This is a genomic window from Paenibacillus sp. LS1 (assembly GCF_026013365.1).
Taxonomy (GTDB): Bacteria; Bacillota; Bacilli; order Paenibacillales; family Paenibacillaceae; genus Paenibacillus.
The window spans coordinates 1-115343 of the sequence record NZ_JAPDOE010000011.1 but is presented as its reverse complement, the minus strand read 5'-3'; the positions used below and the strand labels follow the sequence as shown (position 1 = coordinate 115343).

Here is a 115343-nt window from a genome sequence, read left to right as displayed (position 1 = left end):
GGTGTATTTAATTACATAAATTTGAATTTTTTTCTAGAATACTGCCATTCAATTCTTAAGTCAACTGTTTTTTTGAATATTTTGTGAACATTTCATTCGTGCTGTACTTTTCTTTGCATCGCGATATCCAACAACGCTTGTTCATACTGCTCCGCTATGCTCTGAACGGCATATTTTTTCACTGACTCTCTGCATGCTTCTGGTGATGGAAAAGGTTGTCCATTGTCCATTACATGTTCCAAAATAGATGCCAGTTGCTCCACATCATCCGGTTCGTAGAGCCATCCATTATTGTCCTTCACAATCTCTCTTGGACCATATTTGCAATCGCTAGAGATTACAGGAATACCTCTCGCAAGTGCTTCAATCAATACCAATCCAAACGGTTCTGTATCGGACGCCAAGAGTACAGATGTTACGCCGTTCACCCTATCCCACGGCTCATGCTGCCAACCATGCCATACGATGCGGTCTTGTATTCCCAATTGATAGGACTGTTCCAGCAACGGCTCGTATTCTTCACCGTCTCCTATAATATGCAGTTCGAAGTTTTTCCTCTGCAGCGACGACAAAGCCTTCATGATGTGGTCCACGTTCTTCACCTTGGCCAGTCTGCCAACATACAAGAATACAGGATGAGACGGTCTCGCCACATAAGTTACGTTATCGAACTTCACAGGATTATAGACCAATAAGTTTCGTTTTTCAGGAAAAACACAGTGTAAATCCTTCAAGTTTCCTTCACTAATTGACAGATGTCCATCAGCGGCCCGTAAATCTTCGAAGAATCTATAGTAAAGATCCAGATTGAAGTGCAGCCAGCTTACCACAGGCACTTGCACATTTAATCGTTCAACCGCCATTGATGCGGCTTTGACCCCGGTGGGCCCCGTCGATACGATAATATCTATTGGCAACAGATCTTTCATTACATTGGCCAAGGCAGCCGAGTAGATATTTAACAGAACATTCCGCGGGATAAAATCACTTAATTTTTGAGACAAAGCTAGGGTATTGATCCCCTCTTCCCAGGTACTATCTTCCGATTTCCCCTTCAGGATCACCGTTACATTATGCCTTTTTTTGAGCTCATGATAGATTAACGAAAGAGCCGTTTCCATTCCACCTCGACCACTGAGCAAAATATCCACTACAAATATGATGTTCAATACCGGATGCCCCCTTGAGTTTTCAACGTTGTGACAAGGATACTCAGTTCCATTTACTAACAATTTCCACCATATCCTAGCACTTCTCCGTTTTAAAGTAAATAATTTCCTTTAGTCCTGCAATCTCATCCTCAATGCTGTCTCACACTCAAACTCTCTTACTCTAATCTTCGAACCAATGCAAAGACGGTACAGAGTGGATTCTGTACCGTCTTTGTTGTCTCATTATGTTATTCAAGAGTGGTCCATATATCCACAGCCATCAGACGGACAGCTTCCTGCTCATGGGTTCGATATACTCTTAAACGATCCGTACAGTCCTCATTCCATAATAATGCCTGACCGGCGATCTTCAACAGACATAGCCCTATACTGAAAGCGGCTATGTGAGGCCGAGCATTCAACTGATCCACCATCTGAAGGAGGTCTTCCGGTTTCCAGTACCCTTTGCTTGCATTCACGACACGACTGACCTGCCGGTTCACAAAATCCAGTACATACGGCTGTCTGTTCACTATACCAATGATAGGGTCCAAGCCGCCTATCGCCAGGTCCGCCTTGCTCCAGTCTGTCATAGCCAGATGCAACCGGATTACCGCCAGCTTCATGGTTTCATCACAATTGAGACATGTAATGATGCCCGCATACAAAGGAACAAGCATTTTCCTTTCCTTCAGAGACAACGAGGTTAACTTGTCGATCAGTGCGAGCAAACGCTGCCGCTCTGGCAGATCTCTCTCATTCCCCGCATTCCATTCGTCTGTCGTTTCTGTGGCAGCCAGTTGTCTGCAAACCTCGATCACCTGTTCGTTTGTTTTGCCTTCCGAGCAAGCTGCAATAAGGGTGTCCAGCGCTGCCTTCCATCGGGTACTATCCTGAAAATCAAGCAGTGTGCTACTGGCACAAGTGGCGATTACTTCTTCATTCCCGTTCAACCAGGAGATCATGGAGCGAAAAGCCTCTCTGGCTACAATCGGATCTGCATGGCCTGCGATCCCTGTAATCCATCGCAAATAACGTGGACGCGAGTCCAGCGGAAGTTCACTCGGCTGCTGGTTCAACAAGCTTCGAGCAATATCCCGCTCCGAAGAGGAAGCCATCGTACTCATCATGGTCCAGCTTCGCTCATCATCCAGACATTGCCTTGCCGCATGTCCAATGGCGATAATGACATCTTTGTGAGTATTGGGCTTCTCGTATTCCCGAACGAGGAGGGTCATGCTGTCATTGCTTTTATAAGCACCAAGCAGCCGAATGGCTTCTTTTCTGACCGTAATCTTCAGTTTATCCCGATTTAGCAACTCCGAAAGCATCGACGTTAACAAAACCGGACTCACCCTGCGCGCGCATCTAGGAATTGAATACATGGCAACACGAGCACGGTCTCCAGCCAGATTGTCCAGTAGAACAGGAAGTGCCTTCTCCGGTTCTTCACCTAACGAATAGGCATAGAGTGCCGCCTCCACGACATGCACTTCCGAATCCTGCAACAGCACCTCCAGTTGTTCGGACCAGTGGTCGGGCATGCTCGCCAGCCTTCGGATCACTGCAGCGCGTTCATAGGAAGTTCGTTTGGTATCGAGTGCGACTTGTTCCAGCAGGGAGGCCAGTGCTTTCTGTTGACGTGGCAGCCACCTATAAAATCCGTCACTAGCAGGCACAACATAAATGGTTTTTCCCGACAAATGCTTGCCCTTAATGACTGTTCCTGCGATGAACGGATCCAGCCACTCCTGTCGCTTCAGGTGCAAATGCCAAAACACCTCATGGAATGAGATGAAGGACGGGTCTCTGTCGAGCAACTCTCTGACTCTCTCATCCCGCGTTTCGTAAGGAGCCAGCCAATATCGGATCGCCTGAGCAGGAGCCTTCTTTTTCTTCACCAGTTCCTCCAGCAAGTGTTGAAGCTTAGGCAAACGATCTATCGCCTTACCAAATGATTCGGCCATACGCAAGACCACAACATCGTTCTCTCGCTTGTTCGCTTCTATACCCAATGCATACAACTCATCGAACAAAACCTCAAGCGCATGATCAGGTATGCTATTCCAATCTCTCTCATACAACACGAACTGCCCATCCCGTACGACCATTCTCTTCAACGTTCTCAAACCAAACCTGAAAAGCCTGCTATCCGGCGCCTGCGCATGCTCTCGCAGTATGGAGAAGGCAAGTCTCTCTGTCGCATTCTTCGTCCCATATGAGGTATCTCTGGCTTCGACCACGCTGTCTGCCAGCACAGTTAGATCGTCCACATGCTGCTCGGTGAACATGGGAACAGGACAGTTCGACAGTTCGGACATCACCGTCCAACGTACTGGGTCCTGATCGTTCTTGACTCGTGTCAGGAAACGCAGTGTCTCATCCATCCCCCGGCGGGATATCGCCGTGCTTCGAATAAGCCGACCATACGCCGCAGCACGTTCATCCGCATTCGATACCTGCACAGCTTGCTCCAGCTTTTCCCTCGCATGAATGATCAAACGACGGGCTGTAATCTCAAGACTCTGTTCCCGATCATCCCGGATGTCGCGCAATTCGAGCATGCGCGTTGCTTCCTTGTCACGCAGTTGGTGCGGTAAAACGTCCAATAACGACACAGGAAAAATACGTGTCCTCCGCTCATTTTCCTTATAAGCCGCGTCAAAAATTGCTTCACGACTCGACGGTGCAAGTGTATCCAATACTATGACAACGTGCATGGGCTCGTCAGCGAGCAGGGTAACCAGCGTCGTCCACTGGGCTGTAGTGAACCATTTTCTTTTTTTCAGAACACCAGCTGGTACCCCCTCCTCTAAGAGATAACCTCGTGTCTCCTCCCGTGTCAGCAGTTCGAATACACTTCCAGGGCTTGTCTGGATCAGGACACCCAATTGCTGCTTAATCACAGGATGTATCGTTTCGAGTGGTCCATATTTGAGCGCATATTCCAGCACGATCGCTGGTCTGGATTCACTCAACTTCTCCACCGCCGAAGAAAGTGTCCACCATACGCTATTCCTTCCACGATGTGTCGCGCTTTGCAGAGCATGCTCCAGATATGTTGCAACCAGATCAGGAAAACGCTTCGTAATTACCCGCCAATTGCGGAGCGCATAGCCGAGTTCCGGAAGTCTGTTGCGAACTGTCTCTTCACCGCACACGGACAGTACCAAAGCCGCTTCCTGTGCCCCCCAGCGAACCAGCACAAGTGGTAACAGACGCTCCGCCCAATCCTGTCTGCGATGGTTCACAATGCTTCGCAGTAATTGACGGCGGCAATGATAGGACATAGAGATGATCTCGGATTCAATGGAATAATCTGGATCTGTCACCACTGTGGTCAACAGTCCGGCTGCCCGACCTCTGACCCCTGCCTTGGGATGCTTCAAAGCAAGCAATACGACATTTACATCATTTACTACACTCGCACCAGTCAATGCCAGATGTGCTTCATAAGCAGTACCGCTATCGAGTAAAGCTATAAGTAACGCAGAGTACCCTGCCTGATCCGAATGCTGGTGACCCAGTTGAGCTATTTTCTTCATCCGGTCCGAGTATCCAAGCGAATCCAGTTTCTTCAGAACCTGATCTTTTTCTAACGGTGTTTGATTCATTATTATCTTGTCCCCTCTCCCTTTCACTCTATATAACCGTTCAATGCATCCATGCCATCGTTTCTCATCGCAGGAGCTTGAAAGTATATAACTTCTGCGTAAACAGGAGCTTTCCCTTTTGGATAGATGTTTCCGGGTGGCATAGTCCGTGGAATCGATCTTCATCTATGCTATAAAAAGCCAACCATGTCTTCGACTATATACAAAAAAAGATGACTCGCAGGTCCACTAATGGCCCTACGAGTCATCCCTATTCATTAAAGGTGGTACTACTGCAATTTAGTTATTCCAGTATTGCTTGGCAATCTTCTGACCCTGATCAATCTTAGCCCATTGCTGAGCTTCGCTTAATTCGTTACCACCATCGCAGGATGCAAAGCCACACTGGTGAGACAGCAGCAGCCGATCCTTATCGATGATTTTGGATGCTTCGTTCAGCAAACGAACAACACGTGCTTCATCATCGAGTGTACTCGTTTTGGAGGAAAGCAAACCTAATACGACTTCTGTTTCAGGTCTGTCCTTGAACACTTCCAACGCTTCAAGCGAACCCGCACGATCATCATCCCACTCCAGGAAGAATCGGTCATACTTCAATTGCTTCAGGAACAGATTAGCGATTTTTACATACGATCCACCGCCCATGTTGCGGGAATCGTAGTTGCCCCGGCAGTTATGTGTCCACATTTTCAAGCCCAGGCTATGACCGAAGTCAATCACAGTATTGTTAATATCAATAAATTCAGTTGCGAGACCTGATACTTCATCTTGATTAATATGCTCCCCTGTAAACGGAGAGTTCGGGTTGTCGTCTGCAAACAGCTCCCACAAGCAATCGTCGAATTGCAGGATTTTACCGCCTATAGCAGCGAATTCTTCGACGAATTCCTTATACGCGATCACAAGACCCTCTTTAAGCTCTTGTTTATTCTGATATACAGAATCCGCACCTCCAATGTTATCCGACCAGGAAAGCTCACCGAAAATATGGGAGGGAGACGGTACACAAAGTTTCGTTTGTTGCTCACCAGCTGTGTCTTGCAGTTGTTGGAACAGTTGAATGAAATGATGGTTCTTTCCACTCAATTTATCAGTGATGCGCAGTCCAATATCTTTGCGTGTTTCATATTTCGAAGTTCCGTCCACATCTCTGAAAAAATAGCCGTGATCTGCGATGTAACGCTTCACTCCACCAAATCCCCATACAAAGTCCAGATGCCACATCGATTTGGAGAATTCGCCATCTGTAACAACGGACAGGTTATGTTCGATTTCCTTTGCGACAACTTGTTTGATAGCCTCAGTCTCGCACTTCTCATATCCTTCGTAGTTTTCATAGAATGGATATTGGATATCATCATTATGTTCAATTTGCGTTTTATATTTCAGCAGCTCATCCGGCCGCAATAAACTTCCTACGATCTGGAACTTATCAGTCATGTAAAAAACCCCCTCGTTGTATACCCATATCATATCACGCGGGTAGGAGTTAGAAGAGATACTTAAAAACCATAACTGGTTATAGTTAAAAGCTATATCAAAAGTTATTCAATTCACAACGTACTACGTCGTAGCTCATAAAAATACTGCACAGCTGGATGTTTTAACTTTACCTGCTCGGACATGTTCAGAATTCGCTTTTTGCCAACGCGTCTGTCCACTAAAGCCAAAATATTAAACAAGATATCATTGCTCTCTAGATTATCTTCTATAGAAGTAGATAAATACGTCGTCGCTGCAACGGTAAAATTCGATTTACTTAATGCCGCCTGTGCCAACAAAAGCTCTTTGGCATGTACAGAGATCTTTCTGCTTCTTGCCATGACTTGAAGACGATCCTCGGGAATAGGCCCTTTGGAATCTTTTCGAATAGCTTCAATCTCTTCATCGTTCACAGGGATCATGATCTCCGGGTCGTTCTTGATCTCCTGCTCCGTCTGATACCATCGGATTGAGGTTGTTGCATCACTCATATTGAGTACATTCTTTTTATCTACAGTAATATAACAATTTCCAGACTTATCAGGAGCATATCGGTAGCTGGTTGCACGGTACTCTACTCTCCCAATTAACGCCGGACTCAGAAAACTCTCCAGTTGTTGCTTCAATTTACTCCAGGACATAGATCCTCCTATTATCGAAAAACTACCGCATAAGTTACGGCGTTCATTTTAACTTTTTCAACCAATCTCCAAAATCAACATTCACCTAAATTATATCACAGCCAAACAAATTGACGATGCAAGAAACCCAGTTATTGGTTTTAAATTCCCCTATGTGATAAAATTGCAGAAAATTATCTACTTACTATTAAATCGTCATAGCCTACCATTGGAACATACGTTGTTATTCACAAAGGAGAGGAAGAGTGTAATGGCTACGAAGGAAGCAACCTTACCTGCTCATATGGAAAAACTCGTTAAAGATAATGATATCACTACCGTAAAAGAGGTCTTTGAGCAATGCGAATGGGATGCCCGCGGGGGCTACAGCAAAGGTACGGCCCTCAGCTTTCGGCATATTTCGGATGAATTGGTCCGCTGGCTGGTAGAGCAAGGGGCAGACATTAATGCACGCGACAAATATCAACGCACGCCTCTACATGCCCATGCCTCACACTGGTCAGGAAATGTACCCCTGTTCCTTGAATTAGGTGCGGATCTGGACGCTGTGGATTACCAAAATGAAACACCGTTACATGCAGCGGTCAGTGGGTATAGAACCAAAGTGGTTCAAGAGTTGGTAAACCAAGGCGCTACTATTAACGTAGAAAATAAACAGGGAAATACCCCATTAGCTAAGGGGTTAATCAATTGCAGGAATAGCGATATAGTCAATCTGGCAGAGATTGCAGCAATTCTGCTGGATGCCGGAGCATCGCTAACCCCGGATATGAAAGAATCGGTGAAGCGGATCGGTAAGGATTTTGAATTCGTCCGTGAAAAGTTCAATAAGGACAAGGTCGATGACGTTTCAGACGCGCTGATCAAACTGTACCGGCTATTTGATGTCGAGCCGGTAGCGAATCGGATCATGCACGATGGGACTTCACCCATTCAGGTAAAGGCAACCGCTTGGCCCAAGCAACACCAAGAGTTGTGGGAATATCTCATCCCGGCCCAGGGACATGCGCAAACAGTACAAGGAGAGGTTATCCGCATCACAGGGCGCGTATCCCATGAAGTATTGGATAATGGCGGAGGAAACTGGGATGCGGAGTATCGCAAGATGATGGAAGCACTGATTCATCACCTGAGCACTGGTGCGCCACTCGCCCCGGCACATCTCCAAGAGGCAGCAGACTTGGTCAGCAGACTTCGCAATGGATACGATTTTGATGCGCCTGCCAGATTATCCGAGTTGGCTGTGTTATGGGTACTTGCCAATCCTCAGCCAGTCGCCATGACCCAGCCGGAGTACTCGCGTTAATATTAATATTCTAAGGATAAACGGCATGAAAATGTGTGAATCAAGCTAAAATATCCAATAAATGTAACCTTCTTTTCATCTCTCCTCAGATTTCCCCCTTTAGAAAAGGGAATCGATCAAATCTGGGGAGAATAACGATTAGAAGGTTGTTCTGTCATCTACTATTAGTCGCCACAACATAAAAAACACAGCCTGATCGGCTATGTTTTTCACAAATGTTACTTATTTTCCTGAAGCGCCTTATTCCACTCATAAAATACATCGCTATGTGAAGAAACCGACGCCATTCTTTTGGCAGTTGGATCAATATAGGCTTTGGCTTGGTTGACCGCGATAATGGAGTCGCTGAATGCCGTAGCAATTAAACCAATCTTTGCTGCATAACCCGCAGCATCTCCCGCACAGTAAAAACCGGGCAAACTGGTTTCCATTCTGTCATTTACTTTGAACTTGTTCCACTCGCCTCGATCCATCTCCCAACCACCAAGATCTCCCCAATCACTACGTGTACCATGGTTTACAATAACTGCATCCACGACAATTCGTTCTTTCTCATTCTCCATCTCCCCGTTCTCATCTAAACGAGATATCGTCACGTACTCTATGGCATCCCCAGCAGCATTCGCATGTAGACCGGAAATGGTATGTGGTGTGTATACCCTGACTGAAGACTCCAGCATTTGTTTAACAGGCTGTTCGTGACCACCAAATTGGTTACGTCTATGAACTATAGTAACTTCGGCTGCGATCCCCTCCAACTCATTCGCCCAATCCACCGCTGTATCGCCACCCCCGGATATGAGGACACGCTTATTCCGAAAATAATCCATTTGGGTCACTGTATAGAACAGATTATTTACTTCAAAACGTTCTACACCTTCCAATTCGAGTTTAACTGGCTTAGGTATGCCGTAACCTACGGCGAGTAGTACCGTTTTGGTGTGATGCTGTTCGCCTGTCTCAGTGTATAGACGAATTGTGCCACCTTCCAGCCGCTCGAAGTTGGTTATTTTTTGTCCCAATACAATGGTCGGCTGAAAGGTCTGGCTCTGTTCAATCGTCCTGCGAATTAATTCTTCGCCGCGAATCGGCGTAGTGCCGCCGACATCCCAGATCATTTTTTCCGGGAACGTACGCAATACGCCACCCAATTCATCATTAGCCTCAATAATTTTGGTTTTCATATCTCGCATTCCGCTATAGAAGGCAGCATAGAGACCAGCTGGTCCACCGCCAATGATGGTAAGATCATAAAGTTCATCCAAGACTATTCCTCCTCTACTCAATTTGCTTTTGACAACAAATACAAAAAATATGGAGTGCTCAAGATCGTAATTAAAATTCCTGTCGGAATACTTACACCGAAGCTGATCGTACGGCTGATTGTGTCCGCCAACAATACGATCATGGCTCCAGTCAGACAAGAGGTTGGTACCAAAAACTTATGATTGTGACCTACCAATCTTCTGGAAATATGAGGAGCAATCAGTCCAACAAAGAAAAAGTTTCCGCCAAGTGAAACACTTGCTGAAGATAAGGCAACCGCCGCAACCGCTAAACCTATAAACTCGGGTTTTACAGCCACTCCAAGTCCCTTGCCCAATGAATCACCAAGTTTCAACGCATTAAGCACCCGGGATTTGTAGAAAACATACAAACACAGGATGAGGGTCCATGGGACTAAGACACGCAAATATCTCCAATCATCTCCCCACAGTTCCCCTGCAAACCAGCGAACCATAAAATCCATCTGAGTATGATCTAGCTTAAGCGTCAACATGATCGTAAATGCGCTATAGCCGCTTGCCAAAGCCACACCAGTTAAAATCAATGAAGTAGGAGAAATATCCTTTCCACGCCGATAAGCCAAAACAAAAATTAAAATAGCTGCTGTCATCCCGCCGACGAATGCTAGTAGCGGTAAAACAATCGCAGAAGAAACACCTTGCACGGAGAAAATCACCACGAAAATCAGGACAAACAGTCCTGTTCCAGAATTAATCCCCAGCGTACCGGGACTAGCCATATCGTTTCGCAGCAATGTTTGCATTACACAGCCTGAGACTCCCATTCCTATACCGACAATGACCGCCAGCACAATACGAGGAAGACGAAATTCATATACAATCATGTTCTGTTGATCTGTTCCTTGACCAATGAACACTTGCCATACTTCAATCGGCGTCAGATTCATCTTTCCTGAATTGATGCTAATCAATGCAATGACAAGAATGATAATCGACGTGGTCAGCATCATGATGACAGCTCTCACGGCAGGGGATCGGCGTGCTTTCATTGAATCTCCCTCCTCTGCTTGCGAACCAGGTAGAGAAAGTAGGGAACACCAATTACAGCAAATGTGACGCCAATCGGCGTTTCATATGGCTTATTGATCAGACGACCTGCCAGATCCGCTGAAACAGTCAAGAGCGCACCGTATATGCCCGATACCGGAATGATATAACGATAGTCCACACCAACTAGCCCTCGGACAATATGTGGGGTTATCAGGCCGACAAATCCGACAGGGCCTACTACGATAACCGACAACCCCGTTAGAACAAGCACTACAATCGTTGACATTAGTAGAATATATCTGGTTTTCAATCCCAATCCAGAGGCTACCTCTTCTCCTAAACTCATGGCAGCTACGAATGGGGACAACACAATGGACGCAATGACACCTACCAGAAAAACAGGAGTAACAAACATGACTTCACTCCACGTTGCTCCTGCTGTTCCTCCTGCCGTCCAAAATGCCAGTGATTCTCCCAATTGGTATCTGATTGCAATAAATTGGGAGAATGCACCAAACAGCATCGAAATGGACATTCCTCCCAGTACCAATCGTTGGGGAGTCATTCCGCGCTTGCCGACTGAAGCAATAAAATATGTCAGTCCCGTTGTAATAGCTGCCCCCATACAAGCAAACAACATGGTCACACCATAAGTAGAAGTCGGGAAAAAGGCCATGCTCAGCGCTATGGCAAACACCGCGCCGGAACTAATCCCCATCAGTCCCGAGTCCGCCAATGGATTACGCGTCGTTCCCTGCATGATCGCACCGCAAAGGGCAAGACTGCTGCCGACTATAATGTCTGCAAAGGTTCGAGGCACTCGGAACGTTCTTACAATCTGGTGCTCTGTAATTGCAGCATCAAAGTCAAAAACGGCTCCCCAAGCAGTTGAAAATTGCATATCTGCCGCACCCAGAGAAATAGAGAGAAATGACATGATAATTAGAAGGATGACTCCTGTTATTGTGTACAACAGGAGTCGACTTTTGGAGAGCAGAGAAGCGGAAGATCGACTGGCTTCCATATTAGCCTTCTAATGATTGCAGAAGGTTCGTGATATAATCCAGTTGCGCAGTCATGGCAGCTACGTCGGAGAAAAAGAATAGCCCATATTCCTCTGCCGGAATAATTGCAATTTTATGATTGGCAACGGCTGGAATACTGTTCCATATTTCTGTCTTTTGATATTCCGATTCTTTGCCCGGAGATTCGAACCATAATACATAGTCACCAAAATACTCATGGGCAACTTCATAACTAAGGATGGCATAATCATCCCCCGATTTGTCGAGCAGGGCCTGCACGTTATCCGGTAATTTTGTTCCCAGGAAATTGTATAGAAGCGTTCCGCCACGAGACTCGCTTTCAAATCCAATGCCAGCCCACGATCCGGTTGAACCCCAATCCTGATTAATAGTAAACGTCTGGTCTTTGAATCGATCGCTGTTTATCAATTGTTTGGCAGCAGTTAGCCTGGTCTCGAAGTTATCCAACACTTGAGTCGCAATCTCTCCACGTCCAGTCGCTTCTCCTAGAAACTGCAATCTCTCTGTTGGTGTCATTTCATTACCTGAAATCACAAGCACCGGAGCAATATTTCTGAATTTATCGAAGTCCTCTTCCTTATGCGTAATGATCAAATCTGGTTCAAGTGCCATTACGTCTTCCGGTTCCCACTTTTCAATGAACGTATATTTGGATAGCTCATCCCAATAAGGAAGCTTGTTGTAAGAACTTTCTGTACTCTGCCCCACCGTTGTACCTACAATATTTAAGCCTAAAGTAACCGCATCTCCAGCGTACCAATTCACGACTACTCGCTCAGGATTAGATGGAACTTCTATTTCCCCCATAATCGTGTTGACCGTCCTTGTCTTCGGAGTGGACTCGGCTACCTTCGTCTCCGCACTTGCCGATGATTGTACCTGTTGCGTCTGCGTCGGTGTCTCACTTGCTGTGGCTCCGTTATTGGCCGGTACAGCACCCGAGCACGCTGATAACAACAACATCAAGCTCATCATCGCCGCCATTATCATTTCCTTGCTTCTTGTTTGTCCAAACATGGTTAACTCCCCGTCACTATGTATTTTGGCTAGGTTGTCTAGCCCTTCCTCATTGTATAAACGGTGAGAATTATTATCAATACCATAATCCGGCATGCCTGGTGCTTTTATTTTCCGATAATCGTTAGGGGTCATCTTGTAATGCTTTCTAAACATACGAAACAGGTTCTTCTCATCAATAAAACCACAACCCAGAGCAATTTCCTTGATTGTCGATTCCGTATTGGTCAGAAGAGTTCGCGCTACTTCAAGCCGCTTTTGAATCAGATACTCTTGCAATCCTATGCCTTCCTTTTTTTTGAACAAACGAGTCAGTTGGCCATTACTAATGGAAAACATATCGGCTATTTCCTGAAACAAAATTGGTTCTCTGTAGTGTTCATTAAGATATTGTTTGGCCGAATTGACCGGATCGGGTTGAAGATAATGCACACCTTCCGTTTGCATATCCTTATAAATATCGTGAATAATTTGATATAGCAGATTTTTGGCACGAAATTGGTTCATTGCCGTTATACGTTGCCAACTATCCAACATCTGCTGGAATTTGTCTTGGAACTGTATCGGGTTTTGGGGAACGTACCCGTACAGCTGTATAAATGGATCAATCTGTTCCAATAACCGAATTATTTCTTTCTTATAGAAGGAAGGCGGCTCCGGTTTGTAAAGAACCATGATCGTATGAATCTGTGAATCTGAAGGCGAAATACTTAATTCTGCTCCCTTGCCTCCATGAAAAATTCCAAAACGATTCATGCTGTAATGAATATGATTAAGTTTTACATCCGCGAGTCCACCATATGCATAAACCAGCATGCTGCTAGGCATTCGATAATTTTCGATAGGACGATTCGGATAGACCCATTTACTGCGAACGTCTATTAATGAAATGGGAGTGTGTGACCATAATCGAGCAATCTTCTCAATCATTTCATTGGTGAAATAATCGGTTAAGCTCGGTTCTTCATGCATCTATCTTCACTCCTTCAAATCACATTTTAATATAGATCGTATTCTAAATGAGTTTGATTATCAATATCATTATTGAAGATAACATGTTTATTCGGTTTGTATCTGCGGGTCTCATCATGAAAACACCCCCTAGAATCTCATCGGATAAACCAAGGGCTTATCTCAATGTCTTTCTAAGGGGTGTATATCAATCAATTTTCATTTTTTCTCCAAACTCGGAAACTTAAATCCCACGTTCCTCCGCCTCATCTTGATCCTTACTCCCAAATTCATTAAGCAACGTACGAACTTCACTTGTCGACTTGGCATTCATCAAGCTGTTTCTCAGCTCACTAGCCCCGCGGAAGCCACGGACATAGACTTTAAAGAAACGGGCAAGCGCACTGAACGAACGTGGCTCCTGTCCTGAATATTGATCATGAAGATCCAAATGCAGCCGTAGCAGATCAAGCAATTCCTCACTGCTATGTTCCTTCGGCTCCTTCTCAAAAGCAAACGGATTCTGGAAAATACCGCGTCCAATCATAATACCATCCACACCATATTGCTCAGCTAGTCGGAGGCCTGTCTCACGGTCAGGAATATCCCCATTAATCGTCAGCAGTGTATTCGGCGCGATCTCATCACGAAGCTTTTTAATCTCCGGAATCAGTTCCCAGTGAGCATCTACTTTGCTCATTTCTTCTCTCGTTCGCAGGTGAATGGACAGATTCACAATGTCCTGTTGCAAAATATGGGTTAACCAGTCACGCCATTCGTCTACAGCGGTAAAGCCAAGTCTTGTTTTTACACTAACAGGCAATCCTCCGGCTTTAGCTGCTTGAATGATATCGGCTGCGGTTTCCGGACGACAGATCAGTCCGCTTCCTTTTCCATTCTCGGCTACATTCGCTACAGGGCAACCCATATTGATATCGATCCCTTTAAAGCCTTCTTTCGCCATACCGATACTCATCTCACGAAAGAATTCCGGTTTATCTCCCCAGATATGAGCCACAATCGGCTGTTCATCCGCTGTAAACGTCAAACGCCCACGCACACTATGGTGCCCCTCCGGGTGACAATAACTCTCTGTATTCGCAAACTCCGTAAAAAACACATCCGGTCTTCCCGCTTCACTTATGACATGCCGAAACACGACATCCGTCACATCTTCCATCGGTGCCAGTATAAAAAATGGTCGTGGCAATTCACGCCAAAAGTTTTCCTTTGTCATCTCTAAAACTCCTCTATACATTCCAGGACAGTCTATGTCCTCATTAATAGTAAAACTCGTAACTCATGCATCTGCTTGCCTATCATTTACATGATCATTCGCAGTTTCGTTGCAATTCACATTATGGTGTCCTAGCTTCTTCTTCACTTATACCATGCAAATGTAACTTTGTTCAAACAGCAGTATCTGTTATTACTTCCATTAGATCTTCAGATATTGAAAGTTCGATGATTTCGAAATTGTCCTTTCCCGATTTTATCACGTCTTCATTTGATTTTCAGCACGATTGCTCTTGCCGAACTGGAAAAGCTCCTCTAAAATGAAGCTCGGCAGGCTTTTAACCTGCAAATCGAGATTTGGAGGAGGCCTGAATTGTATATGGATATTTCACTGGATATGATCAAAGACAAGGTCGAATGCTTGCAGGCGTATGACTTCCATGAACTGGCGCGAGCAATCGAAGAACGAATAGAGATTAATAAGGCACTAATGCTGCGGGTGAAGCAAGTTCAGCATCAAGTAACGTTTGATCCTTTTCGCAACAAAATGTTGTATAGTGCAATGGTTCATTTTGCAGCAGATTGATCGATCTTTACAAAAAACCGAAAAAGAGCAGGTTATCCCAAAGATAATCTGCTCTTTCACGTAAAAACAGAGACCGAATGATTATGACCACTTTTAACGGTCGAATCACTTGGCGTGGCCCCTTTTCTTCCTCTGAATATCATGCAGCTAGGCATTAGAAGATTCAGGAAATATGGGAGAATACATCATGAACGCATTGTTCTCCGTAATGAATTCATCGTTATCTACGATGCCTCCTGATTGAAGACACGATGATAAAGCACATTTGTCCTGACATAAACTCCCCAATGCTGCTGCTCATTAGATGCTCCTTCTCATAAATTTAATATGAATGCAATGCTTTCTCATCGGCACGCCATTCCCCTCAAAGCATATGATCCTTCAACTCCTGCTGAAGCTGATTACGTATATTGATAGAATTTGAGATCATCAGATCGAAATAGCTGTAAGCGCCAGTCGCTCTGCTGCCAAGCAGTTGTGTTCGATTAAAATAAATAAAAAGGGCTCCTGGCCAGATTAGTATAGAATACAGCCACCATACAACTATACACACAAGGAGGATTAGCACTATCATCCTATATAATTGAATCTATTTCTTAAAACCGAATAATTTTTTCCGTAAAAAATTTGCAAATAGCTGATTATTTTTTCACATCCATCTCGAAAATTGAGTCTTCGTTATCCTCTAATAACATGAGTAGTAGTTCACAAGTCATAAAAATTATCACTAACTCAAGAAGGGGCGAAAAACAATGCAAATAAAGTTAGCACTGCTTGTCACCCCTCTGTGCTTTCAATTAGAACAATAATATCATAAATTTGAAAGGTTCGTCATCCAGGTTATTAATACTCATATTCTTTTATCATTCCTAATTCCTAATAATAAATCTAATATATCATAAAATTTATAATTCCCTGTCGCCAAACCATTTACAATACTCCAGAAAGGGAATTCTTTTAATTCATTAGAGTTTTTATAATGTATTGATAATAAAGATTCCTTGGAGGTTTCAAAAGGGACAAAACACACTTTATTTCTGTAAGGCAACTCTACAAATCGATCTGCTACATCTGCATTCTCTGTGTGCATCATGATAAATAAATTATCCCAGTTGATTCTTTTCTTGCGACTATTCCATTTTTCAACAGCCTCTTCAAGTGAAGTATAGTGATTAAAATGCAAACGTACGTCATTTAAATAGCATACTGGGTATTCCGTTTTCGAAACCTCTGAGTAAATATATCTCTCAAACTCCAATTCGTAATTTAGATATTTTTGGGGATCACTCAATATTTTTAAATAATCCATCTCATTTTCAAACATATTAATAAAGGGTGAATAATTCTCCATCCCTAATTGATTATAGGTTAAACCTCCCCAACAATTGTTCGAAAAAATGCTGATTTGGGATTTTTTTATTTCTAAATATTTATTTATATCAAAATTAGGTAGAGAGAAAATTTTGATATTCACAATTTTCTCATTATCTATCCCAAGCGATATGGCTCCCTTCTGAATCTCTTTAAAAAATTTACGACTAGCTATAATCAGTATATCAAAATCAATGTTTCCCAACTCATGATTCGGTATAAAACAAAATTGATCTACCTTTTGATAAATTGACTGATTCGAAGTGATTCCAACAATTTCAATATCACCAATTAATTCCTGATACTTAATTGAATTAATATACATATCATAATCAATTCCAGTTCCCCAAATTATACATCTATACTTTGACAAGACAATTCTCCTCGTATCATATTATCAATCTGATTGATTATAATCGACATTTCGCATAAAACAAGATATCCTTACTCGTTTAGTCTATACCAGTTTTAGCTGGTCATCGATATGTGCGGATAGATCGAGAATATGACTCTTAGTTCAAACCTTTTACACTTGCTCGGAAGGATGCTGGGCTTCGTCATTTGCTAGAGATAAGTGTATGCTAGGATAACCGAGATATTTAAAAGGTAATGCATGTCTCTGCTGCGGTCTGCCCTTTGTAAATTTCAGTGCCCGCATGCTGTTCCATGCTTCACTTTGCATCATTATTACAAGCAAAGCACTCAACTGTATGATTCGTGATCGTTCGAAAATAATTTCAACATATCTTTACGCCAAAAATCAGATCTATTTTAAAAAGCCATCATCATCTAATTCATTCACCAGTTAATAGTGTAATTGATCAGGAGTGTTGCCAAGCTTCTGATCAATTACACTATTTTCCAGATCAACATCACCAACTAATTACTCAAAATATCTCAAGAGCTAAGATTATCAGTTTTTAGAGTTGAGCAGAATATATTTTTTCAAGCTCATGAATTTGATTTGTAAGTGAATAGCCTTCATTTGCTACAATATCTTTGCAATCGGTACGAGGATACCCTTTGGATAATTCAATTATGGCATCATACCAGACGTCAGCTTCTAGCGGTAAAAATTCTAGGTTTTCTGTAATTTTTGATTCAGGCATAATATCAGCAGTAACTAGGCACTTTAAACCTGAGGTTTGTGCTTCAACTAACGTAAGATCAAGCCCACCAAATCTAGAAGGATTACAAAAAATATCCATAGATTGCATCAACTTGGAAACTTCAATATCTGGTTGCCGCCCGAGTAGCAACACACGATCTTCCATTCCATGAGTGAATACTGCTTCTTTAACGGAATTAAACCCCTCACCGTCTCCAATCAACATTAGCTTTGCAGTTGGAATTGCCTTGCTCACTTTCGTGAAAATCTCTAATAACATTTCATGATTTTTCTGATAGACAAATCTTCCAACATGACCAATAACAAAACAGTTCTGTAGACCTAATTTCTCCCTATATTCTTCACGAACCTCTGTATTATAAGCATATTTATCTGTATCAATAGCATTTTTTAGTATACGAATGTTGTCCCTTGGAATTTGAGATCCATACAGCCAATTAGCTGCTAACTGAGAACAGGCCAAAAAATGTGTAGCATGGTTCGGCATAAACAGTTTTTTTTGTTTCTCATGTCTCTCAATTGCCTTTTGTCTTAAAACCGGATCATTTATATCAACCATCATGTTATGCGCATGTACAATAATAATCGGTATTCCCAATTCAATTGAAATTTCTTCAACTAAGAAACTTTTCCAATAACCGGTATGCAAATGTATCGCATCATAACCCTCGGATAAAATATTTCTTATCTCTAATATAAATTGCTCTTGATCTTGCTCCGCATAGCATGATACATAATGAACTTTGCACCCATGTGTAGTTAATTCATCTTCGAAATCAAGGGATTTACTAAACGTTACAAAATCAAATTGAAATTTATCTTTATTTATAAAATCCCAGTTTCTCATTGCATAATGTGTTATTCCACCGCGTTGATTAACTATTGGAAATTGGAGTACCTTAATTTTCTTCATTTAAACTTAATCCTCCAATACTTTCGTGTCTTGTCCATCCAGTTCTAACAAGTTCCGCGCGAGAGCAAGCACCCGTTTGGAGGAGTTTCCATCAGCATATTTATGAGTTATGCGTTTTAAACGCGCTCTATCTTTTTTAAACTTGTCGTCACCGTAAAGTGAGTCAATAACTGCTTGCTGAAATTGATTATAGTCAAGAGCTATTTCCCCCGGCATCCAGGCATCATACGGCTCCATCATTAATCCCCTTGTTTTACTGTATTGTTCAAGGTCTAACGGAGTCAAAATGATTGGTTTATCCGTGAGCAGAAAATCTATAATAATAGATGAATAATCTGAAATTAGTCCATCCACACCATTTAAAATTTCATAAAGATCCATGTCACTGCTATGCAGCATATCATCTGTAATTTCTATGATGTTTATTGAATTATTAAACATTTTTCGATTGAGCTGTACAGCGTGTTGTTTATATAGAAAGAGAATATCATTTTCAATCAGGAAATCATTGAATACTTTTTCATCATATCCAACCATATCACTAATAAAAGCCGTACTTTCTCCATTTTTGGTGTATAACGACTCTCTGTAGGTTGGCACATATAATAAAATTTTACGCTGATTTGTAGGCCCAATCAGTTTTTCTAGCATTTTCCTACCATCAGATTTAAAGATCATATCGTTACGTGGATAACCAGTAACTACAAATTTCTCAAAATCAAGATGCAAACAATATCCCATAAATATACTATACAAGTGTGACATTGAACAAACTGCAGTCTTTTTATTAAAAATCTCCTTTTTGCTATTAGCCAAGCTTCTCTCGCTTTTTTCGTGACTCATAAAATAAAGTGTCTTTATTGGGAAACCATGCCATAATTCTATTGATTTCTTTTCACCACAGTGTTCACTATATTGCGTGATAATAAGGCTGCTTGATAGATAGTGGTAATAGTACTCGTTGTTTTTTTTTGAATCTTTCACAAGCACCACTTGAATATCATCATAAAGCTTATTTCTTAATGCTTTTGAAACAGCACCCGCGTTATAATGTCCAATAATGCAAATTTTATTAGGTATTTCTTGTATAACCCCGTATTCAATCAAGTCTATATGTGTCAGATCAGCAGTACCATATTTACTGGGAATGTAAAACTCCTTAATCCCCATTGCATATAGTTGTTCTGCTATTTCAAGGTGATAACTACTCGTTATAATAATTTGTATATCCATCTCAGAAATTTCTTCTGGGCTGATTATTGTTATATCAAGAAAAGTTGTTCCGTGTTTTTTAGGATTGTTATCAGCAAAGTATGCAATATCGTATTTATCTTTTAGCATCGAATAATATGATTTACCAAGTAAGCCTGCACCAAACAGGACGAATTTCATGTCATCACGCTCTCTAAGATTTGAAATTTGAAAGTCTTTTGTTATTATTTAATTTGCTTCACAATGAATTCCCCGGAATACTCAGCACTTAAGTCATTCAGAACATCCTGAAAATAAAATATCTTCGAATCCGTTTTACGCAGTTCAAATTCTACATCCTGATTGCCATACAAGAATATAATAACTGTATCTTCCGTCTTAAGTGAATCAAAGTCAGGTTGCTTAAGAGGAATTTCAAAAAGCTGATCACCTTGTTGTGCTTTAATATCCCATACTTCATCTGGTACTATATTGCACTTTATAAAATCCTCTAGTGCACTCTTAGATACAAAACCAGCACCATAAGCAATTAAACGACCTTTCGTATTTCGAACAGTAGGTAACGTATTCATCTTTTCAGAGAAATATTGTGTCACATAATTGCTGACCGCATTAAAACCCACAGAAAATCCAATCTTTTGATTAAGATTCTCATTTAATTTATAAGGTAGGAAGTCAGTGTCATTTACAGCCTCTATAAATTTTTTTACATAATATTCTTTATAGTTTTCTAGCTGATGATTCCGGCTTATCCGTCTTACAATAAAAGAGTATTTACATAGTATCACTAGAAAAAAATAAAACTCCAATTTATTTATAGAGTCTATACAATTTTCCAGAGTATTCTGGGACAATAAGCTCCTTGTTTCTGCATATTGACGAATCTGTTGTATGCCTATTTGCGATGTCACAATGGAATCTTCTCTCAAAATATACGAGTATAAGGGTCTTTGTAGATGAAGGATAGACTTCTCTGAGGATAAAATCGGAATCCAGATCTGATCCTCCTGAGTCTGACTCAGATGGATAATGAAATTTTTGATTAAATCTAACTTATAAATCAATGCACTTCGAAGCATGATCACTGCCACAGAAGTTGAAATTTTCCTCAAAATATATTTTTTCAATAAATCTTGATTATAATTAGATACCAAAATCGTTTCGGGAAGGCCTATTACTGGAGCAAATCCTATATCCCAACGATTTCTTACTTCATTACAAACAACAATATTGACATCGGGAAATTCATATAGTGCTTTTACCATGGCTGAAACGTATTCCTCATGTAGCAAATCATCACAATCAGGCATGCAAACAAACTCTCCAGTTACGAGCTTCAGCCCGTTTCTAATTGCAGCTGCCACACCCATATTTTCCTGATCAACAATGACAACTGTATAACCTCGGACTGTTAACTTTTCCTCATATTGATAAATCACCTCCCTGGTTCCATCATAACTGCCATCATTAATCAGGATAACCTCAATGTTATCCCACTTCTGTGCGAGTACAGAATCAAGCATTCCGGAGATGTACTTAGCTTTGTTATAACATGCCATAACCATACTTACTCTAGGTTGCATAAGCTTGCTCCTTTCAACAACAATTCAGTACAATTGTTATAAAACTGCGGGAAATCGCTAGAGGCTACATAGGTTAGTAGTTCATCATAAGTAATGATGATACAACCAAACTGTCTAAGGTCTTTTGAAAGTTGATAAACTATTTCATAATTAGATGGAAGAATAAAAATCGTGTCATTCGCATTCAAGTTTTTAATGTCCGGTACTTTAATGGACTCCCCATCTCCATTGATATCCCATAGCTCATGAGGTTCTAGTAATGTATTGTTTAGATGTTCAAGAATTGAACGTCCATTTTTCCCAAGTGCGCCCCACGCAATAATTCGTCCTGAAATTTGGTTAGTATATTGGGGCATATTATTAAAAATGTTATCTGTAATAGCTGCAAAAAATAGCTTTAAATTTGTGATTTGTTCTACATGTATTTTAGGATTAGGATTGAATACATGATTAATGTAGTTCTTCAATTCTTCGCAAAGCAACTGGAATTTCAATGATTTCGACTGATTGAATCGATCCAATAAGAACAAATTTCTTCTCAGACGTCCTAATTCAGCTAAAACAGAGATTTTACTATTTTTTGGATGCATTTCGCGAAGCCACTCTATCGTACTATTAACAATCGTATAATAATGCTCATAATATTTTTCATAATCATCTAATGTCTTTCTAATAGACATCTGAGTTTCGTTTTGCATATACCGATAAAGTGGGCGCGGAAAGTGCTTAATCCTACCATTATTTGCGGCTAAAGGTAATACATATTGTGGTTCTTGAGTTCGATTAATTTCGTGGTAATAATTATCGATAACACCACTTTTTATCAAATAGCTACTACGCACCATATATACCCAAACCATATCTACGATTCTACCCAGAAGAAAGCTATCGACCATTTTAGATAATGTTTTTTCATGATCGTGCACCTTAAAATAACTGTGGTATACACTTCGATCACTATAAACATACCAAAAATCACAAGCCGCCCATTCGTAATCCGCGTTTAAAGATAGCCAGCCCGCCATGGTTGAAATATACTCTGGTTCAAGTTCGTCATCTGCATCAACTTGACATACATATTCACCAGTTATCCGCTTTAATCCCTCATATACAGCAGCTGGTAATCCTTTATTTTCCTGCTTAATCGTGATTAATTCAAATCCCCTAGATGCAAACTTAGACGCGTATTCTGTAATGACATATTGAGTGTCATCGGTGGATCCGTCGTCCACCAAAATCAACTCGATATTGTTCCATATTTGCATTAAGATCGAATCAAACATTCTATGCATATATTCACTTTTATTGTAGCAAGGTATAACTATACTTACTTTGGGCTGCATTTGCTCTCCTCCCAAAAAACCTCTCCATACTTAGTTTCACTTGAATAATTCCAAATATTTTTTTATTCCAGCAGTTCCATCATAATTTATATTACCTTGAGAAATTCTTAATCGTTCCTTATTATTCTGAAGTAATTCAGCTATTCTCTCACTTAACTCTTCAGCATTATGACCACATATTTTACCGTTAATATTATGCTCAATCTGTTCTCTTGCGGAAGAAAAATTTGTCGTCACGATTGCACAATTCATACTCATGGCCTCTTCTATGGAGAGAGGACGACCTTCAAAAACAGAAGTTTGTACATATAAAGTACAGTTCTTGTAGTATGGGAACGGATTAGGTTTCTCACCAACCAAAAAAACATGATTCTGAAGATGCATCTTGTCAATCAGACTCTGACATTGCTCAGCATATGCTTTTACTTGGTAGCTTCCAAGAACAAACCAGCGAAAATCAATTTCAGCGTTTTTTAATTTTGAAGCAGCTTCAATAAGCAATTCAATCCCCTTTTGCGGATGAATCCTTGCAATCGTTAATAAATTATTGCTATCTTGATGATATTCTACTGGATAAAACTCCTCAGCCTGTTGAAGCATAAGATTCTTATTATTAATATTAATTAGAACCTGTACGCGATCAGCTAATTCAGGAAAGTAGGAAACGAAAGAATCTGCATTCTGTTTTGCAATACAAATAATTCCGTCCATCATGCTATAATACTTTTCTTCACAGCGGTATAAGGAGTCATCATTCTTCTTAAATTCAATCTCTGCTTTGATATCTAAATGCATGAATACAAATTTTTTCTTAGCTGAAACCTTTTCAGCTACTATTTTTAAAGGAAGCATATTTGTAAATGCTACAGCGACATCATAACCGGAATATTCCGGACATATCGTTTGCAGCAAATCCCAATTTTCCTCAAAACGAATGCCAGCAGATTTCTTTTTAAATTCTGCATCTATATTACGTTCACGAATCATGTTTTTTATTTTGACACACTCACTTAGACCCGAAGATTCCAGTTCTTCCATAAGCCCAGGCGACCATTTAGAATATTGATGTAGAAACGGAAGTACATTAACATGTCCTGGAATCATATCAAACATTTTGGCATGGTCTTGATCATTATTAAAAAGTAAAAGATCTAATTGATACTTATCCGAAGGAAACAACTCACAAAAGTTAAGTAGGAACCTTTCGACACCACCACAAGTTATAAATGATGAATACACAACAAGTACTTTATTTTTTTTATTATCTGTATTCATATGTCACAACCTTAGCTCAAATAATTTTCTTTAATCAAATGTGAAACGAAATACTGAACTTCTGATGCACTATATACAACACATGGAGAGCTTTGTTCAACATCTTCCAGAACTTGCTCCGATGTAGGAAACACAAGCACTGCATCATTTTCTGAAAGACTACTAAAATCAGGCTTTTTAACAATATCTCCATCACCGGAGATGTCCCAAAGTTCCGTTGGCTCCAGCTGAGAATGCTGTAATAACGGCAGTAACGTTTTTGCTATCTTACCTAAAACCCCGTATCCAACAATTCTCTTTTTTGACAAATCTGGTATACCTTTATAAGGAACGGTAAGAATTTTATTTTTTGCTGCAACAATAAATAACTCTTCTTTGCCACATAACATTTCTATTGTTATCGATTTTGAAACTTTACACACCTTATTTATTGTTTCAACCATTTGACCAATAGCTTGTTCTAAAAATGAATGACCATCGATTAGCCCTTGGGCATGTCGATACAAGTTGATATGTTTTGACAGTAAAGAGACATTAGTAATATGCTGTTTCTTGTCATAGTCAACAATACTCTCCGGTATCTGATTTACAGCGATTCTACTTAGCCTGTGATACTCATCATAAAATCTCTGTGCCTGTTCATACTTCACATGATGAGAGTGCCCGATGTCTCCCACATTAAAATGGTATAACGCCAATGGGAAGTATTTATATCTCCCCGAGTACATGGTGAGTGGAATGATATAACCTGGCTCATGTGAGCCCTTGGTATCTGTATAATAGTTTTCAATAATATTGCACTGGTTTAAATAATCAGCTCTCACCAGATAAACCCATACTTCTGAACGTATATCGGTCAATAAATATCGCTCGGTATATAGAGGTTCCTCAGTATTCAGCTTACTAAACTGAAGTGGTTTGAACTCTTTATTTATACCTGTACCCGTGTAAAGAACCGCGTCACAAATACAGTAGTCATATTGGTCATGCTCATCAAGAAAACCAGCCATTACAGACACATATTTAGGATCCAGCTCATCGTCACTATCGATCATACATATATAATTGCCAGTAGCCAGAGCAAGACCGACTTTGGCAGCAGCACATACTCCGGCATTGGTTTGATCCTCTATAATAACCTCATAGCCCCGCTTTCGGAACATAGGCTCATATTGGCTGATCACGTCACGAGTACCATCAGTAGAGCCATCATTTACAAGGATCAGTTCAATGTTATCCCATTCTTGCGCAAGAATGGAATCAAACATTTGTCCTATATACTTCACTTTGTTATAACATGGCATAACCATGCTTACTTTTCCTTGCATAAAATCACCTTCCTTTTACATCCTTATCATACAATGTCTCAAGATTCTCCCTTTCTCTCCTGCAAAAATTGTTCCATAATGCTGGCCATCGTTATAGATTCTTCAGCGGTCAGTTTATAGTTCCGTCTTGCCAGTTCGTTGATATTACGAACAAAATCAGCAAGCTCAAAGCGCATTCCAAACCCAGGGAACGGGGCAGAGAAACTTTCATTGTTCTCCAGGTTCTCATAACATACCTCGAATGTTTTGGTTAGCCACCAAGGTGATTTCACTTGGATATACCCTTTCGTACCAGAAACAAGCAATTGTCCCTCACTTTTAACACCTATACCCGTTTTTACGGTAGCAATTGCATCGTCAAAACGGAAGTATGCTTTTGTATAAATATCCACACCGTTACTGTCTTTGAAATAGTCAAATTTCAGATCATGGAATTTGGTTCCTAACAGTTTCAGGATCGGCAAAAGATTATAGCTGGCAAGTTCAGTAAAACTGCCTCCCACCATAGGGAGATACTCTCTAGCCCCCGGCTCACTGGGTACAAGTTTTGTAAATGTTGCTTCCACATCATAAATTTTACCGATGCGTCCACTTTTGGCGATAGCCAGGAGATTAATAAAACTGGGAGCGTACGCAGTCTTAATCGCTTCCATTAAAACAAGGCCTGTCTGTTGTGCCAAATCAAACAGCTCACGAGCTTCATTTTCCCTTAACACCATTGGTTTCTCGCAAAGAACATGCTTTCCTGCCAGCAAAGCCTGACGTGCATATTCATAATGGGTTTCATGAGGTGAAGCAATATAAACACCATCAACCTCATTCAGAAAAACCTCATATTGATTAAATGCTGCAGCCAGTTCAAATCGTTCCGCAAAAGCTGTTGCACTGCTTAGACGGGGGTTATATACTGCTGCTGCAGTAATCCCACTCACGAATTTCACTTCAGATATCGTTCTCTCTGCAATTCGCCCGTTGCCAACAATGCCGAGCCTGATACTTCTATTGCGCTCAATACGAAGTTCAGTGCTGGAAACATCTTTTGTTCTTTCGAGATAAACAACCTCACAATATTCGTTTAAATAGTCGAATGTGCCACGCCAATCAGAGCCCACAGCAAAAGTATCAACGTTGAACTTTTGAACGTCTCCAATCTTCTGACTTTCATGATCCTCCACGATAATTTCATCTGCATATCCACAGCTTCGCACATTGTCAATACGACGCATCAGGGAATCAACGACATTCATTTTTCCACGTTGAATATCATATTGTTCAGTTGTAACTCCTACTATGAGATAGTCACCAAGAGCTTTCGCACGCTCAAGTAATCTGCGGTGGCCTTCATGGAATAAATCAAAAGTTCCATACGTTATCACTTTTTTCATACAATTCTCCCCGGTTTAATTCCTAATGAACGTAAACGCGATATAATCTGTGAATGATAAGTCGTAGAAGCAATCACAATACGATCATAGTGCTGCTCAACAGAACGTACCTCCTCAGCTGTCAGGCAGCGTTTTCCCTCAAAACGAGCGCCAGGCTTGGCATAAGTATCTGCAAAAGCGACAATTTCGCAGAATTCCAACTCAGACAACTGGCGATAATATTGTTCACCGACTTTCCCTGTTCCGTAGATGATAATCCTCTCATTTTTATTCACCTTATCGAAAGGGAATAAAAATTGGACTCCATCGTCGATCCTTTTCGCTTTACCCGCATGCTCAGCCTTGGGAGGCAGTGTAATCTCTTGCAAGCGGCTGCTAGATACTTCTTTGGTGTAGGGAAAGAAAACTAAATCAACACCTAACTCTTTAAGCTCATCTTCATCATCCGCCCAACCATCATCAATATGATCATCACCGCTAAACATAGCATCGAATCCGTATTTTTTTAATGCATTACGCTTATGGGTTAGAGATTCTGTCGTTATATCGACCTTGTCCACATATTTAAGCGCTGCAATAATTTCTAAGCGATCATGAAGTGGTATCGTTGGCCATTTGTTTTTACGATTTGATATTAGCTCATCTGTAAGGACGCCAACAATTAGCTTGTTGCACCGTTTCTTCGTTTGGCGGATTAAATTCAGATGCCCGATATGGAACATATCGAAGGAGCCCGAGACATATCCTACATCCCAGTGTTTATTAGTCTCTGATGCTAGCAACTTTTAATCCTCCAATACTATTATTCTCTCGCACGGAGCGCACGGCTTCTATTACCTTTCCCTCATACTTCCTTTTAAAGTTATCCAGCTCATTTTTATAATTGGTATAATAATTATAATCTGCCGCATCAGTAATAAAATTAAAATGGCTATCCCAGTACACCGTTGGCAGTATGTTTTCTTGCACTAAAGTAGCATGTTTGCAATACTGCAGTACTATATCAACATCTTGCAGAGCTGTACTTTCATCAGCAATGACATGAGGAATTCCCTCCTGATCCCATTCACAAAAAATATAGTTTGTCAGGGAAACTTTATCATCCATAGTGAAATTCTTCATTTTCGTAATACACTTAATTTTAGGATTTATACTTTTAAGCATTTTCATCAACGAAAACAGATTGGTTTTTCTAATTTCATCTAAACTTAAACCTTCGCTACTAAAGTCTATTAGTATACATTCCTTTTTTTTAAATTTTTGTATTGTGGGGTTTTCACGCGACACTAATGTGTTAATCCTTCCTTCCTGAGCCTTCCCTCGCACATTATTGATGAAATCCTCAAAAATATACTTTGTTGTATCATAAAGTTCTCTTTTACCTTTATACTGACAACCATATAATACGGGAAACGTTTCACTAATAATTGCATCAACAAGTTGTTCAATTTTTTTTTCCGGGATATATTTTGCAAAAAAGTTCCATTTGTTGCGAGTGAAATAATATCTGCTGAATGTATTTTGGTATTTTCTGCTAGATCCACCACCTTTATGCCACACTTTAGCCTTTGAATAAGCAACAACCTTATGACCTTTCAAACTAAATCTGTGACACATTTCAATGTCATCATAATAAATAAAGCAATCAATTGGCATCGTACCACATTCCAATAACACGGACCGTCTTATCATTGCTGCGCAAGCAGGAACAAAATCACACTCTATAATTGCAGGAATATCTTCGTCGTCCCTTTTCGAATTATATCCGTTATTAACTCTAAAATTATCAAAATCAATCATGCTTCCATAATCCATGATTTTTTCAGGTTCATCCATATAGTATATTTTTGCCCCAACAATACCCACTTCGCTATTACGGTCTAAATACTCAGACAAATTCTCGATCACATACTCATCTAATATAATATCATTGTCCAGCATGACTAAATATTCATATCCTATTTGAAGTCCATGCTGCAAGCCGCGGTCAAAACCACCCGCACCTCCAAGATTTTCACTATTATGCAATATAGTAATTCTATTTCCAAATATTTTATCCAAAACTTCCGCTGTCCCATCTGTTGATGCATTGTCAACGACATAAATATCAAAATCCTGTGCGCTTTGCTTGTACAAAGAATTTATACAGTCAATAACATATTCTCGTCCATTAAAACTACATATAAAAATCCCTATTTTCTTCATGATTGCCCCCGTTTCTATTGCTATATTTTAATCCATCAATAAAAAAGTAGTAATCAAAAACATTCATTTCCTTAAGTTGCTTGGCTATTTCTTTGTGATAAATACTTGCGATAATGAGCCGTGAATTCTCATCTATTAGCCCCGGCAATTCTGAAGGAGAACGAACAGGAACACCATATGCGCAACTCCCCCATGCATCTTTTCTATTATCAAATGCACAAACGACCTGCAGATCTTTACTGTAACGTTCCATCCAAATCCGAAGGCTATCGCCCGCACCGAAAATATAAATCTTCTTATCTTCAATTCCATTCAACATGTCAGTATAACGGCGAACATAATGCGTGTAAGGCAGACTTACATCTATAATAGTAGACTTCCCATGTTTAGGGGTGCGATCTTTCAAATCCGGTTCATATAATCCCTCTGGATAAGACGCAATCAATGTTTCCTTATAGCCTACGGGTACGGGAATTTTCAAGCCCTCAAAGTCCATTTCCACACTTTCAGAAAACCATTTTTTATCATAAACCCTTTTGCCGTACTCTCCCCTGAGAACGGGGATCGCGTAATATAACTGGTTAGAATACTTTGAGCAGAAACGCTCATACCTCTCTGCAAGAAAATCGTATTGCCCTGAAATTCCCCCGGCACCATAACAAAATTGTTCTTTACCTTCCGGGATTTCAGCACCCTCACATTCATCAAGCGCAGCCGAAGCATACATTTGATTTTGAATCTTCAGAACGGTATCCTGAACAGACTTCGCAACACCACCATTTGGCATATCATCAAGCGGAAGAATGTCGATATAGGCTCCCATGTGACCACCTCGTGTGTTTCCATTAGGAAAGTTTACAAGAACAGTGGTATCACTTCGCCGCAGTCTTAAAAAATGAGGAGCAGCGGCAGGGTCATTTTGTGGTGTTTGCAGGAAATAAGGTTCACTAAACCAATGTTGGGAAACTCTTAAACGATCATACTCCTTACGTGGCAGGGCAATATCAATATCGTCATCCCAAGGGATAAATCCGTTATGACGTACTGCACCCAAAAGTGTGCCAAACATAGAAAACCAAGTTAAATTCTCACGTTTGGCAACTCGTGCAAACTCTTTAAGAATATCTAGCTCGACAGTCTGTAAGTCATTTAATTTGTTCACCGATTAATTCTCCCAAGGTATATATAGGTATAGTTACTTCCTCAAGCAAATCCTTTTTGATTGCCTCGCCTTCTAAAAGACTCACAATTAAAATGTCACAGTTGCTAAGCGCAAGATTCTTGCCGATATCTTCGATATTATTTAGATTTTTATCTAAAATATTTGTCACAACGATCCCATTATCGTCAAAAACTTGCTTCAAAGCCATTCCCCGTTTACCAAATCCGTAGATCGCTGAGCGTTTCATCCCCATATCATCCAATTTTGTAATAACAGGAAGAAAACGATTATATCGGCGCACTCTTTCTATCCTCTTTATCGACTGCTCCGTTTCAAGCTCAAGCGGGAGCGTCTCAGTTCCAAATACTTCTGTATACGTTTGGAAACTAGCTTGGTCTGACAACAGATCAAATCGATCTGAAATACCATAACGTTTTTTTAAAATCTCAAGCCAGGTATCCCTACGTGCATCTGCACTAAACGCCGGAGAATAGATTAGTGACAATAATGCCCTTGTAAGTGCAACCTCAGGTGAGGCATCTTCCCAGTAATATTCCTGATCGATAAAAATCATTTCATCATTTCTTTCATCATAAAAACAATTTGCTGGAACTAGCTCCCAATAACATTTCCCAGTCTTTGCAGCCATCATGATGGCTTCTTGAATTCGGTCAAACTGGTAAATCATCTCCTGGACATCAAACGTTCCATCTGAGAGTTTCTTTGCCCAATAATCCCACAGTGTAGGCAAGTTTAAACGCGGCATGACTAGTGAACCGTTTACTAGCTTCATCTTAATTACATTTACGCCTAGATCCATCAGTTCCTCGTGATTACGCAAAGTTCTCAGCATGCTTGCCTTGCCGTCGGGATGAAGGGGTGTCTTATGTACCGTACCGTCATCACGAACCGTTGTGGCAAAGCGTTTAGCAGGTTCACGATAAATCGTGACTGCCGCATAATCTACTACGCATGGTGGATCATCATGGCACACCCGTGCCTCTACGAAATATGCGCCACACATAAATTCAAACGCTCCACCGCGAATGACCTCACGATAGAGTGGACGTTCGTCAAATTGTAGAGATATATCATGTCGTACATATGGAACAAATCGCTGATTCAAAAATTCATCAGGAAGGTAGTTTTCTGAGTATACCTCCCGTGTAAAATATTGATCTGTTAACGGGTAAAACCACTTTTGTCCTTCAAAGCCAGCAAGTTTTAAACGAGTTTGCAGTTCCGCCTTGCTAGGGAGTGGCTTATCTCCATACCCAAACAGCGTATCATAAGGAACTCCTGTGTTTATGGCTCGTTTGCCTGCCCAGTATCGCAAAGCAAAGGGGTTCTCATACACTAAGAGCAAGCGACCGTGCAAACCCAACTTTTGTTTGTACATTACCAAAGCTTCAACAGATAATTCCTTTGGATCCATGACAATTTCATAGGCAGTTTCGTTTTCAAATGGATACCAACAGAAAACAGAATCTTTCCATGGAGAGTTTTCATAGTATTGTCTTAATGTACCACTTAACATAGGATGCACTACCTTTTACTTATTTTATGAATAGATTTACTGGCTGAAAATTATGCTTCATCCAAAAGTCTATAATATGAAACGGGATGCGACTTTCTTTTACTTTCAGGTGGAAGTGTCATATATTCACCAAATTTATGCTTTAAGTATCCATCATAATCACGATGTCCCAATAAAGTAAGATTTTCAAATGAATACTCCGCGGTTTGCTCAAACCACTCCCGCTTCCCCTCGCTATACTTATCAGGAGCGGGAAACGTGATTGTCCTTACACGCTGGCTTTGTTTAAGGTTTCCATTCTCGGCAAAACGCGATAGATGATTGGAAACCATTTTCAGAGGTATCTTGCTAAGCAAGAAATAAACTCCCCGCATGAGTAACTTTCCATCTATTTTCTTGCCCACTTCCGACCACAAAACTTTTCGAATAATGGTGCAGTGAAGGTTGTGAATCTTCTCGGCCAACTTCCCATCAGGCACGTTGTCAAATGGGAAAATATCGATGAATATCCCTGATTCATAAGGCATATGAGCCTGTCCTTCCCTGAGGAAGTAAGTATCCTTCCGTCTGATTTTCCCATATCCCCAACGATATCCGGGAGTTGCCCGCATGTCTTGAAAGTAAAACCTGCTATGATCCAAATCCGTTTCACATACTTTGCGGAACTTCTCATATTCTTCTCGAAGCAAACCGATATCTGCATCATCATCCCATGGTATATAACCTTTATGGCGTATAGCACCAAGCATGGTGCCACCGATCATAGCATAATTAATATTGTGCAAACGGCATATTCTATCCACTTCTGTTAACATTTCAATTTGTATGAGTTGAACGGCTCTTAGATCCCCTGTAGTAAGTGGGCCTGTTTTCATATGATTAAGTTTCATGTCATTTTCCATATGCTAAAACATCCTTCGCCCAGTCAATTCGGTTAACAATTACTGAATCTACCCCAATATTTTCTGCAAGCTTAATTTCCTCATCATTCGTTACTGTCCACGGGCGTATTAATATTCCCCTCTTGTTGCAATCTTCCACCAGAGAAGGATACCGCAACATATGCACACTCGGATGTAATGCTTCAGCTCCAACCTTTTCGCATTGCTCCCCAGTGACTAATATCCCTCCACCACATAACAATGCGGTTTGTGAAGCTGGCTCAAGCAGCTTTATTTTTTGAACAGAATAGTGGTTAAATGACGACCATATAATTCTATCGCTCGTACCGTACTTTTCTACTAATTTTAACGCAATAGGCTCAATTCCATCGTAATAGATGACACCTGTTTTTAACTCTATATTGATCGTCATTCCTGTTGTGTTCAATAATTGCAATACTTCTGCCAGCGTCGGTACTTCCATAAAGAGAGGCTCAGTTCGACCGCTTTTATTGAAGTTGAGCTTCTTTATTTCAGATAGGGTAAAGTCTTTTACCCACCCTTTGCCATTGCTCGTTCGGTCAATGGTTTCGTCGTGGATGACGACGACTTCTCTGTCCTTGGTAAGTTGAATATCAAGTTCTACTCCGTCAGCGCCCATTTGGGCTGCCATTTGAAAACCCATGAGCGTATTTTCTGGCGCTGAAGAATAGGCTCCACGATGCCCCCATATTTTCATTAAAGCCACTCTGCCCTTCCGTGTGTAACGATCTTGTCTTTACCAGCGCCAAATCTCACAAAGCTTATCTGTCTTTTCTCTGTGTTCACAAGCATAATGTCAAATGCTTCTTGTGAAGGATCCCCTAATTTCCGATGAGGAGTAATAAAACCTGGTGATTTATATTCCGTAAAAGCTTCACATTTTGAATTCAAAATCGATAAAATGGGGAAACCTTCTGCATTGTCTATTATATCCGCATGATTATGACCATTGATGAAAGCCATAATTTTAGCGGAATGATCATATAATACCTTCATCAGTTCTTCTTCGCCACGCACTTCTTTTGCCCAGTATTGTAAACGGCGAACAGGCGCAACATGGGAAATTACGATAACTCGCCAATCATCAGATGTGTTTTTCAATTGTTCAGTTAGCCAATGAATGCATGCTGTATTGTATCCATATCGTAATGATTCATTTGGATCGAAAGAATCCAGAAATATAAAACGTAGTCTTTGCGACTCAAAATCAATAGCATATCTTGGTTCATCTCTACCTAAATAAAGCTCACATTGCTCTTTTAACGAAAATGGTTCTGGATTATTTTTAAAGTAATTTGTATCATGATTGCCAAGGGCTGCCCAAACAGGAATTTCACATTTTCTTAAATCATTGAGAACCTGCTCTACATAATGCCGGCTCACCTCACGCGTTGTCATACCGTCCGTGAAATCCCCAAGGTGAATAATTCCATCAAAACCTACTTCTCTATGCAGTTCTTGGATGGACGCAGATGTGTCATCCCAAGTCCCGTTTACTGTGTAATGTGTATCGGTCAACAGCGCAAAGCATAGTTCGTCCTTCTCCTGTATATCCATAATACGCATCGACACCCGTTCTACTTCGTTTTTCAACCAAGGCTTCATTTCAAACGGCGGAGGTTCCTCTTTTTCAAAACAAAGAATACGATTTATATCTTCATGGCCTTCAAATTCTGTTCCATCCATTTTCCTCAGGCATATACGAAAGTAGACACTTTCCAAAAAATTATAATAATCTTGCCTATAGCTGTTCCCATTCAAATCCTGTTTATAAACCGTCCAGCTTTCTTCAGGGGCATAATCGTAGGTATAGATCCAGCGACTATCTATCTCCATAGTGTAGGTTGCAACATTAAACTTATATTTCGGGTCAATGAGCCGTATCTGATCGCCAGGCTGTGCCAAATAGAATATAGGAGTACTTAGCATTTCTGGGTGTCCCAGCTCTTGTAGACCATCACCTGCACGTATTTTCATCCCTGCTAGACCCATTAATGAAATCTTCAAGGCTTTCCATCCTCCGCTCCTGTGCTTGGCCCTCATACACTAGAATCTTAATGTAAAACACTGATCTAAGCTTCTCGCAGTTCTCTTCTTGCTGTATCCAGGGCATTTCTGACGATTTGCCACATATCATAATATTTATATTCAGCTAGTCTGCCACCAAAAATTATATTTTCTTCTTGATCTGCACGCTCTTTATAACTTAAATAACTCGCATTATTTTTTTGGTCGTTAACCGGATAGTATGGTTCATCTCCAAGTTCATACTCTTTTGAATATTCGCGTGTAACGACTGTTTTAGCCTGAGTACCGAATTCAAAATGTTTATGTTCAATTATACGGGTGAATGGTGTTTCCTGATCTGTATAATTCACCACAGCGTTACCCTGATAATTTGGTTTATCTAGTATTTCCGAATCAAATTTTAATGTTCGATACTCAAGTGATCCGAATTGATAGTTATAGAACTCATCAAGCATGCCTGTATAAACAATTTTTGTAGCAATATTGTCAAAGTATTCTCTTTGTTCAAAATAATCCGTATTCAATCTAACCTCACTGCCTACAAGCAACTTTTCAATGATTGGCGTATATCCTCCAACAGGTATCCCTTGGTATTGGTCATTAAAATAATTATTATCCCAAGTGAAACGAACAGGGAGTCGCTTAATAATGAATGCTGGCAGTTCTTTGCAGCTACGTCCCCATTGTTTTTCTGTATATCCTTGAATTAGTTTTTCATAAATATCGCGACCAACCAATGAAAGTGCCTGTTCTTCAAGATTTGCTGGTTCTTCACATTTCAAACGCTGTGATTCAATGATTTCCCCGGCTTCTGTTGGGTCAGAAACCCCCCACAATTGATAAAATGTATTCATATTAAAAGGCAAGTTGTATATTTTACCCTTAAAGTTCGCTATCGGTGAATTGGTATACCGGTTAAATGTTGCGAAACGATTAACATATTCCCACACTTCTTTATCGTTGGTATGAAAAATATGAGCTCCATATTTGTGTACATTTATACCTTCAATATTTTCTGTATAAATGTTTCCTCCAATATGATTACGCTTGTCAATCACCAGGCATTTTTTATTATGTTTCATGGCTTCGTGTGCAAATACGGCACCAAAGGGTCCCGCGCCAACAATCAAATAGTCATATTTCATTAATCTAGCACCGCCTTTTTAGATTTTTCATAGATTTCAATCCCGGCTTTTCCATCAGGATGTGAAATTTCTGCATGGCGGAGCTCAACCTGCTGCTCAAGTCGTTTGTGCAGCCATGGCTCGGGAACCGGTTGCGAAATCATATCAAACAAGTTTTCAAGTGATGCGAAATAAGGATGTTCCCAAAATGTGCAGCTGTTAGCGTTCTTAAGCACGTTTCCTTGCATATGCATTGAGAAATTCTGAACGATACTTGAACCAGCTGTTAAGGTAATGCTCTCTTCATGCAGAGAACCCGTTTTCGGGTCATATTCTATAAACCGATTACTTTGCTTTTCAGTAACATAAATTTTATCTGTAGCGCTTGAAGAAACATTATAATATCCAGTAGGAATATTTTTGGATAGTGAGTCACCGCTTTGCAAGCTAGCGGGACAAAAATCATCTACATAAGAATACGAATAGTTTGTCAAGCTAAACTTGACCATCTGTTGTAAATCAGCAGGTACTAAATATAAGGAATTTTCGGAAAATAATATTTTTTGAAATTGACCAAATCTATCTGCAGGTATGCCTTCAAGATTAATTTTGTATTCCAGAGTTGTACCATCTTCTATATTGAAGCTAACTAAACATGGACTTCCCAATGATAGCAACCAGTAGTGACCATCAATCATCACTATATCCGCATATCCGTATTTATCATTTCCTAAAATATTCGACTTGGTAGTTTTATTACTTAAATTGACTTCCATAACTGCATCAGCATTCATAGAAGCTAACACTAATGAGCCTCGTCTTTCATCATAAACACCGTTAGGGAAATATCCCATATCTGGATTACTAATTTCTTTAGTAGAAGCCACCCATTCGTCTATAATTTCTGTACTGTTATCCTCCATATTGAGTTTGACAATACCCGGATAGTGTAACGGAATAAAGTAGAGCGAGCCCTCGCATTCAATAATCTTTGAGAATTTACTATGAACGTTATAGTTCATTTCTTTTGGTGTTGGTAAATCAATATATTCAAAAGTAGACTTTGTTATATCATATATAGCTATCGCCGCAGCAGAATGTGGAGAAAAATAAAGTTTATTGCCACTTTGATGAATAGAGTGATACACTCTCCAGTCCAGCATTTTCTCATTCACAAAATTCCCCATATGCTCCACATTCCATGTCTTCTTATCTAATCGAAAGAAACCGTTCATATGCAATGTTAGAAAATATAAATATTTCTCTGTATCGCACACACTTCCGATTGAAAGATGATCGCTTAAATCTTCATTTTGAACCATTAGAGGTTTTGGCATGCATTGGTACATCGGCACTAGTGAAGTAGCATCTCCATAAAAAGCAGAGCTTAAGTTCAAAGCCCTATGTAAATCTGCAGTATTATCATAAATTCCGTAGTTCTCCAACTGGTACTCATTGATAAGTTGTCTGTACTCATCCAAGAGCAACGGACGCATTGAGCTGTAGGTAGCCTCACTTAAAGGGTGAGGCCGCCACCAAAGAACTATATCATCATGGTTGCGGAATGTATTAAACACTGACCGCAATTTTGCTATATACTTTTCATTCCCTTTAAGGATAGGACCCACTGAGGTATTGTAGAGCACTATTTTTTTCCAAGAACCATCAGACTTCTCAATCAACTTCTTCCATTCATCTGGTAGTGTAAAATCGTCTGGTTTGGAGTTTATTATCTTGTCAAATTTTGGAGAACCGGATGCCACAATCTTTTCATCCAGTTTCCCGAAACCACCCACGCAGTTTTGTTCTTTTTCATATGCTTGGATTGCATTGACGTAACCATCACGCACCCGATCAGACTGCACAAATACTCTGTCAGAATAAACAAGACCTGCTGAGAGAGCAAGATGTTTCTCCACTTCATCGAATGTCACAAAATAGGGAGAGTAACACAGCAACTCAGTGTATTTTTTTAAGTTATTACTGTAATAATCTGGATGAACGGTAGTGATTACATTACCACTGTCATAAGCATTATGAATGAAGCTAATATCCGGGCGATGTTCCTCTAAGTTATAGTTTTCCCAATCTAAGATTGGTACATAATCAGGAAATTGATCCCCTTCATAGTGCGCTCTTCCTAGCTCACCACCGGGAATTCGATCAAAATAAGGGATTGGAACTACGTAAGCATCACATTGCGGATCCTCTTTTGCCGCAAGCCAAATCGATTCAAGTGAGTCCCACATTGATGCCTTGTAAGGGAAAAATACAACCTCAATTTTATTTGGCTTGAGTTCATTTTGGATGCTATTATCAATCATTCTAAGTTCTATTTTTAATTGCTCTACGAAATTCACATTAGAAGTTTCGATATCCACGGCAATATGATAAAGACTTGTGTGGTACTGGGTTAACAATTCAACCGTTCGTGTATCTTCACCTTTTACACTCTCTATAAACTCGCCTATATGAACAGCCATATTTTGGCATTCAATCAACAGTTCAATTACAGTTGGGATATTTGTTCGCAAAAATTGTCGTTTAATTTCATCCGTTGCCTCATACAGTGTTGTTACTAAATTCTGAATCTTCTCTTGTTGGTGCTTTCTCATTAAACTCCCGCCCCTGTATGCTTGTTATATTCTTTGTCATATCCTAAATTTTCACATACACGAAATTCACTTTTTATATAAGTTATATCGGCTTAAATCTTCTTTTGGTGAAGAGTCAGCATAAATTGCCAATTCAGAATATTTTGAGGACGATATACGCCGTGCGTTAGACATTTACTCCCTATGAACTAACAAATGCCTAGCTCTCATATAAATAAGCAAATCGAGATTTAATTCACCACTTCTTGTAAAAATTGCAACAGACACTTTGGTACGAACAGGTACATGGATAATTGTTGTCGACTCCGGTTTTGGAAATTCTGAATTAAATTAAATACTCATTATCCTTTCAACACAAAATAACATATTTGGTTAATAACGTTTAGACAATATTTAGATTGTTCTTTACTATAATTCATGAAAATACATATTTAAGGAGATGTAAGTATTGAGAAAAAAAATAGTTTTCTTGTTTAGCCTAATTCTACTCTTCTCATCGGTACTATTAACTTTATCCGCTTCTGCTGCTTCTTCGAATGGGTCACTAAAGCTGACTTATTAGAGCCTCGTACTGGTGGGGCAACAGCTTCACTTAATGGGAAAATTTATTATTTTGGAGGTGCATCAGGCTCAGATCATGCAGCTTCGGGTATAAAGCAAAATTCTACATATGAATATGATCCTACAACTGATACTTGGACTGTTAAAGCTAATATGCCGACAGCTCGTGCTGGATTAACGGCAGTAGTCTATGACAATAAGATCTATGCTATTGGTGGATACTATAATGTCGGTACTTCAGTGGTAAGAACTAATAAAGTAGAAGTCTACGATCCTTCTACCGACAGTTGGACGACTGCCGCTAACTTGTTAACGGCAAGATCATGGGCAAGTTCAGTAGCGCTAGATGGTAAAATTTATGTTTTTGGAGGCGGGGCACTTGTTAATGGTACCTCAACTTCTTTGTCTTCTGTAGAGTCTTATGATCCCATTTCAAACACCTGGTCCTTAAAAAACAAAATGCCTATCGCCGCTAATGCTGCTGCTACTGCATCCGTTGATGGCAAAGTATATATGTTTGGAGGGGCGAATCTTTTAACTTCATCAATAGGCGGTATCTATGAATATGATCCAGCTTTAGATTCTTGGACGCTCAAACAAAACACTACTGTCAGAGATTCAAGCGGCATAGCTGTTTATCATGACAAAATTTATTTATTAGGAGGTGGGACGTTTTCTTCCGGCTCCCAACTAAGTGCTTTGAATAGTTTTGATGTTTATGACCCCAAAACCAATACGTTTAATAAAGTCGGAAGCTTGACTTCTCCGAGGTCACAACTTGTTTCGGCTGTAATTAATAATAATCTGTACATCATAGGCGGAACTAGCCTTGGTGCAAACGGCACTTTAAAAAACGTAGAGATGTATACATTTGAAAACGAAAGCACTCCAAGCCCAGATCCAACACCAGAATCAGGTAACAAGGATAGAGCCATTTTCACCGTTATCTTGACAACTGGTCTAGTAAAAGAATTCGACATCTCCATGGTAGAAGTTAATAAATTCATTGCGTGGTACGAAGGCAAAGAGGCTGGCACAGGAACAGCCTCCTACGCAATTAACAAACATGAGAACAACAAAGGACCATTTACTAGCCGTAAAGATTATGTAATCTTTAAAAACATCCTTTCATTCGAAGTGGATGAATATAGTACAGCGGAATAACAAACAGAATGAAGCCCGCTGACCAGATATAGGTTAGCGGGCTTTCTCTCGTGTACATCTCTATTTAATTTCCAACCAACATCGCTACACTCTCGACATGACTTTGAGTGTCGGTCACTATATATCAAGCCGTAAAAGGGCGGTGGCAGTAAACATATTATGAATGTTTAACGTTCCGTCCGTCTGTACTTCAATTTATCAATAAACCTATGTACCATCTCAGAAGTCAGTTCAGCCAGCTTCATGAACTGCTGAGTTCCTTCACGATACTTTCTCCTGTAAGACTGCACTTGTTTGTCTGCCTGCTTTCTTACCTGTATGATCTTTACCTCAAGTCGCCTCATGAATTCCTTCTATTTAAGGGTTTCAGCCATGTTACGAATATCAGCCAAGATTACGCTCTTGAATTCTTTTTCCAAGTCATACTTAAAAAAGATCAAAAAGGAGCAGGATTCCCCTGCTCCTTCGCTATGTGAAACTTCTTTCTCTCATCAAACGTAAATTCACAAGGTATAATGAAATCAGATGACCGTTCAGCATGATCTTATGACCATCATAATGAAGGAGGGGACATTCGTGGCGTTTATTCCGCTAAACTGCCCCAATTGCAACGGAAGAATTGAATACAAGAAGGATGAGGTTTTAAAGTGTCCCTATTGTGAAACAGAGCTTTTATTGAAGCAAAATCATGTCTATTACGTAGACCAGACCATTAATCATTACCACGGAGCGCCCCCTAAAGCACCGCTGAAGCAGACTACCTCCGTAAAGGTAATGCTGATACTGATATTAGTCCTAGCTGGCGCCATCGGTACATATTTTTATTATAGCAACAGCTCCACCTATTCAAAAACAGAAGCCAATCTGCCTGTACGAAAGATGCCTGAAAGCGAGGTTCTGCTCTCTTTTTTGCGAGATATCTTCGATAAAGGGTCCGCCTTGCCAACAGAGGAGGAATTGGCTCGTATTCACTATTTAACCGTAGAGCATTCGGAGAATGATCAGTGGAAGTTTACATACAGCCTCTCCGATCCCTTCAGCGATGAACAGGCCGAAAAGATCACTTATATTACTCAGGACAAGAAACTGAATAGCCTGCGGATTGATCAGCGAGATTTTGAAGCTTTTAAGGGACTGACGGCATTGGACCTGACGAATACCTATGAAATATCCCAGACGGACCAAACCACTTTGGCCCATATGCCCGGATTAAAAAGTTATGCTGGCGCTTTTAACGAATCCTTCAGTACATTTTCGGGCTACTTTGGCGACAAGTCTAAAATTACGGAGCTTACCACTCAGCTTCGCAGCAATCAGGAATTGGCCCTGCTGCTGGAATTTCCTAATCTGAGCTCTTTATCCATTACCTATGTGGATGAGTCCGTAACGGATTTCTTTCTCTTGAATAAACTGCCGCTCAAGTCCCTGTCGCTCACCTTTGTCAATGAACTCGGATGGTTATCGTCCATGACCGGGCTGTCATCCTTGTCCATACATTACAGCGAAGCCACAGACCTGCAGCCGCTGTACGCCCTGACCCAGCTTCAGGAGCTTCAGTTGTCCTATTTATCGAATGTAAAGTCCATCGACTTTGTGCAAAATATGCCTGCTCTACAAACGCTAGATATCGAAAATGTGAACTTTTCCAATCTGGAGCACTTGACTGGTAAAAACTCCATTACTACGCTACGCTTGGCTTCTCTAAGTCAGCTTGGTTCGGTAAAAGCCATAAATAGCCTGTCCTCTTTGCGGAAATTAACGTTGTCCGGCTACTACGAGAATGCAGAAGCGCTGACACTGCCTAAAGTAGAGCGAGTGGAAATTCCAAGCTCTTTTCTCCCCGGGCTAAAGGCCCCGGCTGCAACCAACCTGACGCTCCGTGGCGGAAGCGGAGAGTTGAACTTGGCTGCGCTGGGGAAATTCCCGAAACTGGAACAACTCTCGCTCTGGGAGATCGATGAAATAACCCAACTTGGTGCACTGGACGGCTTGTCCAGCCTAGAGACCCTGAACATTTACGACTCGTCACTATATAAGGAGAGCGATGTCTTATTTCGTTTAAAGCAGGTGAAATCTTTGGTATGCTCCGAGTGTAGGCTGAACTTTGAACAAAAGACGGCCACGAAGAACAGCGTGCTTGAACATTTGACCTTAGAGCAGCCATATTTCAGCATAAACAACACCTCAGTTACTGAAGTTGACCAGATGATGCCTTACTTTGCCAATATGTCCGCTCTACGTTCCTTCACTCTGCAAGACAGCAATTTGGCTTCTCTCGAATTCATGAGCAACTGGCAGGCCATAGAAGAGCTTCATCTCGAGAACAACGCCATTTCCAATATCGAGACCCTAAGCCAGCTGCCTAATCTGCAAAAGGTATATCTATCTGGTAATTCCGTACAAAACAAATCCGTGCTTGGTACGGGTGTGCATGTGTATTAATTATCGCCTGGGATGTTGGGGAGTTTTAGACTACTGTAGTTAATGGATGGTATTTAAACAAAGACAAAAAGGGGCTCCCCTTATGCAGTTCTTCCTGCATGGGGGAACCCTTTTGGTGCTTTAAATCAAGTCAGAAGCCTTCAATATTCTTTGGACGATAGCTGCTACCTCAGCACGGGTGATGTTGGCTTTCGAAGCCAGTTCATGTGCTCCTCCGCCGCTGATCACACCTGCTTCAATACTTGCAGCAACAGCGGAATGATACCAAGCGGAAGCATCCACATCTGCAAAAGGCGCGCCTTGCCATCAACTGGCTTCAGTCCTTTCATCATAATCGCTGCGAATTCAGCACGTGTCATATCCGTATTTAGATTGTATAGATCATTACCAATGCCATTCACAATGAGGCGAGATCCCATATCATTGACAACATCCTTAGCCCAATGATTTTCTACATCTTTGAACATCAACGGGTGCCATACCACTGAATACAGACTGTTCGTTAAGCTGTTAGACAGCACAAACAAGCGGCTGCCTGATCGGCAACCGCTTTATCGGACATGCTTATTAAATGTCGTAGTTATTCGAAGGACTGTGATCGATAACGGATTGCACGACTCGTTTAAACACGGATTTCGCGGCATCCTGGGTGGACATTCCGCCGATCTCGTCCGCGTTAACTTCGATAAATCCTTTGCCCCCGATGATCTCTCGAGCTGTCTCAAGTTCGCCCGCACTGATAGAATCATGGGATACCAGTGAGATCAGACCGGCGTCGTTCAACACCTTTGCCATCTCCGCCGTACCGCGGAGCGTTTCTCCACTGACGCTCTCAAGCAGCATCGTATGGTAACCGGATGACATTAGTCGCTTCTCCACTTCCTTGGCGAGAGCTACCGTATCCGAGCCAGCAAACCAGACCGTGAGCGGAGATTGTCCTTTCTGCTGGGCGCGAACATCTCTCGTGATCCCCGTATCCAGCGTGGCAAATCGGCTTTCTCCCTTCAGCGCTTGATCGATGACTCCGCAAGCAGACGTCATGTTGGTGACACGATCAATGAGGATAAAACCTCCGATGCTCTTATTGTGTTCAAAGGAATCGAAGACGATCTGATCTGACAGCGTGAATTCACACTTGGCCAATTCGTTCTTAACAATTTGATCGGCCGGAACGGTATGGCCCGTGTTAATGTCAATTTTATGGGTAATCGCCGTTACTGTGCCTGGAAGAGTCTTCGTTCCGACCTTTACCCAATAATGTTTGCCCGGAGTCAGGACGGAATCGTCCATCCACAGGATCGTAGAAGCGAAGCTGTCAGCTTCTTGGACTTGATTGTCCGTCGTGAGCACGCAGCCCCGCGAGACATCAACTTCGCGGTCCAGTTGTATCGTAACCGGTTGGCCAGCATAAGCCGAATCCTGAGCTTGGTCCGTCACCAAAATCCGCTTAACCTTGGCTTTCTCCCGACTTGGCAGAGTCATGAGTTCGTCTCCGACCGAAATATTTCCAGCCTCGATCTGGCCCTGGAACCCACGGAACGTATGGTCCGGTCTGCTTACACGCTGAACCGGCATCATGAAAGGCTTCGTATCATCGGTAGTATGAACATCTATACTTTCCAAATAAGGCAATAAAGCTAACCCCTCGTACCAGGGTGCATTCGGCGACTGGGTTGTAATGTTGTCCCCTTCCGTAGCGGACACGGGAATGACCTGGATGCTCTTGATTTGGAATTCAGCCGTCGTTTGGATGAACTCTTCCTTAATCGCCTCGAACGTCCTCTGATCGAAGCCAACCAGATCCATCTTGTTCACAGCCAATACGAGATGCTTGATCCCCATCAGGGCGCAGATCCGGGCATGGCGTTTGGTCTGGGTAATGATTCCTTTGGTAGCGTCCACTAGAATGATGGCTAGATCGGCAAAGGAAGCGCCTACAGCCATGTTACGCGTATACTCTTCGTGTCCCGGGGTGTCCGCCACGATGAAGGAACGATGAGACGTCGTAAAATAACGATATGCCACATCAATGGTAATCCCTTGTTCGCGTTCAGCCAGCAAACCATCGAGGAGCAGCGAGTAGTCGATTTTGCCGCCTCGGCTTCCCAATCGACTATCGAGCTCAAGCGCGCGTTCTTGATCGGCGAACAGCAGCTTGGCCTCATAGAGCATATGTCCGATCAGCGTGGACTTGCCATCATCCACACTTCCGCAGGTAATGAATTTAAGTAGACTCTTCATGTTAGAAATAGCCCTCCCGTTTGCGTCGTTCCATGCTTCCCGCCGCTTCTTGATCGATAACCCGACTGGTCCGTTCGGAAGATAACGCACCCAATGTCTCCTCAATGATCTCATCCAGCGTAACGGCATCGGACTCGACTCCGCCCGTGAGCGGGTAACAACCCAACGTGCGGAAGCGAATCTTCTTCATCTCTACCTTCTCGCCCGGCTCAAGCTTTATCCGCTCATCATCCACCATGATGATATGCCCGTCACGATTAACGACCGGTCTTACGTCCGCGGAGTAAAGCGGAACGATATCGATGTTCTCCCGACGAATGTATTGCCAGATATCCTTCTCAGTCCAGTTGGACAACGGAAAGACTCGAATGCTCTCTCCCTTGTTGATTCGCGTATTGAACAGCTTCCACATCTCCGGACGTTGGTTCTTCGGGTCCCACGAGTGATTCTTGTTCCGGAACGAGAAAATCCGCTCCTTCGCACGCGACTTCTCCTCATCACGTCTTCCGCCACCGAACGCAACCGTGAATCCGTATCTGTCCAATCCCTGCTTCAGGGCTGTGGTTTTCATAATGTCGGTATATGCGGAACCATGGTCGAAGGGGTTGATTCCTTGTTGAATAGCCTCTTCATTAGAGTGCACGATCATTTCGATACCAAATTCCTTTGCCTTTCGGTCGCGGAACTCAATCATTTCCTTAAATTTCCAGGTTGTATCGATATGCATGAATGGGAACGGCGGCTTTTCGGGGTAGAAAGCCTTTAGGGCCAGGTGCAGCATGACCGAGCTGTCCTTGCCGACGGAATACAACATGACCGGTTTCTCGCACTCCGCTGCTACTTCTCTGATAATGTATATCGCTTCAGCCTCAAGTTGATCCAGATGTGTTAATTCTTGCATGGCAAGGCGGCCTCCTTTTAATCCTCACTAAAACCATCGTATTTATAAACTTATCCTATCAGATTCCATCTTTATTGCAAAGTGGAAAAAAGTAAAATTCATGATGTCTATGTATTGGATCGACAATATTCAGCATTGAGTAGCGGTTCCGTCTTATAATAAAATCGCCTGAACGAAAATGATTTGTGATGAGCTTCAAATGGAATCGGTTGGTTATCGATCTCTATTACAATCATGATTGAGGGCCATGGAATTTGAAAAAGCTGCCGCCCGGAAGAAGCAGAAGCCGCGGCAGATAAATTCAAGAATCGATTTAGTATAGATTAAAAGGCAAACTGACAAAAAAGACGCTGGGTAAATTTCTTCCCAGCGTCTTTCATTTCTTTATCATCTGTTAGTCTTCTTTGGTTTAGAGCCTTAAGCATATTTTCGGTAATTCTGCTTCGAGTACTCTGTTATATAAACCAAGGATATTTGCATCAGACGATAATCTCTTAGATATCAATTGTTCTTAGTATCTGTAATTATCCCTAACTAACATCGCCACCGACTCCACATGCACCGTATGTGGGAACATATCCACCGGCGTTACCTCAACCGTGCGATACCCGCCATCCTCCAGCACACGTAAGTCACGTGCCAATGTGCTCGGATTACAGCTCACATACACCACTCGCTCTGGCTTCATCTCCAGAATCGTTTCCAGCAAGCGTGGATCGCAGCCCTTACGCGGCGGATCGACAACGATCACGTCTGCTTCAATGCCTTGTTCTTTCCAGCGCGGAATAACGTCCTCGGAAGCACCAACTTCGAACTTCACGTTACGCATCTCGTTCAAGAGCGCATTGCTACGCGCATCTTCGATCGCTTCAGGCACAATCTCTACCCCATACACCTGATCCGCATGTTGCGCGAGGAAAAGAGAGATCGTCCCGATGCCGCAATAGGCATCTATCACAGTTTCTTTGCCGGTCAGTCCTGCGTACTCTACCGTTTTGCCATACAGTACTTCCGTCTGCACCGGATTCACCTGATAGAACGAACGCGCTGAGATCGCAAACTGCACATCACCGATATAATCGTAGATTACATCACGGCCCCACAGGATGCGTGTCTCATCGCCAAAGATGACGTTGGTCTGTTTCTTGTTCACGTTCTGGCAGATACTCGCTACATGTGGAATCGCTTCACGGATACTGCCAATCCATTCGTCTTTGTACGGAATGTCTCGGCCATTGGTGACCAGAACAAGCATCATCTCGCCTGTACGGAACGCCTTCTTCACAACCACGTGGCGCAACAAACCGCGACCTGTCTCTTCGTTATATGCACTGATTCCAAAATGACTGCCAATCTCCTTAACCTTCGCGACCACTTCGTCATTGTGTTCATGCTGAATGAGGCAGCTCTCCATATCGATGATCCGGTGACTTCCTTTAGCGTAAAAACCACCTACCAGACCGCCCTCGGTAGCTCCAATCGGCACCTGTGCCTTATTCCGATAGCGCCACGGCTCGTCCATACCCATCGTAGGCAGCACACGAATGCCTTGCTCCGCATCCTCTTCGTTCATGACACCTTCGAGCCGAAGTCGAATACGATTACTGCCGATCATTTGCACTTCAGATGTAGCCGGTCCAGTTATCTGATTCGCGTCATCATGCACACGCTGTTCGGCGCCCTCGTTATCATTCTGCGCGTTGGATTCCAACGTCTCTGCATCCTCCACCATCACGTTCAACTTGCCAATCCGCTGCAAATTATCTATCACCAACTGGCGTTTCCACGCAAGCTGTCCGGCATAGCTCATATGCTGGATCTGGCAGCCGCCGCACTGATCATAGATCGGGCAAGGCGCAGACACTCGATCCGGGCTTGCCTTCACGATCTCCAGCAGTTTGGCGTAACCATACTGCTTCTTGGTCTTCATCACGCGCACACGCACGGTTTCACCTGGAAGCGCACCCTGCACAAAGAGCGTGTATCCATTCGCACGACCTACACCCTCGCCGTCATGGTTCATGCCAATGATGTCGATGACGGTCTCTTCATTTTTGCTAACGGGCAGACCTTCGATTGGTGCAGATTCACGCGCTCTCCCCTTTGAACGAACGGCAGAAAGAGATGCGCCTTGTGGCCGCACCTCTTTTCCCTGCTGACGTGTAGATGGACGAGATGATTGACTTGGCTGACGGGACGCTGAAGCGTTCCCTTGCCCCTGAGAGGCAGCCGAATTCCGGCGGTTTTTTCCACGACCGCTGCGGTTCGTATTAGACAACGTACATTCACTTCTTTCTTCTTATATAGTACCCTTGCCTATGCAGGCGAGGGAGAAATCTCTTTTTTCACTCTGTTCCGGATTCTAACGAACCTGTCACACCTTATTCACATCAAAAATAACGTTCCGAATTTCTAATGAACTTCAGAAACGTTATATCATCTTCGGATGGTGTTTTCCGACCTTTTTCGGTCATTTTCTCCAAAATAACGACGCTGAGATTCGTTAGATTCGCAGCTTCGGCGATTTCGCCACATTAAGGCTTTCTGAGTTCGTTAGCCCCCAGCCGGCACTCGACCAACTGTTACATTCAGTACGGTCTACCACATCGCAGTACCATCGAACTAGACCCGCACTTTTAACCTTCACTGTTCAATACTCACTGTTCGCTGTTCATGTTTACTCAATCACTACAATGTGCCCTGTAACAGCTCAACACACGGGTGACCACATGAGATTATACGCGATCCCACCATACACAGCAACTGGAAAATGCACTTCCATCTCGCCTTACGGCAGAGCTGAATCCAACTCTCCTCATCACTTGTGCGATTGCTATACAACCACTTCTCACGCATCACTGCTTTCCGCAAGCGACCACATTCTGCGCCAAGTGCCAAGTTTAACGATACAACATCAGATGATGACGCAAATTCGTAAATGTAGCTGGCAATGTTCCACCCAACTCTCCATCCAGATTCAGTTGCACATATCCCGGGGACGTAACTTCCATATGACTCGTCTGGAAATGAACCACTTTCTTGTCGTTCAGATGCTCCCCACGCAAAGCGAGCGTTACAAGGCGGATCATGTCGGCCAGATTACATTTGCGGACACCGATCACATCGAACAGACCATCATCAATGGTTGCACCTGGAGCCAGCTTCTCGAAGCCTCCGACTGAATTGGTATTGGCGATAAGGAATAACATGAATTCATCATGAATCTCTTCCTGACCGTCGGCGCGAATAATCAGCTCCTGTGGAGACAGGCTCGCCATTTTCTCAATACCCTTCATATAATAGGCCAGTTGCCCAATCATCGTTTTCAGACGACTCGGTACTTCATAGGTCAGTTCAGTCAATGATCCACCACCGGCGATGTTGATAAAGTACTTATCATTCGCTTTGCCCAGATCGAGCGGACGAAGCTGCTGATTAATAACCAGATCCACGTAATCTTCCCACTGTCTCGGAATGCCTAGTGCACGTGCAAAATCATTCGTCGTCCCCAACGGAAATACACCCAACGGAGGACGATTCTCTCGCTCAGCCATACCGTTAATGACTTCATACAACGTACCATCGCCGCCAGCAGCAATAATCATGTCATAGCCGCGCTCGATCGCAAGTTCAGCTTCCCGGGTTGCGTCACCTTCACCCGTTGTTGCGTGACATGAAGCTTCAATACCACCTTGATCCAAACGCTGCAAAATATCAGCCAGACGTTTCTTCATTTCTTCCCGGCCTGAGGTCGGATTATATATTAAGCGAGCTTTTTTCATCTCATACGCCACCTATTCCACATTATCCATGAGTCTGAACGACCTCATATTCTTACGTTGCACGAGTCCACAAAAGGGCATATTTTTTACACAATAATGAACTTCCGTTAATGCTGCTCTAATCTTTCGTCTTACCTATATCTATGCATCAGGAATTCCGTCTCATTCCAAAGCCTTTAACTCCTATCATATCATCAAATGTAAAGATGTCCTAGCCTGTAATGTATAAGTATATTTTAACATATCCGTACCCGCTAATCTGCCTATTACCCAATAAACCTCTCATACCTATCTTGAATCTGTTCCACTACCTTTTTTGTAAAATAGTCTCATTAATCAACCATTCTGCCCGCTTGGGCAAGAATTAGTCTTCGGTACTTTCATATTATTATGACATAGATATGCTACAAATTTACAAATCTTAAGATGAAAAGATAAATAAAATAAACCTTTTTCGACTATAGTCTTAGTGCACCCTCAACCCCCGCACCACATCATACCCATGAAGGAGAACTGTGAATGAAAAAATTCGTGTTAATGCTCATGGTTGCGCTTATGGCCTGTGTTCCTTGGGTCACCATTGTTGAAGCGGCAGAAATTAATCATGATCAGGTTGTCGGATTCCAGGAAGTCACACCAGTCACCGTAACGCAACAAGCAGCTAAGCTTTTTCAACCTTTTCTAAAAGTCTATCATGGATGCGTGCCTTTCCCCGCAGTGGACCAACAGGGCAATACCAGCGCTGGCTTGAATACCTCCGGGTCATCGAATGGAAACTGTAGCTCAAGTACAGGACAGGTCTACTCCCGTTCCGCCTGGCATAATGGGGCATGGGCCATCATGTATTCGTGGTATTTTCCCAAAGACTCCCCCTCCTCCGGACTCGGCCATCGTCATGATTGGGAAGGAATCGTCGTGTGGGTCGATAATCCGGCAGCGGCCAATCCCCAAATCCTCTCCATCGCGTATTCCGGTCACGGCCAGTTCACCAACGTCACACCAAGCAATACCAACACACAAGGTAACCATCCGTTGATTTCCTATAATAGTACCTGGCCGCTAAACCATGAGCTCGGCGTTACCAGCGCTGTTGGTGGAACTCAGCCTTTGATCGGATGGGACGACCTGACTTCTGCGGCACGAAATGCACTTAACACCACGGACTTTGGCAGTGCCAACGTGCCCTTCAACGATAACAATTTCACGAACAATCTGAACAAGGCTTGGTTTAGATAAAAAAAATCCCCTCAAGTGAACAACTCACTTGAGGGGATTTTCATTTAAGGCTATCGTGAATCGATAGCTTACCTTTTCAGCCCTGTCTTCTTATCGCTTCAGCCAACCTCAAAATCCGATTTTTCTGCCTGCGCGCAGCTGTTTGTACCAGAAATACACGGTGCAGCCCACACAATAACCCAGCAGAGCCGCACTTGCAGCCGCGAGAAGCATGACGGAGAATACATAACCTGCGACTACCCAGCCTAGCGAGAACGAGATGAGTGCCAGAGACAGGAAGAGCACGGCCAGAATATTGTTGAATCGCTGTAGCTCCACCGCCTGCGTTTCTGTACCTTTACCAGTCAGCACGGCTTTGCCAATTTGTACGAACAGATTCAATTTGCCACCGGAAGCCAGCCCAACCACCTGAATGACCCACAGCACCCCCAGAACTACCAGAGGATTGAACACAAACGAGAGCAAAACAAACAATACAATACCAACCTGATTCGCTTTCACATAGCGCATGGGCACTTCCCGCATCTGCATATCTCCTTATCCCCATTTTATTAGTTGGTTTTATTGTAGTCGGTATTGGGGCAATGAGCAACATTTCATTTAAGGCGAGTAAAATCTCTTTTCAATACATCCCAATGGGGAGTCGGGGTGCCTGTTGTCTTTTTCCAATCCGTGAATGCGTCACTTAACGCTTCGATTTCACCAAAAACACCAGCTAAAAGTTTATGCATCGGAAGAAGGCTATAGATTTTCAATAATAGATACAACATGCGTTTATGTTTACGAATCAATCTGCCCTGAATCTCTGGTATAACCGATATACCCATAGCCTCCAGTACGCTGATACCCTCATCCATCGCCTCAATCATATGCACAAGTTGCCGCTTGTTGCCATCCAGTTTTTTTAACTCAAACTGCTCATTAAAACTCACTGCATTAAGCATTAGAATGGGGATGATATGGCTTTTCAGCCAGGCATCAATATCGCTTAAATAATTTAACTTGTATTTCACACGTTGGAAAGCTTGATCCAGCAAAGGTTTGAAGCCTATCTCACCGTCCAGACTGCCGATCACCATTTGTGCGCTCCCTCCACCGATGGATAACATGCGGTCCTTGTCACGCCTACCTCCACTTACATGGAATCCGAACGCGACCTGTTTTCCCCTCGGACTTTGCTCTTCCAGATAGGTCTGCATACTTCGTGCATCTGCGTTGTTTCCCACGATCACAATATTGCTGCTCTTATTCTCTGCCAGAATAGGTAACACGGAAGGAAAATCGTTGTATTTCATGACAACAAAAATCAGATCATATTGGTCATTTACCTCCAACGTTCTGGCTACCCGAACCGGATCAACTGTCGTTTTGAATTGGAAAACATGCCGGATAACGATTCCATCCTTCTCCAGCTCCTCTGCCCGCTTACCTCTAGCCAGAATAGTGACATCATTGCCACCACGCACCAGAACTTGCGCCAGTTGACTGCCCAAAACACCTGCACCATACACTAATATCTTCATTGGCTATCCCTCTATTTCATATTTTATCAATATTCGTTGCTTTATGAACATTTGTTGATAAAATAAGAGTATCAAAGCAACTGGCGTGCTTCAATCGCTAAAATATCCGCTTTCGTTCAATAATCAACGAAATACTCATTATTGTTGATAATCATAAAAAATTTGAGAAATAGCAGCGATATAAAATATTAAAGGAGGACGCCATGGACAGACGCGTGCTAAAAACAAGAAAGGCCATTATGGAGGCTTTTGTGGGATTGCTGGCAGAAAGGGATTTCGAGCAAATGACCATCAATGACATTGCTGATCGAGCCAATGTTAACCGGGGAACGATCTATTTGCATTATACAGACAAGTTTGATCTGCTGGACCGCTGCATTGAGAACTATCTGCAACAATTGGTGGAAGCCTGCATGAATGATCATTTTCAGACTCCGCTAACTGCGAAGGACGCCCTGCTCCGCACCTTCCATCATCTCGAAGAACATGCAGCCATCTATAGCACGCTTCTAACCAAAGAAGGGATTCCTGCATTCCGAGGCAAGTTGATGATGCTTATGGTTCAGGGCGTTGAGGAACAAATGAATGCGTGCGGCGTCCAGGGAGGTATGAGTAAGGAGATCACGACACAGTTTCTTGCTTCTGCTGCCGTTGGTCTGGTGGAATGGTGGATCATGAATGCTATGCCTTATCCTGTGGAAGAGATGGTTGACCAGTTAATCGCGTTGCTGGAACTCCATCTGAGCCTGCCTGCGTTAGCAGTAAAATGAACACCCTGTCTCCTGAAAAATAATCTATGCAGGCGTAGAGGACGTCCATTAATCTCCCGCCTACAGCTTAATATCAAGCCTACAGCGAATTCACACGCCGCAGGAAATTATTATAGGCAAAGCCCCGAACCTGCTCTTCCGAATAATGTTTAAGCAACTCATTAATCAGATTTTGGCTTTGGGCTGCATGTTCGAGCTGCTCAACATGGCTGGTGATCCCGTCAAAATCAGAACCCAGACCAATATGGCTTACTCCTCCAAGGGAGCAAAAATGATCAATATGCTTGATCAGATCAGCGATCGTAGCGTTACCCTCTTCAGCAGATTTGATAAACTCAGGGAAATAGACCACATGTACCGTAGCATCTTTGGCAAAGAGTGCCTTGGCCTGTTCGTCGCTAAGGCTCCGAGGGTGATCATATACCGCTTTTGCATTGGAATGACTTGCAATCAGATAGTCGGCAATGTCGAGGGTATCCCAGAAACCGCGTTCGTTCAAATGACTGACATCCGTCAGGATTTTATGCTTATTGTTAAACTCAATGATATTACGTCCAAATGCGGACAGCCCCGCCCCTCTAGACTCCAAAGCCCCATCTGCAGCAAGGTTGGCATAGTTCCAGGTCAAGCCGACCGAGCGGACTCCAAGGCGATACAGAATGCTCAGCTTATGGAGGTCATTCCCTATAGGATCAACCCCTTCCAGTGTAAGAAAGGCACCGATCTCATGCTCCTGCAACTGATCAATATCACGCCAGCGGGTGATATGTTTGATGTCCTGATTTTTCTCTAACACTTCCTCATAAAAATAGTGGATCTGATCCAGCGCAGATTGAAACTTCTCCGTATCATTCAGATTGGGAGGCACGAACACTGCGAATCCTTGCACCTTAACCCCACCTTCGATCAGGCGTTGTTTGCTGGTCTCTAGCTCAGGTGCGTCATGGAAGGAGAGTTGACCCTTGGCAAGCCATATTCTAAACAGCGAATCACAATGCAGATCTATAATGCGCACAGATTATGCTCCTCTCGAAACTCATTATCATTTGATGTTCCAGACCTCATGAAGAAATTGAACAATGCGATCCACCGATTGCTGAACCAATGCCTCACCTTTTTCCTTGGTAGCGAATGACGGAGAACCGACCACACCAGACTTGGAGATGGACGAAAGGCGGCCATATTTCACGATCTCCGGAAAAGAATCTTCATAGGAAGGCACTTCATCTGCGATCTTATCCTGATTTACGAGCTCAGGGTGCAGATGCAGCAGAACTGAGGTGCCAATCTCCGCCGCGTGACCGTTAGCCCATTTGCCGGATTCGGATATGCCATGATCTTGTGCTTTGATGAATCGCCAGCAATCAATCTGCGCGGCCTGCACGTCACCATGCTGTTCCCGAAGCTGATGAACAATCTGATTAATCACCGGGACATTACCGGCATGACCATTGATGAAAAGGATACGTTTGAACCCCCATGTAATCACACTATGTACAATATCGCCAAGATACGCCTTCAGACTTTCCGGACGAATTGTAATGGTTCCGGGAAAATCATTCAGGACATTGGAATCACCAGCTTCCACCGTTGGTCCAATAACCGCACCGACACGTTCGGCTACCAACTCGGCTAACCGATCCGCAAGCAGACCATCCGAGCCAAGGGGCAGATGAGGACCATATACCTCGATTGCGCCTACGGGGATAATCACAAGCTCCGTTTGCTTCTTATATTCCTCGAACACCGTCCAGCTAATCTCTCTAAGTTTACGGCTCTGTGTCATCGTGATCTCTCCTGTCGGTATAGTTATATGAATAAAAATAAATGCTTCAAATGCTTCGCTTATGCTTTGGCATACAGATGACAGGCGACGTAGCGACCTCCCACATCCTGCAACTCCGGCTTATCCGTCCGGCAAACATCCATGCACGCGTGACAACGCGTATGAAAACTGCACCCGGAAGGCGGATTGGCTGGACTGGGCACATCCCCTTGTAGCACAATTCGCTCCTTCTTGATCAGCGGGTTCGGACTAGGTACTGCCGACAATAACGCCTGTGTATAGGGATGCAATGGTGCTTCGAATAAGTCTTTTTTATCCGCAAGCTCAACGATGCCGCCCAGATACATCACACCAATACGACTGCTAATATGTTTAACCACGCTTAGATCATGGGCGATGAACAAATAGGTCAGCTTGAATTGCTCCTGCAAATCCTGAAGAAGATTAATAATCTGTGATTGAATGGAAACATCCAGCGCGGATACAGGTTCGTCGGCAACGATGAGCTTCGGATTCAAAGCAAGTGCCCTGGCAATACCAATCCGCTGTCGCTGTCCCCCACTAAACTCATGACCATAGCGGTCTGCATGACGGCTGCTTAAGCCGACAATTTCCAACAACTCATCTACACGTCTGGCTCGTTCTTTACCAGTTGCTGTCTGGTGGATATCAAGAGGCTCAGCGATTAACTCGCCTACAGTCATGCGGGGATCGAGGGAGGCGTACGGGTCCTGAAATACCATCTGCATATCTTTCCGCATTTTGCGCAGCTCTTCTGGCGGCAGTCCAACCATGTTTCGTCCCTCATAGATAATTTCACCTTCTGTTGGACGAAGAAGCTGTAGTAATGTCCGACCTGTTGTTGATTTACCGCATCCACTCTCTCCAACGAGCCCCAGTGTCTCCCCTTTATAGATCGTAAACTTCAGACCGTCTACGGCCTTCACTTGTCCCACCGTACGATTAAAAACGCCTTTCTTGATCGGAAAATACTTCTTCAGATTGTTCACCTCAAGTAGCGGCTCATTCATTGAATCGCCTCCTTCGCATCTGCATGAAGCCAGCATCTGGCTGTGTGTCCGTCCTCTACCGTCTCCAGCTGTGGCAGCCGTTCATGACAAATATCTTGCGCATATTCACAGCGGGGGCTGAAACGACAGCCTTGTCTCAAACTGCCAGGCGGGGGAACGCTACCTTTAATGGAATAGAGCCTGCGTTCATTGGTGTCGAGTGTTGGCATCGATTTGATCAGCCCCTGTGTATAGGGATGCTTCGGATTCGTAAATAGTGTCAGTACATCGCACTCTTCAACAATCTGACCACCATACATCACGGCTACACGGTCACACATCTCCGCAACAACGCCGAGGTCATGGGTAATCAGCAAAATGGAAGTCCCTTCGCTAGCCTTCAGCTGCTGCATGAGCTCCAAAATTTGCGCTTGAATGGTAACGTCCAGCGCGGTAGTTGGCTCATCGGCAATGAGCAACTTCGGACTACAGGCCATTGCCATGGCAATCATAACCCTCTGCCTCATGCCACCAGACAAGCGATGTGGGTATTCATACAGAATCTGCTCAGGACGTGGAATACCGACAAGGCGCAACAATTCGATCGCTCTCTCTTTGGTCTCGGATCGACTGACTTTCCGATGATTGCGAATCGCTTCCCGAATCTGGTCACCAATCGTGAACACCGGATTGAGCGAAGTCATCGGCTCCTGAAAGATCATCGCCATTTCGTTACCTCTTACGGTTCGCATCTCCTTCTCGGAGAGGGCAAGAATGTCTTTGCCATCGAAGGTAACGGAGCCTTCAACCTTTCCTTGCGTTAATCGCATGGCGGTTAACGAGGTAACACTTTTGCCAGAACCAGACTCACCAACAATACCAACCGTCTCCCCTTCATAGATCGTAATATCGACACCGTCTACTGCAGGAATGACACCCTCGCTTGTGTGAAAATACGTCTTTAGTGCCTTCATTTCAAGTAATTTGCGTTTCAACGCGAGCCCTCCTTGTCATTTCCGGTACAGTAAGCTGCGCTCTTGTTGTCTGCTGCCATTCCTCGTGAAGCGAACTATACCTTCATCTTGGGATCAAGCGCATCGCGCAGTCCATCCCCCAGCATATTGAAGCCCAGGACAACAAGCATAATCGCCACACCTGGCACGATAGAGATATGAGGTGCAGCGCGCAGGAATTCCCGGCCCGTACTCAGCATGGTCCCCCACTCCGGTGAAGGCGGTTGAGCCCCCATCCCCAGAAAGCTCAGTCCGGAGGCAGACAGGATAGCCGTTGCAACCCGCAACGTGGAGAGCACGATGATTGGAGCGATACTGTTCGGAATAATATGTTTGAAAATAATTCGGCTATGCTTCGCTCCCATGGATCTCGAAGCTTCAATATACTCTTTGCTCTTAATGGAGAGCACCGCACTGCGGGAGATCCAAGTGAACGATGGAACTGAGAATATGCCGATGGCAATCATTAGATTCATCATGCCGGGTCCAAGAACACTAACGATGGCCAGCGCGAGCAAAAAGCCTGGAAAAGCCATAAAAATATCGGTAATGCGCATAATCAGCGCTTCGATTCTGCCCCCGAAATAACCAGCGATTGTACCAAGTGCAACGCCAAATACGACAGAGATAACCACACCAACTATGCCGACCATCAACGAAATACGTGAACCGTAGAAGATACGCGAGAGCATGTCTCTTCCATACTCATCGGTTCCTAATGGATGACTGAGAGACGGTGATTGCAGCAGCTTATCCATATTTTGTTCCAGTGGATCATACGGAGAAATCCATGGCGCCAGAATCGCGATCAAAATAAACAAGGTGACGATCCATAGGCCAATCATCGAGCGTTTATTGCTGCCTACCCTCTTCAGAATCTGCCTTAACAATCCACTTCTGATGGGTGCAGCTGTTGGACTTACCTGGACGGATATGGGCACAGCCTTGGGTTCACTCATGGTTATGCCTCCTTCCGGTCATAGCGTATTCTCGGATCTACCGCGGCATAACACAGGTCTACGAGCAGATTAATAATGACAAAAATAAAGGCGACAAACAGAATGCTCCCCTGTACAGCCGAGTAATCCCGGAATTGAATCGATTGAATGATATATCTGCCTAGGCCGTTCATCGAAAATACCGTCTCCGTCAGCACCGCTCCACCCAGCAGATTGCCGATTTCCATTCCAATGACGGTAATGATAGGCACGAAGGCATTTTTAAGTGAATGCTTATAAATAATGAGCCACTCGCGTACTCCCTTGGCTTTGGCTGTCCGAATGTAATCCTGATTGATCACCTCAAGAATACTGGATCGCGTCAGGCGGGCAAGTACAGCAGCGGAGGATATGCCAAGTACAAGCGCAGGTAGTATGAAATGCTTAAACTCGCTACTGCCTCCAGAAGGCAGAATGGGAATATAATATGCGAAAACAAGAATCAGAATAATGCCTAGCCAGAACACCGGCATCGATATGCCGAATAACGAAAAGGCCATTGAAGCGTGATCCCGCGCACTACCTGGCTTGGTTGCAGCGATCACACCGGTAAATAAGCCAATGACAACCGTTACAAGCGTGGCAAGCAATGTCAAAATCACCGTGTTCGGAAAACGCTCCAGAATTTCCTGAAGGACCGGATTATCCGAACGCATCGATGTGCCAAGATCACCTTTCAGCAATTGCAGATTGTACTGCACATATTGCTCATACAGCGGTTTGTCCGTGCCCAGCCGCTCCCGAATGATCTGAACTTCCTCCGGACTCGCATCCATCCCGGCAATCAGCTCTGCCGGATCACCGGGAACAAGCTGAAGGATGACGAACGAGAGGAGAGAAACACCGATTAAGGTAGGTATCATTTGAAGCAATCGTTTCAGAATATAGTTAAACACGTTGTGCTCCTTCCTGGCTGATTGCCCGGTTCAGGCCATCCTGACGGTTAGCCGTACAAATGAGCTTGTCTATGCAAATGGGAAGGGAGCTTGGCACGAACATCGTGAACCCGCTCCAGGTCAATGCGGTAAGGAATTAATGTCTCCGTCTCGTCGCCACGTGCAACGACAACCCCCATCGGGTCAACAATCAGGCTCTGCCCGATATAAAACTCGTTGATTTGGTTCACGGCAACGACATATGCGGTATTTTCCAGTGCTCGTGCAGTGACGAGTGTTTCCCAATGTTGCTCTTTGACATGTCCGCGTACCCAGCCGGATGGAACCAGAATGATGTCCGCACCATGCAGTGCTTGGTAACGAGCAATCTCCGGAAATCTCAGCTCATAACATACGAACAATCCCAGTTTTCCAAAAGGCGTATCGATCGGTTCGAACAATGCTGTGCCCGGTTTAATATCACGTGATTCCTTCGCACCGAAAGCATCGTATAGATGGGTTTTACGATAGCTGCTTACGATCTCCCCATCGGAATCAATGATGACAGCCGTGTTATATACCCGATCGTCATCGGAATCCTCCGTCGTCTCCCGCGTACCGAATACAACCCAGACACCATATTGCTTGGCAAGTGCGCGCATCGTTGTGGAGAAATGCCCTTCGAGCGGCTCTGCATCTTCCAGCTTCTGTTCCCGCGGTGTCCCGATTTGGTAGAAGCTCATGAAGGCTTCCGGGAAAACAACGATATCTGCGTGATGAATACGCGTTGCTTCCTCTAGTGCTTTTTCTGCTTTATCCAGGTTCTCCTGCTTGGTGCTGGACGACCCGAACTGTGCCATAACGAGTTGAAAGGTCATTGCTGTACTCACACTCCTAATTTTTTTTGCAAAACATCATCTTCACTTCAATCATAGATTCGTACTTTAATTCGTTCATACGTCCATTCATTCATTGCTTCACATATGGTAAAGGTGCCGTCTGCACGGCACCCTTCTGCTTATTTGAACTTCACACCACGCAGATCCCATAACAGGGAAGGCAGGAATGTAATGCCCTCAACCTTGCTCGAATAACCGACTTGAACACTATCTTCGTACAGTGGAATCCATGGTGCATCCGCTTTAATCAGTTGCAGAGCCTCATTGTACGCAGTTTGGCGTTCTTCCTTATCCAGCGCTTGACCACCTGCAAGAATGAGTTCATCTACCTTAGGATTGTTGTAGAAGGCGTAATTGGACTTGCTTGTGGAGAGGAAACTGTCCCTAAGCAAAGCATCCCCGTCACCAGTAACGGATGACGCGCCTCGGACAAATAGATCATAGCTGTCCGGATTTTTGAGTGCATCGAGATAAGACGCAAGTTCAAGCACCTGTAGCTCTGCTTTGAATCCCAGCTGTTGAAGGCTGTTCTGTACGAATTCAGCAGCAGGACGATCCTGAACTGTATTGGCTGCGAGAATAATACGCAGTGGCGTTCCTTCCGCAACACCTGCTTCTTGCAGCAGCTTCTTCGCGGCTTCCACATCGTAAGCGTAGGCACCTACATCCGCATAACCAAAGGAATTTTTAGAAATAAACGAAGTGGCGACTTCAACCCGTCCCTCATACAGTTTCTTGACCAACGTTTCGCGGTCGATCGCCAGATTAAGAGCATTGCGAACCTTCACATCATCAAATGGTGCATGCTTCGTGTTAATGCCGATATACCCCACACGGTTGGTAGAACGGGTATTCACCGTAAAGTTGCTATCATTGGACAGGCGTTCAATGTCTGTAGCTGGCACTTTATCGATGATGTCAGCTTCTTCGGATTCAAGCATAATGACACGAGCGGCATTTTCAGTTACGGTCTTGAACGTAATGCCACTTACACCAGGTTGGCCACCCCAATATTGCTCATTGGCTTCAAGCACAACCTCATTACCTGAACTCCAGCTCTTGAGCTTGAAGGGACCTGTGCCTACAGGTTCTTTGGCAATACCTTCTTCATTTTCCTGAATGGATTTGGGGCTAATAATACTACCGGAGGTCACTGCAATATTGTTCAAAAATGCGTCTTGCGGCTCTTTCAGCTGAAACACAACCTCGGAATCACTCGTTGCGGTGACGGATTCAATGAACTGCCCCAGCGTTGCATATTGGGAAAGCTTCTTATCCGGATTGATCAGACGATCAAAGTTCGTCTTTACCGCTTCTGCATTAAAGGGGGTTCCATCCTGAAACGTCACACCTTGGCGTAGTTGGAAGGTCCATGTTTTGCCGTCGTCGGATGTTGCCCAGCTCTCGGCCAGCTGTGGGATAATCTCAAGCTTGTCATTGAAGGTAACCAGACGGTCATAGATCTGATAACTAATAAAACTGGAGATGGAATCGGTGGAGTTCTGGGGATCGAAGCCAATGGCATCCCCTGTTAGAGCTATGGTCAGACCCTTGAGCGAAGCGTTCTCGGCTGAGCCACTGCTATTGCTTGCAGATGAATTGCTATTCGTGTTGGAATCGGCCCCGTTGCCACAGCCAACGGCAAAAAGTGATAAGGCAATCAGGATACCGCTAAACTTGTGGATAAAAGGTCTTTTTTTCATTTCGTGCTTCCCCCTTCATGGTCTGTTGCCTCGTGATGTGCGGAATGGGCTGCAAGGAGCTTCCCATACCCAAGTTCCTGCCGGCGTTGCTCTTCCTTACGTTGCTTGTCCTGGGCAATGACCCCGATCTCCTTGGCGTAGCGCGGATTAATAACAAAGACACCATCATCATCACCAACGATTAGATCACCGGGCTGAATACTAACGCCACTGACACTCACCGGTGTGTTAACCTCGCCCTCAAGCTGCAATGAACGAGTGGTTAGTGCACTAATGCCTTTGGAGAAAATGGGAAATCTCAGCTCTGTAATCGGACGAACATCGGTCACACAGCCAGATATAATCGCTCCCGCAATTTTTTTGTCCAATGCTGCATACGTTACAAATTCACCCCAGCATGCCCGCTGGTCATCGCCTGACATATCCACAACGATAATGTCGTTCGGCTGGGCCATTTCAAAGGCGTGACGGATTGCCGATGCGTCAAGGTGAGGAATGCGTACAGTGACGGCATTGCCCAGCAATCGAATGGGACGGAACAGTGGCTGCAATCCATTTAGAAAACCAAAATCAGTCATATGTCCGATTGTTGATGGACTAATATCCGAATACAGCTCTAGCAGCTCATCGGTAACCCCCTGTACTCTTGGCTCAATGCGAAACATAAGATGAATTCTCTCCCCTCTTACTAAAATGGTAAATAATAAATCATATAAGAATACTATGAATTTAACTTAATGAAGAGGATAGCATTGCCTTTCCTTGGCAGTCAATGCATTAGCATATAGATAATTCCAATCGAGGAATAGGGGAAAACTATCGATCCTTGTCGTAAAAATGTGTTATCGATAGGGCCTTCAAGGGATAAACGAGGGTTGCGACTACTTCAATCATCACAAAAAAAACCACGTCCAAGGACGTGGTTTAATTGTTTTATGCAAAAATGAACCTAATGAATTCTATTCAATTGACAACATTTGCGTGAACAATGCGTTCACACAACTGTGCCAGAGCGATCACTTCAAGAAGGAAGCTTAGATCTCATTACATCTTTCCAACAAAATCTGGATCTGGCGCTCCAGCCACTGCCCAAGCAAAGGATGTGGCAACAGCGTCTCACCACTATACTCATAATCCAGTTCCTTCAGCCGGTCCGGGATTACGTTTCTCGTGAAGTAACCGGCACTCAAAAACAGCGGCGCCACAATGACTCGGTTCCCCCGCTCTTCGCTCCAGTACTTCACTTTGTCGTACACACTCTCTGGATTCAACAATGCATAATCCGTATGAGCTACACTGCTGACTTCCTTTACACGCTGTGCAAGAGAGAAAATTCCCGCTTCCCAACGCTCACGAAATCCATCATGAATACTACCGTGTCCCACCAGCAGAATCGTTTCCTGCTCCGGTTGCTGCGAGAGCGATCGGACTTTGTCCCACACCATCACTGCAATATCCGGATCATTATCCACTGGATAACCAAAGTAAACCCGGGCTGTGACCTGGAACGGTTCCAGATCTGTTTCCCGTTCGGGTGCTTCCTTTGCCCCAATGGCAAATTCAATTTCATCCACATGTGTACTTCCGGACGAAACGAATAAAGGTACAACCAGAATATCGGTTACGCCTTGCGCTTCCAGTCGGTCGATACCGTCCTGGATCAGGCGTCCTTCCACCAATTCAAGAAATCCGGCTTCAACCGGCAACGGGCGGGGCAGATTCAACCGGGAGATCGCGTCATCGACGGATTCCACCCAGGTCTGCTCCTGAGAACCGTGACTGATGATGAGTACACCCGGCTTCTTCATGTTAGCGTCCCAGGCGTTCCAGCGTCATTTTATAACCATCATTGCCGTAATTCAGGCAGCGCTTGACACGTGAAATCGTGGCAGTACTCGCACCCGTCTCAGCTTCAATCTGGTTATACGTATTGCCTTTGCCCAACATACGAGCCACTTCCAGCCGCTGGGACATGGATTGAATCTCGTTTACGGTGCAGAGGTCATCAAAGAAGACATAACACTCTTCAATATCTTTTAGAGTCAAAATAGCCTCAAATAGTTGTTCAATGCTTTTATCATTTAGCTTTTTCAGCTGCATTTCATCATCATCCCCTAGCGGTTACTGTGTACCTACATTGTACTCACCCTGAGTTGGTATTTCAAGCGTTACCGATTTCACGCACTACAGAATAAAAATACATGTTACCGCTTACAAAAGGTACTATTGTCCTCCCCTCGCGCACAACTAGTGAAATTATAGCGCTATATCCCAGTTTTCACCTGTATATTTCCGATTACTTATGTAGGAATTCAACCAACCTAAATGTTACAATTCTGTGTCTAAACTGCATTTTCCTGTATGAAAACCTCCCGGCATGTCTATGCGCCCAAATCCGCAAATATCCCGTTTTCCGGGATACCCGCCTACGCCGCCTCTCCGCGAATGACATACAGTATAGCAAAAGGGAGTTCCACAAGGGTCTATGATGTTCATCTGTCATGTAACTCATGGAACGCAATTCCGAAATCCAACATAGAAGGAACGTGATCGTTCATGCCACAGCATTATTATCACCGCCAGCCAGCACAAGGGCAGCGTCCGTCTTCTCATGCTCATCGGCAGGCACATACTTCTGCCTATATGCCGCCCGGTTTGGTACCGCGGTCTTTGAATGAAACTCAGATCCAACCGATGTATCCTGGCGTAGAGCCTCATTACCCGGGCTTCGGTGAAGTCGAAGCATCAGCCATCGTACCCTATGGGCAAGGTGTCCCTGGCGGGAACTTTTATGGAGGTGGAGCCCAGGTGGTCCCCCCAGCTCCGGTACAGGCGCCTGCTGCAACAGGCGGTTCCGGCTTTTCGTTAGCCAACATTGGTGAGTTAAAAGGAATGATCGACCGCTTCGGCGGGATTGATGGAATCATGACTGGAATAGGCAAAATGCAGAAGGTCGTCGGCGGCATCCAGCAGATGGCTCCGATGATGAAGCTCGTTATGGGCATTCTGCCTTTTGGAAAAGGAAAAAGTAATGGCAGCCCGGCGGATGCAGACTATGAAGAATATACGCCGCCCCGGAAACGCGCACGCAAGCGTCGGAATAAATCTACTAATGTTCCACGTCGCCGCAACACGTCGCCAACCCGCCGCAAATCCAATTCTACGAAGCGCCGTCCCAAAAGTCGCAAACGTTAAAACCATCCAGGCACCCCCTTACAGAAGGTGGGTGCCTTAAATCCTTTTCTTCAATACACATAGAAAATTCAGGAACTTATGTTCTTATTCCTGTAATTTGAGGTATACTGGATAGTAACTAAAGGAGGCGGACCATGGAACTTTTCAAAGACAAATACACTCCCGCATTAATCGATCGGACCGGTGAATTATTGCGTCAATTCTACCCGAAGCTGGATACCCAGCAATTTCATGAATTGGTGTTCGCTGAAGGTTGGGAACAGTTGGAATTCAAAGCACGGATTCGTCGAATCACATCGGCCTTAACGGAAGTGCTACCCGACAATTATGAAGAAGCATTACATATCATTGAACAAGCTGCCCCGAATATGAGGGGCGTTGAATATCTGTTTGTTCCGGATTTTATCGAAGTGAACGGACTTGACCCAGAGGATTACGAGCTATCCATGAAGTATCTGACCGTCTTCACACCTTATTCCAGCTCCGAGTTCGCGGTACGCCCGTTTATTGATCGTTATCCCATCCAAACCATGAAACACATGATGGCGTGGGCAAGTAGCGACAACGAACATATCCGCAGACTTGCCAGTGAAGGCAGCAGGCCCCGTTTGCCATGGGGAGCTAAACTCCAGGGATTCATCACCGATCCAACACCTGTACTGCCAATTCTTCATGCGTTAAAAGCGGACGAGTCCCTCTATGTTCGCAAAAGTGTCGCCAATCATCTGAATGACATCTCCAAAGACCACCCTGAACTGGTGATGGATCTAGCCACGACCTGGTACGGACAACATACACACACGGACTGGATTGTCCGGCATGCCAGCAGGTCATTACTGAAGAAAGGACATCGCAAAGCGCTAAGTCTTTTTGGTTACAATGACCAGGATGCAATTCACATTGAGCAGCTTCAGCTTGCCCAGGATACGATCTCCATTGGCGAGGATCTTCACTTTTCGTTTGATGTGGTCAATGAGAGTGGCGAGTCTCAGATGCTGAGGATTGAGTATGAGATGGGCTATATGAAGGCGAACGGCAAGCAGGCTCCCAAACGATTCAAATGCTCCGATAAAATGTACCCGACAGGTAGCACCAAGGTAGCCACCAAACAATCGTTCAAAGTCATTACCACTAGAAAATATTATGCTGGACTACACACGCTAACGATTGTTGTTAATGGCAAAGAAGCAGCTACAACTTCTTTTGTTCTTGAAATGGAGTAAAAGGAAGTCATCGTAAGTTATACACAGCTTATTCCAGCGAAACACTTATACACATGTGGATAGATTATTTTTAGCACATCTACAGAAGAATCAGAAAGGCCACTGGCAAACATCATCTCCCGACAGATATTACTGCCTGAGATCATGGCCTAGTGGCCTTTTTTCATGAAGACCGAAATGTTTACCCGAATCTTTCTGAAAAAAAAGCTGCATTCGGAGCAGTAAGGTGTAACATTTTCTACTTAAACCAGCCCCGTTTCACAAACCAGGCCACCATGCTTCCGCCAAGTACAAACATTAACAACAGCACCGCACCATACCCAAACTTCCATTGCAGCTCAGGCATATAGGCGAAGTTCATACCATAGATTCCCGCGATCAACGTTAATGGCATAAACACCGTCGTAATCACCGTGAGTGTCTTCATGATCTGATTCATCCGGTTGGAGTTCAGGGAAATATAACTGTCGCGCAGGTCAGCGGTCATTTCCCGATCGGCTTCGATCATGTCCGTCAGCTTCAACAAATGGTCGTAGATATCGGTAAAATAAGCCGTATGTTCGCCCGTTCGCTGCACATGCTGGGAGTTGACCACCCGATAGAGCAGATCCCGCATCGGTACAACCGTTCGTCTGAGCTTCAGCAATCGACTGCGCAGGTCAAACACTTGGTTCATCAGGTCTTCAACCGACTCTTGTCCACCGCGGTTCTCCAGTTCAGCCAGTTCATCCTCAATGGAAAATAAAGACGGGAAATAATGATCGACCAGCTTGTCCATCACCGTATAAGCTGCTGCCACCGGACCTCGTGCCCAGATGGTTCGTTCATGTGCATGGTGCAACAACCGTTCCCACGCCTCATCCACTTCCTCCAATACACCATGATGAAAGGAAACAAGGAAGTTCGCTCCGAGAAACAAGTCAACTTCCTCGGCTTCCAATGTGGACGGGTTCAGTGCATGCAGTACAAGAAACTGCAAATTATCATAATAATCGAGCTTGGGTCGCTGCAACACATGCAGACAATCCTCTATAGCTAATGGGTGAAAATGAAAATATGTATCCAGCAAACGGCTTTCCTCTTCCGTTGGCTGGTTAAAATCCGCCCATACCCAGGCGTAATCGTTCAGATCCAGCTGTGTAAGGGGCACGTTCACGGAGACTTGATGCTCTCGTGTAATGGCGAGTGTACGAATCATAAATTAGACCACGTCCTTGTCCTGTATCTTTATGTTATTGTACACAGGTACCTTCAAACTCGACAACAAAAAAAGCCAACCCTGTTGGCTTCTCTCATTTCCTTATCCACAGTTCCCTGTATCCACAGGAATATCTTCTTTTGGTTTATCATTCCACGGATGGCTATCCACATATCCAGCCTGTCCACACGTTCATGCACAGGCGTCTCTTGATTTTGGTTGTATAATTGTCCACATATCCCGATATTCACAACGTTATGAACAGATTGTCTGGTAACCCCGAATTTGTTCGGGATAACTTCTCTCTTTAGAAAATAATCCAGTATAACAATCCTGCCAGTGCCCCTGTAATCGGAATCGTAATGAACCACGTAATAATAATACGTCCAGCAAGTCCCCATTTTACAGCAGAGAAACGTTTCGCGGAACCCACACCCAGAATAGCCGATGTGATCGCGTGCGTTGTACTCACTGGAAGGTGAAGCAACGTTGCTGTGAAAATAACGGAAGCAGCTGACAGATCGGCGGCAAATCCGTTGATCGGTTCAATTTTAAAGATTTTGGTACCCATCGTTTTGATGATTTTCCAACCACCAATGGATGTACCCAAAGCCATCGCAGTTGCTGCTGAGATTTTGACCCACAGCGGAACATCCAGATTATCCTGTACACCTGCTGCAACCAGAGCAAAGGTTATAATCCCCATCGCTTTCTGTGCATCATTCGTACCATGCGTGAATGCTTGCAGTGCTGCCGTGAAAATCTGTACCGTACGGAAACCTTTGTTCACGTTATGCGGACTGCGTTTGGCGAAAATATATTTGAGAATCGTCATGACCACATAACCGATGGCAAATGCGATCAGAGGTGATAATAGCAAACCTCCGACAATATCAATGAACCCGCTCCACTTCACTTTGTCAGAACCAGCGCCAACGAGCACGGCACCTGCAAGGGCTCCAATAAGTGCATGTGATGAGGAAGACGGAATACCAAACCACCATGTAACCAGGTTCCAGATAATCGCTGATATCAAGGTGACTATGACGACCTCTATCCCGTTATCCAGCGTGGTGGGGTCGGTCACACTCCCCCCAATCGTCTTCGCAACACCTGTGAACATCATCGCACCGACAAAGTTCATCACCGCTGCCATAAGAATAGCTCGACGCGGCGTCAGTGCTCGGGTTGAGACCGAAGTCGCAATGGCATTGGCCGTGTCGTGAAAACCGTTGATGAAGTCAAACGCCAGTGCAAGGAAGACGACTATACCCAATACCCAAATCGTTGTTTCCATTATTCTCTGGCTCCTTAAGAATTACGCATAATGATGGATTCAAGCACGTTCGCTACGTCTTCACAAGCATCCGTTGTTGTCTCAAGACGTTCGTAAATTTCCTTACGCTTGATCAGTTCAATCGGATCAGACACGGTAGCGAAGAGATGTTTGATACACATGCGCAGCACTTCGTCGCCTTGGTTTTCCAGATCATTCAAACGAATGGTATACTCACGAATCGCGAGCAATTTTTTCTGGGACAGCAGATGGATCGCCTTCTGAATTTCGTAAGCCGATTGGCGCAAAATTTCAGCAAACTGTATGACGAACTCATCATCTGGATCTGTCAGTTGGTACATATAGAAACGGGAAGCCGTTGCTTCGAGTCCGTCCAATACGTCATCAAGTGTTGTTGTCAGCTCCATAATATCATCGCGTTCGATCGGCGTGATAAATGTTTTGTTGAGTTCTGTAATGATCGTATGCACGTAATCATCACATTTCGACTCGTACTTCTTCATTTCATTAGCAAAAAGAGTCACATCCTGAAGGTTGGAAACATGCTGGGAGAAATAATCTGCCGCTTGAACAACCGTATCTGCCATATTCTCCAGTGTCTCAAAAAATATATCCTTCTTCTTCTTAAGCTTCATAGCTCTATCCCCTTTACGAGAAAAATTGCCGACAACCGATGAAACATGAAATGACAACCTTTGATATCTTATCATATTTGTTTCATGGTTTGTACAAAAGGTGTGATCCTTTTTTATATTCTTATCACATTAATCTGAAATGAATCTTAATTATTTGGAATAATGGTAAATTCAAGTCAAGATTTTACACTGCGTTTACAATTCGACATCAAAATTCAAAATCGACACGATTCTACTTTTCACGCTAAGGACAAATATAATGCCTTTTCGACGACAAAATGAATACATGTTTCATTGTTTTCTTTCATTACATCCTTTTATTGCTGCACAGCCAGCTTGACATGACTCGCAAATTCAGGTTGATTGGGAACAATGCTGATAAAGGTTTTACCCGGCACAAGAGCAACTTCACTGCCACCCTGAACAAACCGTATAATATCCCCCTGCTTCTTCACCCACTGCCCACGAATCATCTTGCCCTTTTGAAAAAGCATGGCTTCCCCGCCCTGTTCCAAATTAACGGACAACCTACCTACACTATCGAGCACCTTGTGATCTGCACCTGCCACAATGATGTTCGCTGCACCAAGTTGAGTTTCATTATCCATATCCTGATCGGCCTTGCCATTCACCATTCTCATATATCGTCCGCTAACTTCATCATAATCATACGTCACCCGGTAACTATCCAATAAATAATGGATATCGAATTGCTTCACTGCCTCTCCTGCGGATGTCGCGCCTTCTTCATTATAGATGTATACCGGAGACTTGAAATCATGGCTATAACCCTTGATATCTGACCCTTCTCTCAACTTGTCCGCTGAAGTATACAGATTATGTGGGGCTTTACGATCAGAGGAACGCCAGAAATAAGGCCCGCCATTCGAGATCTCATCCATATGCTGTTTCTGCTGCCTTTGCAAAATGGAATACGCCTCCGGACTACCTCCGGCATGAACAAGGACCCCATCGTAACTTTCGCCTAGCTCAATCAGGTATGGACGTATGCTGCGTACGGGTCCGACCGTCTCAGCACCGCCTTCACTCTGGAAGATCGCTATAAAACGGGTAATGCCTCCCTCTGCGAGGACTTCTAAAATGATATCAGCTGAACTCAGTCCCGATTGGGGCCGAGCTGCTGGAGCATTATTAATCATCACGGCTAGTGGTCGACGCGTAATCGCTTCATCTACAGGCAGACCTGTCAGTGGAGCTGTGTAAAGAGACTTACTGGGCTCCTCCACGTTCTGTTCTTCTTGCACAGGTGCTGGGGTCGGTTCTGGCTGAAGTGGCATCTGGGCCACCTCCTGGTTTTGGCAGGCAACAAGACTCAATGCGAGAATACAAAGGGATGCAGCCGATGCTGCTTTGTTCCATTTAAAAAGCTTCAATATAGGACCTCCTGAACGATATGGCCTGGTTCTAAGTTGTGATATATGTCTCATGTAGGCAACCATTTCACGTATTTCTTTCCATTTAATCACACACCATCTGATTTGTCTGCGCCCAGAAGGCCTTGATACAGCGTGAAATTCACATTTGAAACAGCATATCGCCAGAAAAATATGTCCTAAATGTGAACTTCTCAAACCTTACTTAAAATTTGAACTAGATTGTGATTTTAATCACAAACAAAACGACTTTTGAACTATACAATAAAGACATCAAAGGTGATCACTTAGAAAAAACAAAAACAACACACACTAAATTCCATGAAGGAGTGGTTCATATGTTCAGCTTCAACCAATGGCTTAGAGAAAACAAAGTAGCAATGTGGATTTTGACAGTACTTCGGGTGTATATCGGTTACGATTGGATGACTCACGGATGGAGCAAATTGACCGGCGGATTCCAAGCTGGCGGGTTCCTCGCTGGGGCAGTCGGCAAAGCAACGGGTGAAAACCCTACAGTTCAAGCATGGTGGGGAACATTCCTTGAGAAATTCGCTGTACCAAACGCAGGATTGTTCGACTTCATCATCCCGCTGGGTGAATTCCTTGTAGGTGTAGGACTCTTACTCGGATGCTTCACAACACTGGCTGCACTGATGGCTCTCGTGATGAACTTCGCGTTCCTCTTCTCGGGTACAGTAAGCACGAACGCTCAACTGGTTCTGATGCAAATCTTCCTGGTTGTTGCTGGTGCAAATGCTGGTAAAATCGGTCTGGATCACTGGGTACTGCCTTACCTTCGCGGTTTGATCACTCGCAACAAAGGTAATCACCCTAAAGATACACCAACGATTAGCCCGACTCAAAAAACAGCTTAAGCAATCATTCATAACATTCTCGGCCCTGCTCCCAATCCCCCTGGAGAGCAGGGCTTTTTGCTTTCCAAGATTAGCCCGGATGACTCCGCTTGACTTGCCCTGCCACAGAAAACCGTATTATGATGAACATAAAGTTGAACATCAAAGGAGTACACGATATGCCGACCCAGCGACGTCTTGAGACCGATACGGACTTTCAGGAAGCCATGAATATGAAGTATAAGGTTCGAGTTTTCAAAGATAATCACCAGATTGACTCCGGTGGCATCATTATCCGTTTTGACAGCAATACCGTAGTTGTACAATCCAGTGTTAGTGAACTCGCTTATCATTCGCGTACAGACTGTGAATTGTTCGAAATCCGCAAATAAGGACCCATTACACAAATAAATTAGACCTACTATCGAAAAAAGGTTCCTGTCGCCCATTAAGCGGGTACAGGAACCTTCTTTTGTTTATATATTTTAATCGTATACTCTAACCCACGTTATCCATACAAATCTAACTAATTAGCTATCAATCAGGCTGTTGTCTGTTCCAAGTTACACGCCGTCTCCGAACTGCCAGCAGTTCAAACTGAGCGTTCCGTAAGGATAAGACTGGAATAGACGCTTCGCTGAACGGGACATATCCGCAGTCCCCATAGCGTAGAACAAAGGCGCAAGGTGTTCTGTACCATAAGACGGAACTGCCGTGCGTGCGTGAGGGGCTTTTTTCTCATATTGAAACAGCTCTCTCGTGTTCCACTGTTCCAAGCGCTCCCCGATCCAGTTATCAAATTCCACTGCCCACTCTTGCGGCTCATCCGTATTGCCTAGCAATCGCAAATTGTGAACCGTTCCACCGCTGCCAATGATCAGCACATCATCATGACGCAGCTGTTCCAGCATTCGGCCAATATCATACTGTTCCTGCGGCGTACGTAGCGAGTCTACAGATACGGCGATCACAGGGATGTTAGCCTCGGGGTACATATGTAGCAGCGGTACCCACACGCCATGATCCAGGCCCCGACCTCGAATCGGCTGATGCGCCAGATTGCTGCGAGTGAACAAAGCACATATCTCATACGCTAAATCTGGCTGCCCTGATGCAGGGTATTCCATGGTATACATCGTAGAGGGAAATCCGTAAAAATCATGCAAGGTCTGATGTGTATCATCCATCGTCACGGACGGTTCGGGACAATCCCAATGCGCCGTAAATACGACAATGGCTTTCGGAGCCGGCAGCCTGTCTCCAAGCTGGTTCAGAAAATGAGTGTAGTCATTGCTCTCCACCGCCAGAGCGGGAGAACCATGCGCAATGAAAAGTGCGGGTAATGTCATTGCTGCCAACCTCCAGACACGGATAGAATGCTTACTCCTCTATTTTACCCCTAAGAAGGCGCTTTTCCAAGCTGACATCCCCAAACAGTTGCAATCCTGCCACTTATATCATCCAGTGCTGCCAATCCTGCTCGATCTTCTGGCGTTCACCCAGCCACTCTCTCGTACGCGTAATCAGCTGTTCCCGCTCTTTACCTGAAGAGAAGGTGTGATCGCCCTGGAAGATGATCTCCTTGTCACAACGGCCTTCCTGGCGCATCCAGAATACCTTTTGATACAGGAATGCGTAATCGACAGGGATAATCTCATCTGACGTACCGTGCACGACTAGGACATCCCCGCTAAACTTAACTGCTTCCTGGAATGGCTGTTGTTCAGCGAGAGACTCGAAGAAGGTCGGTGTGAATTTATATCCGAGATAATCAGCCGCACCCAGTTTCACGCCTTCATCGTATACTTCCCGCCCCGTAATTTTCACGATATCATTGAATGGATAACCCACGGAGGACCACATAACGAGGTTCTTGACACGTTTGTCGCGCACAGCAGTTAATAATGCAACGGCCCCACCCAGACTATGACCAATTAGCGTAACACGCGTAGGATCTACATCACTACAATTCACCGCGTAATCCAGCACTGATCGGGTCTGTAGCACCATGGACTCGAGTCCTTCTGCTCCATACTCACCACTGCTTTCTCCGCAACCGATATAATCAAAACGCAGTACCAGATAACCGTCCTCAGCAAGTTCACGTGCAGTCTTTACAAACAGACGGTCCACGCCGATCCGGCTACCAACGAAGCCATGGCAGATAACTGCCAGAGGTACTCGTTGCTGACTCTTCTCCTCCTTGATATCTTTCACAACCGGATAATGAATCGTGGCTGTTAATTCTTCCTGTCCATGACGGATACTGATCTGACGTTCCATGCCGATTTCCCCTTTCCATATGTAGCCTGTCGATGTTCCATTTATTAAATATATATAATCCGATAAGTTTAGTGTGTATTAAGATGATATTCATATATTATCATCCCTCAACCTGCAAGTCAACGTAAGTAAGACCCCTCTGTAACTCTACTGCTAGTCTACATTTTATCGGTTGATGAGCGCAAAAAAATGAGCCAAGCTGGTTACAGCTGGCCCGGATATGTTCTGAATTTCAAACGCCTTGGGTCAAGGATCTCTATTCGTAGCTTCTACGGAACATCTCGTGGGTCTCCACCCGTCCATTCCATTCATGCTCATGACCGGAATCACTGTTGTCCCAGAAACTTCTTCCCCTCAGATTGCCATCTGTCAGTTCTTCTGCATACTCCGTATCATCCACATTCTCCTCCAAAGACACAACCTCATCCACGACTCCACGGGAGTTGCTGTTCAGTAGCAGCTTCCGCGTCAAATCTGTTTGTTTATCCATAACAAGCACACTCCAATCTCGGATTTCTGTTGGAAATGCTACTATTGTGATGGAATCGGCTGCTCTTTATGCATACTTCACACAATCGTTAGATCTGGGAGGTGTGAGGGTATTTTTTCACATGAATCGGGGAAAATAACCCAACAGTCTTAGGTAGCATATGCCTCGGAATCCTTCTGCCGAAAGGAATGAATTCATGGGACATCTACTGGAATGGATTCAACATCACGGAAAACTGGTGCTGTTATGCACCTGTGTCATACTGGCCTGTGTATGGATATGGGCCCACCATGAGCAGCTTTTTTATAAGGAATGACTTTGCGAAACGAGAGCCCTTCCCGTATACTAAAATACCGTCAGGGTCTTCAGACAATGGAAGATCAGAACGTGTGTAGACAGGGGGAGCAATCATTGGGGATTTCCTATAAGAAGCTTAAAGAAATACAGAACCGGCAAATAACCGAGATGAGTCGAATGACACCAGAAAATGTGAAACTGTATGACCAGATCAGCACAATTGCGCGCCATGCGCCAGCTGACGAGAGAACACAGGAAGAGTGGATTCTCTCCGCAGGAAGAGCGATCGTACAGGCTCAGAAGGATAATAAGCCCGCTCGCGAGCTATATGGACCTGATCTGGAGCAAGACATCCTTGCACAGCTCGGGGTAACAAATACAGCACCGGAGAAGACGGCTGCCGTTGAGGTAGTTAGAGCGGCTACATCCGGTAGTACAAGTCGATCTGCTTCAGCGAAAAAGAAAGCCAACGTTGCAGATGCGCAACCAACTGAGAATCCAGCACCAGTGAAACGAACACCGAAGTGGTATGGCCTGATTGTATGGGCAGCGTTGTCTGTTGTCATGCTGATCCAGGGCGGTGTCGGACTGTTCATCGGCTGGACTGGCGGAGATACAGAACCGTTCCAACATATTAGCCTATTCTCACTGATTGTTGCCGCTGTAGGCGGGATTGCTCTGGTTGAGATGCTGCGTCGCCTTGGAGAGCGACCGGATGATGAAGGTGCGGACAGAAATGAGGTACCTAAGGTCAATATTCGGGGGATCGTCATCTACATCGTGGTCGTGGTACTCGTGCTGTTTGTAGGGTATCCGCTGCGTGATAAGCTTCCGGTGTTTGCGCTTGCTCCGTGGGTGAGCGCGGTGATCGGAGTTGTGGGGCTTGCAACGTTAAGGCCCTTATTTGGAAAAAAGAAAACAGCATAACACGTCATATAACTGATTAAGGGGCCTTGAGGGGCCCTTTTTCCATTTGGAGCTGATTGCGTTGTTTGATTCCCTTGCCCGGCGTCTCTCCGAACTCTCGCTTGAACATCCGAATAAAATAGTTCACTTCCATTCCGATAGTCTCTGCCGCCTCCCGTACACTTGCTTGTGGATGCTTATCCAGCCATTCCGAAGCCTTCTGCAAACGTAATCGCTGCATATATTGATGTCCTGTGACATCATAATGCTGATGAAATAACCGATTGAGATGCTGCACCGAGTAACCCACCGCGTCAGCTACATGCTTCAATAACAGATCGTCCTGATAATGTGTATGCATCAATGCTACTGCTCGAATGAGTGCATCTTTGCCCGGATCAGACTCTCGATTAGAGTATGTTATAGTCTCGCCCTGCGCCGTAGATGATCCAATACCTACGCTACCAACATCAGAGGGATTTTTAGATTGCGCTATATCCAGAATGAGTTGGTAGATCAGCGTTGATGTGTTCCACATCTCCGTTGCTCCTTGATCCAGCGCGTGCCAGAGATTGGTCATTCGTGACCAGATGATTTCAAAACCGGAGATATGGCACGGCTCGATCTGAAGCAAACCCGAGGATTGAAGTACCGAACCCGCCGATGCACCGCCAATACCAATAAAACCAAGTTCTCCTTTGGATTTGGAATGAGGCACATACTCATGCGCAATCCCGGGTTCCACCACAAACAACTGCCCTGCTCCCATGGTCCATGTCCCTTTTCCAGGAATCCTGAACTGCCCTTCCCCACCGCGTGACAAAAACAACTGATACACCGGAAATCCATCCGGTCTATGCAGACCTTTCTCTTCCTGCGTACCCACACAATACAGGTATAGCGGCAACCGGGAATCCGGCAGGCCCGTCAAACGAAATGCAAGCATTCCATCATTCCTTTCGGCTCATAGGCTTCTACATAAAGTGAACTAAAGATATTTACACTAGCCACTCCGTTTCGTGTAAATGTCTAGTTCGATCTATATAGCCAACTTCCCTTTACCTTTATTTATTATCAATTATTTGTTTCCAATGTAACAATGGTCTAAGGAACCTTTTTGGCGACAAGATTTTCAAAAAGCAAGTTTGAGATTCACGCCAAACGATTATTGTTCATACATAATGAAAACACCCTTTCCGGCTGGAAAGGGTGTTCGAGTTTGTTTCAGTGTGAATTTTTACATTCAGCCCTGTGGAGGTGTTTGCCCATCACTTGCTGTTGGTGGATTGGTAGCAGGCGCAGGCTCCTGTGTAGGCGTAGACTGAGCCTTTTCAAGTTTGAATGTATCCGATGGGCCTGAAAGTGTATGTTTATTCGTTGTTGTATTTCCAGCAACTGAAAGAATATATACCTTGTACTCGACTCCTTCCACCAGATTGACTCCAGTTGAATCTATAGCTGTTTTCGTTAAAGTAACTTCAACGGCTGTAGGATTACTAATTTGGTAGCTAGTGTTAGAGGTTGCTGTAGTGACATCCAAGCTATCTGTTCCTTTAACAATAAAGAGTCGGTATGCAGAAATTCCAGTTTCAGCAGTTGGTTTAGCAAAGGTAAGCTTATAACTTGCCTCGTCTACAGTACTTGTATTTTGAAGGCCTGTTATAGTGGCAGTTTGAACCGCTGTTGCTTGTGCAAAGATATTAAACTCATTGGAAGCTGGCGATAGATTGGATGCGCGAGATGTACTATTGGACAGTGACATAACAAACACTTTGTATTTCTGTCCAACGGAAAGCGCACGGTCGTTAATATCACGGTATCCACTGTTCAATACGATTGAAGTACCTGCACTACTTGTATCCAAGTCAGTATAGTAATTAATAGCAAGTGCTGTACTTGTAGTGAAACCACTTACCTGATTTGCGGGCACGATGAAGATGCGATATTTAGCAATTCCCGTTTCATTCGATGCTTTGGCAAAATTGATAGTTACATCGGAAGGGTCACTTGCCTGTTGCCCCTGATCTTTGACGGTTACATTCACGCTACTCACTGCTGTCACGGCAGTAGCTGAAGTTAGAGTAATGGCACCGGAAGGTGAAGAAATTGCGTTTGCCAGAGAAGCATTGTTATTCACGGCCATAACATATACTTGGTAGGCCACATCATTACGAATCAGTTCACCGTCCACAGACCTGGAACTACTTAATAAATTTTGAATTTGATTAGCTCCCGTTTTACTGACGGTTCTGTAATACGCGCTGTTCACACCATTCGCTGTGTTCAAATTAAACGCGCTGCCCGCCTTCACTACGAACACCCGATAATGATTCACATTCGTCTCATCTGCGGATTTATTAAACATCACACGCAGATCACTACCATTTCCAGCATCCCCAATGTCAGATGGCACCACACCGCTCGGAGCCGTTATAGCTGCATTCTGTGTTAGCGTAATTTGGGATGAGTAACCAGACAACGCATTCTGACTGGAGTTTCCGTTGTTATTCACCGACAGCACGAATACCCGATAAGCAACGTTATTGGTAATGGTATAACCATTGGTATCTACAGCGTTTGGAAGCGTCACGGACAGGTTACCACCCGTTTTGTTCACCTGTGTATAGTTGTTCGATGCATTAGCTGCGCTTAGCGTAAAGCTACCCACATTAGCGGAACGAACTACATATACTCGGTAAGCAGAGATTCTGGATTCATCCGCGGCTTTGTTGAAAGAAACCCGCAGATCACGCCCATCAGCATAGTCACTGATATCCGCAACAGCCAGGTTGCTAATAACTCCCGCGTTACCGTTCGTTGTCAGTCTAAGCACAGTGGAGGAAGCAGACAGCGCATTGGTGTATCCATTTTGCTGATTGCCCACCGCCATCACGAAGATGCGATAATCTTGCAGATTCGTTATGTTATAACCGCTTGTGTCCTTCATGGATGAAGGCAAAGTTGTTGTAATGTTGTTGCCTGTTTTGTTCACCGTATAGTACAGACTGGAGGACAGGTTGCTTGCTGTCGCCAGGTTGAAGCTGCTGGAAACCGAGTTGCGCACAACGAAGACACGGTAGTTTGCCACCTTGGACTCATCCGATGAGCGGTTGAAACTCACTTGAATATCACGACCATCTCCATAATCCGAGTTATCTCTCACTTGCGTAATTACCGGAGATGTTGCTGTGTTCACGGACAACGTAAGTGAAGAGGATGCCGCGGACAACTTGCTGTCTGTTGTTGCTTCATTCATGCTTACCGACAGGATGTAAACCACGTACGCTGTGCCACTTTTGATCAATTCGCCGGACGTATCCCGTGTTGAAGAAGTCAGCTGGCTCTTGACCGCGGCAGTGTTGCCTTTGTAAATGATCGTGGAGTTTGCACTGGACACCTTGTTCGCTGCAGCCAGATTGAATGCGGAAGAGTCCTTCGCTTTGACTACAAAAGCACGATAATACGTAATGTTTGATGTCGTGCTCGGCTGCGTGAAGTTAATCTCAAGATCGCGGCCATCGCCATAGTCGCTAATATCTGCAGCACGCAGGTTTGTAACCGCCTGTACTGTGGATTTCACATTATTAAGTTTCAATGCTTGGGAAGACCAATTCAATGCGTTTTTATAATTATTGCTGCTATTACCAACAGTCAGTACATACAGGCGATACGTTTCATTGCTATTGAGCAAATCCCCGTTTACGTCACGCGTCTGTGCATTAAGCGTCAGTTTCGGGTTGCTGCCATTCGGTGTAACGGATGTATAGTTCGCGGCAGGTACGGCAGTTGCTGAGGACTCCGTGAAGCTATTCACATCGCGAGTTTTCACCAACATAATCCGGTACGCAGACACTGCACTCTCTGAAGTTGGACGTGTGAAGCTCACCGTCAGGTCACGACCATCTCCGTTACTTCCGGATACCGAACCATAGATGTTCCATGCAGCATATTGTGTCTCATCCACTGGAGGCGTTGCTGTTGTCTTGATATCTACACGCTGATTACGTGAGTTCCAGAACACTTTCTCTCCAAATGCTTCACTGACAAAACGAATGGGAACCATCGTGTTGCCCTTGATCGTGTTCGCAGGTACATCCAGCGATATCGCTTCCCCGTTGATGTATGCCGTTTTGGAACCGAGTGTCAAAGTAACTTCCTGATCATCGCGAGTTGCAACAATCGTTTTGGTTCTGTTGGTGTACTGTACCTTCGCATCCAATCCTTCAAAAATCGACCGAAGCGGAACCAGTACGCGTCCACCTTTCATCACAGGTGCCTGAGCAGATGACAACTCTGCATCATTAATATATATACTGATTCTCGCAGCTGCATCCATAACCGACGTTGGAAGTGCGGACATCAGCATAGCTGATACAGCCAGTGCTGACATGACCTTCTTCACTTGTTTTCCTCCCGCTTTCCTCATATCCCATATCCCCATTCTCGCAATTAGTTAACATCGAAATAGTTTTCGCTGTTCATTTCATTTAATTCCTGTATTTACCTATGCACAACTAAGACGTTCCGATCAGCTTAAAAGTTTCCAGTTGTACAAAAAATATTTTCGCAGAAATCTTCCTCTATCTTCCACCCTCCAAAAGTTAAAAATAACAGAAGAATTTGTCACCATTCCGCAACCACATCCTGCCCCAATTGGGTTAATGTATAGTGACTAGTGAACAACGCCTATCATTTTCTTAACTACGGGAGGTTCATATCTATGACATCATCGTTTCAATCTGCAAAACGTAAAGGCATGCGCACCTTCATTACGGCTACCGCCATCCTCATGTTGCTCCAAACGGCCGTAGCTCCATTATCCGGAGTCGCTGCTGCCGCATCTTCCAGTACAGATACCAAAGTCACGACTGCCAGTTCAACAACCATATATAAAACATTTCAGTCCATGCTCTACAAAAAGAACGGCTTGCCTGCCGCGGATGCTTATCTCGAATCTCATATCAATCAAGTCACCACTCATCATGCAACCCTAATGGTCTTACAGCTGGAGAATGCCCGCAACAAGGCGTTAACAGCCATGACGGACCGTCTATTGGTGCCTAATGTTCAAGACAAAATGATCAAGGCCTACAAGTGGAATGATAGTTTCACCAAACTCATGGAGCGTACCCATGACTCCGATCTGCGTGCACTGTTAAAAGAAGCCCGTGACAGCGGCTACCGCCTCGTCATGTTGGAAGGCTCCCTCTATCCCATAATGAATTATATGGCTTTTCAGAAATATATCTCGTACGTGAAACCAGACATCAAACAATACATCAATATCATGGCGGTCGAAACCAGTAACCTTGCCGCAGATGATGGTGCACTGGTCATTGGCTATCAGGAGATACTTAATCGAGCTTTAAATCAGGAACGATTCCTGAACGAATATCCGAAGTCCAATCGGGTAAAACAAGTGAACAACCTGATGAATAACTATACCTTGTATACGTTTTATGGCCTGAACAACACGCCTCTATTTGACTATGAAACGAATAAAATGACTGCCAATGCCCAGAAAGGTTACAAAGCTGTCTTACAACGCAACTCATCTGAAGACAGTGCCTTCCTGACGAAACTTGAAAAGTTCATGGATATCGTCACCGAAGCCAAATTCGAGAAAACGACTGCTGTCGAGAAATGGTTGGAGCAGAACGTCCCAGTCAGCGATTATGCGAATTATTGAGTTAATCCGTTCCCATAGTTAATATCCGGGCCAAGCCAAAACTCGGGCTCAATTCCAACAGAAAACCACGACAAAAACCGCCACAGATTCTCCCTGTGGCGGTTTCTTCTTGTTTCTATAGTCCAAAAACTGTCTTAACCCGTCAGCTCCCTGTTCTACTGAATCGGTTTGACCATATGATTATACTCATGTCCTGCGATGACAATCACATCGTCTTTGACATATCCCTGCCGTTCGTACAGCATTAGCGCACGGCCGTTGTCCCGTTCTACAATCAGGGATACTTGTGAGTGACCCAGTTCTCTGCCCTGCTCCTCAAAAGCAGCCATCAGTGCACGGCCGATGCCCTGCCCCTGATAAGCTTCACTTACCGAGAGAGTATCCAGATAATACTCACCAGGACGGGTTTCTTTGACCAAAGTATACTTCTCATCCTGATTTCGTCCAGGACGATTAAGAATCGGCTGATCAAGAAGATCTGCTTCACCGCCATCATAGGCTACTAGAATTCCTGCGATTAGCCCATCCTGCTCCATCACTGTTACATGACGATAGCTAATCCGGTTGTCTTCCTGCACATAGAACTCCTGCAAAATCTGCATCGCCTTCTCATGATCCGCCTCACCCGCAAGCGCATAGGCAATATCCCCTATCGCCTGATACAGTAACGGAATGACCCGATCTGCATCTTCTATGCGCGCAGGTCTGATCAGAGGAGATGTTTCTTGGTGATCTGATTGCATACTGGAATGATTCATCAGATTAACATGTTGAACAGATTGAGATTTTTGTTCAGCTCGGTATAGGCGATACCTTTGCGGTTCATACGTTCAATGAGTGGTTGGTAATCTTCCTTGTACATCAGCTCGATCCCCACCAAGGCAGGGCCATTTTCCTTATCATGCTTTTTCGTATATTCAAATCGCGTGATATCATCATTCTTCCCTAGAACTTCCTCCAGGAATTCACGTAAAGCTCCTGCACGCTGCGGGAAATTAACCATGAAATAATACTTCAGACCTTCATAGATCAGGGAACGTTCCTTGATCTCCTGCATCCGGTCGATATCGTTGTTCCCACCGCTAATAACGCAGACCACCGTCTTGCCCACAATTTGTTCACGATACTGCTCAAGCGCCGCAACAGCCAAGGAACCGGCAGGCTCGACAACGATCGCATTTTCATTATATAGCTCCAGAATGGTTGTGCAGGCTTTGCCTTCTGGCACTTTCACAATGTCATCCAGTGCACTGCTGCAGATCTCAAAGGTCAGATCACCAACCCGTTTCACCGCTGCGCCATCCACGAATTTATCAATATCATCCAGCGTAACAACCTGTTTACGGAACATCGCCTCACTCATGGAAGCTGCCCCAAGTGGCTCAACACCGATGATGCGTGTCTCCGGACTCACGGTCTTCATATAGGTTCCCACGCCAGCTGCCAACCCACCGCCACCAATCGTAACGAACACATAGTCGGCATTCTCATCGAGACTTTCCATGATTTCCATCGCTACCGTACCATTACCTGCAATAATCTTCGGTTGATCAAAAGGATGGATGAACGTCATGCCCTGTTCGTCACATGCACGCATCGCTTCTGCATAAGCATCGTCATACGTATCCCCGATCAGCACCACTTCAACGTTGCTGCCGCCAAAGCGTCGTACCTGCTTCACCTTCTGGTTCGGCGTTGTACTCGGCATGAAGATCTTGCCGTTAATTCCGAGCGCATTACAGCTAAATGCGACACCCTGAGCATGGTTGCCCGCACTTGCACAGACAATACCCTTCTCCATCTCGGCTGGTGTCAGACTGCGAATCATATTATAGGCACCCCGAATTTTGAACGAGCGCACCACTTGAAGGTCTTCCCTTTTTAGATACACATTACAGTTATATTTGGCCGACAATACAGCATCCCGCTGTAACGGCGTTCTTACAATGACCTCACGCAGCACATGATGTGCGCGCACGATATCTTCCATGCCAACACTGGCACGACCGGGACTTGTGGTTCCCGTTGGTTCTTGTTCAACTGGTTTCATATTGTCTCCACACTCCGCTTTTATGGTCTAGCAATGTCGCGCACTGCTTTTCTTTGTATTGTATCACTTTTGATCTGTTCTTGCGCCTGAGCTCACATCATTTATCATTCGTATAATTTCATCAATAATAACCTGTGGGTCTGTAAACATAACCATATGACCGGATTGATCTGCCCCAATCCATCTCGCATTGGACAGCTGGCTCACCGTCTGGCGATGCGCCGTGATGAGGGCCGGCCTGATTTTCCCCTCCCCTTTGCTCGGTTTCGTACCCGAGATCACACTGACTTCCAGATCACCCAGAGCCGGAGGATGTTCTAGCAGCCCTGCCATGTCATCCAGAAATGTTTTGCCTTCCGCAAGCATCGTGCTGGCTGCCCGTACAGTGAAATCTTCCTTGACGTGATCCGCTGACACATCGTCAGGCTGAATGCTTCCAGCTTTGCTGCCGAGCAACTTATATAAGCCCGTACGCGCCATGATTGGAATGAGGAAACCGTTAAGGGCAAAACTCTTTTTAGTAAGCTTGGAAAAATACATTTCGCAATGCTCGTCTGATGGATCTACCAGAATAATGCCACGTAATCGAGATAGATGTGCAGCTGCCGCAGCCCGTACAATCGGACCTCCCCAGCTGTGTCCAACCAGAATGAATGGGCCTGACCCCAAAGCTGTCAGCAGTTCCCCAAAATCTCCTGCGATGCGTTCAAGGCTGCGGGGAGCCGAGTCAACATCACTTCGTCCCGCCCCTGCCCTATCATACACGACTGCACGTGCATGCTCAGCAATGGCTGGTGCTACCAGTCCCCAGTTGGATCTGGAAGCACCCATACCGGATTCAAATACAACCGTCAGTTCCCCTGTTCCCCTAGACATATAATGTAGTTTGCGACCATCGCGGGTCTGAACAAACGCACTTGAACCAAACGTATGAGAGCTAGGGTTAGGATTCATATTCCCCTCCTGATTACAAGCATAGTCATCTTTCACCGAATCTAATTGAAAATGATTATCAATTACTTCATTATAGAATAATCCATGCTATACGACAACCATATTGCTTCATCAAGTTACAGCAGTCCTGTCACCGCTGTCACGTTGCAAGGATCCTCCCTATCCCACCGTTTCTTTAACCCTCCTTTTTCCTTATGCAAAAAGAAAACCCGATCCATGATCGGATCGGGTAACTGTCCCAGCCACTATGCGGCTGGCCATCACATACACCTTCTTGTTGCTTCGTGCGCAGTTCCTGCACGGATTGCACAATCGTTAAATCCAAGGATGGACAAATCTCGGTTTAAGGGTACCGACCCTTATCCTCGAATACCATGGTCCTTTTTGTTCAGCTGCTCCAGAAGCTCATTCATCGCTTCTTCCGTCATGGCCCCACCGCTAAACGCAACAAGTGCACGCAGCGGCATATATTTCATCATCGCATCCATCATATCCGCGTGATCACCACCATCAGCACCGCCGAACCCACTGGCTTCCTGGAATTGCTGCAATGCCTGTTCCAGCAGCTGTTTATGGGCCGGATCACGCTGGATATCACCCAATGTACTATTACGCGTATAGGTTGGAAGGAATGTCGCTGTAGACTCTACATTCACACTTGTGTGCACATGAATGTCCCGTGAGGAACTGCCTACCTGAATCTCGAACTTTCCGGTCTCCACGTGCCAGTCCTTCATATCTACGTTGTAATAGGCAAATGAACGCTTGTTTAGTGTAAAGCTCACCACTTCGGATTTTCCAGGTTCCAGAGCCACCTTGGCAAAAGCTTTCAGTTCTTTGACCGGACGGATAACTGTGCTCTCTACGTCGCTGACATACAACTGTACAATCTCCTTGCCCGCTCTGTCACCGGTATTGGTGACCCTAACTTGCACATTCACCTCATCCTGATCCGTCAGTTCTGTGCGATCTACCTTCAGGTCAGCATATTCAAATGTCGTGTAACTCAGTCCATAGCCAAAGGGGAACAGTGGCTCCAGCTCTTTTTTATCATAATAGCGATAACCAACAAAGATGCCTTCCCGGTAATCGACACGGTCTCCTTCGCCCGGGAAATTCAGATAAGATGGATTATGGCTGAGCTTGGCAGGGAATGTCTCTGCCAGTTTACCGGATGGATTCACCTCTCCATACAACAGATCAGCTATCGCTCCACCAACGGCCTGTCCACCAAGATAGGCTTCAAGCACCGCTTGTACTTGGGGCAGCCAAGGCATCTCCACTGGAGATCCGTTGCTTAGAACTACGACCACACGTGATTGAACCTTCGCAATCTCTTCGATCAACCGAATATGATTGTCAGGCAGACGCAGATGCGCACGATCATACCCTTCGGATTCATAACGATCCGGCAATCCAACGAACACCACGGCGGTATCCGCTGACTGTGCGGCCTGAACAGCCTCATGCATTAACGTTTCATCCACATCATCCGCTTCAATCCGATAACCCGGAGCATAGGAGAAGGTTACACCTTCGCCAGCCACCTGTGTCATTTCTTCCACAATATCATCCACTTTGGTCGGATTAATGTGGGAACTGCCGCCGCCCTGGAAGCGGGGTTTACGCGCAAATGCTCCGATTAACGCCACTTCGCCTTCACGGCCCAGCGGCAGGAGACCTTCTTCATTTTTCAACAAAACCATACTCTCGGCTGCTACCTTGCGCGCAAGTTGGTGATGCTCATCCTTGTTATATGTAGCCCCTTCTTGCTTTTGATCAACGGCATTGAAGATCAGCTTAAGCAGACGCTCCACTGCTCGATCCAGCTTGTCCAGCGGCAGTTGTCCGCTCTCTACGGCATCAATCACTTTACGCTCACCGATTCCACCGCTTGTTGGCATCTCCAGTTCCAGTCCTGCTGCAAGGGCGTCTGCACGTTCATTGACCGCACCCCAGTCTGATACCACAAGACCTTCGTGACCCCATTCGTCTTTCAGGATATCCGTAAGCAACCATTCATTCTCACCTGCATACGTACCGTTCACCTTGTTGTAGGAACACATCACCGTCCACGGCTGTCCATCCTTCACCGCACCTTCGAAGCTCGCCAGATAAATCTCGCGCAACGTCCGTTCATCTACCACCGCATCAATCGACATGCGCCGCTCTTCCTGATTATTGACTGCAAAGTGTTTGAGAGACGTACCCACACCCTGACTCTGCACACCTTGAATATGACCGGTAGCCATCTGCGTAGATAACAACGGATCTTCGGAAAAGTATTCAAAATTACGCCCGCCCAGCGGGGAACGTTTAATGTTCACACCCGGCCCAAGCAGTACCGCTACATCTTCGGCCTGACATTCCTCACCCAAAGCAACCCCTACCTGACGCGCCAGCTCCTTGTCCCATGAACTAGCCAATCCTGCCGCAGATGGGAAACAGGTTGCAGGCACGCTCGACGTTAGACCCAGATGATCTGCACTCCCATCCTGCTTGCGTAGCCCATGAGGTCCGTCCGTCACCATGATGGATGGAATGCCAAGACGCTCCACCCCTTTCAGATGCCAAAAGTCCAGTCCCGAGCACATACCCGCTTTTTCTTCCAGTGTCATCCGCTGTACCAGTTCTTTGATGTTACGTTCCACATTAACCCCTCCAGTTCATGATGTTGATGCATAGCTATATCACTAAGCATACAAGGTTATCTACCACACATTCAAATGTTTACCCGGTTAGTAACGGTTACATAACACCAGTCGTTTAGATTGTAGGACTATATTACTGACAACTCACATATCTAATACTTTTAGACTATTAAAATCATTGTCATACCATGCCAGAAGTAATATAATTACAATGAAATCATATATTTACTTTAGGAGGAAGAAATTGTGAATAAAAAGTTAATTATTGCGTTATCTAGCTTTACACTTCTTGGAGGTATGGCTATCGGCGCGGGAGCTGCACCGATCTTGGAGAAAATCACGGCGAATCTGAACTGGGGAATCAATTACAACATTTCAGGTAAAGCATGGAGCCCGGTAGATCAAAATGGTAAGAAATTAGCTGCAATTACATATAACAATACGACATACCTACCTGTTCGTTCAGTAGGCGAAGCACTTGGCGTAGCGGTAGATTATAACGGCAGTAGCCAAACTCTTACGCTTGGTGAGAAATCAGATACAACACCTATTACATCTGAAAAAATTGTAACTGATTATAGTTCCTATGTAACGAAAGATAAGCAATTTACTGTTCAACAAGAAAAAGATTATATCTCTGGAGTTATTATGAAGCAAATTAATAGTGCTGATAAAGAATTCAATATACATACAGAAGGAAAATATCAAAAACTTGAAGTTTCAGTATTCCCAGTTGATGTAAAGACAGATATTAGTGTTAGAATTTTAGATGGTGATGTGCTGCTTAAAGAAATCATTTTCGGTTCCTCCGATAAAATTCAAACTGCTTCATTTGATATTGGAGCAGCCAAAAAGCTGACTATTGAAGCTGATACTCTGAAAGTTACTGGTACAGATAGTTCCATTTTTCTTACTGGGGACCTAAAGTAATTTAATACTTTGAAAACAACGTCACTCATTTAAGTGACGTTGTTTTATGATTAAGACATTAAAATAATTTAACATGTACGTAGTCATGTCTTACAAACCCGTATTACGCCTGTGTCTTATACCAAGATGCCGCGGCTTCTGCCTCGGTGCGAGTCAACTGATGACCCTGACGCTCCCAATGCATGTTTACATCGGCACCTGCACCGCTGAGCAGCGAAGCAAGTTCCTCCGTTTCACGTCTGGGTACAATCGGATCGTTCTCGCCCGCACCAATGAACACAGGCAGACCTTTCAGATCCGGCAATTCCAGTCCGCGCAACGGTACCATCGGGTGATGCAGAATCGCACCTTTGAATACATCCGCTTGATGGAAGATAAGGCTTGCCGCAATGTTGGCACCGTTAGAATAGCCCAGTGCATACACATTGGATCGATCGAAACCGTATTCCACTGCAGCTGCATCTACAAAAGATCCCAACTCCGCTGTACGAGCAATCAGATCTTCTTCGTCAAAAACACCTTCGGCCAGGCGACGGAAGAACCGGGGCATCCCGTTCTCCGATACATTCCCCCGCACCCCAAGAATGCCCGCCCCTGGTGCGATCATCTCCGCCAGACCGATCAGATCGTTCTCGGTTCCTCCTGTACCGTGAAGCAACAAGATTGTTGGCGCATTCGGCTGAGCACCTGCTTTATAGATGTGTTTCATTGTATTGGTTGTGGTCATGATTTGGACTCCCCTTTCCATTCACGTACTTCAATTCGTGGCAACAATTGTTCAATCTGCTCACGCTGTGGCTCATACCATTCAGGCAACATCAGTTTCTCGCCCATGCTCTCTGCTGGTTCATCCCGTGCAAATCCCGGAGGATCCGTAGCCAATTCGAACAGTATGCCTCCCGGCTCCCGGAAATACACAGCGTTGAAGTATTGACGGTCAATGACTGGCGTTGGATGATATCCGGATTGTTCAAGATCCTGCTGAATTTGTTCATGCTCTACATAATCTTTTGCACGCCATGCAATATGGTGAACCGTTCCGGCTCCGCCAATCCCGCGTTGAATACCTGTAGACTGAATATCGATGATCTGACCGATATCGCCGCTTGCCTGAAGACGAAGGAGTCCGTCCTCTTCGCCAACCTGCTCCAGACCCAGTTTACTCACCAATACGTCCATGGTTTTCTCAGGAACATGACTGAACAATACGGCACCGCCGAATCCTTTGATGGCATGCTCTGGTGTTACACCGTTGAAAGACCATTTGCTTGGCTGACCACCTTCGCGCTCAACCAGTTCAAGCAGCAGACCACCTTTGTCGAAGAAACGAATATATTGCTCACCGAATCTCGTTTTATTTTCATATGGAATATCGAAGGAAGCAAGACGTTCTTTCCAGAATGGCAGGCTGCCCACAGGAACCGCATATACGGTAACTCCAGTCTGACCTGAACCAATGACACCTCTTCTTGAATTCTGCTGTGGGAAAAAGGTGATAATTGTGCCCGGTGCACCCTGCTCGTTTCCGTAATACAAGTGATACACGTCTGGTGCATCAAAGTTAATAGTTTTTTTCACCAGTCTGAGCGCCAACACACCTGCGTAAAAATCAACGTTTTTCTGCGCATCGTCTACAAAAGCTGTAATATGATGAATTCCTGAAGTTCTGAACATACTCTCCACTCCCTTGGTTTTAGTAGTATCATAAGTTGATTTTGCTTCTTTTATTTATTTCGTTTTTATTATTTATCTTTAAATTAAGATTCTTTAAATTTATATTAATCCATTGGACTACATTATGCAAGCTTTTATTTCAAAATTAAGATTCCACAGCAAAAAAACAGGCCCCGATCACATCGGGAGCCTGCTCGTTACGATTACGTCGCTTCGCTAATCCTGTCTTAATTTTGTACCAATGCTTCTTACACCAATTTCATTCTTTTTGGTGGATTCACCAAATCTTTGTGCTCGTATTCATCCTTGATATCGCCCACAATCTCTTCAAGGATATCCTCCATTGTAACCATACCTACCGTAGCACCTGCTTCGTTTTTCACGGTTGCAATGTGTACACGGCTTTGCTGCATCTGAATCAACACGTCTTTGATTGGAGATTTCTCGGAGAAACTCGGCGTATTATGCACAAATGTCTCCATATTGAAGGCGCGGCCCGCAGCCACACTTGTCAGCATTTCTTTCGTATTAATAAAGCCAACAAAATGAGCCTGATCCCCATTTGCAATAACAGGGTATCTCGTGTATTCGTGTCGATTCAGCATCTCAATGATCTGATCAAGCGGCATTTCTTTATTCAGCGTAACGATTTTATCTCGTGGAATCATAATCTCCTGAAGCAGACGCTCATCAAAAGCAAAAATATTTTTGAGATAGTCCAGTTCCGTCTGGTTGATCTCGCCACTCTCATAGCTCTGTGCCATAATCAGCTTCAGCTCTTCTTCCGAGTGAACGGTATCATGCCCGGCAGGTTTTACACCAAATATGCCAAGCAACAGACGAGCAGCTCCATTCAATGCATAGATGAACGGATTCATGATTTTACCGAACCAGTACAGTGGTGGTGCCAGCAACAGCGTCATTCTCTCTGCAAACTGGATCGCCAGTGTTTTCGGTGCCAATTCACCGATAACCACGTGCAGGAACGTAATGATCGCCAGAGCAATACCGTAGGAAAGCACGGTAGACAACGCCGCCGGCACTTCCATGCGCTCAAACAGCGGGTGTAACATTTTCTCAACGGTAGGTTCACCCAAGGCTCCCAATACCAGCGCCGTGATGGTAATCCCCAATTGACATGCAGACAAATAATAATCCAGGTTGTGCGCCACTTTTTTGGCCAGTACTGCCTTTTTGTTGCCTTCCGAGATCAATTGATCGATTCGGGACATCCGTACTTTAAGAATTGCAAATTCAGCTCCAACGAAAAAGGCTGTCAGGCCGATAAATACGGCTACTAAAAATAAATTCAAGGCTATTATTCCGTCCAATGATTTCCCTCAACCTGAGGGATTCACCTCCATTAAAATTTAAAATAAGGTTGCACGAGTGACGTTCCGGTGACGGCTCGTTCTTCCGATCGCCATTGCCTCCAAATTTCCCTGATTGTTGTTTTCAAAGGTATAAAATTGGTTTGCAAACGCGAACGCTGCGCTTCTTCAGAATCGATTCCGTCCCCTACACAGTTACGTTGCCAAAACGCTTTAATTCTGAGGGCAGTAGCCAGATAGGCAATCAAACCCTAGATTACAGTCATGATCGAACCAACCAAGATCATGCCAGATCGCTAGTCGCTTCCTCAACCTGCGCGCCGTTTACCCGTTCCAGAAGAACTTGTTTGATGTGATAATTTTCGGTATCCACAACGGTCCAGACATAATCACCGTGTTCTACCGTGTCGCCTTTTTCCACACCTACGCCCTTCTGGTATTGAATCCATCCCGCAACGGTGTCCATCTCTTCATTACCTTCAAAGCTAAGCCCGAACTGCCGCTCCACTTCATCCAAAAGTACCCGGCCATTAATGAGATATTGATTCTCTCCGGTCTCCTGAATATCAGCCACCTCATCGGCATCGAATTCATCGCGAATCTCACCGACCAGTTCCTCCAGGATATCCTCCATCGTAATGATTCCCGAAGTACCGCCGTATTCATCCACAACTACGGCCATGTGTACACGTTCCTGCTGCATTTTAATCATTGCATCCTGGATAGATGTAACTTCGGACACGAATGGGATCTCGCGAACGAACTCGCTCAGTTGATACGATCTTGCGGCTACCATGTCAGGCAAAATCTTTTTCACATTCACGACGCCGATAATGCGGTCCTTGTCCCCATCCTCGATGACAGGGTAACGTGAATAGTTATGTTCATCCAATATAGGAATAATATCGTCATAGGTCATATCCTGATTTAATGTCACCAGTTCCGTACGTGGTACCATGATGTCTTTGGCATCACGTTCGTCGAACACAAATACATTTTCCAGATATGAAAGCTTGGTCTTGTTGTTCTCGTCACCTTCGTAGCTCTGGTTCATGATGATTTTGATTTCGTCTTCCGAGTAAGCTTGATCATGTTTGGCAGGCTTCACACCGAATCCTCGCAGAAGAACACGTGAGGTTCCATTAAGCGCCCAGATGAACGGATACATGATTTTACCAAACCAGTATAGCGATGGGGCAAGCATTAATGTCAGTTTTTCTGAAAATTGAATCGCCAGCGTTTTGGGTGCCATCTCACCAACAACCACGTGCAAGAACGTGACGAGGATAAAGGCGATCGCATAGGAAGCAATCGAGGAGATTGAAGGTGATACATTCAGGTAATCGAATACCGGATATAACAATCTCTCAACCGTCGGTTTTCCGAGCGCTCCCAGTCCTAGTGCAGTGACCGTAATACCGAGCTGACAGGCTGACAGATAATAATCCAGGTCCGAGACAACTTTTTTGGCTAGTACAGCCTTTTTATTGCCCTCGGCAACCAGTTGATCCACTCTTGATGTACGAATTTTGACTACAGCAAACTCTGATGCTACGAAAAATGCAGTCAATGCAATCAAGATAATAAGTAAAGCGATATTCAATATGGTAATTATGTCCAATGATTTCCCCGGTTCTCAGGGATTCACCTCCAGAGATAGTTACAGCGTGATCCGTTAACTAGGTTAACCATTCATCAACTGTTATTCTTTCAACACGACGTCTGCCTTATATAAAATCGATTTCAATGATATCTTTTGTATAAGTCTTACGTTTGACCTTGTAAAATTACAAAACAGGAATTCAAGATGAAGTCAATGACTTGCAGAAACTTCTTCATTCAAATCGGGTTACCCCTCATGCTGTCAATTGTTCCTCGCTTAACTCCACCTAGATTCGCCATTTGGACAATTTACAATATCGCCTACCCAATAGATATCCACCTCCCCTCGTACTCATTCCTGTTTCCGAAAAGTATACCATGTTTCCCGCTCAACCATCCAGTTGCACGTTATGGTTTGGAACAAGGTTACAGTATAATGTTCACAAATTAGTCTTTATGTATGTTAGTTACTTTATATAATATGTTTGGTATTACCTTATAATGTGATAATCTTCACATGTTTAGTATAGTCCAATTTATAAAAATACTACCCTTTAGTTTAGGGCGTTAAACATGCGTGATCATCTTGATCTACTCCTAGTTTGCGTCTTTCCCATGGCTTTCTCGTATGGACAAGTTCGGCCGTTTACACAAGATACATCTATATACGCAGTAAAGAGCCCGCAGGATGCAAATACCTTTCCGGTACACATCGTTACGGGCTCTTGTATTCATTCTATACCAGTGCTTTGGCAGCAATGTCTGTCCGCTGATGTTTACCATCAAATCGGATACGTTCCGCCTGTGCATAGGCTTTGTTTCTGGCTTCGGCAATATCCGCACCAAGGCCAACTACGCCCAGGATTCGTCCACCATTCGTAACCCAGTCTCCCACTTCACTACGCGCTGTACCTGCGTGAAATACCACGGCGTCATCTACTTGGTCCAGTCCTTCAATGACTACACCTTTGGCATAAGGCCCAGGATAACCTCCTGAAGCAAGCACTACACATACCGCGGCTTCATCGCTCCATTCAATCTCAATGTCCGCCAGTTTGCCATGAACAGTTGCCCAGAAGATATCAAACAAGTCGCTCTTCAGACGTGGCAAAACAACCTGTGTTTCCGGATCACCGAAACGTGCATTGAACTCAATGGTTTTGGGTTTGCCATCCGGCGATATCATCAGCCCGGCAAACAATACACCCTGGAACGGACGTCCCTCGGATACCATCGCTTTAGCCGTTGGTTTGATGATCGTCTCCACAGCTTCTTCAATAATCGATGCTGGGATATGTGGCAATGGTGAGTATGTACCCATACCGCCTGTGTTTGGCCCCTGATCATTGTCGAATACAGGCTTGTGATCCTGTGCTGCCGCCATCGGACGAACCGTCTCCCCATCGACAAAAGCCAGAATCGACATTTCCTGTCCTGCGAGGAATTCCTCGATGATGACTTTGGCTCCCGCTTCACCAAATACCTTCTCCACCATGATGTTGCGCAGAGCCTGATCAGCCTCATCACGGGAATAAGCTACTGTCACACCTTTGCCCGCTGCCAGTCCATCTGCCTTGATAACAACCGGAATTGCTTGTTCATTCAGGTATGCTTGAGCCTGTTCGTAACTATCGAATTTCTCATAGGCTGCGGTTGGAATATTGTATTTGTGCAGCAGATCCTTCATGAACGTTTTACTTCCTTCGATCTCTGCTGCATTGCGACGAGGTCCGAATACCGGAATACCTGTCGAATCAAATGCATCCACGATCCCATCCGCGAGCGGATCATCCGGACCAATAACCACTAAACCCACTTTAAGCTCTACAGCAAGAGCTCTTAGTTTATCGAATTCATTTACCGCAATGGCATGACACTCAGCCAACTGAGCAATGCCTGCATTTCCCGGTGCACAGTGAATCTTGTCTACCTTTGGACTCTTCGCCAGCGCCCAGATGATTGCATGTTCCCGGCCACCGCCGCCTACTACCAGAATATCCATTCGTTCTGTTCCCCTCCGTGCATAACTGAATTTGTTACGCTATTGCGTGTTGAAAAAACTAAAAAATAGGGGGTGTACCATAAGTCATTAACATGACAGGCGACACCCCTTATTAAACCTTTTTCGTTCTAGTGTTTGAAGTGACGAACGCCTGTGAAGACCATGGCAATTCCGTATTCATTTGCTACTTTGATGGATTCTTCGTCTTTGATCGAACCACCCGGTTGAATCACTGCTGTAATTCCGGCTTTTGCTGCCAGTTCCAGCGTATCACCCATTGGGAAGAATGCATCTGATGCCAGAATAGCACCTTTTGCTTGCTCGCCCGCTTGCTCAATCGCAATTTTGGCTGCACCTACACGATTCATCTGTCCAGCGCCCACACCTACGGTCATATCATTCGCAGCAAGTACAATCGCATTTGATTTCACGTGTTTAACTACTTTCCAGCCAAACAAGAGCTGTTTCAGTTCTTCTTCCGATGGCGCACGATCGGTTACCACGTTCAGCTCGCTCGCTTCAATGGAGTGAACATCGGACTGTTGCACGATCATACCGCCGTCGATGGACGTTACTACGAATTGGCTTTCCCGTTTACGAGCAGCATTCAACTCACCCGTTTTGAGCAAACGAATGTTTTTCTTCTTCGTCAGGATATCGAGAGCTTCTTGTGTAAAGTCAGGAGCAAGTACGATTTCCAGGAAAATCTCGCTCAATTTGCCTGCTGTATCGCTATCGATTATGCGGTTTGCTGCCACAATGCCACCAAAGATAGATGTTGGATCTGCAGCATATGCTTTGCTGTAAGCTTCATAGATACTTGCGCCAATACCCACGCCACATGGATTCATATGTTTAACCGCGACAACGGCCGGTTCTTCAAACTCTTTGACAATCTGCAATGCTGCGTTCGCATCATTGATGTTATTATAAGACAACTCTTTGCCATGCAATTGCTCTGCTGTTGTCAACGTATCTTGAGCAGCCAGCGGTTTGCGGTAGAATGCCGCCTGTTGGTGTGGATTTTCGCCGTAACGCAAATCCTGGAGTTTTTCGTAAGTAACCGTCAGACGCTCTGGCAACGGATCGCCATTTACGTTGGACAGGTAGTCGGAAATGAGTGCATCGTAAGCCGCCGTATGACGGAACACTTTTGCCGCAAGCCGTTTGCGAGTTTCGAGAGTGGTATCTCCATCGTTGCGCACTTCCTCCAGCACTTGGCTGTAATCAGATGCGTCTACAACGACACTGACAAAGGCATGGTTTTTGGCTGCCGAGCGAAGCATCGTTGGACCACCAATATCGATGTTCTCGATGGCATCTTCGTATGCCACGTCCGGTTTAGCAATAGTCTCTTGGAATGGATACAGGTTCACAACAACCAGATCGATATAGCCAAGACCGAGTTCTTCCATCTGGCGTGTGTGCTCTTCGTTATCACGTACAGCCAACAACCCACTATGAACTGCCGGATGCAATGTTTTGACACGCCCGTCCATGATTTCCGGAAATCCGGTCACATCCGAGATTCCGATGACAGGTACGCCTTCCTTCGACAATAGGCTGCTTGTACCTCCTGTCGAAATAATCTCCACACCCATTTGCGACAGCTCGCGGCAAAAGTCCACGATGCCCGTTTTATCCGATACGCTAACCAGCGCTCTTTTGATACTCACAATATGCTCCTCCTTTAATGTCCCATGGCTTCGCGTTTCATGACGAAACACAGCCGATTTATTTCCCGAGAAATATCACAAAATGCGTACCAATATTCGACTTCTGTTATATAAGTGGAACTAAGATGTTTACACGGGACACTCCGATGACAGAACAACCTTCTAATCGCTGTTATCCCCAGATTTTTTGATTCCCTTTTCTTAAAGGGAAAATCCGGTGATAAAGGCGAACGCTTTGCTTTTTCAGGTTTTTTCTGTCCTCTCCGTTAATGTGTAAAAAAATTTCAACTTATATCAAACCGTTTTCTGTACTGTGACTTGACGTCCGTCTAATTGAACCAGACCTTGAGCGAACCAAGATACCACTTCAGGGTAGAGCTGCTGCTCGGCAGCATGAATGGAACGGCTGATTGAATCAGAAGTATCTCCTGGCAAGATGGGAACGGGATGCTGGGCAATAATCGGTCCGGTATCCATGCCTCCGTCCACAAAATGCACGGTCACACCCGTAACTTTCACACCGTATTCGAGAGCCTGTCCAATCGCGTTTTTACCTGCAAATGCCGGTAGCAAGGACGGATGAATATTAATCAACCGCCCCGCGTAACGATCCACCACAACAGAAGTCAGCAATCTCATGTATCCCGCAAGAACGACCAAGTCGATCTTTTTGGATTCAAGCACTTCCACGATCTCTGCCTCATAGGCTTCACGTGAAGCATAATTTTTCGGAGTAAACAGGTGACAGTCCACGCCTGCGTCCTGTGCCCGCTGCACAACGCGTGCAGACGGTTTATCACATACGAGCAGATCTACGGATGCATCCAGCCCACCGTTTCGTACTGCATCGACCAATGACTGAAAGTTGGACCCTTCACCCGAGGCAAATACAGCTATGCGGTAGTTCGCCATTAAACATCCGCTCCCGTGAAGGTTACTCGCGCATCTCCTTCAGTAACACGGCCAATGATGTACGCTTCTTCACCAGATGCTTTCAGTTGTTGTAGCGCTTCCGTTGCATCTGCTTCATTAACGACCAGTACAAGCCCCACACCCATGTTAAATGTGGTGAACATGTCGCGGTTCGAGACAGCCCCCTTTTCCTGTAACAGGTTGAAGATCGGCAGGATCGGCCAAGAGCCGTAGTCAATATCCACATTCACGTTGCTCGGCAACATACGTGGGATATTCTCGATGAAACCGCCACCTGTAATGTGAGCCATGCCTTTTACTTTTACCTTTTCCAGCAAAGATAACAGAGGTTTAACATAAATCTTCGTAGGTTCCAGCAGGGAATCACCCAGCTTACCGCCAAGTTCCGCTACTTCATCATGCAGATCAAGTACCGCATCTTCCAACAAAAGTCTGCGTACCAGCGAGAATCCGTTACTATGCACACCGCTGGACGCAAGTCCAATCACTGTATCGCCAGGGGCGATGGTTGTACCATTGATGATCTTCGCTTTGTCCACGATGCCCACCGTGAATCCGGCAATATCGTATTCGCCTTCACTGTACATGCCCGGCATCTCCGCCGTTTCGCCACCGATCAGCGCACAGCCAGACTGATGACAACCTTCAGCGATGCCCGAAACAATAGCTTCGATTTTCTCAGGAATGACTTTGTCACATGCCAGATAGTCAAGGAAGAAGAGTGGTTCTGCACCCTGTACCACAATGTCATTCACACACATCGCTACCGCGTCGATTCCGATGGTATCGTGACGGTCCATGGCAAATGCAATTTTCAGCTTGGTGCCTACGCCGTCTGTACCGGATACAAGCACCGGCTCATCGTATTTATCTTTGTTCAAACCGAACAGGGCACCGAATCCACCCAGATCCGTCATCACTTCCGGACGGAAGGTACGCTTCACGTGTTTTTTCATCCGTTCAACCGCTTCATTACCTGCCGCGATATCGACGCCGGCCTTTTTATATGCTTCAGACAAGTGGAATCATCTCCTTTTTTTTCGCCCCACCTAAATCCTCCCGCCCGGGAGGACCCCATAGGACCTTGGCAGGCCCTCTGGACACCCGCCAAAAAAGCGGTGCAGAGGTGGCTGGTGTGATCTTGCTATGGTTGATTCGTGCGTGATACGCGGGATTGTTCGCCGATTCCGTTGGCTGCAACCCATGTGTCGGCGAACCCCGCTCAGCTACGCTGCGGGCAAGCCCGCTGGGCAGCTGCTTCGCTTGGCTGCCTAGCCCCTGTTGCTCCGCAAAGCGGGGCTTTACAACTAACAGCTACAGCCGAATTTTTCTTCGCCACCAAAGTCGAGGCGGGTTGGGTAATCATGATCAAAACATGCGAGACATAGTCCGCCTTTAGGGTCATCCTGATTATCTCCCTGAATCGATGCAATCAGTCCATCGGGACTGAGGAACTCCAGGGAGTCCGCATTAATTTCACGGCAAATTTCTTCCACCGACAACTGTGAAGCAATTAATTCACGGCTGTCAGGCGTATCAATACCGTAGAAACACGGATTTTTGAAAGGTGGTGATGTAATGCGCACATGGACTTCGGTTGCTCCTGCATCACGCAGCATGTTCACGATCCGACGGGAGGTTGTTCCCCGTACGATGGAGTCGTCAATCATAACCACACGTTTGCCTTCCACAACGCGACGCACAGCGCTCAGCTTCATCTTCACGCCTTGCTCCCGCAATTCCTGGCTTGGCTGGATAAACGTACGTCCGGTGTATTTATTCTTGATCATACCCATCTCATACGGAATACCTGTCTGTTCAGCGTATCCAATTGCTGCCGAGATGCTGGAATCTGGTACCCCCGTAACCAAGTCCGCATCCACAAACGACTCAATCGCCATCCGGCTTCCCATCCGTTTACGGGCCGCATGCTGGTTTGTACCATTCATATCACTATCCGGACGAGCAAAATATATATATTCCATCGCGCATAATGCCTTGCGGTGTTTGTGGTGATCAAAGCGATCCTCGTGCAGACCATCTGCATCCAGCACAAGCAATTCACCCGGCTCGATATCACGAATCAACTCTGCGCCGATCGTTTCCAGTGCACACGTCTCGGATGCAAACAGATACGCATCTCCCAGCTTACCCATCGTGAGCGGACGAAGTCCGTGTGGATCGGAAGCCACGAGCAGCTTGTCATTGGTCATGATCAGAAACGCATAACCGCCCACAATGCGCTGGAATGCCTCTTTTGCCGCTTCCACAAGCCCTTTGGAGGATCGCGCAATTAGATGCGCAATAACCTCGGTATCACTTGTTGTTTGGAAAATGGAACCGCTCTGCTCCAGCTCGCGCCGGATCGTTGGTGCATTCACAATGTTTCCGTTGGTTGCTACTGCCAAATCGCCATCACGGTATTTGAATACCAATGGCTGTGCGTTCGTCAGTTTACTGTCACCACTTGTTGAATACCGGACATGTCCAATGGAGATATCCCCGGTCAACGTCTGCATCAGGTCTTTGGTGAACACTTCCTTCACCAGACCCATGCCGCGATGATAGTTAAACTGAGTGCCATCACTCACACACATGCCTGCACTTTCTTCGCCCCGATGTTGCAGCGCATGCAGTCCATAATAGGAGAGCGAAGCCGCGTCAGGGTGTCTGAACACCCCGAACACACCGCATTCTTCTTTCAATTTGTCGAGTCCTTCCTTGCCGGACCCTTCATTATAATAATCGCCTGTCCACAACGGTCCTGTCGTCAGTTCATGAGACATGGAATCGCATCCTCCCAGACCTGAGCCAAACCTCCTACAGGTTCGCTCACGGCTGATGTTCCGTTCAATTCAATCGTCAGGTTACTTCCTTCTACACGTCCAATCACAGCTACAGGTACACCACGCTCACGTACAAATGCTTCAAGTTTACCCGCTTGCTCTGGCGTAGCCGACAACAAGATACGGGATTGGCTCTCACTGAATAGGGCGTGATCTGCACGCAATGCAGTCTCCACATTCACCTGTGCTCCTACGTTACCACTGATACAAGACTCTGCGAGTGCAACAGCCAAGCCGCCTTCAGACAAGTCATGTGCAGAGCGAACAAGACCGGATTGAATTGCTTCCAACACCGTGCTGAGCAACGCTTTTTCCGTTTGCAAATTCAGCTCTGGTGGACGACCTTCCGTCTGACCATGAACCGCGTATTGCAACTCACTGCCGCCCAGTTCAGCTTTTGTTTCACCGAGGAGGATGATAACATCACCTTCGGACTTGAATGCTTGTGTCGTGATATGATCCGTATCATGAACGAGACCTACCATACCGACAACTGGCGTTGGATAGATGGAGCCTTTGGCGTTTTCGTTGTACAAACTTACGTTACCACCGATGACCGGCGTATCCAGCACACGGCAAGCTTCTGCCATACCGTCTACTGCTTTCTCCATTTGCCAGAAAATATCCGGTTTCTCCGGGTTACCGAAGTTCAGGTTGTCCGTAATCGCCAGCGGCTCAGCACCGGAACATACAATGTTACGCGCTGCTTCACTTACGGCAATCCGTCCACCAACTTCAGGATCAAGGTACACATAACGTCCATTACAGTCCGTTGTCATCGCGAGACCTTTGCGTGTGCCACGAATCGTAACTACGGCTGCATCCGAACCTGGACGAACGGCAGTGCTTGTACGCACCATGTAGTCGTATTGGTCATAAATCCATTTTTTACTTGCTACTGTTGGTGAAGCCAGCACTTGTTTCAGCGCTCCGCCGAGATCCGACACTTCGTCGTAACGAAGCGTGTCGATGGAAGCACTTTGCTCGTAATATGCAGGTACAGAAGAAGGCTTGTCATACACTGGACATTCGTCAACTAATGCCGTTACTGGCATATCTCCAACCACTTCGCCATGGTGGATCAATTTCAGACGACCGTCATCCGTTACTTTACCGACTTTGGCACAGATTACGCCCCAACGTTCAAAGATTTCCATCGCCTGCGCCTCATCCTTCGGCTCAACCACGAACAACATCCGTTCCTGGGACTCAGACAACATCATCTCGTAAGGCGTCATGCCTTCTTCACGCTGTGGTACCTGATCCAGATACAATTCCAGACCATTACCCGCTTTACTTGCCATCTCTGCACTCGAACATGTCAGACCCGCAGCACCCATATCCTGAATTCCGAGCACGATGCCCGTGTCGATCAATTCCAGACAAGATTCCATCACGAGTTTCTCCATAAACGGGTCACCGACCTGAACGGCTGTCCGTTGGGACTCGGATTCTTCCGTCAGTTCAACCGATGCAAAGGTTGCTCCATGAATACCGTCACGGCCTGTTGGCGGGCCCACATAGTAAACCGGGTTACCTACACCTTTAGCTACACCGCGCTGGATCTTGTCATGATCAATCAGACCCACACACATGGCGTTAACCAGCGGATTGCCTTCGTAGCTCTCATCAAACATCACTTCGCCACCAACGGTAGGAATACCGATACAGTTACCGTATCCGGCAATACCCGATACAACATGTTCGAACAAATATTTAACGCGATCGCTCTCCAGCTTGCCGAAACGAAGGGAGTTCAGTATTGCTACCGGTCTTGCACCCATGGAGAAAATATCACGGATAATGCCGCCCACACCTGTTGCCGCACCTTGATAAGGCTCAACTGCGGAAGGATGGTTATGGCTTTCAATTTTGAATACCACGGCCTGGTTATCACCGATATCCACGATACCGGCACCTTCACCAGGTCCCATCAGGACACGTGGTCCAGTGGTTGGGAAACGGCGCAGCAATGGCTTGGAGTTTTTATAAGCACAGTGCTCGGACCACATTACACTGAACACACCAATTTCGGTGTAGTTTGGCTTGCGCCCCATGAACTCACAGATCAGCGCATACTCGCTGTCAGATACGCCCATTTGTGCGTAAAGTTTATGTTCTGCGACCTGTTCTGCTGTCGGTTCCTTAGCGGATAGCTGCTGCGTCATGCCGATCCCTCCATGCTTTCAAAATAGATGTAAACATACGTTTGCCGTCTTCCGAACCTAGCAGTGAGTCCACTGCACGCTCTGGATGCGGCATCATGCCGACCACGTTCCCACCCTCGTTACAGACTCCCGCGATATCACCCAGGGAACCGTTCGGGTTGTTGCCATACGTGAATACGATCTGGTTGTTCGCTTGCAGACTCGCGAGCGTCTTCTCGTCGCAATAATAATTGCCTTCACCGTGAGCAATCGGGATAATAATCTCTTCGCCGGGTGCATAGTCACGTGTAAATGGCGTATCTGCATTCGCCACTTTCAATACCGTATCGTGACAACGGAATTTCAGGGAAGTGTTACGGATCAATGCACCTGGAAGCAATCCTGCTTCGGTCAGGATCTGGAATCCGTTGCAAATACCCAAAATATATTTACCTTGTTCAGCAGCTTTCGCTACCTCGTGCATTACCGGTGCAAAGCGGGAAATCGCTCCGCAGCGCAGGTAGTCACCATAAGAGAAACCACCTGGAACTAAAATACAATCATAAGCCGAAAGATCTGTAGCCGTGTGCCATACATAATCAACCTCTTGTCCAATCGCATCTTCTACTGCCTTGTAACAGTCGATGTCGCAGTTGGAGCCAGGGAACACAAGAACTGCAAATTTCATGAGATTAACCCTCCAATTCGTAGCGGTAATCTTCAACAACGGTGTTGGCCAGCAGCTTCTCACACATGACTTTCAGTCGTTTCTCCGCTTCCGCACGATCTGTTGTATCCAGGTTCAATTCCATGACTTTACCGATCCGTACACTTTCCACTTCGTTGAATCCCATGGAATGCAGGGCTCCTTGAACAGCTACGCCTTGCGGGTCGAGTACGCTTTGCTTAATAGTGACATATACGGTTGCTTTGATCATGATCCTTATGTTCCTCCTCAGTAATGAACGGGATAAATGCTTTATGCTGTTAAAAATGGGGTGTGGAGCTTGCTCCGGGGCGGATTGTTCTTTCCGATCGCTTGTTGTCCCCAGGTTTTTTGATTGTTTTGGCCCGCTGTGCGGTCAAAACCCGGGGACAAAGGCGAACGCTTCGCTCCTTTAAGAACAATTCCGCCCCTCCGCTAGTCCATGCGACGTTTTTTTTAAAAGCCTAAACCTTTTACGTTGCACGGTGTGTAATGGTCTAGACTAACCATTACGTGAAAACAATTAAATTTATTGTGCCGTTAAACGGTTATAAATATCGACGTATCTTGCGGTTGTTGCTTCTACTACCGCTTGCGGGAGTGGATCGGGTTTGCTGTTCTTGTCCCAATCGGTTCCGGCGAGATAGGTGCGCACTGGCTCTTTATCCATGCTGTCGATCTCGATGTCGAGTTCATAATTCTCTTTGGCCCAGAAGCGTGAAGCATCTGGGGTGAAAATTTCGTCAATCAGGATGACCTTTCCATCCACGATGCCGAACTCGAATTTGCAGTCTGCCAGAATGATGCCACGCTGATCGCAATAGTCACGGGCGAATTCGTACAGGCGCAAACTTTTTTCCTGAAGTTCAACTGCGAGTGCGTCTCCCACCAGTTCTTTCATGCGATCCATTGGGATGTCTTCATCATGACCAACATCGTTTTTTGCTGCCGGGGTGAAAATGGGAACTTCGAGCTTAGCGTTCTTGCGAAGTCCATCAGGCAACTTGATCCCGTTCACTTCACCGCTTGTCTCATATTGTCTCCATCCACCACCCGTGATGTATCCACGTACAACACACTCAATATCAATGCGTTCCGCTTTGCGAGTTACCATGATCCGGTCTTTGAGTAATTCAGGGTCTGTGATGATATCACCCAGTTGATTCACATCGGTATGAACGACGTGGTTCTCCATCATGTCACCTGTCAGTTCAAACCAGAAACTGCTGAGTTTATTCAGTACGTTTCCTTTCTCAGGAACTGCCGGGTCCAGCACGTAATCAAATGCCGAGATACGGTCAGTTACCACGATCAGAAAATGTTCACCCAGATCGTACAATTCACGTACTTTTCCTTTATATAACAGAGGTGCTTTAACGAGATCTGCCGCAGTGGACAGTGCCATGGGCTCACCTTCTTTCAGGAGATGTAAGGCTAAGGTCAGAATCCTGATGGTGCGGACTCCACTCCGATGACAGAACAATCTTCTGATCGCTGTTATCCCCAGATTTTTTGATTCCACTTTTGCAAAGTGAAAATCCGGGGATAAAGGCGACCGCTTCGCTTCTTCAGCTTATTTCTGTCCTCTGCGTTCCCTGCTAGTCCATCATTCTGTGCTATAGCCTTATGGGAGTTATATATTAATCGTTCAAGCCGAGCTTTTTGAAGATCGTGTCTACGTGCTTCAGGTGCCATGACGGGTTGAACGCATCTGCGATTTCTTCTTCATTCAGTACTTCCGTGATTTCCGGTGTGGATTTCACGATATCCTGGAACTGACGTTGTTCTTCCCATGCTTGCATCGCACGTGGTTGAACGGTATCGTATGCTTGTTCGCGGCTGAAGCCTTTGTCGATCAGCTTTGTCATGATGCGACCGGAGAATGGTACCCCGTAGGTGCGCTCCATGTTGCGTTTCATGTTTTCAGGGAATACCGTCAGGTTCTTCACGATGTTACCAAAACGGTTCAGCATGTAGTTCAGTAGCATCGTTGCATCCGGAAGAATGATACGTTCTACGGAAGAGTGCGAGATGTCGCGTTCATGCCAAAGCGTTACGTTCTCGTATGCCGATACCATATGTCCGCGAATAACGCGGGACAGACCGGAGATGTTTTCACTACCGATTGGGTTACGCTTGTGCGGCATCGCGGAAGATCCTTTTTGACCTTTAGCAAAAGCTTCTTCCACTTCACGGAATTCACTCTTCTGTAGTGCACGTACCTCTGTAGCAAACTTGTCCAGGGACGTTGCGATCAACGCCAGTGTAGCCATATATTCCGCATGACGGTCACGTTGCAAGGTTTGAGTCGAGATCGGCGCAGGTTTCGTGCCCAGCTTCTCGCAGACAAACTCTTCGACAAACGGATCGATGTTCGCGTACGTTCCTACTGCGCCTGAGATTTTGCCGTATTGTACATTGTCTGCTGCATGACGGAAACGCTCCAGGTTCCGTTTCATCTCTTCATGCCACAACGCCATTTTCAGTCCAAAAGTCGTTGGCTCTGCATGTACCCCGTGCGTACGTCCCATCATTGGTGTGTGCTGATAAGCCAGTGCTTTTTCGCGAAGAATTTCAATGAAATTCACGATATCTTTTTCCAGAATCTCATTCGCTTGACGCAATACATATCCCAGAGCCGTATCCACGACATCTGTGGAAGTCAGTCCGTAGTGCACCCATTTCCGCTCCGCACCCAGACTCTCAGATACTGTACGTGTAAATGCGATAACGTCATGACGTGTTTCCTGTTCAATCTCATAGATGCGGTCGATGTCAAAAGATGCGTTCTGACGAAGCAATGCTGCTTCTTCCTTAGGGATTACACCCAGTTCCGCCCACGCCTCACATGCACAAATTTCAACTTCCAGCCACGATTGGAATTTGTTTTCCTCGGTCCAGATGGCTCTCATTTCGGGTCTGCTATAACGTTCAATCATGAATTTGTATTCCTCCAGAGGTTAGTTTGTTCAATCCATTGCAATCCTTCTTCAACATCCTGACAGAGCAGATTCACATGCCCCATCTTACGTCCTGTTTTTGCTTCGGTTTTACCATATATATGAAGCTTGGGAATCACACCGAGCTCTATCGCTTCAGCATCAGGTTGCCCTGTTCTTGCGATAATGCCTTCCAGATGCTCTCCAAGCACATTGACCATAACAACCGGACTCAATAACGAAGTGTCCCCAAGTGGTAACCCGCAGATGGCACGAATATGTTGTTCGAACTGAGAAGTCGCACAAGCTTCCATCGTATAGTGACCGGAATTATGTGGTCTTGGTGCCAGTTCGTTGACGTACAGTCTTCCATCCGCCGCTACAAACAGTTCCACAGCAAGCAACCCAACAGCCTTCATTGATTCTGCCACCGCTGCTGCCAGCTTTTGCGCTTCAATCTGGATGTCTGCAGCAACTCTAGCCGGTACGATTGACGCATGTAAAATGTTATTCACATGAATGTTCTCCGCTGGCGGGAACGTCTTGATCTCCCCATTTGTACTACGCGCTACAACGACCGATATCTCGCATTCGAACTTGATGAATTGTTCCAACACCAGTTCCGCACCTGTAGCTGCAAGTTCTTCATATGCGGCAACTGCCTCACTCGTTTCTCGAATTACGCGCTGGCCTTTGCCATCGTAGCCTCCAGTCACCGTCTTCAGTACGCAGGGCACTCCAAGTTCGCTTACAGCAGCAAGCATCGTATCCACACTCGTGATTTCCCGATAAGGCGCGACTCTCACTCCGGCGGCTTCAATCGCCCGTTTTTCACGCAACCGATGTTGTGTGGTGTACAATAATGCACTTCCCTGTGGAACGTAGGACTCCCGTTCGAGCAACGCAGCGACTTCTGCATCCACATTTTCGAACTCATACGTGATGACATCGCATTGCCGAGCCAGTTCAAGTGCAGCTTTGGCATCGTCATATCCTGCTTCAATCTGACGAGCAACTTGACCACAGGGTGCATCCGGAGCGGGATCAAGGGTAACAAAGCGATACCCCATTGCCGTTCCTGCGAGCGTCATCATACGTCCGAGCTGTCCGCCTCCAAGAATGCCGATGGTTGTCTTCCCGGGCAGCAGGACATGCTGTACTTCTCCTGCCGTACCGGATTGATTCCCTGTACTACTCATAGTTCTTCACTGCTTTCAAGTACTTCTTGTTTGATGCGCTCTCTGCGAGCTTCAGAACGACGTTGGACATCCGGGTCAAAAGCACCGATCATCTGAGCTGCGAGCAATCCTGCATTCGTTGCTCCTGCTTTGCCAATCGCCACAGTTGCGACGGGAATTCCACCGGGCATCTGAACAATGGACAACAAGGAATCGAGACCGTTCAATGCTTTGGACTGAACCGGAACGCCAATGACTGGAAGCATCGTTTTGGCTGCAACCATACCTGGTAGATGTGCTGCCCCGCCTGCGCCTGCAATGATCACCTTGAATCCTCGATCAATCGCCTGCTCTGCGTATTCGAACATCAAATCCGGTGTACGATGGGCTGAGACAACCTTTTTCTCATAACCAATCTCCAGTTCATCCAGAACCTCGCACGCATGCTTCATCGTTTCCCAATCCGACTTGCTGCCCATAATTACAGCGACTTGCAGTGACATGAATACATCCAACTCCCGTCTGAGCTTTTTTGATTACACTTGGTAATATGGAATTCATTTTACGAGTGAAATGAAAAAATCCGCTACCCGCGAAAACATCACATTTTCTCCGGACACCGGACTCCAAGAAATACGTATCCCTCATTTGGGCATGCCAAAAGGGGGCTTGCTGTCCGCATCTGGTTGCATGCGACTCTCAGCCGTATCTCCTCGTAGTCCGGAAATTTACGGTTCCCGGGTAGATACTTCCGGGCCCTATTCCCGGCGTTATACGAGCAAATATCTATTCAAACCATCTTCATTCGTTTTGTAATATCTTGTTACACAATTCGTTCCTACTCGACCTTATTCTTACCTGATCGACACATCTAACATTCTAACAATCCCCTACAGCTAATGTCAACTTAAAGACGAACATTTAACATATTGACAAATATAATGTTCGGGAATTGCTTCATTAATTTCGCTTAGTCATCCATTTCATCCCATAAAAGAAAGCCGGCTCCTCTTCAATCTCTCGAAGACAACCGGCTTCCTGCTCTTTCGTGTATGCACACTTCATCCATTATTTTACGATCAGTACTGGAACCTGAGCATGCTGCACCACATTGTGACTGACACTACCCAGGACAAATTCCCGAATTCCACCCAGTCCGCGGCTACCAATAATAATGATATCCGAATCATTTTCTTTGGCAAAATCAAGCAGCACTTCCGCAGCCGCCCCTTGAATCAGGTCCACGTTGGCCGTTACACCAGCAGCCTGGATTCGTTCTTTCGCTTCATCTGTTGTCTGCACCGCCAGATTATAGTAGTCATTATTAAGTGAAGGTGGCAGTGGAGCCAACCCCTCCCCGATGAATACACGCGGGAAATCAAAAGCATGAATGACATCCAATACAGCATCCGGGGATACTTTAGCTAACTCAATCGCACGATCGAGTGCTTTATTTGAAGCTTTGGAACCATCATAAGCCACTAATATTTTGGAAAATAACATGTGAATCCCGTCCCTTCCTTTATATGTAGAGCACGCGAAGCAAGCTTCGGTCTGACATCCAATAAACTAACAGAACCATATAACTCCTTAAACGTACCGGAATCACTATGAACCATTTATACGAATGAATTTACATATCAGACAAATTACTGATTACCATTTCACATGAATTCATTGAATAAAGTAACCATAGATTACAGCATTCAGGAACAACAATAATGGAATGCCAATGGTGAAGCTGGGATGTTTGGTTTTATGCCTTTTCCGATACATCGCGATCCAGACTCCCAAAGCACCACCAATAAACGCAAGCAAAAATAACGTCCGTTCGGGTGTACGGTCACGACGCTGCTGTGCACGCCTCTTATCATCCGACATCACCAGATAACCAACTACATTAATAAATAAAAACCACAATATAAGTCCGGTTTGCATATAATTCTAGCGATCCCCCTGTCCCGGGACATCTCCCTGCCTCCATTATAATCCTCATTAGAGACATGTTCAACGCACCAGGTAGGGAACCGTAAGTTTGTGTAAGAAAGCTAACTTTACTCTGACTCTAAGACTCCTGTTTTGGAATACCATTTAGGCTTGGCGCTCTTTTGGCTGCTTTGTCCGGACGCACAGCGATACTCTCTTCCCGAATACTGTCTTTGTTTTGCTGATTATGGATTTTCTCTGGTTTGTTATGCGGCATATAGGTATCACCTCCTGGGCTTACGTTGCCTGAAAACGAAGGATCTTATACGACTTCACATAGATGAGTAGAGAAAAGTTATAATCAGTCCCTTTGGAGTAAATGAGTACATCATTCGCATGGCTCGTACCGCACGAGGCACGATCTCAACTACCTCAAGCGTGTTACTGCCCTTTTTTCTCCATAGCCGCCTTCAACAGATCCCCCAGATTGGAGCCAATCGATTCTTGCTTCGCATACTGTTTCACCAATTTTTGCTGATCGCGTTTGTTCACATGCTGTTTGTCCTTATCCAATGTCTCTGTAATACCACAAGGAAGACACTGCACGTATAGTCCCGCCTTACCTTCTTTGATTTCCATCTTTTTGTGGCACTGTGCACAACGTCGATTGGACAGTCTCTTCTCTGCCGAACGACGATACCCGCAGTCCTCGGTAGGACATACAAGGAATTTACCGCGCTTGCCCTTCTTCTCCAGTAATCGTGCATTACAGTCCGGGCAATGGCTATTCGACACATTATGCGGCTTATACTCCGCTTTGCTGCCCTTTACCGTAGACACAAGCTCTTTCGCCATGGATCGGATACTATCCAGAAACGGTCCCGGTTTCCCTTGCCCACGAGCGATGCGTTCCAGTTCAGCTTCCCAGCGGGCAGTCAGATCCGGTGTACGAAGCTGCGGAGCAGCCAGTTCAATCAACTGTTTCCCTTTGCCAGTCGGGTGCATGCTGTTGCCTTGACGATCTATTGTATCGGAACTGACCAGCTTCTCGATAATATCCGCACGTGTAGCCGGAGTGCCGAGTCCATGCTTCTCCATTTGGGAAAGCAAAGCGGCTTCGGTATACCGTTTGGGCGGCATCGTCCGTCCACTTTTAATATGGCAACGCTGAACCGTCACGGACTGTCCTTGCTGCACATCAGGCAAAAGCGCACGCTCATGGTCTGCTGCATCGTCAGCACGGTCATCGTCATCATCGCTGTAATCACCGCCGTATACTTCACGCCATCCACTTTCTTTCACCGTTGTACCTTTGACATGGAAGGAGTCGTTACCCACCTGAACCGTGATCGCAACCGAATCGTACTTCGCTGCCGGATAGAACAGGCTGATATAACGACGTACGATCAGATCGTACAATTTGCGTTCCTCTGGATTCAATTGATTCAGAAGCACCGTCTGTTCCGTAGGGATAATTGCATGGTGATCGGTCACTTTGCTGTCGTCCACAATACGTTTGGTGATATTCAGATTCTTGCGCAGCAAAGGTCGTGCCAGAGAAGCATAAGGTCCAATGGCTACACTATCTAATCGTTCTTTCAACGTTGCTGTCATGTCCGAAGTCAGGTATCGACTGTCTGTACGCGGATACGTCACAAGCTTGTGCTGTTCATACAGACGCTGCAGGACGTTTGATGTTTGCTTTGCAGAGAAACCATATTTCCGGTTGGCATCCCGTTGAAGTTCCGTCAGGTCATATGCCAGTGGATGTGGCTCCACCTTCTCGCTTTTCTTCACTTGGGCAATCATTCCCTTGCGCCCGTCTACCCGTTTCTTCAATTCCTGCGTTTCCTGAGGATCAAAGATTCGTGAATCTCCCCCAGTTGCCCGCCACACAGCCTGAAAACCTCCCAAATCTGCCGTTAACGTCTCATACTCCTGAGAGCGGAATCCGTTAATTTCACTTTCTCTGTCCATAATCATGCCCAAGGTCGGAGTTTGAACCCGTCCAGCTGACAACTGTGCATTGAAACGAACAGTTAGCGCACGGGTCACGTTAAGTCCGATCATCCAGTCAGCTTCAGCCCGGCAACGTGCAGATTCATAGAGAGAGTCGAACTGACTGCCTGGTTTCAGCGATGCAAAACCGTCTTTGATCGCCTTATCTGTCTGGGATGAAATCCACAAACGTTTAAAAGTTTTTTTCCACCCCGCCATCTGCATGATCCAACGGGCCAGCAATTCTCCCTCACGTGCTGCATCCGTCGCAATGACCAACTCGCCCACATCCTGACGCTTCATCAGCTGCTGCACTGCTTTATACTGATGGTTGGTTTCCTTAAGCACCTTCAGCTTCGTACGTTCTGGCAGAATGGGTAGGTCTTCCAGATTCCATGTTGCATACTTCTTGTCGTAATCCTCCGGTTCAGCTAATCCAACCAGATGTCCAAGCGCCCAGGTAACGATATATTTCGGGCCTTCCATATAACTTTTATGTTTATCACGCGCACCCATGACTCTGGCTATTTCGCGTGCTACAGATGGTTTTTCTGCGAGTACCAATGTCTTCACTTCATATCTCTTCCTCTCTGTAATGCCTTATGTCTCTTCTATTCCTATCTTTTCATTATATCATTTCACGGTAAAGGTATGCTCTGTCTTCTCCCTTTCCCAATCTACTTGCATTCTGTAACCTCATGTTTAAACAATATGTCGTGTTCATGTCACTTTTAATTACATTAACTCGTTTGATAGTTTTCCTGAGTACACGGAATCAGAAGCATCAGTAAGTATTAATACTGTAAAGTATTGATGTATACGTTTTTTTGGATAAATATAAACATTGTAAGATTACCTGACATAACTATACAATGTGTCAAAAGAATAGAAACAGAATCGCTACACACATCAATGAGACACAGGAAGGGAGCGTGGATGCATGATTTATCATGGATCTGTATTGAAAAAAAGTGGGGCTTTGTTACTGGCGGGAGCTGTTGTTGCCACAACATGGGGAGGAACGGTGCCTTCGGCATCAGCCGCAACGGCAACGCCTACCAGTAAAACAACAGTAGCAGCTGTATCCAAAGGAAAAGCGCCAGCAACTCCGGCAGCATTTGTTCAGGCTATGGAAGAAGCGGCTACACTTGCAGGTGTCCCTTTTACCATGGACAAGCTCTCCGGCACAACCGTTCAACGTAAAGATGCTGCGGTCGCCTTGCAACAATGGCTCAAGCTGGATTCGACTTCCGAATCATTCAAGGATGTCCCGGATGAAGCCACTTTCGCAGGTGCTGTTGGTGCACTGAACACTGCGGGGTTGATGAAAGGCTATACAGAATCCCTCTTCCTTCCAAACGCTGTACTTACGGAGAATGACCTCTCCATATTGAAAGATCGCATTTATAACTACATAAAACCGTTTGTGCTGGAGGAAGCAACCATCATGGATCTCCAGGCTGCAATGACGCAAGGAAAACTGACATCTAAAGAGCTGGTTCAGAAATATCTGGATCGCATTGAAAAATACGATGATCAAGGTGTAAGCATTAACGCCGTATTAACCCTGAACCCGGATGCACTCCAAATTGCGGAGCAATTGGATGAAGAACGTGTAGCTCAAGGTGCTCGCGGGCCTCTGCATGGCGTTCCGATTCTGGTGAAAGACAATTTTGATACCAATGACATGCCGACAACCGCAGGCTGTATCTGTCTGAAAGATTCCATTCCAGCGCATGATGCTGAACAAGTGAAGAAGCTCAAAGCAGCTGGCGCCATTATTTTGGGCAAAACGAACCTGCATGAATTTGCATTCGGCATCACGACATCCAGCTCATTGGGTGGACAAACACTGAACCCTTACGCCCTGGACCACTATCCAGGTGGCTCAAGCGGTGGAACAGGTGCAGCCATTGCATCTAACTTTGCTGCAGCCGGCATGGGTACAGACACTGGCGGTTCGATCCGTATCCCATCCAGCTTTAACAGCCTTGTGGGTATCCGCCCAACCATCGGACTGTCCAGCCGTGAAGGCATTATCCCATTGGCTTTGACACAGGATGTAGGTGGCCCTATGGCTCGTACGGTTAGTGACGCTGCAATCATGTTGGATGCTACAGCCGGATATGATAAAAAGGATGTCGCTACAGCTTACGCGGTTGGAAAAATTCCTTCCAGCTATACAGACTTCTTGGATGTAAACGGACTGAAAGGTGCACGCATCGGTGTGGCCACAGAACTCATCCCTAGTACCAAAGCTGAAGAAAAAGCCGTTGCTGACGTGATCAACACAGCTGTAGAAGAACTGAAGACACTGGGCGCTACCGCAGTTTCGATTTCCATCCCGAACTTGAGTGAGATCAACAAATACCCAAGTCTCAGCGGATATGAATTCAAGTTCCAACTGAATGACTATCTGGACTCATTGGGTGCAGATGCTCCATATCACAGTCTGTCCGAGATCATCGCTTCCGGAGAGTTCGACAAATCTCAGGAGCAATCCATGAAGACTCGGGATGCACGCCAAACGTTGGAAACTACCGAATACAAGGACATCGTCCTGAAACGTACCCAAGTTACACGTGAGTCCCTGCTGAAAGTTATGGCAGACAATAACCTGGATGCCATCATCTATCCTACATCTACACAGGCCGCTGGCGTGATCGGCGAAGGTCAAACATCTGGTGGTAACAACCGTCTGAGTCCATTCTCCGGCTTCCCGGCGATCACTGTACCTGCCGGTTTCACAACTGATGGATTGCCAGTAGGTATCGAATTCCTGGGTCGTGCCTTTGATGAAGGTACCTTGATCAAGCTGGCTTACAGCTACGAACAAGGAACTCATCACCGCCAAGCTCCTAAGCTTACGCCGTAAAATGTTTATGGGATTAAGCAACTCCTGTTAATACAAAAAAATAGTTGCATTCATATCACTTTTTTTGAAACGAGTTAACCCACTAAAGAGACCACCCTCTTCATGACTGCATGAAGTTTGGGTGGTCTCTTTTATTTTCTCTATTTATCTTTGTGTTGCATACATTCGCATGTTATTTATTACTCAACCCTGTCCGGTACGCCCCATTTAAGCACCAAACCCGCATACGTCAGACCACCGCCAAAGCCAAAGAGAGCTACGCTCTGTCCTTCTTTCAACTTCCCTTCATCCACTGCAATCTGTAGCGCCAGCGGAATGGAAGCGGCAGATGTGTTCCCACGATACTCAACACTGGTTAAAGAACGTTCCAAGGGAACCGGTCCACGTTCGCAAACAGCCTCAATCATTCTCATGTTAGCACTGTGTGGGACAAACCAGTCAATCTGCTCAGGGCTTAATTCAGCTTTTGTTATAAGCTTATCCAATTGCTCTGGAATCGTCCGTACAGCCCACTTATAGATCTCTCGGCCATTCTGAACTAAACAACCTTCGCCCTGTAAAGGCACACCATTCATCTCTGAAGACAAGCCACTCTTATAGAGATGTACACCGCCTTCTCCATGCGTACCTGATATAGCTGCCATAAAGTCACCTTCTGCAGCTGCTGATCTCTCCACTAAGAAGGCCCCAGCTCCATCACCAAACAGTACACAAGTCGTGCGGTCTGTATAATCCGTAATTTTAGATAATGTCTCTGCTCCAATAACCAGCACTTTACGGTACATTCCACTGGTGACTAGACTGTCGGCTAGCTGTAACCCATAGGTAAAACCTGCACATGCAGCATTTAAATCCAGTACGCCGGTGTGTGGGATCTTAAGATTAGCCTGTACCCTGGATGCCGTACTTGGAAAAGCATATTCAGGTGTACTTGTAGCCACAAGGATCATATCTACATCATCTACACTTACTTGGTAACGGTGTATCATATCTTCCACAGCCTTCGTAGCCAGGTCAGATACAAACTGATCTTCAGCTGCAATTCGCCGTTCTCTCATGCCTGTACGCTGTACAATCCACTCGTCACTTGTCTCGACCAACTTCTCCAAATCAGCATTCGTTAATATTCGATCCGGTACATACGTCCCCATTGCCGTGATGGTTGCCTTTGATTGATGATTCATACCGGTAGTCACCTCACTTGTTTTTTACCATTATAGCACTAAGTCTTAGTACTTGGTACTAATTTTATAAAATATTTATGATGATTCTTTCGTTAGTTGTTTATTTAAAGTGATCTCTTCATTCTATTACCCAGAGCAATACAAACGATGGCATGCATTTTTAATGAAAAATCACTAAAGAATAGAGATGATCTATACCCATGAAAAAAGAATTAAATATCCTTGCCATTTCCGGAAGTCTGCGCAATCAGTCCTCCAATACGTTACTAATGCACGCCATGATTAAGCTAGCTCACACTAACCTTAAGTTTGAAGTATATGACGGATTAAATGATCTGCCGCATTTTAACCCTGACCTCGATATCGAGGAGGGCCCTGTATCCGTGCAGAATTGGAGAGAGCGATTGGAGCATTCGGACGGAGTTCTAATCTGCACGCCAGAGTATGGAAATGGAGTTCCTGGAGCCTTAAAAAATGCATTAGATTGGATTGTATCTTCTGGAGATTGGCTCAATAAACCCACCATTGTAATCGTTGCTTCCCCAAGCCCCCTGGGAGGTGACAAAGCTCATGCTCCCCTATTGCTGACACTAAACATGATTAATGCACACGTTCTACAGGAGGGCTGCTTAACCATTCCTCACATTACTTTGAAAATGAACAAACAAGGAGTCATCATTGATTCGGATACCCACCATGCTTTGCAGAACTCCCTTACAATCCTTGGGGAAGCTTGCAACCAAATGCAAGTATAGACAGATGCTGCTTAATTAAATGGCTGATGAAGATTTGAACAATTTAAAGTAATTAACATACTCATAAATATTGAAATAAAAAACGGCCTAGTGAATAACCGGGCTGTTAAGGTTTATATATGCATTTAGGAAAAATAAAAAAAGACACACTCGATATC

The 115343-nt window shown here is 44.9% G+C and carries 95 protein-coding genes and 1 riboswitch; of the genes, 15 read left to right on the top strand and 80 right to left on the bottom strand.

What is annotated here, in order from left to right; translation table 11 throughout:
* Nucleotides 1–92 precede the first annotated feature (92 nt).
* The 4 genes from OM416_RS26220 to OM416_RS26205 all read right to left on the bottom strand — a co-directional run bounded on the left by OM416_RS26220 (nucleotide 93) and on the right by OM416_RS26205 (nucleotide 6888).
* Nucleotides 93–1169, bottom strand: coding sequence for a glycosyltransferase (locus tag OM416_RS26220; RefSeq protein WP_264934364.1), 1077 nt, complete (start codon nucleotides 1167–1169; stop codon nucleotides 93–95).
* A gap of 230 nt (nucleotides 1170–1399) precedes the next feature.
* Nucleotides 1400–4765 (bottom strand): HEAT repeat domain-containing protein, encoded by a 3366-nt coding sequence (locus tag OM416_RS26215; RefSeq protein ID WP_264934363.1) that lies wholly within the window; start codon nucleotides 4763–4765, stop codon nucleotides 1400–1402.
* 279 nt (nucleotides 4766–5044) lie between these two features.
* Nucleotides 5045–6205: a cobalamin-independent methionine synthase II family protein gene (locus tag OM416_RS26210; protein ID WP_264934361.1), complete on the bottom strand. Its 1161-nt coding sequence runs from the start codon at nucleotides 6203–6205 to the stop codon at nucleotides 5045–5047.
* A gap of 113 nt (nucleotides 6206–6318) precedes the next feature.
* On the bottom strand, nucleotides 6319–6888 hold the full coding sequence (locus OM416_RS26205) for a hypothetical protein (protein WP_264934360.1): 570 nt from the start codon (nucleotides 6886–6888) through the stop codon (nucleotides 6319–6321).
* A gap of 250 nt (nucleotides 6889–7138) precedes the next feature.
* Here OM416_RS26205 and OM416_RS26200 point away from each other — a divergent pair, with 250 nt between their 5' ends.
* Nucleotides 7139–8194 carry an ankyrin repeat domain-containing protein gene (locus tag OM416_RS26200; protein ID WP_264934358.1) on the top strand — a complete coding sequence of 352 codons (1056 nt, stop codon included), beginning with the start codon at nucleotides 7139–7141 and terminating at the stop codon, nucleotides 8192–8194.
* Nucleotides 8195–8412: 218 nt separating this feature from the next.
* On the opposite strand, the gene OM416_RS26195 is transcribed toward OM416_RS26200, so the two are convergent.
* The 5 genes from OM416_RS26195 to OM416_RS26175 form a co-directional block, all read right to left on the bottom strand.
* Entirely contained in the window at nucleotides 8413–9459 is a 1047-nt protein-coding gene (locus tag OM416_RS26195; protein ID WP_264934357.1) for an NAD(P)/FAD-dependent oxidoreductase, read from the bottom strand.
* Nucleotides 9460–9476: 17 nt separating this feature from the next.
* Nucleotides 9477–10490: a FecCD family ABC transporter permease gene (locus OM416_RS26190; protein WP_264934356.1), complete on the bottom strand. Its 1014-nt coding sequence runs from the start codon at nucleotides 10488–10490 to the stop codon at nucleotides 9477–9479.
* Complete coding sequence (locus OM416_RS26185; RefSeq protein ID WP_264934354.1) at nucleotides 10487–11515, bottom strand: FecCD family ABC transporter permease; 1029 nt, start codon at nucleotides 11513–11515, stop codon at nucleotides 10487–10489. The genes OM416_RS26190 and OM416_RS26185 overlap by 4 nt, the downstream gene beginning before the upstream one ends.
* Before the next feature lies 1 nt (nucleotide 11516).
* Entirely contained in the window at nucleotides 11517–13526 is a 2010-nt protein-coding gene (locus OM416_RS26180; RefSeq protein ID WP_264934352.1) for an AraC family transcriptional regulator, read from the bottom strand.
* Nucleotides 13527–13749: 223 nt separating this feature from the next.
* A complete protein-coding gene (locus OM416_RS26175) occupies nucleotides 13750–14742 on the bottom strand; it encodes a tRNA dihydrouridine synthase (RefSeq protein WP_264934351.1) in 993 nt (330 codons plus the stop codon).
* Nucleotides 14743–15120: 378 nt separating this feature from the next.
* Between OM416_RS26175 and OM416_RS26170 the strand changes: the two genes are divergently transcribed.
* Nucleotides 15121–15327, top strand: a complete 207-nt coding sequence (locus OM416_RS26170; RefSeq protein WP_264934350.1) for a YrzA family protein — start codon at nucleotides 15121–15123, stop codon at nucleotides 15325–15327.
* 850 nt (nucleotides 15328–16177) lie between these two features.
* Here the strand turns inward: OM416_RS26170 and OM416_RS26165 are convergent.
* The 17 genes from OM416_RS26165 to OM416_RS26085 all read right to left on the bottom strand — a co-directional run bounded on the left by OM416_RS26165 (nucleotide 16178) and on the right by OM416_RS26085 (nucleotide 38460).
* Nucleotides 16178–17071 (bottom strand): DUF1919 domain-containing protein, encoded by an 894-nt coding sequence (locus OM416_RS26165; protein ID WP_264934349.1) that lies wholly within the window; start codon nucleotides 17069–17071, stop codon nucleotides 16178–16180.
* 547 nt (nucleotides 17072–17618) lie between these two features.
* Nucleotides 17619–18740 carry a glycosyltransferase gene (locus OM416_RS26160; RefSeq protein ID WP_264934348.1) on the bottom strand — a complete coding sequence of 374 codons (1122 nt, stop codon included), beginning with the start codon at nucleotides 18738–18740 and terminating at the stop codon, nucleotides 17619–17621.
* A gap of 6 nt (nucleotides 18741–18746) precedes the next feature.
* Complete coding sequence (locus OM416_RS26155; RefSeq protein WP_264934347.1) at nucleotides 18747–20132, bottom strand: CDP-glycerol glycerophosphotransferase family protein; 1386 nt, start codon at nucleotides 20130–20132, stop codon at nucleotides 18747–18749.
* 44 nt (nucleotides 20133–20176) lie between these two features.
* Nucleotides 20177–21535 carry a glycosyltransferase family 2 protein gene (locus OM416_RS26150; RefSeq protein WP_264934346.1) on the bottom strand — a complete coding sequence of 453 codons (1359 nt, stop codon included), beginning with the start codon at nucleotides 21533–21535 and terminating at the stop codon, nucleotides 20177–20179.
* Entirely contained in the window at nucleotides 21520–22878 is a 1359-nt protein-coding gene (locus OM416_RS26145) for a glycosyltransferase family 2 protein (protein ID WP_264934345.1), read from the bottom strand. The genes OM416_RS26150 and OM416_RS26145 overlap by 16 nt, the downstream gene beginning before the upstream one ends.
* 36 nt (nucleotides 22879–22914) lie before the next feature.
* On the bottom strand, nucleotides 22915–24153 hold the full coding sequence (locus OM416_RS26140; RefSeq protein WP_264934344.1) for a glycosyltransferase: 1239 nt from the start codon (nucleotides 24151–24153) through the stop codon (nucleotides 22915–22917).
* Between the two features lie 11 nt (nucleotides 24154–24164).
* Nucleotides 24165–25481: a glycosyltransferase family 2 protein gene (locus OM416_RS26135; protein ID WP_264934343.1), complete on the bottom strand. Its 1317-nt coding sequence runs from the start codon at nucleotides 25479–25481 to the stop codon at nucleotides 24165–24167.
* 38 nt (nucleotides 25482–25519) lie between these two features.
* Nucleotides 25520–26866 carry a Gfo/Idh/MocA family oxidoreductase gene (locus tag OM416_RS26130; RefSeq protein ID WP_264934342.1) on the bottom strand — a complete coding sequence of 449 codons (1347 nt, stop codon included), beginning with the start codon at nucleotides 26864–26866 and terminating at the stop codon, nucleotides 25520–25522.
* Nucleotides 26863–27648 (bottom strand): adenylyltransferase/cytidyltransferase family protein, encoded by a 786-nt coding sequence (locus OM416_RS26125; RefSeq protein ID WP_264934340.1) that lies wholly within the window; start codon nucleotides 27646–27648, stop codon nucleotides 26863–26865. Before OM416_RS26125 ends, OM416_RS26130 begins: the two co-directional genes overlap by 4 nt.
* The gene (locus tag OM416_RS26120; RefSeq protein ID WP_264934339.1) at nucleotides 27629–29071 is read right to left on the bottom strand and encodes a glycosyltransferase family 2 protein; all 1443 of its coding nucleotides are present in this window, start codon (nucleotides 29069–29071) and stop codon (nucleotides 27629–27631) included. Before OM416_RS26120 ends, OM416_RS26125 begins: the two co-directional genes overlap by 20 nt.
* Nucleotides 29043–30233 (bottom strand): LicD family protein, encoded by a 1191-nt coding sequence (locus OM416_RS26115; protein WP_264934338.1) that lies wholly within the window; start codon nucleotides 30231–30233, stop codon nucleotides 29043–29045. Before OM416_RS26115 ends, OM416_RS26120 begins: the two co-directional genes overlap by 29 nt.
* The gene (locus tag OM416_RS26110; RefSeq protein ID WP_264934337.1) at nucleotides 30217–31770 is read right to left on the bottom strand and encodes a hypothetical protein; all 1554 of its coding nucleotides are present in this window, start codon (nucleotides 31768–31770) and stop codon (nucleotides 30217–30219) included. Before OM416_RS26110 ends, OM416_RS26115 begins: the two co-directional genes overlap by 17 nt.
* 50 nt (nucleotides 31771–31820) lie before the next feature.
* Nucleotides 31821–32672, bottom strand: coding sequence for a LicD family protein (locus tag OM416_RS26105; protein WP_264934336.1), 852 nt, complete (start codon nucleotides 32670–32672; stop codon nucleotides 31821–31823).
* Nucleotides 32662–33390 carry a glycerophosphodiester phosphodiesterase gene (locus OM416_RS26100; protein ID WP_264934498.1) on the bottom strand — a complete coding sequence of 243 codons (729 nt, stop codon included), beginning with the start codon at nucleotides 33388–33390 and terminating at the stop codon, nucleotides 32662–32664. Before OM416_RS26100 ends, OM416_RS26105 begins: the two co-directional genes overlap by 11 nt.
* Nucleotides 33390–34700 carry a metallophosphoesterase family protein gene (locus OM416_RS26095; RefSeq protein WP_264934335.1) on the bottom strand — a complete coding sequence of 437 codons (1311 nt, stop codon included), beginning with the start codon at nucleotides 34698–34700 and terminating at the stop codon, nucleotides 33390–33392. Before OM416_RS26095 ends, OM416_RS26100 begins: the two co-directional genes overlap by 1 nt.
* A 65-nt stretch (nucleotides 34701–34765) precedes the next feature.
* On the bottom strand, nucleotides 34766–35866 hold the full coding sequence (gene glf / locus OM416_RS26090) for a UDP-galactopyranose mutase (RefSeq protein WP_264934334.1): 1101 nt from the start codon (nucleotides 35864–35866) through the stop codon (nucleotides 34766–34768).
* Entirely contained in the window at nucleotides 35866–38460 is a 2595-nt protein-coding gene (locus OM416_RS26085) for a hypothetical protein (RefSeq protein ID WP_264934333.1), read from the bottom strand. The genes glf and OM416_RS26085 overlap by 1 nt, the downstream gene beginning before the upstream one ends.
* A 495-nt stretch (nucleotides 38461–38955) precedes the next feature.
* On the opposite strand from OM416_RS26085, the gene OM416_RS26080 reads away from it, so the two are divergent.
* A complete protein-coding gene (locus OM416_RS26080) occupies nucleotides 38956–40185 on the top strand; it encodes a Kelch repeat-containing protein (RefSeq protein WP_319951935.1) in 1230 nt (409 codons plus the stop codon).
* Between the two features lie 167 nt (nucleotides 40186–40352).
* Here the strand turns inward: OM416_RS26080 and OM416_RS26075 are convergent, their stop codons facing one another.
* Nucleotides 40353–40529 carry a hypothetical protein gene (locus OM416_RS26075; RefSeq protein ID WP_264934332.1) on the bottom strand — a complete coding sequence of 59 codons (177 nt, stop codon included), beginning with the start codon at nucleotides 40527–40529 and terminating at the stop codon, nucleotides 40353–40355.
* Nucleotides 40530–40860: 331 nt separating this feature from the next.
* Between OM416_RS26075 and OM416_RS26070 the strand changes: the two genes are divergently transcribed.
* Nucleotides 40861–42627, top strand: coding sequence for a leucine-rich repeat domain-containing protein (locus OM416_RS26070; protein ID WP_264934331.1), 1767 nt, complete (start codon nucleotides 40861–40863; stop codon nucleotides 42625–42627).
* 120 nt (nucleotides 42628–42747) lie between these two features.
* Here the strand turns inward: OM416_RS26070 and OM416_RS31970 are convergent, their stop codons facing one another.
* The 6 genes from OM416_RS31970 to OM416_RS26045 all read right to left on the bottom strand — a co-directional run bounded on the left by OM416_RS31970 (nucleotide 42748) and on the right by OM416_RS26045 (nucleotide 49551).
* Nucleotides 42748–42909 (bottom strand): S-layer homology domain-containing protein, encoded by a 162-nt coding sequence (locus tag OM416_RS31970; RefSeq protein ID WP_413775830.1) that lies wholly within the window; start codon nucleotides 42907–42909, stop codon nucleotides 42748–42750.
* Nucleotides 42852–43148 carry an S-layer homology domain-containing protein gene (locus tag OM416_RS26065; RefSeq protein WP_264934330.1) on the bottom strand — a complete coding sequence of 99 codons (297 nt, stop codon included), beginning with the start codon at nucleotides 43146–43148 and terminating at the stop codon, nucleotides 42852–42854. Before OM416_RS26065 ends, OM416_RS31970 begins: the two co-directional genes overlap by 58 nt.
* Before the next feature lie 46 nt (nucleotides 43149–43194).
* Nucleotides 43195–44868, bottom strand: a complete 1674-nt coding sequence (locus OM416_RS26060) for a GTP-binding protein (protein WP_264934329.1) — start codon at nucleotides 44866–44868, stop codon at nucleotides 43195–43197.
* Between the two features lies 1 nt (nucleotide 44869).
* A complete protein-coding gene (cysD, locus tag OM416_RS26055; RefSeq protein ID WP_264934328.1) occupies nucleotides 44870–45769 on the bottom strand; it encodes a sulfate adenylyltransferase subunit CysD in 900 nt (299 codons plus the stop codon).
* 511 nt (nucleotides 45770–46280) lie between these two features.
* A complete protein-coding gene (rlmD, locus tag OM416_RS26050) occupies nucleotides 46281–48047 on the bottom strand; it encodes a 23S rRNA (uracil(1939)-C(5))-methyltransferase RlmD (protein ID WP_264934327.1) in 1767 nt (588 codons plus the stop codon).
* A gap of 622 nt (nucleotides 48048–48669) precedes the next feature.
* Nucleotides 48670–49551 (bottom strand): diacylglycerol kinase, encoded by an 882-nt coding sequence (locus OM416_RS26045; RefSeq protein ID WP_017690659.1) that lies wholly within the window; start codon nucleotides 49549–49551, stop codon nucleotides 48670–48672.
* Nucleotides 49552–50070: 519 nt separating this feature from the next.
* Here OM416_RS26045 and OM416_RS26040 point away from each other — a divergent pair.
* On the top strand, nucleotides 50071–50787 hold the full coding sequence (locus OM416_RS26040) for an NPP1 family protein (RefSeq protein ID WP_264934326.1): 717 nt from the start codon (nucleotides 50071–50073) through the stop codon (nucleotides 50785–50787).
* A gap of 108 nt (nucleotides 50788–50895) precedes the next feature.
* On the opposite strand, the gene OM416_RS26035 is transcribed toward OM416_RS26040, so the two are convergent.
* The gene (locus OM416_RS26035) at nucleotides 50896–51312 is read right to left on the bottom strand and encodes a DUF4395 domain-containing protein (RefSeq protein WP_264934325.1); all 417 of its coding nucleotides are present in this window, start codon (nucleotides 51310–51312) and stop codon (nucleotides 50896–50898) included.
* Nucleotides 51313–51383: 71 nt separating this feature from the next.
* Nucleotides 51384–52310, bottom strand: coding sequence for a ketopantoate reductase family protein (locus tag OM416_RS26030; protein WP_264934324.1), 927 nt, complete (start codon nucleotides 52308–52310; stop codon nucleotides 51384–51386).
* Nucleotides 52311–52513: 203 nt separating this feature from the next.
* On the opposite strand from OM416_RS26030, the gene OM416_RS26025 reads away from it, so the two are divergent.
* Nucleotides 52514–53080, top strand: coding sequence for a TetR/AcrR family transcriptional regulator (locus OM416_RS26025; RefSeq protein ID WP_264934323.1), 567 nt, complete (start codon nucleotides 52514–52516; stop codon nucleotides 53078–53080).
* 79 nt (nucleotides 53081–53159) lie between these two features.
* Here the strand turns inward: OM416_RS26025 and OM416_RS26020 are convergent, their stop codons facing one another.
* The 11 genes from OM416_RS26020 to OM416_RS25970 form a co-directional block, all read right to left on the bottom strand.
* A complete protein-coding gene (locus OM416_RS26020; RefSeq protein WP_264934322.1) occupies nucleotides 53160–54095 on the bottom strand; it encodes a dipeptidase in 936 nt (311 codons plus the stop codon).
* Nucleotides 54096–54122: 27 nt separating this feature from the next.
* Nucleotides 54123–54866, bottom strand: coding sequence for a creatininase family protein (locus OM416_RS26015; RefSeq protein WP_264934321.1), 744 nt, complete (start codon nucleotides 54864–54866; stop codon nucleotides 54123–54125).
* Nucleotides 54867–54925: 59 nt separating this feature from the next.
* Nucleotides 54926–55897: an ABC transporter ATP-binding protein gene (locus tag OM416_RS26010; protein ID WP_264934320.1), complete on the bottom strand. Its 972-nt coding sequence runs from the start codon at nucleotides 55895–55897 to the stop codon at nucleotides 54926–54928.
* Nucleotides 55894–56871 (bottom strand): ABC transporter ATP-binding protein, encoded by a 978-nt coding sequence (locus tag OM416_RS26005; protein ID WP_319951933.1) that lies wholly within the window; start codon nucleotides 56869–56871, stop codon nucleotides 55894–55896. Before OM416_RS26005 ends, OM416_RS26010 begins: the two co-directional genes overlap by 4 nt.
* Nucleotides 56872–56945: 74 nt before the next feature.
* Entirely contained in the window at nucleotides 56946–57848 is a 903-nt protein-coding gene (gene nikC / locus OM416_RS26000) for a nickel transporter permease (RefSeq protein ID WP_264934319.1), read from the bottom strand.
* Between the two features lie 2 nt (nucleotides 57849–57850).
* On the bottom strand, nucleotides 57851–58783 hold the full coding sequence (locus OM416_RS25995; protein ID WP_264934318.1) for an ABC transporter permease: 933 nt from the start codon (nucleotides 58781–58783) through the stop codon (nucleotides 57851–57853).
* A gap of 47 nt (nucleotides 58784–58830) precedes the next feature.
* Nucleotides 58831–59640 carry a carbon-nitrogen hydrolase family protein gene (locus tag OM416_RS25990; protein ID WP_264934317.1) on the bottom strand — a complete coding sequence of 270 codons (810 nt, stop codon included), beginning with the start codon at nucleotides 59638–59640 and terminating at the stop codon, nucleotides 58831–58833.
* Between the two features lie 140 nt (nucleotides 59641–59780).
* Nucleotides 59781–61364 carry an ABC transporter substrate-binding protein gene (locus tag OM416_RS25985; protein ID WP_264934316.1) on the bottom strand — a complete coding sequence of 528 codons (1584 nt, stop codon included), beginning with the start codon at nucleotides 61362–61364 and terminating at the stop codon, nucleotides 59781–59783.
* Nucleotides 61361–62029, bottom strand: coding sequence for an RraA family protein (locus tag OM416_RS25980; RefSeq protein ID WP_264934315.1), 669 nt, complete (start codon nucleotides 62027–62029; stop codon nucleotides 61361–61363). Before OM416_RS25980 ends, OM416_RS25985 begins: the two co-directional genes overlap by 4 nt.
* Before the next feature lie 369 nt (nucleotides 62030–62398).
* Nucleotides 62399–63172: a sirohydrochlorin chelatase gene (locus tag OM416_RS25975; RefSeq protein WP_264934314.1), complete on the bottom strand. Its 774-nt coding sequence runs from the start codon at nucleotides 63170–63172 to the stop codon at nucleotides 62399–62401.
* A 1-nt stretch (nucleotide 63173) separates the two neighbouring features.
* Nucleotides 63174–63464 carry a YerC/YecD family TrpR-related protein gene (locus tag OM416_RS25970; RefSeq protein ID WP_017690665.1) on the bottom strand — a complete coding sequence of 97 codons (291 nt, stop codon included), beginning with the start codon at nucleotides 63462–63464 and terminating at the stop codon, nucleotides 63174–63176.
* A gap of 456 nt (nucleotides 63465–63920) precedes the next feature.
* Between OM416_RS25970 and OM416_RS25965 the strand changes: the two genes are divergently transcribed.
* On the top strand, nucleotides 63921–64559 hold the full coding sequence (locus OM416_RS25965; protein WP_264934312.1) for a tyrosine protein kinase: 639 nt from the start codon (nucleotides 63921–63923) through the stop codon (nucleotides 64557–64559).
* Nucleotides 64560–64693: 134 nt separating this feature from the next.
* Complete coding sequence (locus OM416_RS25960) at nucleotides 64694–65782, top strand: DNA alkylation repair protein (protein WP_264934311.1); 1089 nt, start codon at nucleotides 64694–64696, stop codon at nucleotides 65780–65782.
* 238 nt (nucleotides 65783–66020) lie between these two features.
* Here OM416_RS25960 and corA read toward each other — a convergent pair whose 3' ends face one another.
* From corA to OM416_RS25940, 4 genes are all read right to left on the bottom strand, one after another.
* Entirely contained in the window at nucleotides 66021–66980 is a 960-nt protein-coding gene (gene corA, locus OM416_RS25955; RefSeq protein ID WP_264934310.1) for a magnesium/cobalt transporter CorA, read from the bottom strand.
* 307 nt (nucleotides 66981–67287) lie between these two features.
* On the bottom strand, nucleotides 67288–68277 hold the full coding sequence (locus OM416_RS25950; RefSeq protein ID WP_036668387.1) for an inorganic phosphate transporter: 990 nt from the start codon (nucleotides 68275–68277) through the stop codon (nucleotides 67288–67290).
* A gap of 14 nt (nucleotides 68278–68291) precedes the next feature.
* A complete protein-coding gene (locus tag OM416_RS25945; protein ID WP_017690670.1) occupies nucleotides 68292–68912 on the bottom strand; it encodes a DUF47 domain-containing protein in 621 nt (206 codons plus the stop codon).
* Nucleotides 68913–69229: 317 nt separating this feature from the next.
* The gene (locus OM416_RS25940; protein ID WP_264934309.1) at nucleotides 69230–70306 is read right to left on the bottom strand and encodes a DUF3048 domain-containing protein; all 1077 of its coding nucleotides are present in this window, start codon (nucleotides 70304–70306) and stop codon (nucleotides 69230–69232) included.
* 338 nt (nucleotides 70307–70644) lie between these two features.
* On the opposite strand from OM416_RS25940, the gene OM416_RS25935 reads away from it, so the two are divergent.
* Nucleotides 70645–71184 carry a DoxX family protein gene (locus OM416_RS25935; protein WP_062836230.1) on the top strand — a complete coding sequence of 180 codons (540 nt, stop codon included), beginning with the start codon at nucleotides 70645–70647 and terminating at the stop codon, nucleotides 71182–71184.
* Nucleotides 71185–71342: 158 nt separating this feature from the next.
* Nucleotides 71343–71555 (top strand): hypothetical protein, encoded by a 213-nt coding sequence (locus tag OM416_RS25930; RefSeq protein ID WP_264934307.1) that lies wholly within the window; start codon nucleotides 71343–71345, stop codon nucleotides 71553–71555.
* A gap of 171 nt (nucleotides 71556–71726) precedes the next feature.
* Here the strand turns inward: OM416_RS25930 and OM416_RS25925 are convergent, their stop codons facing one another.
* From OM416_RS25925 to OM416_RS25915, 3 genes are all read right to left on the bottom strand, one after another.
* On the bottom strand, nucleotides 71727–72512 hold the full coding sequence (locus OM416_RS25925) for a DODA-type extradiol aromatic ring-opening family dioxygenase (protein ID WP_264934306.1): 786 nt from the start codon (nucleotides 72510–72512) through the stop codon (nucleotides 71727–71729).
* 103 nt (nucleotides 72513–72615) lie between these two features.
* Entirely contained in the window at nucleotides 72616–73446 is an 831-nt protein-coding gene (locus OM416_RS25920) for an alpha/beta hydrolase (RefSeq protein WP_036606057.1), read from the bottom strand.
* A gap of 256 nt (nucleotides 73447–73702) precedes the next feature.
* Nucleotides 73703–73936: a hypothetical protein gene (locus OM416_RS25915; protein ID WP_264934305.1), complete on the bottom strand. Its 234-nt coding sequence runs from the start codon at nucleotides 73934–73936 to the stop codon at nucleotides 73703–73705.
* A gap of 411 nt (nucleotides 73937–74347) precedes the next feature.
* On the opposite strand from OM416_RS25915, the gene OM416_RS25910 reads away from it, so the two are divergent.
* Nucleotides 74348–75160, top strand: coding sequence for a hypothetical protein (locus OM416_RS25910; protein WP_264934304.1), 813 nt, complete (start codon nucleotides 74348–74350; stop codon nucleotides 75158–75160).
* 16 nt (nucleotides 75161–75176) lie between these two features.
* On the opposite strand, the gene OM416_RS25905 is transcribed toward OM416_RS25910, so the two are convergent.
* Together OM416_RS25905 and OM416_RS25900 are read right to left on the bottom strand one after the other, a co-directional pair.
* On the bottom strand, nucleotides 75177–76085 hold the full coding sequence (locus OM416_RS25905) for an AraC family transcriptional regulator (protein ID WP_264934302.1): 909 nt from the start codon (nucleotides 76083–76085) through the stop codon (nucleotides 75177–75179).
* A gap of 297 nt (nucleotides 76086–76382) precedes the next feature.
* Nucleotides 76383–79565 (bottom strand): copper amine oxidase N-terminal domain-containing protein, encoded by a 3183-nt coding sequence (locus tag OM416_RS25900; RefSeq protein WP_264934301.1) that lies wholly within the window; start codon nucleotides 79563–79565, stop codon nucleotides 76383–76385.
* Between the two features lie 294 nt (nucleotides 79566–79859).
* Here OM416_RS25900 and OM416_RS25895 point away from each other — a divergent pair, with 294 nt between their 5' ends.
* A complete protein-coding gene (locus tag OM416_RS25895; protein ID WP_264934300.1) occupies nucleotides 79860–80828 on the top strand; it encodes a hypothetical protein in 969 nt (322 codons plus the stop codon).
* Between the two features lie 155 nt (nucleotides 80829–80983).
* Here OM416_RS25895 and OM416_RS25890 read toward each other — a convergent pair whose 3' ends face one another.
* From OM416_RS25890 to OM416_RS25875, 4 genes are all read right to left on the bottom strand, one after another.
* Entirely contained in the window at nucleotides 80984–81571 is a 588-nt protein-coding gene (locus OM416_RS25890) for a GNAT family N-acetyltransferase (RefSeq protein WP_264934299.1), read from the bottom strand.
* 14 nt (nucleotides 81572–81585) lie between these two features.
* Nucleotides 81586–82878: a threonine ammonia-lyase IlvA gene (gene ilvA, locus OM416_RS25885; protein WP_062836221.1), complete on the bottom strand. Its 1293-nt coding sequence runs from the start codon at nucleotides 82876–82878 to the stop codon at nucleotides 81586–81588.
* Between the two features lie 63 nt (nucleotides 82879–82941).
* Nucleotides 82942–83832 carry an alpha/beta fold hydrolase gene (locus OM416_RS25880; protein ID WP_264934298.1) on the bottom strand — a complete coding sequence of 297 codons (891 nt, stop codon included), beginning with the start codon at nucleotides 83830–83832 and terminating at the stop codon, nucleotides 82942–82944.
* 359 nt (nucleotides 83833–84191) lie between these two features.
* Complete coding sequence (locus OM416_RS25875) at nucleotides 84192–86483, bottom strand: beta-glucosidase family protein (protein WP_264934297.1); 2292 nt, start codon at nucleotides 86481–86483, stop codon at nucleotides 84192–84194.
* Between the two features lie 246 nt (nucleotides 86484–86729).
* On the opposite strand from OM416_RS25875, the gene OM416_RS25870 reads away from it, so the two are divergent.
* Nucleotides 86730–87413, top strand: a complete 684-nt coding sequence (locus OM416_RS25870; RefSeq protein ID WP_264934296.1) for a copper amine oxidase N-terminal domain-containing protein — start codon at nucleotides 86730–86732, stop codon at nucleotides 87411–87413.
* Between the two features lie 103 nt (nucleotides 87414–87516).
* On the opposite strand, the gene OM416_RS25865 is transcribed toward OM416_RS25870, so the two are convergent.
* The 20 genes from OM416_RS25865 to OM416_RS25770 form a co-directional block, all read right to left on the bottom strand.
* The gene (locus tag OM416_RS25865; RefSeq protein WP_264934492.1) at nucleotides 87517–88122 is read right to left on the bottom strand and encodes an alpha/beta hydrolase; all 606 of its coding nucleotides are present in this window, start codon (nucleotides 88120–88122) and stop codon (nucleotides 87517–87519) included.
* Nucleotides 88123–88136: 14 nt separating this feature from the next.
* Nucleotides 88137–89087, bottom strand: coding sequence for a ring-cleaving dioxygenase (locus OM416_RS25860; protein WP_062836218.1), 951 nt, complete (start codon nucleotides 89085–89087; stop codon nucleotides 88137–88139).
* Between the two features lie 248 nt (nucleotides 89088–89335).
* Nucleotides 89336–90418, bottom strand: a complete 1083-nt coding sequence (locus OM416_RS25855) for a hemolysin family protein (protein WP_264934295.1) — start codon at nucleotides 90416–90418, stop codon at nucleotides 89336–89338.
* A gap of 283 nt (nucleotides 90419–90701) precedes the next feature.
* Nucleotides 90702–92039, bottom strand: coding sequence for a hemolysin family protein (locus tag OM416_RS25850; RefSeq protein WP_264934294.1), 1338 nt, complete (start codon nucleotides 92037–92039; stop codon nucleotides 90702–90704).
* A 717-nt stretch (nucleotides 92040–92756) separates the two neighbouring features.
* Nucleotides 92757–94022, bottom strand: a complete 1266-nt coding sequence (gene purD / locus OM416_RS25845) for a phosphoribosylamine--glycine ligase (RefSeq protein ID WP_264934293.1) — start codon at nucleotides 94020–94022, stop codon at nucleotides 92757–92759.
* A 128-nt stretch (nucleotides 94023–94150) separates the two neighbouring features.
* Nucleotides 94151–95698, bottom strand: a complete 1548-nt coding sequence (gene purH / locus OM416_RS25840) for a bifunctional phosphoribosylaminoimidazolecarboxamide formyltransferase/IMP cyclohydrolase (RefSeq protein ID WP_091019800.1) — start codon at nucleotides 95696–95698, stop codon at nucleotides 94151–94153.
* Between the two features lie 294 nt (nucleotides 95699–95992).
* Entirely contained in the window at nucleotides 95993–96610 is a 618-nt protein-coding gene (purN, locus tag OM416_RS25835) for a phosphoribosylglycinamide formyltransferase (protein ID WP_264934292.1), read from the bottom strand.
* On the bottom strand, nucleotides 96610–97650 hold the full coding sequence (purM, locus tag OM416_RS25830; RefSeq protein ID WP_264934291.1) for a phosphoribosylformylglycinamidine cyclo-ligase: 1041 nt from the start codon (nucleotides 97648–97650) through the stop codon (nucleotides 96610–96612). The genes purN and purM overlap by 1 nt, the downstream gene beginning before the upstream one ends.
* A 288-nt stretch (nucleotides 97651–97938) precedes the next feature.
* On the bottom strand, nucleotides 97939–99417 hold the full coding sequence (purF, locus tag OM416_RS25825; protein ID WP_264934290.1) for an amidophosphoribosyltransferase: 1479 nt from the start codon (nucleotides 99415–99417) through the stop codon (nucleotides 97939–97941).
* Nucleotides 99402–101645: a phosphoribosylformylglycinamidine synthase subunit PurL gene (purL, locus tag OM416_RS25820; protein ID WP_264934289.1), complete on the bottom strand. Its 2244-nt coding sequence runs from the start codon at nucleotides 101643–101645 to the stop codon at nucleotides 99402–99404. The genes purF and purL overlap by 16 nt, the downstream gene beginning before the upstream one ends.
* Nucleotides 101623–102312: a phosphoribosylformylglycinamidine synthase subunit PurQ gene (gene purQ, locus OM416_RS25815; protein ID WP_264934288.1), complete on the bottom strand. Its 690-nt coding sequence runs from the start codon at nucleotides 102310–102312 to the stop codon at nucleotides 101623–101625. The genes purL and purQ overlap by 23 nt, the downstream gene beginning before the upstream one ends.
* 4 nt (nucleotides 102313–102316) lie before the next feature.
* Nucleotides 102317–102562, bottom strand: coding sequence for a phosphoribosylformylglycinamidine synthase subunit PurS (gene purS, locus OM416_RS25810; RefSeq protein WP_017690695.1), 246 nt, complete (start codon nucleotides 102560–102562; stop codon nucleotides 102317–102319).
* 297 nt (nucleotides 102563–102859) lie between these two features.
* A complete protein-coding gene (locus OM416_RS25805; protein WP_264934286.1) occupies nucleotides 102860–103735 on the bottom strand; it encodes a phosphoribosylaminoimidazolesuccinocarboxamide synthase in 876 nt (291 codons plus the stop codon).
* Nucleotides 103736–103970: 235 nt separating this feature from the next.
* A complete protein-coding gene (gene purB, locus OM416_RS25800; RefSeq protein WP_047840491.1) occupies nucleotides 103971–105269 on the bottom strand; it encodes an adenylosuccinate lyase in 1299 nt (432 codons plus the stop codon).
* Nucleotides 105266–106468 carry a 5-(carboxyamino)imidazole ribonucleotide synthase gene (gene purK, locus OM416_RS25795; protein WP_264934285.1) on the bottom strand — a complete coding sequence of 401 codons (1203 nt, stop codon included), beginning with the start codon at nucleotides 106466–106468 and terminating at the stop codon, nucleotides 105266–105268. The genes purB and purK overlap by 4 nt, the downstream gene beginning before the upstream one ends.
* On the bottom strand, nucleotides 106465–106950 hold the full coding sequence (gene purE / locus OM416_RS25790; RefSeq protein ID WP_017690699.1) for a 5-(carboxyamino)imidazole ribonucleotide mutase: 486 nt from the start codon (nucleotides 106948–106950) through the stop codon (nucleotides 106465–106467). The genes purK and purE overlap by 4 nt, the downstream gene beginning before the upstream one ends.
* Before the next feature lie 193 nt (nucleotides 106951–107143).
* A riboswitch (purine riboswitch) is annotated at nucleotides 107144–107245 on the bottom strand.
* 270 nt (nucleotides 107246–107515) lie between these two features.
* Nucleotides 107516–107950, bottom strand: a complete 435-nt coding sequence (locus OM416_RS25785; protein ID WP_062836206.1) for a universal stress protein — start codon at nucleotides 107948–107950, stop codon at nucleotides 107516–107518.
* Nucleotides 107951–108121: 171 nt separating this feature from the next.
* Nucleotides 108122–108385, bottom strand: coding sequence for a DUF1294 domain-containing protein (locus tag OM416_RS25780; protein WP_017690702.1), 264 nt, complete (start codon nucleotides 108383–108385; stop codon nucleotides 108122–108124).
* A 127-nt stretch (nucleotides 108386–108512) separates the two neighbouring features.
* Complete coding sequence (locus OM416_RS25775; RefSeq protein ID WP_017690703.1) at nucleotides 108513–108650, bottom strand: hypothetical protein; 138 nt, start codon at nucleotides 108648–108650, stop codon at nucleotides 108513–108515.
* A 164-nt stretch (nucleotides 108651–108814) separates the two neighbouring features.
* Nucleotides 108815–110944 (bottom strand): DNA topoisomerase III, encoded by a 2130-nt coding sequence (locus OM416_RS25770; RefSeq protein ID WP_264934283.1) that lies wholly within the window; start codon nucleotides 110942–110944, stop codon nucleotides 108815–108817.
* Between the two features lie 367 nt (nucleotides 110945–111311).
* Between OM416_RS25770 and OM416_RS25765 the strand changes: the two genes are divergently transcribed.
* The gene (locus tag OM416_RS25765) at nucleotides 111312–113246 is read left to right on the top strand and encodes an amidase family protein (RefSeq protein ID WP_264934282.1); all 1935 of its coding nucleotides are present in this window, start codon (nucleotides 111312–111314) and stop codon (nucleotides 113244–113246) included.
* Nucleotides 113247–113425: 179 nt separating this feature from the next.
* On the opposite strand, the gene OM416_RS25760 is transcribed toward OM416_RS25765, so the two are convergent.
* Entirely contained in the window at nucleotides 113426–114430 is a 1005-nt protein-coding gene (locus tag OM416_RS25760; protein ID WP_264934281.1) for a ketoacyl-ACP synthase III, read from the bottom strand.
* Between the two features lie 200 nt (nucleotides 114431–114630).
* Here OM416_RS25760 and OM416_RS25755 point away from each other — a divergent pair, with 200 nt between their 5' ends.
* Nucleotides 114631–115185 (top strand): NADPH-dependent FMN reductase, encoded by a 555-nt coding sequence (locus OM416_RS25755; protein ID WP_264934280.1) that lies wholly within the window; start codon nucleotides 114631–114633, stop codon nucleotides 115183–115185.
* The last annotated feature ends 158 nt before the right edge of the window (nucleotides 115186–115343 follow it).

Bases quoted from the DNA above. Each gene is read 5' to 3' on its own strand.
- OM416_RS26170 (WP_264934350.1), top strand. From the start codon at position 15,121: ATGGATATTTCACTGGATATGATCAAAGACAAGGTCGAATGCTTGCAG.
- purB (WP_047840491.1), bottom strand. From the start codon at position 105,269: ATGATTGAACGTTATAGCAGACCCGAAATGAGAGCCATCTGGACCGAG.
- nikC (WP_264934319.1), bottom strand. From the start codon at position 57,848: ATGAGTGAACCCAAGGCTGTGCCCATATCCGTCCAGGTAAGTCCAACA.
- OM416_RS26075 (WP_264934332.1), bottom strand. From the start codon at position 40,529: ATGAGGCGACTTGAGGTAAAGATCATACAGGTAAGAAAGCAGGCAGAC.
- purD (WP_264934293.1), bottom strand. From the start codon at position 94,022: ATGGATATTCTGGTAGTAGGCGGCGGTGGCCGGGAACATGCAATCATC.
- OM416_RS25760 (WP_264934281.1), bottom strand. From the start codon at position 114,430: ATGAATCATCAATCAAAGGCAACCATCACGGCAATGGGGACGTATGTA.
- OM416_RS25775 (WP_017690703.1), bottom strand. From the start codon at position 108,650: ATGCCGCATAACAAACCAGAGAAAATCCATAATCAGCAAAACAAAGAC.
- ilvA (WP_062836221.1), bottom strand. From the start codon at position 82,878: ATGAAACCAGTTGAACAAGAACCAACGGGAACCACAAGTCCCGGTCGT.
- OM416_RS25970 (WP_017690665.1), bottom strand. From the start codon at position 63,464: ATGCAGCTGAAAAAGCTAAATGATAAAAGCATTGAACAACTATTTGAG.
- OM416_RS26105 (WP_264934336.1), bottom strand. From the start codon at position 32,672: ATGGAAAATGACATGAAACTTAATCATATGAAAACAGGCCCACTTACT.
- OM416_RS26210 (WP_264934361.1), bottom strand. From the start codon at position 6,205: ATGACTGATAAGTTCCAGATCGTAGGAAGTTTATTGCGGCCGGATGAG.
- OM416_RS25805 (WP_264934286.1), bottom strand. From the start codon at position 103,735: ATGGCACTGTCCACTGCGGCAGATCTCGTTAAAGCACCTCTGTTATAT.
- OM416_RS26135 (WP_264934343.1), bottom strand. From the start codon at position 25,481: ATGCAAGGAAAAGTAAGCATGGTTATGCCATGTTATAACAAAGTGAAG.
- OM416_RS26035 (WP_264934325.1), bottom strand. From the start codon at position 51,312: ATGCGGGAAGTGCCCATGCGCTATGTGAAAGCGAATCAGGTTGGTATT.
- OM416_RS25780 (WP_017690702.1), bottom strand. From the start codon at position 108,385: ATGCAAACCGGACTTATATTGTGGTTTTTATTTATTAATGTAGTTGGT.
- purN (WP_264934292.1), bottom strand. From the start codon at position 96,610: ATGGCGAACTACCGCATAGCTGTATTTGCCTCGGGTGAAGGGTCCAAC.
- OM416_RS26190 (WP_264934356.1), bottom strand. From the start codon at position 10,490: ATGAAAGCACGCCGATCCCCTGCCGTGAGAGCTGTCATCATGATGCTG.
- OM416_RS26015 (WP_264934321.1), bottom strand. From the start codon at position 54,866: ATGACACAGAGCCGTAAACTTAGAGAGATTAGCTGGACGGTGTTCGAG.
- OM416_RS25765 (WP_264934282.1), top strand. From the start codon at position 111,312: ATGATTTATCATGGATCTGTATTGAAAAAAAGTGGGGCTTTGTTACTG.
- purQ (WP_264934288.1), bottom strand. From the start codon at position 102,312: ATGAAATTTGCAGTTCTTGTGTTCCCTGGCTCCAACTGCGACATCGAC.
- OM416_RS26160 (WP_264934348.1), bottom strand. From the start codon at position 18,740: ATGAAGAAAATTAAGGTACTCCAATTTCCAATAGTTAATCAACGCGGT.
- OM416_RS26085 (WP_264934333.1), bottom strand. From the start codon at position 38,460: ATGAGAAAGCACCAACAAGAGAAGATTCAGAATTTAGTAACAACACTG.
- OM416_RS25880 (WP_264934298.1), bottom strand. From the start codon at position 83,832: ATGAATCCTAACCCTAGCTCTCATACGTTTGGTTCAAGTGCGTTTGTT.
- OM416_RS25965 (WP_264934312.1), top strand. From the start codon at position 63,921: ATGCCACAGCATTATTATCACCGCCAGCCAGCACAAGGGCAGCGTCCG.
- OM416_RS26200 (WP_264934358.1), top strand. From the start codon at position 7,139: ATGGCTACGAAGGAAGCAACCTTACCTGCTCATATGGAAAAACTCGTT.
- purF (WP_264934290.1), bottom strand. From the start codon at position 99,417: ATGTCTCATGAACTGACGACAGGACCGTTGTGGACAGGCGATTATTAT.
- OM416_RS26010 (WP_264934320.1), bottom strand. From the start codon at position 55,897: ATGAATGAGCCGCTACTTGAGGTGAACAATCTGAAGAAGTATTTTCCG.
- OM416_RS25900 (WP_264934301.1), bottom strand. From the start codon at position 79,565: ATGAGGAAAGCGGGAGGAAAACAAGTGAAGAAGGTCATGTCAGCACTG.
- OM416_RS26120 (WP_264934339.1), bottom strand. From the start codon at position 29,071: ATGAAGAAAATAGGGATTTTTATATGTAGTTTTAATGGACGAGAATAT.
- OM416_RS26140 (WP_264934344.1), bottom strand. From the start codon at position 24,153: ATGAATACAGATAATAAAAAAAATAAAGTACTTGTTGTGTATTCATCA.
- OM416_RS25865 (WP_264934492.1), bottom strand. From the start codon at position 88,122: ATGAAACACATCTATAAAGCAGGTGCTCAGCCGAATGCGCCAACAATC.
- OM416_RS25755 (WP_264934280.1), top strand. From the start codon at position 114,631: ATGAAAAAAGAATTAAATATCCTTGCCATTTCCGGAAGTCTGCGCAAT.
- OM416_RS25895 (WP_264934300.1), top strand. From the start codon at position 79,860: ATGACATCATCGTTTCAATCTGCAAAACGTAAAGGCATGCGCACCTTC.
- purL (WP_264934289.1), bottom strand. From the start codon at position 101,645: ATGACGCAGCAGCTATCCGCTAAGGAACCGACAGCAGAACAGGTCGCA.
- OM416_RS25990 (WP_264934317.1), bottom strand. From the start codon at position 59,640: ATGACCTTTCAACTCGTTATGGCACAGTTCGGGTCGTCCAGCACCAAG.
- OM416_RS26040 (WP_264934326.1), top strand. From the start codon at position 50,071: ATGAAAAAATTCGTGTTAATGCTCATGGTTGCGCTTATGGCCTGTGTT.
- OM416_RS25935 (WP_062836230.1), top strand. From the start codon at position 70,645: ATGTTCAGCTTCAACCAATGGCTTAGAGAAAACAAAGTAGCAATGTGG.
- OM416_RS26180 (WP_264934352.1), bottom strand. From the start codon at position 13,526: ATGCATGAAGAACCGAGCTTAACCGATTATTTCACCAATGAAATGATT.
- OM416_RS26110 (WP_264934337.1), bottom strand. From the start codon at position 31,770: ATGTTAAGTGGTACATTAAGACAATACTATGAAAACTCTCCATGGAAA.
- OM416_RS26215 (WP_264934363.1), bottom strand. From the start codon at position 4,765: ATGAATCAAACACCGTTAGAAAAAGATCAGGTTCTGAAGAAACTGGAT.
- OM416_RS26030 (WP_264934324.1), bottom strand. From the start codon at position 52,310: ATGAAGATATTAGTGTATGGTGCAGGTGTTTTGGGCAGTCAACTGGCG.
- OM416_RS26045 (WP_017690659.1), bottom strand. From the start codon at position 49,551: ATGAAAAAAGCTCGCTTAATATATAATCCGACCTCAGGCCGGGAAGAA.
- OM416_RS26060 (WP_264934329.1), bottom strand. From the start codon at position 44,868: ATGAAGAGTCTACTTAAATTCATTACCTGCGGAAGTGTGGATGATGGC.
- OM416_RS25945 (WP_017690670.1), bottom strand. From the start codon at position 68,912: ATGAAGCTTAAGAAGAAGAAGGATATATTTTTTGAGACACTGGAGAAT.
- OM416_RS25975 (WP_264934314.1), bottom strand. From the start codon at position 63,172: ATGAAGAAGCCGGGTGTACTCATCATCAGTCACGGTTCTCAGGAGCAG.
- OM416_RS25905 (WP_264934302.1), bottom strand. From the start codon at position 76,085: ATGCTTGCATTTCGTTTGACGGGCCTGCCGGATTCCCGGTTGCCGCTA.
- OM416_RS26130 (WP_264934342.1), bottom strand. From the start codon at position 26,866: ATGAAAAAAGTGATAACGTATGGAACTTTTGATTTATTCCATGAAGGC.
- OM416_RS25915 (WP_264934305.1), bottom strand. From the start codon at position 73,936: ATGGATAAACAAACAGATTTGACGCGGAAGCTGCTACTGAACAGCAAC.
- purS (WP_017690695.1), bottom strand. From the start codon at position 102,562: ATGATCAAAGCAACCGTATATGTCACTATTAAGCAAAGCGTACTCGAC.
- glf (WP_264934334.1), bottom strand. From the start codon at position 35,866: ATGAAATATGACTATTTGATTGTTGGCGCGGGACCCTTTGGTGCCGTA.
- OM416_RS25785 (WP_062836206.1), bottom strand. From the start codon at position 107,950: ATGTTATTTTCCAAAATATTAGTGGCTTATGATGGTTCCAAAGCTTCA.
- OM416_RS25925 (WP_264934306.1), bottom strand. From the start codon at position 72,512: ATGACATTACCCGCACTTTTCATTGCGCATGGTTCTCCCGCTCTGGCG.
- OM416_RS26145 (WP_264934345.1), bottom strand. From the start codon at position 22,878: ATGCAGCCCAAAGTAAGTATAGTTATACCTTGCTACAATAAAAGTGAA.
- cysD (WP_264934328.1), bottom strand. From the start codon at position 45,769: ATGCAAGAATTAACACATCTGGATCAACTTGAGGCTGAAGCGATATAC.
- OM416_RS25980 (WP_264934315.1), bottom strand. From the start codon at position 62,029: ATGTTTCGCATTGAGCCAAGAGTACAGGGGGTTACCGATGAGCTGCTA.
- OM416_RS25920 (WP_036606057.1), bottom strand. From the start codon at position 73,446: ATGGAACGTCAGATCAGTATCCGTCATGGACAGGAAGAATTAACAGCC.
- purE (WP_017690699.1), bottom strand. From the start codon at position 106,950: ATGTCACTGCAAGTCGCTGTAATTATGGGCAGCAAGTCGGATTGGGAA.
- OM416_RS26025 (WP_264934323.1), top strand. From the start codon at position 52,514: ATGGACAGACGCGTGCTAAAAACAAGAAAGGCCATTATGGAGGCTTTT.
- OM416_RS26185 (WP_264934354.1), bottom strand. From the start codon at position 11,515: ATGGAAGCCAGTCGATCTTCCGCTTCTCTGCTCTCCAAAAGTCGACTC.
- OM416_RS25930 (WP_264934307.1), top strand. From the start codon at position 71,343: ATGCCGACCCAGCGACGTCTTGAGACCGATACGGACTTTCAGGAAGCC.
- OM416_RS25960 (WP_264934311.1), top strand. From the start codon at position 64,694: ATGGAACTTTTCAAAGACAAATACACTCCCGCATTAATCGATCGGACC.
- OM416_RS26175 (WP_264934351.1), bottom strand. From the start codon at position 14,742: ATGACAAAGGAAAACTTTTGGCGTGAATTGCCACGACCATTTTTTATA.
- OM416_RS25950 (WP_036668387.1), bottom strand. From the start codon at position 68,277: ATGGAAACAACGATTTGGGTATTGGGTATAGTCGTCTTCCTTGCACTG.
- corA (WP_264934310.1), bottom strand. From the start codon at position 66,980: ATGATTCGTACACTCGCCATTACACGAGAGCATCAAGTCTCCGTGAAC.
- OM416_RS26155 (WP_264934347.1), bottom strand. From the start codon at position 20,132: ATGAAATTCGTCCTGTTTGGTGCAGGCTTACTTGGTAAATCATATTAT.
- OM416_RS25890 (WP_264934299.1), bottom strand. From the start codon at position 81,571: ATGCAATCAGATCACCAAGAAACATCTCCTCTGATCAGACCTGCGCGC.
- OM416_RS26100 (WP_264934498.1), bottom strand. From the start codon at position 33,390: ATGAAAATATGGGGGCATCGTGGAGCCTATTCTTCAGCGCCAGAAAAT.
- OM416_RS25985 (WP_264934316.1), bottom strand. From the start codon at position 61,364: ATGAAAAAAAGACCTTTTATCCACAAGTTTAGCGGTATCCTGATTGCC.
- OM416_RS26150 (WP_264934346.1), bottom strand. From the start codon at position 21,535: ATGCAACCTAGAGTAAGTATGGTTATGGCATGTTATAACAAAGCTAAG.
- OM416_RS26205 (WP_264934360.1), bottom strand. From the start codon at position 6,888: ATGTCCTGGAGTAAATTGAAGCAACAACTGGAGAGTTTTCTGAGTCCG.
- purK (WP_264934285.1), bottom strand. From the start codon at position 106,468: ATGAGTAGTACAGGGAATCAATCCGGTACGGCAGGAGAAGTACAGCAT.
- OM416_RS25860 (WP_062836218.1), bottom strand. From the start codon at position 89,087: ATGTTCAGAACTTCAGGAATTCATCATATTACAGCTTTTGTAGACGAT.